We start from the raw sequence: 115,343 nt of genomic DNA, 5'->3' as shown, positions 1-115,343 counted from the left end.
CGCCCAGAGCAAGCGCTTTCTCCTGGTCGATATCCAGACGATATTGCGGTGTATCTTCCATGCCGTTCGGACGCACGCTCACCAGCGTATCCGAGTGCTGCGCGACCAACCCTAACAGCTGGTTACGAGCCTGCATCAGCTTGTCATGGCCCAAATTTCCCTGGTCAACCAGCTGGAAGTCGAAGCCGCTGGCGGTACCCAGCTCAACGATGGCGGGGATGTTGAACGGAATGACCAATCCTTCTTTTATCTGCGAGAAGGCGGCGTAAGCTCGGCCGGCGATAGCATCGACCTTATTGGCCGCTCCGCTACGTTCATCCCAATCTTTCAGGCTGGCGAAGGCTATCCCCATGTTCTGCCCGCGTCCGGCGAATCCGAAACCGTTGACGGTAAAGACGGAGTTCACGTTGTCCTTTTCATTATTCAGGTAGTACGAATCCACTTGATCCAGCACTTTTTGGGTACTTTCCTGCGTGGAGCCGACAGGCAGTTGCACCATGGTGAGCAGCACGCCCTGATCTTCCTGGGGCAGGAACGAACTGGGCAGACGCAAGAACATCAGACCGAGTCCAACGACCAGCAGCAGGTAAATCAGGACATAGCGACCGGTACTGCGCAGAATGTTGGCAACGCTATCGGTGTAGTGATGCGTACTCTTTTCAAAAAGACGGTTGAACCAGCCGAAGAAGCCTTTGGTTTTGCCGTGACCTTGATTATCAACAGGTTTAAGCAGTGTGGCGCACAGGGCTGGGGTCAAGATTAATGCCACCAGGACGGACAGCACCATGGAAGATACGATGGTGACCGAGAACTGACGGTAAATGGCGCCGGTAGAACCGCCGGAGAAGGCCATCGGCACAAATACGGCGGATAGCACAAGCGCGATCCCCACCAGAGCGCCCTGAATTTGCCCCATGGATTTTCGCGTTGCTTCTTTTGGTGATAGTCCTTCTTCCGCCATGACACGTTCGACGTTTTCTACGACGACGATGGCGTCATCCACCAGAAGACCGATCGCCAACACCATGGCGAACATGGTCAGGGTATTAATGGAGTAGCCAAATGCCGAGAGGATGGCGAACGTCCCCAGCAAGACGACCGGTACCGCGATGGTCGGGATGAGCGTCGCACGGAAGTTCTGCAGGAACAGATACATAACCAGAAATACCAGCACGATAGCTTCAATCAGCGTTTTCACCACTTCGTTAATAGAAATCTTAACGAACGGAGTGGTGTCGTACGGATAGACCACTTTCAAACCCGAAGGAAACTGCGCCTGCAGCTTAGCTAACTCGGCTTTAACGGCGTTGGCCGTATCCAGCGCATTAGCCCCGGTTGCCAGTTTGATGCCGAGGCCGGAAGCCGGCTGGCCGTTATAACGAGCCACGACGCTGTAGTCCTCACCCCCCAGTTCGATTCGGGCGACGTCTTTCAGCCGAACCTGCGAACCGTCCTGGTTTACGCGGATCAGGATATTGCCGAACTGTTCGGTATTATTAAGTCTTGTCTGAGCGATAATTGACGAGTTCAGTTTTTGTCCCGGCACTGGCGGCGTCCCGCCTAACTGACCGGCGGCAATCTGCGTGTTCTGCACCGTAATCGCTGAAACCACGTCTGACGTGGTCATCTGATAATTGGTCAGTTTATTGGGGTCAAGCCAGATACGCATGGCGTACTGGGCACCAAACAGCTGAGTGTCACCGACACCGGTGACGCGGCTGATGGGGTCTTTGACGCTGGAGCCGACGTAGTCCGCAATATCCTGTTGGGTGGTGTTTTTATCATCGCTGATGAAACCAATTACCATCAGAAAGCTGCTGCTGGACTTCTGTACGCTGACGCCTTGCTGCTGAACTTCCTGCGGCAAAAGCGGCATGGCGAGCTGCAGCTTGTTCTGCACCTGTACCTGCGCGATGTCAGGATTAGCTTTGGAGTCAAAGGTTAACGTGATTTGAGCGTTACCGGACGAGTCGCTGTTCGATGACATGTACAGCAGATTATCGATGCCGCTCATGTTCTGTTCGATGACCTGGGTGACTGTATCCTGCACCGTTTTGGCGTCAGCGCCCGGATAAGAGGCTGTCACTTCAACCGACGGTGGCGCAATGCTCGGATACTGGGCTACCGGCAACTGCGTTATCGCCAATAGCCCGGTCAGCATCACCATAATGGCAATGACCCATGCGAAGATGGGGCGATCTATAAAAAACTTAGCCATTGATTACCGGCTCCTGTTAAGACTTGGCGGGTTGAGTTTGAGGCTGCTGAGTGCTGTCAGATTTGACTTCCTGCGCTGTCACCACGATACCGGGTTTAATCTTTTGCAAGCCGGAAACAATCACGCGATCGCCAGGTTTAATGCCTGAAGTCACCACCCACTTGTCGCCAATGGCCTGAGCCGTGGTGACCGAACGGACTTCAACTTTATCCCCTTCACCCACAACCAATGCGGAAGCATCGCCGCGCGGAGTGCGGGTCACGCCTTCCTGAGGAACCAGAATCGCGTTTTGATTCACGCCGGCATCCAGACGCGCACGAACGAACATACCGGGCAGCAGGTTGTGTGAAGGGTTCGGGAAGATGGCGCGTAGAGTGATGGAACCGGTCGTTTCATCGACAGTGACGTCGGAGAACTCCAGCGTACCCTGCTGATCGTATTCGGTACCGTTTTCTAGCAACAGACGGACGTTGGCTTTACCGTTGGTCGCCTGAATAGTGCCACTGTTCAAATCATTCTTGAGCCGCAGAAAATCGTTGCTGGACTGCGTCACGTCCACATAAATGGGGTCAAGTTGCTGAATGGTGGTGAGCGCGGTCGTTTGAGCGCTGGAAACCAAGGCGCCTTCAGTGACCGTGGACTTACCAATGCGGCCTGAAATCGGGGCAGTGACTTTGGTGTAATCGAGATTGATTTGGGCGGAGTCTACGGCGGCTTTGCCGGAAACGACCGTTGCGTCGGCCTGACGGGAAGTCGCGACGGCCTGATCATAATCCTGCTTGCTGATGTAGTTAGTGCCTAACAGCGGTTTGTAACGGTTGACGGTCAAACGCGCGACTTCGGCGTTCGCCTGCGCTTCCGCCAGCGTGCCTTTCGCGCTATTAAGCTGTGCCTGATAAGGCGCAGGGTCGATTTGGTACAGTGATACGCCGGCCTGGACGTCGCCGCCTTCCACGAAATTACGCTTGAGGATAATGCCGCCGACCTGAGGACGGACTTCTGCCACCCGGTAAGAATTGGTGCGTCCCGGCAGTTCGGTGATGATATTCAGAGGTTGTGCTTTTATGGTGACAATATCTACCGCTGGCGGGTTTCCTGCCGCATTGCCTTGGTTTTCATCCTTATTATCACATCCAGTGAGAACTAAGCCGCCAGAAAGCATTAGCACCGCCGCCAGAGGCAAAAGCCTTCTGTTTTTATTCATAAAATAAACCTCAAGATTCCGATTCGAAAATTGATCAATGGATGACAAGCCCAAACCCATTGCTGCGATAATATTCAGTTCATGCTATGTTACATACATACACGAATGTATGTAAATCACACCTTTCAGTTAAAATAATGCTATGGCACGAAAAACCAAAAAACAGGCTGAGGAAACCCGCCAGCACATTATGGAGACGGCACTACGCCTCTTCTCCGAGCACGGTGTCTCTGCGACGTCATTGTCCGACATTGCGGTCGCTGCGGGTGTAACACGAGGTGCTATTTACTGGCATTTCAGAAACAAAGCCGAACTGTTTGCAGAAATCTGGGCGCGTTCAGAAACAAAAATGACCGAGTTTGAAACTGAGTATCATGCAAAATTTCCGGATGATCCACTTCATGTTATGCGGGAAGTCCTTATTTATATGCTGAAGCAGATCGAGTGTGACGGCGATTGGCGCGCGATGATGGAGATTATTTTCCATAAATGCGAGTTTAGCGGCGAAATTCGCTCGACCTGCCACGGACGCAAAGAAATCCATCTTGATTGTTACAATAAAGTGGACGTTTTGTTGGGGCGCTGCATTCACTCCGGCAAGCTGCCTGAGGATATTGATGCCCATCGGGCGGCGATTGCGCTGCGCGCCTACCTATCTGGCGTGATGGAAAACTGGTTATTTATGCCGGAAAGCTTCGCATTGAGTCACGAAGCGCCATTTTTAGTCGATGGCCTCATTGATATGCTGCGTTTCAGCCCTGCGATGCGTCAGGTTTATCGACCTGAAAATTGTTTATAGATCGTAAATACCGTTACGCTTCCCCACGGATTCACATATCTCGGCTCGACCGAGGCGTGATAAACTTGGCATATCTCCGCTTATACGATGATGTGTCATGAGTTCCAGCTTCTCTATTTTGCGCCATTTTTACGCCTCTTTTTCCCGCGTGTCGGATTCCGCCCTGCGCTCGCTGTCGGCACTTCTTCTAACGATGTGTCTGGCGCTGGCCGTAAGCGCGCCAGCGTTGGCGCTGACAAATGATTTGCCGACCCGAAGCGATATTCAAAACCGCCTCGACACTCTGAATAAACAAAAAAGCCAATCTCCGGCCGATAAGCTGGTTATAGAGGATTACACCAAAACGCTTGACGTGCTGGACGCGATAGACAGGGTTAAGCAGGAAACCGCTCAGTTAAAACTTCAGGCGGCACAAGCCCCGGCCAAGCTACGGCAGACGAGCGATGATTTGGCGGCCCTGACTTCGTCGTCGGAAGTCTCTCTTTCTACCCTCGAATCCTTATCTATCAAACAGTTGGAGTCGCGGTTAAATGATACGCTGGCTGGCCTGCAGTCGGCGCAGGAAAACCTGTCTAATTACAATAGTCAGCTGATTTCGCTGCAGACGCAGCCGGAAAGAGTACAGAGCGCCATGCTGACGGCATCGCAGCGCAGTCAGCAGCTACGCAATCAGCTCAATGGTCTGGACCCGGAACAGGCGACGTTGCGTCCGAGCCAGCAAACGTTGCTATTGACGGAACAGGCCCTGTTAAGCGCTCAGATGGAGCAACAGCGCAAAAGTCTGGAAGTGAACACGACGCTTCAGGATCTGTTGCAAAAGCAGCGTGACTACACTGCGGCTCAGATTAATCAGCAAGAACGCATGGTACAGGCGCTGCAAAATGTGGTCAGCCACAAACGTCTTAACCTGTCAGAGAAAACGGCCAAAGAGGCTCAGACATCCGGCGAGCTGCAACGCATTCAGGAAAACCCCCTGGTTAAGACGGAAATGGAGATCAACCGTCAGCTCAGTCAGCGGTTGATTGCCGCGACCGAAGCCGGAAATACGCTGGTGCAGCAAAGCATTCAGGTCAAAAACTGGTTGGATCGCGCCACGCAGTCCGAGCGTAATCTGAAAGAGCAGGTCACCGTACTTAAAGGCAGCCTGTTATTGTCACGCATCTTGTATCAGCAGCAGCAAAACCTCCCTTCGGCAGATGAACTGAGTGACATGAGCACGCAGATCGCCGATCTGCGCCTGGAGCAGTTCGACATCAACCAGCAGCGCGATGAGCTGTTTCGCGGCGATGAATATATCCAGAAGCTGCTGGCGCGCAACAATACGGTCTCCAACAGCGAAGTGACCGACGCGCTGGAGCAGATTCTGGACATGCGCCGGGAGTTGCTCGACCAGTTGAACAAGCAGCTCGGCAACCAGCTCATGCTCGCAATCAACCTGCAAATCAACCGACAGCAGCTCGGCAGCGTGAATGCCTCGCTGCAAAGAACGCTGACTCAGCAGATCTTCTGGGTTAACAGCAACAAGCCGATGGACTGGAGCTGGCTGAAAGAATTTCCGTCCTCGCTTAAACAGCAGCTGCACGGCATCCATATCGCAGTCAAATCGGAACAGTTTGTTCAGGGGGCTTTACGGTCCTTGCTTTATGTTGTTCCGGCGATGCTGCTGGTGGGGCTGATCTTCTGGCGTCGAAAATCTATCGACCATTATCTCGACAAATTGTCCAAAGACGTCGGACAGCTCAAACGCGACAGCCAGCTCCATACTCCCCAGACGATTCTGCTATTGCTGATTAAAGTGTTGCCCGGCACGCTTATATTGATATGTGTGGGGCTGTGGCTGGAGCGCGCCGGGGGGCAACTCGGCGAATTTGCGTGGCTGCTGAGTCAGGATCTGGCGCTGTTCTGGCTCGTCTTCGGGCTTGCCTGGCAGGGCTTGAAGCCGGAGGGCATGTTCGAACGGCATTTCAACTTAGCGCCTTCGTTAAGCGCGCACTATCGCAGGCAAACGCTGCGACTGGGATGTGCGCTGCTGCCGCTGATTTTTTGGTCTGTTATCGGCGAACAGATCCCGTTGTATCTGGTGGACGACGTTATCGGGCAATTGGTGATCGTCCTCAACTTGGTGCTGCTGTCGGTGCTGGTCTTTCCGCTTTGCCGGGATAGCTGGCGTGACAAGGACCGCCATACGATGCGTCTGATCGTTGTGACGGCCATCGCGCTGATGCCGCCTTTTTTGATCGTGCTGATGTTGAGTGGTTACTTCTATACGACATTGCGCCTGTCCGGTCGTTGGATCGAAAGCTTGTATCTGCTGATCGTATGGAACGTGGTCTACATGGCGACGATCCGCGGACTGAGCGTCGCCGCCCGACGTCTGGCCTATCGCCGTGCGCTGGCCAGACGGCAGAACGTGGTGAAAGAGGGCGCTGAAGGGAGCGAACCGGTACCTGAAGCGCCGCTGGCGTTGGAACAAATCAGCCAGCAATCGTTGCGATTGACCACCATGGTCCTGGTGATGATCTTCTGCGGGGCGATTTATGGGATATGGGCGGACTTGGTGACGGTGTTCTCCTATCTCGATAGCGTCACGCTGTGGCATTACAACGCATCCGTGGGCGGCAGCAACGTCCTGCAAGCGGTAACGCTCGGCAACCTGCTGCTGTCGCTGGCGGTGATTGTGATTGCCTACGTCATGACCCGCAACTTGCCGGGGCTGTTGGAAGTCTTGGTGCTTTCGCGACTGCAGCTGCGGCAGGGGACCTCCTATGCCATCACGACGATCCTGACCTACCTGATTACGTCCGTCGGCGCGGTGACTGCCCTCAGCTCGCTCGGCGTATCGTGGGACAAACTACAGTGGCTGGTCGCGGCGTTGTCCGTCGGGCTCGGATTCGGTTTGCAGGAGATCTTCGCCAACTTCGTCTCCGGTCTGATCATCCTATTCGAACGCCCCGTGCGTATCGGCGATACGATCACCATCGGTACGTTTTCGGGAACGGTCAGCAAGATCAGAATTCGAGCGACGACGATTACGGATTTTGACCGTAAAGAGGTGATCATTCCCAACAAGGCTTTTGTGACGGAACGTCTGATCAACTGGTCGCTGTCGGACACGATTACGCGTGTGATCATCAGTATCGGCGTGGCTTATGGGTCCGATCTCGATAAGGTGAAATCCGTCTTGCTGCAGGCCGCGCGTGAGAACCCCCGTGTGATGACCGATCCGGAGCCGCAGGTGTTTTTCCTCGCGTTCGGCGCCAGCACCCTCAATCATGAGCTGAGACTGTATGTGCGCGAGCTACGCGATCGCAGCTACACGGTGGATGAGCTGAACCGCGCGATCGACCGACTCTGTCGGGAAAATGACATCAATATCGCTTTCAATCAGCTGGAAGTGTATTTGCATAATGAGCAGGGAAAGGAAGTGAAAGAGGTGTCGCGTCAGCTGCCGGACAATCCATCGCACCTGTAAGTTTCGACAACGGGAATCGCCGGAACAAACGTTTAAAACGTCTGTTCCGGCTGAACAACCGCTAATCGGTTGAGAGATCGCCCTGTCCTTGGGTCTTGTGCAGATAGTCCTTACGCACAATGTCGAGTGCGGCGAGTACCACCTCAGGGTCAATCTGGTTGGTCTCAAGCAACATAATGAGATCCACCGCCAGTTTGACTTCGGGAGCTGCATTTTCCAGTGACATAGGGGTTCACCTTCCCGTTCGCTCGGAATCAGCGTGTAGATATAGCAGATATCACCGCGAGCAACGAGTTTTTAGGAACCTTGTTCCCGCCTTTCAATTTGACGTTCCAAACGCGTAAGCGCCTGTCGACAGCGCGCCAGCCGGCCTTCCAGCGCCGCCAACTCTTGTTGCAACCGCTGTTTTTCGTCAAACGCAGTTTGCTGGATAAGTAAACTTTCCCGATCCTGAATCATCGCTATCAAACGTCGTTCATAGCCTTGATGCTCGGCCAACTTGTGGTAGAGATCGGGCGGCGTTGGGGCGGAGGGGCTCTGCTGCCGCATTTTCCAGGTACCTAGTTCACGCTGTAGCGCCGTAATCTGAGCCAGCAGTTTTTCTGCCATAAAAGCCACTCGGTCGGTGCGATTTTCGGCGACATATTGCTGCAGGTGCTGATGATTTTGTTTCACTTCGGCCAGATAGTCGCCGAAGCGTGTGCCATAACAGCCAAACAGCTGGCGGTCGAAACGGGATCGGGCTGTCGTCATCCCTATAACCGGCGCTATTTGTTCGGCCAGGCTGGCGATCTGATGGTCTAGCGCTTGCAACAGCGTCGAGGTGCTCATTCGGTTGCCTCAGTCATTGTGCGGTGAATCAAAGCGGTGGGGGGCCGTCGACACGGGGCTTGCCGCTATGAAATTTGAAATCGTCATCGGGCGAAACGATCAGGTTAGCCTCAATCTCCGCAAAGAACGCGATCCTCGGTAAAATGTCTCGGTCGGCAATTTGCTTGGCCAGCGCAAGATAGTCCTGATAGTGACGGGCCTCAGACCTCAGCAGGGAGAGATAAAACTTCTGTAATTGCGAGTCCAAATATGGGGCCAGTTTAGCAAAGCGTTCGCAGGATCGGGCCTCAATAAATGCGCCGATAATCAGCTTATCAACCAGCATATTCGGCTCATGCGTCATCACGTGTCGAAGCATACCTTTCGCATATCGGCTGGCAGGCAGGCGCTGATAGACAATCCCCAGAGAGGCCATTATTTCCAGCACCTGATGAAAATGGTGCAGCTCTTCTTTTATCAACAACACCATCTTGTCGATCATATCCTGCCCATAGCGGCAGCCCGTTCGAATACTTATCTGCTTGGATACTGGGTTTTTCGCTTCCAGTTCGGCAAAGTTACTGCGGTCATGGTAAGCGAAGTTTTCATATGGCATGAGCCAGTCCATCAGCTGTCGCTGGCCGGACTCATCCACGGCGTAGCGCCGCAGGAGATGCGCCGCGTTTTGCGCCGCTTTCAGTTCGCACAGCGCGTGGTCGCGCAAAAGGGTCGGTAGATTATCGGCTTTTTGTGCCTCGATAACCCACTCGTCAGGCGTTTCAGCCGTCAAAAATTGATAGATTGGGGTAAGAATAGCGCGATCGAACATGAATTAAGCACGGAACGACGGTGGGTTAAACGTGACGCCATGATACCTGCTTTGACGGCATTTGCGATCCTGTTCCGCGATGGTCAAATCAGTGTTACACCCGTTACTATGTATGGGCAAGGGTTCGGCGACATCTACTAGCGGGAGTGTGGTGTATGTATCGTGTGGTCTTGATCGTGTTGGGATGGATTGCCGTCGTGCTGGCTACGCTGGGCGTCGTGCTTCCGCTTTTGCCCACCACGCCGTTTCTGCTGTTGGCCGCCTGGTGCTTCGCCCGATCGTCGCCGCGTTTTCACTACTGGCTGCTGCATCGTTCGTGGTTCGGCGGCTATCTGCGACATTGGCAGCAGCATCGGGCTTTGCCGCCGGGCGTCAAAGTCAAAGCGCTCGTGGTGATCGTCGCCACCTTCGCCTTATCGATATGGATGGTCAATATTCCGTGGGTGCGGGGATTATTATTGGTGGTGATGGCCTGCCTGCTCATCTTTATGTTGCGGCTGCCGGTGGTTGATCGGGAGCAATAAAAGTGAGCGACCGGGTGCTGGGCTGTTGCATTTGTCAGTCAGTTTGACTAGATTTGAGCGTTTTCGTGCGCGTCCCACCTCTACTCCTTTCCCGGCGAAGGGCGCGTGATGGCCGCCAGAGCGACAACGGGCGTCCGTTATTCACTGAACAGATTGTTTTATCAGGCACAGGATTATGACCGTAACACAGCCAGAATTAATTAAAAACAGTATCAAGAGCGTTCCCGACTACCCAAAGCCGGGCATACTGTTCCGTGACGTCACGAGCCTGTTGGAAAATCCGCAGGCCTACGCGGCCAGCATTTCCCTCCTGGCAGAGCGTTATCGTCATGCTGGCATCACCAAAGTCGTTGGAACTGAAGCGCGTGGCTTTCTGTTCGGTGCGCCGGTGGCGCTGGCAATGAACGTAGGCTTCGTACCGGTGCGCAAACCAGGAAAATTGCCGCGTAAAACGCTATGCGAAAGCTATGAGCTGGAATACGGCACCGACACGCTGGAAATCCACGAAGACTCCATTACTGCCGGCGATAAAGTGCTGGTTATCGACGATCTGCTGGCGACCGGCGGCACAGTCGAAGCGACGGTGAAATTGATCCGTCGTTTAGGCGGCGAGGTCACTGACGCAGCCTTTGTCATCAACCTGTTTGACCTTGGTGGTCAGCAGCGCCTGGAAGCCATGGGCGTACAGTGTTTCAGCCTGGTCGACTTCCCCGGTCATTAAGCACATCAGTCTCGCCGACGGCGGCGAGACTGTGTTAGCATCACCACCTCAATAACTCAACTGTTGCGGTATTGATGAGCTATCAGGTTCTTGCCCGTAAGTGGCGCCCTCAAACCTTTGCCGATGTCGTCGGTCAGGAACATGTCCTGGCCGCGCTGGCTAATGGTCTTTCCCTAGGCCGAATTCACCATGCCTATCTGTTTTCCGGCACCCGTGGGGTGGGGAAAACCACTATCGCGCGTCTGCTGGCGAAAGGACTGAACTGTGAGGCTGGCATCACGGCAACGCCCTGCGGTAAATGCGAGAACTGTCTCGAAATTGAGCAAGGCCGCTTCGTCGATCTGATCGAGATCGATGCTGCTTCCCGCACCAAAGTCGAAGATACTCGCGACTTACTGGATAACGTGCAATATGCGCCGGCGCGGGGCCGCTTCAAGGTGTACCTCATCGATGAAGTGCACATGCTTTCCCGCCACAGCTTCAACGCACTACTCAAAACGCTGGAAGAGCCGCCGTCGCACGTTAAATTCCTGCTGGCGACCACAGACCCCCAAAAGCTTCCAGTGACTATTCTGTCGCGCTGCCTGCAGTTCCATCTCAAAGCATTGGATGCGGAGCAGATCCGCGCCCATTTGCAGCACGTCTTGCAGGAAGAGCAGTTGCCCGCTGAGGCGCGTGCGCTGCAACTGCTGGCGCGTGCGGCGGAAGGCAGCCTGCGTGATGCGCTCTCGCTGGCCGACCAGGCTATCGCCATTGGTCAGGGGCAGGTCACGACTGAAACGGTCAGTCAGATGCTGGGAACGCTGGACGACGAGCAGCCGCTGGCGTTGATAGAGGCGTTGGTGAAAGCCGACAGCGCGCAGGTGATGACCTTGCTGCAACAAGCCGCGTCGCGCGGCGTGGATTGGGAATCGCTGTTGGTGGAAACGCTCACCTTGCTGCACCGCGTCGCCATGGTGCAAATGCTGCCTTCGGCGCTGGGCGATGAATACAGCAGCGTAGCGCCACGCCTGCGGGATCTGGCTCGCGCCGTCCCGCCTGCTGAAGTGCAGCTCTATTATCAAACCTTGTTGATTGGCCGCAAAGAGCTGGCTTATGCGCCCGATCCGCGAATGGGCGTGGAAATGACGTTGCTGCGCGCGCTGGCGTTTCATCCTCGCCAGGTCATTGATGCGCCTACGCCCGTTACCGTCGCTGCGCCGATAGTCGCTCCACAGGCGCCGACGAACACGCCGGTGCGGCAGTCCGCGGCTGCGCCGTCCGACGAGGCGCCTCAAGCGCCTCCTCAGCAGGCGGAACCACCACGGCCGCCGGAGTCCGCTCCGCAAACGGCGAGCCATTTACCGGACACGACCGCGCAGTTGTTGCAGGCGCGCAGCCAACTATTGCAGAAACAGGGAACGTCTCCGCCAAAAAAGTCTGAACCGGCAGCGTCAGGAAAAACGCGGCCGGGAACGTCAGCGCTGGAACGACTGGCCTCTGTGAGCGAGCGCGGTCAGCAGCGGATGGCGTCAAAGGCGGAAGAAAAGCGTGAACCGAAGAAGCCGGAAGCCTACCGCTGGAAGGCGCAGAATACGGTTCCACAGGAACAAAAAGCGGAAGTGGCGACGCCCAAGGCGCTGCGTTCCGCATTAGAACACGAAAAAACGCCGGAGCTGGTCGCCCGGTTGGCGGAAGAAGCCAAAACACGCGATGAGTGGGCGGCTGAAATCGACCATCTGACGCTGCCGAAACTGGTGCAGCAGCTAGCGCTGAACGCGTTCAGAGAGAGGCCGACGGATAGCGAGATTCATCTGCATCTGCGATCCTCTCAACGTCACCTGAACACCAGCGCGGCGCAGCAGGCACTGGTGTCTGCGCTATCGGCGTATCACGGGCGCGATATCGCGCTGACGATCGCAGAAGACGATAACCCTGCGGTTCGGACGCCGCTGGAGTGGCGACAGGCCATTTACGAAGAAAAACTGGCGCAGGCGCGTCAGTCGATCCTGACGGATAATAACATTCAGACGCTGCGGCGATTCTTCGACGCGGAATTGGATGAAGACAGTATCCGACCCGTTTAACTGCTGCTGTAGCAGCCCGAGTGATAGAGAGAACGATATGTTTGGTAAAGGCGGTTTAGGCAATCTGATGAAGCAAGCTCAGCAGATGCAGGAAAAAATGCAGCAGGCCCAGGAAGAAATTGCCAATGTGGAAGTGACTGGCGAATCTGGTGCCGGGCTGGTTAAAGTCACCATTAACGGCGCGCACAATTGCCGCCGTGTTGAGCTGGACCCCAGCCTGCTCGAAGATGATAAAGACATGCTGGAAGATTTAATCGCGGCTGCGTTCAACGATGCGGCGCGCCGCATTGCGGAAACGCAGAAAGAGAAGATGGCGGCGGTTTCCGGCGGGATGCAACTGCCGCCAGGCTTCAAGATGCCGTTCTGATGCAAACCAGTCCGCTTCTTGAATCACTGATGGAATCCCTGCGCTGTTTACCCGGCGTGGGGCCTAAATCTGCCCAGCGAATGGCCTTTCATCTGCTGCAACGCGATCGAAGCGGCGGGATGAAACTGGCGCAGTCGCTGACCCGCGCCATGTCTGAAATTGGCCACTGCGAAGACTGCCGTACCTTTACGGAACAGGGCGTCTGCAACATCTGCGCAAACGCCCGTCGTCAGGAAAACGGCCTTATCTGCGTGGTGGAAAGTCCGGCCGATATTCATGCCATCGAGCAAACCGGTCAGTTCGCCGGCCGCTACTTTGTCTTGATGGGACATCTTTCGCCGCTGGACGGCATTGGTCCGGATGATATTGGCTTGGGTCGGCTGGAAGAGCGCCTGGAAACGGAAAGCATCCAGGAGGTGATTCTGGCGACCAACCCGACGGTTGAAGGCGACGCCACGGCGAACTACATCGCCGAGCTGTGCGCCGAGCATGGCGTGATGGCTAGCCGCATCGCCCACGGCGTGCCGGTCGGGGGTGAATTGGAGATGGTGGACGGTACGACGCTGTCGCATTCACTGGCAGGACGTCACCCGTTCAAGTTCTGACTCTCTGGCTGCCGAAAAAATCGGCAGTCGCACTTTATTCCTCGTTTTTCGCCCGCGAGCGCTATCAGTCCCACTTGAAATCTCGGCACCTGACCCCACCTGTAGCTTATCTGACAATAAAACAGCCTGAATAAAACACGTTTTGAGGTAAGTCATAATGAGTATGAAAGGCCAAGAGACCCGCGGCTTCCAGTCTGAAGTGAAGCAATTACTGCACCTGATGATCCATTCACTGTATTCCAATAAGGAAGTGTTCCTGCGTGAATTGATCTCCAATGCGTCTGACGCGGCGGATAAACTGCGTTTTCGCGCGCTGTCGACGCCTGATTTATATGAAGGCGACGGGGACCTGCGTGTACGCGTCTCCACCGACAAAGAAAAGCGCACGCTGACCATCTCCGATAACGGTATCGGGATGTCTCGCGAAGACGTGATTGAAAATCTTGGTACTATCGCCAAATCCGGCACCAAAGCATTTCTGGAATCACTGGGTTCCGATCAGGTAAAAGACAGCCAGCTGATCGGCCAGTTCGGCGTGGGCTTTTACTCCGCGTTTATCGTCGCGGATAAAGTCACCGTGCGTACTCGCGCCGCTGGCGCCAGCGCCGATCAGGGCGTTTTCTGGGAGTCTGCCGGCGAAGGCGACTACACCATTGCCGACATCGACAAGCCGGAACGCGGTACTGAAATTACGCTGCACCTGCGTGAAGGCGAAGACGAATTCCTCGATACGTGGCGTGTACGCTCCATCATCAGCAAATACTCCGACCACATCGCCCTGCCGGTAGAAATTCAGACCGAAACGGAAAGCGAAGAAGAGGGCGGGGAAAAAACCGTTTCCTGGGAAAAGATCAACAAGGCGCAGGCGCTGTGGACGCGTAATAAATCCGACATCAGCGACGAAGAGTATGTCGAGTTCTATAAACATATCTCTCACGACTTCGCCGACCCACTGACCTGGAGCCACAACCGCGTGGAAGGGAAGCAGGAGTACACCAGCCTGCTGTACATCCCTTCTCAGGCGCCATGGGATATGTGGAACCGCGACCATAAGCACGGTCTGAAACTCTACGTTCAGCGCGTGTTCATCATGGACGATGCGGAACAGTTTATGCCGAACTACCTGCGCTTCGTACGCGGTCTCATTGACTCCAACGATCTGCCGCTGAACGTATCGCGTGAGATCCTGCAAGACAACCGCGTCACTCACAGCCTGCGTACCGCGCTGACCAAACGCGTATTGCAAATGCTGGAACATCTGGCGAAAACCGACAGCGAAAAATATCAGACGGTTTGGCAGCAGTTCGGTCAGGTCCTGAAAGAGGGGCCGGCGGAAGATGGCGGCAACCGAGAAACTATCGCTAAACTGCTGCGCTTTGCCTCTACCCATACCGATAGCGCGGCGCAGACCGTCTCGCTGGAAGACTATGTCAGCCGTATGGTTGAAGGTCAGGACAAGATCTATTACATCACCGCCGACAGCTACGCCGCCGCCAAGAGCAGTCCACATCTGGAACTGTTCCGCAAGAAAGGCATTGAAGTGTTGCTGCTGTCCGATCGCATCGACGAATGGATGATGAGCTACCTGACCGAGTTCGACGGTAAATCCTTCCAGTCCGTCAGCAAGGCCGATGAAGCGTTGGACAAGCTGGCGGATGATGCCGACGAAAGCCAGAAAGAAGCGGAAAAAGCGCTGGAGCCGTTCGTCGACCGCGTGAAAACGCTGCTGGGCGATCGCGTGAAAGAGGTGCGTCTGACGCATCGTCTGACCGATACCCCGGCTATCGTCACTACCGGGGCTGACGAAATGGGAACGCAGATGGCGAAGCTGTTTGCCGCCGCCGGCCAACAGGCCCCGGAAGTGAAATACATCTTCGAACTGAATCCGGATCATGCGCTGGTCAAACGCGCTTCCGACACCACTGATGACGCCCAGTTCGGCGAGTGGGTTGAGCTGCTGTTGGATCAGGCGCTGTTTGCTGAACGCGGCACGCTAGAAGATCCTAACCAGTTCATCCGTCGTATGAATCAGCTGCTGACGGCATAATCTCTTTTCTTTCCCGCCCCGGTTCTCCGGGGCTTTTTTTTGCAGGCGCGACCGCCGTTTATTTCCGTCAGGATGATGGCTGAACCGAGCCAGTTCCTTGAGGATGGCGAGACGGAATGGTATGGTTTAGCGTTTTTTCAATTTTGTTCAAATTTTCGAGGGGATCTACGCGATGCGTATTATTCTGCTGGGCGCTCCGGGCGCAGGCAAAGGCACTCAGGCTCAGTTCATCATGGAAAAGTATGGCATTCCGCAGATTTCCACGGGTGACATGCTGCGCGCTGCGGTGAAAGCCGGCAGCGAACTGGGTAAACAGGCCAAAGAGATCATGGATGCGGGTAAACTGGTGACCGATGAGTTGGTCATTGCCCTGGTCAAAGAACGCATCGCACAGGACGATTGCCGCAATGGCTTCCTGCTCGACGGATTCCCGCGCACCATCCCTCAGGCCGATGCCATGAAAGACGCCGGCATCAATGTGGACTACGTGCTGGAGTTCGCCGTACCGGACGAGCTGATCGTCGAACGCATCGTCGGTCGTCGTGTACACGCGGCGTCAGGCCGTGTTTACCACGTCAAATTCAATCCGCCGCGGGTTGAAGGCAAAGACGACGTCACCGGTGAAGATCTGACGATCCGTAAAGATGATCAGGAAGAGACCGTACGCAAACGTCTGGTCGAGTACCATCAGCAGACCGCCCCGCTGGTCAGCTACTACCAGAAAGAAGCCGATGCCGGCCATACTCAGTACCACAAACTGAATGGTACCCGCAGCGTGAGCGAAATCAGCGCGGAGCTGGCACGCATTCTGGGTTAAGAGCGCTCGCCCGCAAAGGCGATGATGAAAAGATAAAAATGCCAGACTTGCTCTGGCATTTTTTACGTCTGTCGTTAGCTGTTGGCCCTTGGGCTGCGGCGTCCATTTTGTCGGCATTGCTTCCGGCGATTGCTGATATCGGCACGAACCTCGCTACCGGTGCCATTACAGACTGGTTTTTTAGCTACAATAAGCGCCTGATCCAGAATGAATGGCGGAACTTTAGGCCGCCGTCGGAATGAGGAAAGCATCAATGAAAGAAGAAAAACGCGGCGTGCTGTTGGTTAATTTGGGCACGCCTGATGCGCCCACCCCCCAGGCGGTGAAGCGCTATCTGGCCGAATTCCTCAGCGACAGGCGCGTTGTCGATGTGAATCCCTTGCTGTGGGCGCTAATCCTGCGCGGTGCTATCCTGCCGTTCCGCTCGCCGCGTGTGGCCAAACTGTATCAGTCCGTATGGATGGAGGGCGGATCGCCGCTTTTAGTCTTCAGCCGCCGTCAGGAAAAAGCGTTGGCTGAGCGCCTGTCCGGCACGCCGGTGGCGCTGGGGATGAGTTACGGTACTCCCAGTCTGCGTTCGGCGCTGGATAGCCTGATGGCGCAGGGGGTGACGTCTCTGACCGTCCTGCCGCTGTACCCGCAATACTCCTGTTCCACGACGGCCGCGGTGTGGGATGGCCTCGCTAACCTTATGAAGTCGACTCGCCGGATGCCGGGCATCCGCTTTATCCGTGACTACGCCGAACATCCCGCTTATATCGCGGCGCTGAAGCACAGCGTAGAAACCTCGTTTGCCGAGCATGGCGTGCCCGAACGGTTGGTCATGTCATTCCACGGTATTCCTCAGCGCTATGCTAATGAGGGCGATGACTATCCGCTACGCTGCGCCGCCACGACGGCGGCGCTGACGGCAGCGCTGGGATTACCTCAGGACCAGGTGATGATGACCTTCCAGTCGCGTTTCGGACGCGAACCTTGGCTGACGCCGTATACGGATGAAACCATGCAGGCATTGGGCGCTCAGGGCGTGAAGGATATTCAAATCATGTGTCCCGGATTCGCCTCCGACTGTCTGGAGACGCTGGAGGAAATTCAGGGAGAAAACCGGGAGATCTTCCTGCATGCGGGGGGCGAGCGGTTTAACTATATTCCTGCGCTTAACGACGACCCGTTGCATATCGACCTGTTAGCTCAGCTGGTCAGTGCTTCAGATGACGTGGAATAGGGCTTCGTGAGACGGACATAAAAAATGCCAGACTGAGTCTGGCATTTTTTTTACTCTCTGCCCGCGTCGGCGTGGGCTACCACGCCTAAATCCCGTCCGTTAAATCGGGCATTCCCTCGCGGGCACATCCGGGGTGATGTTCAGCATGGTAATCATGGTGTCTGCGATTTCCCTTTCTCCCATCACCACATGATCGGCGCCGTGTTCGGCGATATAGCTGACTTCGTCGTCGTAGTGCGCGCGCGCGATGATCTCGAGATCCGGACGGCGGGCGCGAGCGGTCGCGACGATTTCTCCGGCCTCATAGCCGTTGGGAATGGTCAGCAGCAGCCAGCGTGCGCAGTCGAGACGGGCGATGTCCATAATCTCGGGCTTGGTGGCGTTGCCCAATACGGCTTTGATGCCCTGTTCGCGCAGGGCGTCGACGCGCGCGCGGGAGGTTTCAATCACCACCATCGGTATGCCTGACTCATGCAACTGAGCGCCGATTAGGCTGCCGACGCGGCCATAACCCACCAGGCAGGCGTGGTCGCACAGGTCCACCGGGATCTGTTTTTCCTCCTCGATGGCCTCTTCCACAATCTGTTCTTCGATGGTCTCGTTCTTGGCCAGATAGCGCTCCAGCAGCGAGAACAAGAGCGGGTTGAGCATGATGGACAGAATAGCCCCGGCCAGCACCAGGTGGCGGCCGTCTTCGGTGAGCAGCCCGAGGTAGATCCCCAGCCCCGCGAGAATAAAGGCGAACTCGCCGATTTGCGCGAGGCTAACGGAAATGGTCAGCGCCGTGCGTTTGGAGTGACCGAACAGCCTGACAATGGCGAAGGCTGCCAGCGATTTGCCGAAGACGACGATTAGGAGCGTACACAGGACGGCAAGCGGTTCGTTAATCAGGATCATCGGGTCGAACAGCATGCCGACGGAGACGAAGAACAGCACGGCAAAGGCGTCCCGCAAGGGCAGGGTGTCGTGGGCGGCGCGCTGACTTAGCTCGGATTCGTTCAGTACGACGCCGGCGAAGAAGGCGCCGAGAGCAAAGGAGACATCGAACAGTTTGACCGCGCCGAAGGCGATACCCAGCGCCATCGCCAGCACGGCCAGCGTGAACAGCTCGCGGGAGCCGGTGCTGGCGCTTTTCGCCAGCACCCAGGGCACCAGTCGACGGCCAACGACCACCATCAAGGTAATGAAGGCAACGACTTTACCCAGCGTGAAAGCCAGATCCTTGAGTAGCTTGCTGGTATTGGCCGTTTCCGAACCTAGCATATCGCTGAAGGCGGGCAGCAGTACCAGCGTCAGCACCATCGCCAGGTCTTCCACTATCAGCCATCCGATGGCAATTTGACCGCGCTGACTGTCGATAAGCTGTCGCTCTTCCAGCGCTCGCAGCAGCACGACGGTGCTGGCGGTGGACAGGCACAGCCCGAACACGAGCCCGCTTTGCAGGCTCCATCCCAGCAGCGAGGAAAGCCCTAGCCCGAGCAGCGTCGCGACGACGATCTGGACGATAGCGCCGGGGATGGCGATCGATTTAACGGCCATCAAATCGCGCAGGGAGAAGTGCAGGCCGACGCCGAACATCAACAGAATCACGCCTAGCTCGGCGATTTCCGGCGCCAGTTTGGTGTCTGCAACGAAACCGGGTGTGAAAGGACCCAGCAGAACGCCCGCCAGCAGGTAGCCGACCAGAGGGGAAATACGCAGACGATGCGCCAAAATACCCAAAAGAAAGGCAAGGACCAGCCCTGCGGCCATTGTGGAGATTAACGGGGTGGTATCATGCATTCCGACTCCTTTGCTAGGGTAAAGTGAGTGAGCGGATGTTCCTGAGCCTTGCTTCGTCCGGGCGGGAGCCTGCGACTCTTGAACCCTGGCGGCCCTTATTATTGCGGGCTCTGCCTCTATACTTATGCGCTTGTATGACAAACAGATAAATCAATTTATATAAATAAAGCCAGCGTGAGGCAATGAGTATTTTTATGGAAATATCGCCCCCCATCCTCTTATAAAGCGGAATGTGCCTTTTTTCATGATAGTTAGGTTTTATATTTGATATAAAAGAATAAAAATCACGATAAAAAGCATAAATGTCGGGTTTAAGGCTAATGGGTACGGCGATCAGCCTGTTTATATTTGCCTGATGTATCTACTATGCCACAAAATAGTCACTTATGGGGGGAGGCAGAGAAAATTTCATCTAAAACGTCTTTTTTGCAAAATACAAAACCGACGGGTGTCATTCCCTCAACGTATCACCACTGACATCAGCGGCTGTTATAACCGGTTTTTCCTTGGCAAATGACGAAGGTCAAAAGCTAAAGATTAACTTATGTTAATGTATTTATCGGTTATTAGCTGTGAATACCCTCTAAATAGCGACAAGTACACTTTAGTTATAAGTATTTTTAATGTTTAAATTGTGGAGATTTGCCATGGATTTTTCTAAAAAGGCATTGGGCTGTGCGGTCGCACTGACGCTGGCGCTAACATCGCCTTTTGCACAGGCATGGGAAAAAGATAAAACCTATAACATCACTATTTTGCATACCAACGATCATCATGGTCGCTTCTGGCAAAATGATGCCGGGGAATACGGTTTGGCCGCGCAAAAAACGGCGGTGGATGCTATCCGCCGCGAAGTACAGCGGAAAGGCGGGAGCCTGCTGTTATTGTCCGGCGGCGATATCAACACCGGTGTGCCGGAGTCCGACCTCCAAGATGCCGAGCCAGATTTTCGCGGTATGAATCTGGTAGGCTACGACGCGATGGCTATCGGCAACCATGAATTCGACAATCCGCTTTCCGTTCTGCGTCAGCAGGAAAAATGGGCGAACTTTCCGCTCCTTTCCGCCAACATTTATCAGAAAAGCACCCAGCAGCGTTTGTTTACGCCTTACCGTCTGTTCAACAAACAAGGTGTGAAAATCGCGGTTATCGGCCTGACGACTGACGATACCGCCAAAATCGGCAACCCGGCGTTCTTCACCGATATGGAATTCCACAAACCGGCCGAAGAAGCCAAGCAGTTGGTGGAAGAACTGCGCAGCCAAGAGAAACCGGATGTCATTATCGCCACAACGCATATGGGGCACTACGACAACGGCGATCACGGCAACAACGCGCCCGGCGACGTTGAAATGGCGCGCAGCCTGCCAGCCGGTTATCTGGATATGATCGTCGGCGGACATTCACAAAACCCCGTGTGCATGGCGAGCAGAAACAAGAAAAACTGGGATTATGTGCCGGGCACATCTTGCACGCCGGATCGTCAGAATGGCGTATGGATCGTGCAGGCGCATGAGTGGGGGAAATATGTGGGTCGCGCCGATTTTACGTTCCGCAACGGTAAACTGACGCTGAGACACTATCAACTGGTCCCGATCAACCTGAAGAAGACCGTGACTCAAGATGATGGTTCGACCAAAAGCGAGTACTACACGCAGGAAATCAAGCAAAATCCTGAAATGCTGCAGCTGTTGACGCCGTTTAAAGAGAAAGGCAAAGCCCAACTGGAAGTGAAAGTCGGCAGTACGCTGGGGCGTCTGGAAGGGGATCGCAGCAAAGTCCGCTTTGAACAGACCGATTTGGCCCGCGTGGTGCTTTCCGGCATCGCGGAGCGTACAAACGCTGATTTCGCCGTGATGAGCGGCGGCGGCATCCGTGACTCCATTGAAGCGGGAGATATCACCTATAAATCGATTCTGCAGGTGCAGCCCTTCGGCAACACGGTCGTGTATGTCGAGATGAAAGGCAGCGACGTCGAGCCGTATCTGGCGACGGTGGCTAACTTCAAGGTGGATGCCGGCGCTTACGCCCAGTTCTTCAACGTCAGCCTGGAAACCGACGGCACCGGCGTGAAAAACGTCAAGATCAAAGGCGAACCGCTGCAGGCGGACAAGGTCTATCGTATCGCGATGCTGAGCTTTAATGCGGACGGCGGGGATGGTTACCCGGTAGTGAGTAAGCGCTCTGATTTCGTAAATACCGGCTTTGTCGACGCTGAAGTGCTCAAAGAGTACATCGCGCAACATTCGCCGCTGAATCCGGCGGACTATGCGCCGAAAGGCGAGATCGTTTATCACTAAGACGTAATGCGTGAGAAAACGGGCGACGTGGGTGAAAACCAGCGTCGCCCGTTTTGTTATGCGGGCCTGAGAATGTCAGTCGCGTTTGGCGATATCGGCAAAGTCGGCGTTGAGCAGTGAAGCCAAATCCGAGGCCGCCAGTTCAATGTCCAGTCCGCGTTTGCCGCCGGAGATAAAAATGGTGTCGAAAGGCTCCGCGGCGATGTCGATGGCCGTCGGCAGGCGCTTTTTCTGCCCGAGAGGGCTGATGCCGCCGACCAGATAGCCGGTAACACGTTGGGCCAATTGTGGGTCGGCCATATCCGCTTTTTTGGCGCCGAAGGCTTTAGCGACTTTTTTCAGATCCAACTGACCCGCTACTGGCGTCACCGCCACGGCCAGATTTTTAGCATCGCCGTTCAGCGCGACCAGCAGCGTTTTGTATATTTGCTGCTTATTGACCCCAAGTTTACGGGCAGCCTCTTCGCCGAAGTTGGTTTCATCGGCATCGTGATGATAGCTGTGCAGGGTGAAAGTGATTTTGTGTTTTTCAAGCAGCTTGACTGCGGGTGTCATGATTTCTGTCCTTACATACTGTCAAAATGAGTGCGCCCGCAATAGGGCGGGCAAATTACCCTCGCCAAACAGGTGCAGCGCGCCTACCGAGATCACATAGTTTCCCTCAGGTAATGCCGTCAGCTGTTGCTGCCAGCGTCGATTGCGCTGCTGCATCAATATTTCCGACATAACGTTGCCGAAGCTGTCGGGCAAATTATCCAATTGCAGGGTTTTATAATCCAGCCAACCGTTAATCATGGTTTGCAGCAGGCGGGCGTTGCTGTGCCAGTGGGTCAGGGTATCTTCCAGCAGCGGCAGTCCGCCGCGAGGCAGTCGCTGGAGGAGTTCAATCTGCGCCTGCTGGCCCTCGAGTTCAATGATGGGCAAGCCCCGCAGCCGGGCCATGTTGATCAACTGAAAATCGATGCCGTATTGCGGACGCAAGCCCAGCGAGGTCGCCTGGCTGGCCTGCAACAACAACGCGATCTGCCAGGCAGGGAGGCGGTCGAGACTGTCATAGCTGAGCGCCAGCGAATGGCAACATTGTTGCAGTTGATTTAGCGCTTCGGCGTCCAGTCGCTCAGACAGCGGCGGCGCGTCTTCCACTGGCGGGAAGGGCGAGCGGCTGTCTGAAATATCCGCCTCCACCACCAGCGCCGTCGCCGCGTCCAACTGCTTGAGCAGCGCGTCCGGCAGCGGCGACATGTCCACCGTGCCCATGTGGATACTACCGACCAGATGATAGCGATGACCCGCGAGTTCAATATCGACCGCGGGGTAGCCGAGGCTGCGCCCGGAGATTAAGCCGAGGAACGTAGCGATACGGCGTAATAAAGGCTTCATGGCGGCATCTCCAGAGATCAATACGTTATGCTAAACGCTTAGCGGGAAAAGTTGTATCGGTAATTGCGGGAGCGACGGTGTGGCGTGATGAGTTGGTTTAGTCTGCCACGCTGGTCGTTGGCTTTCACTGAGGGCCAGTCCTAAAAAGGCGCATGAACACGCGCAGACGAGGATAGAACGAAGACGACCTGCACTAGCGAGATTGGGTAGGTTGCGAGAAATAAGCGCCATCGGCGTATGACGATGGCGGAAGTCTTAATGACCGCCCTACAGCCTCTTGTCGCACGGCAGACGGGAGACGGCTCGTGGACCGGACACTAACGAGTCTGCGGGCGAACGCGCAGCGTAATGCCGTCTATTGCGACGATTTCGACCGGTGTTCCCGCAGGCAGGTCCCGGTCAGCCGTAACTCGCCAACTGCTATCCCCCAGGGTGATGCGTCCCAGACCGTTCACCACAGGCTCGCTCAGGTTAGCCCGCCGTCCCACCAGCTGCAGACCGCGCTGATTAAGCGTCGAAGCCGGGCTGCGCAGCGTACGCTGACGCAACCAATACCACCACAAACATGCCGTGAGCACGGTGAGGATCGCGAACGCCACACCTTGCGCTGGTAATCCCAACGGCAGCAGCCAGACCAGCACGCCGACCAACAGCGCAGACACGCCGCTCCACAACAGATAACCGCCTGCGCCCAGCATTTCCGCCGCGAGCAGCAGTCCGCCGAGCGTCAGCCAGAACCAGCGTGCATAGGTCATCAGTAGATCGGTCATCATTACGCTTTCCGGCCGGACTGGCTTTCTTTAATCAGTTCGCTAATTCCGCCAATGGCGCCCATGAGGTTGCTGGCATCCAGCGGCATCATGATGACTTTACTGTTACTGGCTGAACCGATGTTCTGTAATGCGTCGGTATATTTCTGCGCGACGAAGTAGTTGATAGCCTGAATATTCCCGGCGGCGATAGCTTCAGACACCATCTGGGTCGCACGGGCTTCGGCTTCGGCGGAACGTTCGCGGGCTTCCGCTTCCAAAAAGGCGGACTGACGCTGACCTTCAGACTTCAGGATCTGCGACTGTTTTTCCCCTTCCGCTTTCAGAATGGCCGCCTGACGCACGCCTTCGGCTTCCAGAATATCGGCGCGTTTGTTTCGTTCGGCTTTCATCTGTGCGTTCATGGCTTCAATCAGCTCTGCCGGTGGACGAACGTCGCGGATCTCAATACGGGTGACTTTAATTCCCCAAGGATTAGTGGCTTCATCCACGATATGCAGCAGGCGAGTATTGATGCTGTCGCGTTGAGACAGCATTTCATCCAGCTCCATCGAACCTAGCACGGTACGAATGTTCGTCATGGTCAGGTTAATGATGGCCAGTTCCAGATTGCTGACTTCATAGGCGGCCTGCGCGGCGTCGATGACCTGGATAAAGCACACGGCGTCGATGGTGACGTTGGCGTTATCTTTGGAGATGATCTCCTGAGAAGGGATTTCCAGCACTTGTTCCATCATGTTGATCTTACGACCCACGCGGTCCATAAAGGGCACCATCAAATTGAGGCCGGGCATCAACGTGCGTGTGTAACGTCCGAAGCGTTCTACCGTCCATTGGTAGCCCTGGGGTACGATTTTGATGCCTGACCAGACGATAATCAGCGCAACGAGGATAATGACAGAAATAAAAGTTAGCATTGAGTCCACTCTCCCTGATGTTTTATCCACTCAGTGTAACTCATAATGTGTGGCGAAATGGGCGGTGGTTCGAGTTGCGTTATCGCTGTGTTGAGGTTGCGCTGAGGGGAGAGCGGCGGGAGGGGTCGTCATGTATCCGTCATTGAACCTCATTTATCGGCCTGGCGTCATCAGGACGAGAACGGGTGGAATAACCCAGGAGGGTAAGCCGCTGGGGGCGGATAAAGAGTGCCAGCGGCGCGAAGCGGCTGGCTAGATATCCAACTCCACGTCGCTGAGCGGCTTGCAGCAGCAGGGCAGGATCTCGCCAGGCAGAAAGAATGCCAGCGGCGTCTGCGCATAGATGACCTCGCCTTTGAGAAGGCGCATGCGACAGGCGCCGCAGTAGCCGGAACGGCAGTGAAACTCCACGTTGACTCGCTGCGTTTCTAACGCCTCCAACAACGTACCGTCTTCCTCTTCGCTGTACTCAAACTGCGCACCGGACGTGCGCAGGGTGATGGTGGGCGTACTCATGATTACAGCTGGAAGTCGCTCAGGTCGTCGGCATTAATTTCCGAGTCGATTTGTCCGACCAGATAGGAGCTGACTTCCACTTCCTGCGGGGCGACCTGCACGTTGTCTGAAACCAACCAGGCATTAATCCACGGAATCGGGTTGGTGCGGGTTTCAAACGGCAGCGGCAGTCCGACGGCCTGCATGCGGATGTTGGTAATGTACTCAATATACTGGCACAGAATATCTTTGTTGAGACCGATCATGGAGCCGTCGCGGAACAGGTATTCCGCCCACTCTTTTTCCTGCTGCGCAGCCAGTACGAACAGGTCGTAGCACTGTTGCTGGCACTCTTCCGCCACTTTCGCCATTTCCGGGTCGTCATGGCCGGAGCGCAGCAAGTTCAGCATATGTTGCGTTCCGGTCAGGTGCAGCGCCTCGTCGCGGGCGATCAGCTTGATGATTTTGGCGTTGCCTTCCATCAGTTCGCGTTCTGCGAACGCGAAGGAGCAGGCAAAGCTGACGTAGAAGCGAATCGCTTCCAAGGCGTTGACGCTCATCAGGCACAGGTACAGCTGTTTCTTTAACTGGTAGAGGTTGATCTCGATGGTTTTACCGTTCACCTGATGCGTGCCTTCACCCAGCAGATGGTAGTAACTGGTCAGTTCGATCAGATCGTCATAGAACCCGGAGATGTCTTTGGCGCGCTTGAGGATCTCGTCGTTGGTGACAATATCGTCGAAAACCAGCGACGGATCGTTGACGATGTTTCGAATGATATGCGTGTAAGAGCGGGAGTGAATGGTTTCAGAGAATGCCCAGGTTTCCACCCAGGTCTCCAGCTCAGGAATTGAAATGAGCGGCAGCAGAGCCACATTCGGGCTGCGGCCCTGAATGGAGTCCAACAACGTCTGATACTTCAGGTTGCTGATGAAAATGTGCTTCTCGTGATCCGGCAGCGCCTGATAATCGATGCGATCGCGGGAGACATCGACCTCTTCCGGACGCCAGAAGAAAGAGAGCTGTTTTTCAATCAGTTTTTCGAAAATCTCGTACTTCTGCTGATCGTAACGCGCCACGTTAACCGGCTGGCCGAAGAACATCGGTTCAAGCAGCTGATTGTTTTTGTTCTGTGAAAAAGTGGTATAGGCCATGGTATCTCCAAAAAAATGCCAAAGCATTTTTCAACGCCGTTTGCGGCGACCTCGGACGGACTGTGCGTCCGTTGTAGAAATTCAGAAAACTGCCGTCGGGCAGACGGCAGTTTCTATTGAGTTTACTGATAACCCGGCGATGACGAAACGATCATTCGACAGAATGAAAACACTTTCGCGCGCGGTTTAGATTTTGCAGGCGCCGCCTTCACAGCCATCATCCTGCGCGGCGACGTCCAGCAGGTCATCCTGTGAATCCTCGGCGCCGTCACGGGTATTTTGGTAATAGAGCGTTTTAACGCCGAGCTTATAGGCCGTCAGCAAATCTTTCAGCAGCTGTTTCATCGGCACTTTGCCTGATGGGAAACGCGACGGATCGTAGTTGGTGTTGGACGAAATCGCCTGATCGACGAATTTCTGCATCAGTCCCACCAATTGCAGATAGCCGTCGTTGTTCGGCATTTCCCACAGCAGTTCGTACTGGCCTTTCAGACGCTCGTAATCCGGCACGACCTGACGGAGAATCCCATCCTTCGACGCCTTCACGCTGATGTAGCCGCGCGGCGGCTCGATACCGTTGGTGGCGTTGGAAATCTGCGACGACGTTTCGGAAGGCATCAGCGCGGACAGCGTTGAGTTGCGCAGACCGTGGGCTTTAATATCCTGGCGCAGCGCTTCCCAGTCGTAGTGCAGTGGTTCATTGCTGATAGTGTCCAGATCGCGTTTGTAGGTGTCGATCGGCAACACGCCCTGCGCGTAGGTGGTTTCGTTGAACCACGGGCAGGCTCCCTGCTCGCGCGCCAGCACGTTGGAGGCCTTCAGCAGGTAGTACTGAATAGCTTCAAAGGTGCGGTGCGTCAGATTGTTGGCGCTGCCGTCGGAGTAACGGACGCCGTTTTTCGCCAGATAGTAGGCGAAGTTAATTACGCCGATGCCCAGCGTACGGCGGCCCATTGCGCCACGTTCGGCGGCGGGGATAGGGTAATCCTGATAGTCCAGCAGCGCATCCAGGGCGCGTACGGCCAGCGTCGCCAGCTCTTCCAGGTCGTCCAAGCTGTCGATGGCGCCGAGGTTGAACGCGGACAGCGTACACAGCGCGATTTCGCCGTTTTCGTCATTAACGTCGTTCAGCGGTTTGGTCGGTAGCGCGATTTCCAGGCACAGGTTGGATTGACGTACCGGCGCGATCTGCGGATCGAACGGACTATGGGTGTTGCAGTGATCGACGTTCTGAATGTAGATACGGCCGGTGGATGCGCGCTCTTGCATCATCAGCGAGAACAGTTCGACTGCTTTGATACGCTGTTTCCGAATGCTGTCGTCCTGCTCGTACTTAACGTACAGACGTTCGAACTCTTCCTGGTTGACGAAGAAGGCGTCGTACAGACCGGGAACGTCGGACGGGCTAAACAGAGTAATGTCTTCACCCTTGAGCAGGCGCTGATACATCAGCTTATTGAGCTGCACGCCGTAGTCCAGATGGCGTACGCGGTTGCCTTCAACGCCGCGGTTGTTTTTCAGCACTAGCAGGCTTTCGACTTCCAAATGCCATAGCGGGTAGAACAATGTCGCGGCGCCACCGCGAACGCCGCCCTGAGAGCAGGACTTCACCGCGGTCTGGAAGTGTTTGTAGAACGGAACGCAGCCGGTGTGGAATGCTTCGCCGCCGCGGATCGGGCTGCCCAGCGCACGGATGCGCCCGGCGTTGATGCCGATGCCTGCGCGCTGAGAGACGTATTTCACGATAGCGCTGGAGGTGGCATTGATGGAGTCCAGACTGTCGCCGCATTCAATCAACACGCAGGAGCTGAACTGGCGGGTCGGGGTGCGGACGCCGGACATAATCGGGGTCGGCAGAGAGATCTTGAAGGAGGACACCGCATCGTAGAAACGTCTGACGTAATTCAGTCGCGTCTCACGCGGGTAGCCGGAGAACAGGCAGGCCGCTACCAGCATGTACAGAAACTGGGCGCTCTCATAGATCTCGCCGGTCACACGGTTCTGTACCAGATATTTGCCTTCCAGCTGTTTCACTGCGGCATAAGAGAAGTTCATATCGCGCCAGTGATCGATGAACTCGTTCATCTGGGCGAACTCTTCCGGCGTGTAGTCTTCCAGCAGATGGCGGTCGTATTTACCCATGTCGACCATTTTTACAACGTGATCGTACAGCTTGGGCGGCTCGAACTGGCCATACGCTTTTTTGCGCAGATGGAAGATAGCCAGGCGGGCGGCCAAATATTGATAATCCGGGCTTTCTTTGGAAATCAGGTCTGCAGCGGCCTTGATGATGGTCTCATGAATGTCGGCGGTTTTTATGCCGTCGTAAAACTGGATATGGGAGCGCAGCTCAACCTGTGAAACCGACACGTTGTGCAACCCTTCGGCGGCCCAAGTGATAACCCGGTGAATCTTGTCCAGATTGATACGTTCTTTACTGCCATCGCGTTTGGTTACGAGCAGACTCTGGTTCATGTGGGAGAATACCTGTTTGAGTTCTTGGCAGCCCATTCGCCTGCATTTTTGCATGCGAAAAATAGTGTCTGATTCATAAGATAAACACTACATATAGGGTGCTGAGTTGGTTTTGATAACAAGATAGTGAGAAATACATGTTAATGCAAGTGAGTGCATCGTGCAGATTTTGACCTAGACATTGAGATGGAATGGAGCAAAACCAGCCGATCCCAGACGCGATGCGGCTTTGTTTTATGTCAACCTCTTCCACAAAAAATAAAAAAAATTGATCGAATGCTGGATTCTTATTCGAACGGAAAAAACAACTTTTTGATCTGGTCCTGCGTTTGGTTATTTGGCCACCAGAAGACGCGGTTGCGCAAAAAGCTTTTCTTCCCTGAGGTTGCGCGCTCTACGGTCTTTTTTTTGAATTACAGGCAAACGTATTTCTAAAACTTTCGTCGTTTTGGCGTGGGCCGGAAACGCGAGTCGAGTCCTACGCGGCAAGGCTTGGGAGGAAGGGGGCCGCCGTCGCTGGCGCGAACGAGAATGACATCGCTGGGAAATGAATCGATGCGCGTAGGACGGCTTTATCTGATCACTGTCCAGGATGGGTATTCGTTCATCCTGTCGTTATTAATGAAATGTATTAGAAATAATTATCTATTTTGGAGTGTTAGAAGAGTCATCTTATTTTTATGTTAATTTTCTGGTTTGGTTATGATTGATAAATAAAGGAGTAAATATATTTCACATAGCGTTTTTTTTCGCCAGGAAAAGAAAATAAAGTAATAATGATTATTTATAACTATCGCGCTAAAAATAAATTCAAATTATTTGTTTTAATCATATTGAGTTACATTTATTACATTATACTTATTTTTAATATTTTCGTATTGGGTTAATGTTTAAATGGTTTTATTAAATTTATGAATAAGGAAAATTCGATATGCAATATAGAAAAGCCTCTATTTTACTGAGCTCCATTACTGGTTTGGTAATATCAATGGCATCCTTGAACGCCTATTCCGGCACCGACGTTATCGATTCTGCTCCTGTGAATAACGAAAGCCATGTCTCAGCGGCCGGCCACCAGCCTCATTGGGTTATGTTGGCGTCTAGCTCTGCGACCAGCCGTAGCGGCAGCCCATCGCATGGCAGCACCAGCGGAAAATCGTCAGGCTCTACCAGCAAAGGAAGTAACGACAATAGAAATGGTCGATTCTAAAAGGAGGACGTCGTTTTTTGGTGGGGAATAATTACCTCACCAGCCCCGCTCATCATGATAAATAATCCACTACGATAAAATCCTTCGTCACATCCGCGTTATTGCGGAAATTTTTATGTGCATCGATTATTACGAATGGTGACTTAAAGGAAATCCATTTGTCATGGAGTGATGATATTTAGGGGGGGCGCCCCTGTGATCTAAGAGAAGCTTGGGGCAGCATTAAATAAAAAAAGCCTTTTAGGAATAATCTGGAGGAAATAACAAGGATATCGAAAATACTTCTACTGCGTTTATCTATTAAAAACGCTGAATATTGAAGACGGCATCTTATTCATCTGCCGTGGACAGACATCAAGTTAGCGCGAATTTTGCCTTGTCCTCGACCGAATGATGACGTCACCATCAGTCAAAGAGGAGGAACGGCGGTGTCAGCGGCAAGTTGTAAAGCAGCAGTCATTAGGCAGGAACGGGAAGGACGACGTGGTTCCTGTCATGCCGTCCTCCCGAATCGATGATGAGAGCGTATGAGATGCGGAGGGAACAAGGAGAACTCAAACGTCTGGCATGGCTCGTCAGCTTATTCGGCGCTTTCACGCTGTGTATGCAGCATATAGTTAACGTCTACACTCCCGCCCAGGCTGAATGTGTCGAACAGCGGATTATAGTGCAACCCGGTGATGTGTTTTTCCCGCAGTGGCGTCGAATCAATCCATCCCAGCAGTTCGGCGGGGCGTATAAACTTTTTGATATCATGCGTTCCTCTCGGCACCATTTTCGCGACATATTCGGCGCCGACGATCATCATCAGCCATGCCTTAGCGTTACGGTTGATCGTGGAGAAAAACACCTGACCTCCGGGCCTGACCAAACGGGCGCAGGCTTCGATTATGGAACGCGGGTCGGGCACATGTTCGAGCATTTCCATGCAGGTCACCACGTCGTATTCGCCAGCGTGAACCTCGGCATGAGCTTCTACGGTTTCTTGCACGTAACGCACGTCGACCCCGCTTTCCAGAGCATGAAGGCGCGCAACCTGCAGAGGTTCGCCCCCCATATCCAGTCCCGTGACCTTGGCGCCTTCGCGCGCCATACTTTCGGACAAAATACCGCCCCCGCAGCCGACATCCAGGATCTTCTTGCCGTACAGGCCTTCGGCGTGGCGGGAAATATAGCCCAGACGCAGCGGATTAATCCGGTGTAGGGGCTTGAATTCGCCTTCCAGGTCCCACCAGCGGGAGGCGACGGCTTCGAATTTGGCGATCTCGTCGTGGTCGACGTTTTGGGTATGGGAATCAGCCTTCATGTGCATGTCTAACCTTATCGTCATTTTTCGCTGTTAGTGAGTATATCCGGCCTGCCGCGGTTGTTGTAGTGAAGCCGACGATTGGGGACAGACGTACGTCGGCGCAGGCCATAAAAATCGGTCTCCTGGCCGGGCGGTAAAAACCCGGCGCGGGGTGCGGAGTTTCCCCCGAAACGCCGCTTTGTGATATACTTTTTCACCTTTTGAACTCGGGTAGATGCATTAATAGAGGGATAGCGGCTCCATGAGCGACCTTGCCAGAGAAATTACACCGGTTAACATCGAAGAGGAGCTGAAAAGCTCGTATCTGGACTATGCCATGTCTGTTATTGTCGGACGTGCGTTGCCAGATGTTCGCGATGGCCTGAAGCCGGTACACCGTCGCGTACTGTTCGCGATGAACGTACTCGGGAATGACTGGAACAAACCTTATAAAAAATCGGCCCGTGTGGTCGGGGACGTCATCGGTAAATACCACCCCCACGGTGACAGTGCGGTTTACGACACCATCGTGCGTATGGCTCAGCCATTCTCGCTGCGTTACATGCTGGTGGATGGACAGGGTAACTTTGGCTCAATCGACGGAGATTCCGCTGCCGCCATGCGTTACACCGAAGTTCGCATGTCGAAAATCGCCCATGAATTGCTGTCCGACCTGGACAAAGAAACGGTTGATTTCGTGCCGAACTACGATGGCACGGAACAGATTCCAGACGTCATGCCTACGCGCATTCCGAACCTGCTGGTCAACGGATCTTCAGGTATCGCGGTGGGGATGGCGACCAACATTCCTCCTCACAACCTGTCTGAAGTGATTGACGGCTGCCTGGCCTACATCAACGACGAAAACATCAGTCTTGAAGGGCTGATGGAGCACATCAAGGGACCCGATTTCCCTACCGCCGCCATCATCAACGGCAAGCGCGGCATCGAAGAAGCGTATCGTACAGGCCGCGGCAAGGTGTATATCCGCGCTCGCGCCGAGGTCGAAGCGGACGCGAAAACCGGCCGTGAAACCATCATCGTGCACGAAATTCCTTATCAGGTGAACAAAGCCCGCCTGATAGAAAAAATGGCCGAGTTGGTGAAAGACAAGCGTATCGAAGGCATCAGCGCACTGCGCGATGAGTCCGATAAGGACGGGATGCGCATCGTCATCGAGATCAAACGCGATGCGGTCGGGGAAGTGGTCCTGAACCACCTTTATTCCCAAACGCAGATGCAGGTGTCGTTCGGTATCAACATGGTGGCGCTGCATCAGGGCCAGCCTCGTTTGATGACGCTGAAAGAGATCCTCTCCGCATTTGTGCGCCACCGCCGCGAAGTGGTGACGCGCCGCACCATTTATGAGCTGCGTAAAGCACGCGAACGCGCTCACATTTTGGAAGGTCTGGCCATCGCGCTGGCGAATATCGATCCCATCATCGAGATGATTCGTCAGGCGCCGACGCCTGCGGAAGCGAAGGCGGCTCTGGTTTCACATGCCTGGGAGCTGGGTTCCGTAGCGGCCATGCTGGAACGTGCCGGCGACGATGCCGCGCGTCCGGAGTGGCTGGAGCCGGAATTCGGTATCCGCGACGGTCACTATTATCTGACCGAACAGCAGGCTCAGGCCATTCTGGATCTGCGTTTGCAGAAACTGACCGGCCTGGAACATGAAAAGCTGCTGGACGAATACAAGGCGTTGCTGGAGCAAATCGCCGAACTGCTGTTCATTCTGAACAGTCCGGATCGCCTGATGGAAGTCATTCGCGAAGAGCTTGAAGCGATCAAGGAACAGTACAACGATCCGCGTCGCACCGAAATCACCGCGAACAGCGCCGATATCAACATCGAAGACCTGATCAACCAGGAAGATGTCGTCGTGACGCTGTCTCATCAGGGGTACGTGAAGTATCAACCACTGACTGACTACGAGGCCCAGCGTCGTGGCGGCCGTGGCAAGTCCGCCGCCCGAATTAAGGAAGAGGACTTCATCGATCGTCTGCTGGTGGCGAACACCCACGACACGATCTTGTGCTTCTCCAGCCGTGGCCGTCTGTACTGGATGAAAGTCTATCAGCTGCCGGAAGCCAGCCGAGGCGCCCGTGGACGTCCTATCGTCAACCTGCTGCCGCTGGAGCCGAATGAACGCATCACCGCTATTCTGCCGGTGCGTGAATACGAAGAAGGGCTGAACATCTTCATGGCGACGGCCAGCGGTACGGTCAAGAAGACCGCGTTGACCGAGTTCAGTCGTCCGCGTAGCGCCGGCATCATCGCCGTTAACCTGAATGAAGGCGATGAATTGATTGGCGTCGACCTGACGGATGGCAGCAACGAAGTCATGCTGTTCTCCGCCTCAGGGAAAGTCGTGCGCTTCTCCGAGCAGGCGGTACGTGCCATGGGTCGTACCGCGACCGGCGTGCGCGGCATCAACCTGCAGGATGACGACCGTGTGGTTTCGTTGATTGTTCCTCGCGGCGACGGCGACATCCTGACCGTCACGCAGAACGGCTTCGGTAAGCGTACTGCGGTGGGCGAATATCCGGTGAAATCTCGCGCCACCAAAGGGGTTATCTCTATCAAGGTGAGCGAGCGTAACGGACGGGTCGTTGGCGCGGTACAGGTCGATACGGCCGATCAGATCATGATGATTACCGACGCCGGAACGCTGGTGCGTACCCGTGTATCCGAGGTGAGCATCGTGGGTCGTAACACCCAGGGCGTCACGCTGATCCGCACCGCCGAAGACGAAAACGTCGTCGGCTTGCAGCGCGTCGCTGAACCGGTGGAAGACGAAGAGCTGGACGGCGTTGTTGGCGGTATCGCCGACGGTGAGAGTTTGGAAGAGGAAGGCGATGAGCACGAATCCGACAACGACGACGATGAAGCCGTAGACGACGAGTAATCCGCAGGCGTTCCTCCGGATGCGATAACTAAGCCAGCGTGTGATGCGCTGGCTTTTTTTATGCGGGATCGGTACTGTGGTAGCCGCCGGTTCGGCGGCAGTTCTCTATCCCATAACCTGACGGTATTCCCTTGAAATTTGTAGCTTCATTTCAGACCACACTGAAATTCTCCCGGTATCTGTTCCGGGCGCTGGCTTTGGCGCTATGGCTCCTGGGGGCATTGATCTCCCTGTTTTATCTGAGTAAGGCGCTGAACGAACGCGAGTCGCAACTGAGGCACCTGTTAACCCTGAATGCCGACCAGTCTTTGGGATATATGCGTCGCGCTACCGATGTGGCGCGCGAGTTGAAATACATGGCGACCAACCGGCTGAGCGTAACCAATTCCGGCCGGGAGCATCTTACCGAGGTGCAGGAGAAAGCCTATTCGATTTACGGTATGTCGTCGTCAGTCAATTGCACTGCGGAGTATGAGAAGAATCCCGCCCAGCTGACGCCCCTCATCCGTTTCTTTGAGCAGTGGCACCGCGATTTTTCTTCCGTCTACGACCTGAACCGTATTTTCTTTGTCGATCGACGCCAGCAGTGTCTGGTGGATTTCGGCATTCGTAACCAGTCGCTGGATAGCGAGAGTCTGGTGAGAAACGTGCAGGAGCGCCTGCAGGGGCAGCGTAACAGCACACTGTCGACCCGTCGCGACGACAGCCTGTTCTGGGTTAGCTCTGGCCTGACGTCCGAATCCGGCTATTTCTATGCGCTGATGCCGATCTATGTGGAGAACCAGCTGGTGGCGGTAATGGGTATTGAACAGCCCATACGTCTCGATGATTTTATGCTGAGCAGCGATCTGCCGTTCAGCGTTAAACTGCTCGACCAAAACAATCGCACGCTGATGCAGTTCAGCGATGCGGCGCGCAATAACATCAATGGACCATACCCGGACGTCAGCGCCTATTTCGGGTACATCAATAACTACAACGCCCTGATTTTAAAAAAGGCGTTACAGCCGACCACGCTGAGCGTCGTGTACGCGTTGCCGCTGGAAGTCATTCTGGCGGCGCTCAACTCTCTCATCATGAACATGGCGTTGCTGAATCTGCTGTCCGCCATCACGCTGTTTGTGATTACCCGCGTGCTGGAGCGGCGCATGTTTTTGCCCGCGGAACGAAACGCGTTTCAGTTGGAGGAGAACGAACAGTTCAACCGCAAGATCGTGGCCTCCGCGCCAGTCGGGATCTGTATCCTGCGTATCAGCGACGGCGCCAATATTCTGAGTAACGAGCTGGCCCACAACTATCTCAGCCTGCTGACCTACGAAGACCGTATTCGCGTGACCAAGATTATCTGCGAACAGCAGTCCAAATCCGTGGATGTTCTGACCAGTCGTAACCATCACCTGCAAATCAGCTTTGTGCATTCACGCTATCGCAACGAGAACGTAGCGATCTGCGTTCTGCTGGACGTCAGCGCGCGCGTCAGAATGGAAGAGTCTCTACAGGAAATGGCGAACGCGGCTGAACAGGCCAGCCAGTCCAAATCCATGTTCCTGGCGACGGTCAGCCATGAACTGCGCACGCCTTTGTACGGCATTATCGGCAACCTGGATTTGCTGCAGACGAAGACGCTGCCGAAAGACGCTAACCGGCTGGTGACGGCCATGCACAATTCGTCTGAGCTGCTGTTGAAAATCATCAGCGATATCCTCGACTTCTCCAAAATCGAGTCCGAGCAGCTGAAAATTGAAAACTGTCAGTTTATCCCGCGTGAAGTAATCAGCCACGTAGTGAGCAACTACCTGCCGCTGGTGGTCAAGAAGCACTTGACGCTCTATTGCTTTATCGAACCCAAAGTGCCTTTAAGCCTTTCGGGCGATCCCGTACGCTTGCAGCAGGTGCTGTCCAACTTGCTGAGCAATGCGATCAAGTTTACCGACACCGGCTGCATCGTCTTTCAGGTGCGCTGTCGCGACGGGTATATCGAGTTTCTGGTGCGGGATACCGGTGTGGGGATCAATACGCGCGAAGTGATGAAACTATTCGATCCCTTCTTCCAGGCGGGAACCGGCGTGCAGCGGCATTTTCAGGGCACCGGTCTGGGGCTGGCGATTTGTGAAAAGCTGGTCAATCTGATGGACGGAGACATTACGATCGAGTCGGCGCCGGGGCTGGGCAGCCAGTTCGGCATTCGCATTCCACTGTATCAGGCCCAGTATCCGCTGACGGTGATTAATCCGCTATTACAGGGGAAAAACGCCTGGCTGCGCATTCGCAACGCCTATATGGGAAATTACCTGCGTGCGTTCCTGCAGGAACATGGCCTGAATGTGCAGGACTATAGCGGGCAGGCCGTGGCGGCCGATGAGATTGTCATCAGCGACTATCCGTTGAGACAGAACCTGGGGGCGCGGGCGCACATTTTGATCAGCGGTTCGCATACGGGCTCGGCGCAGGAAGTGTCGCCGGGATGCTGGGAGCACAGTACCTCAGCGCCGCAGGATCTGCCGCTGCTGCTGCAACGCATTTATCGTGGCAAAGACGCGCTGCCGGTGCCGACGTCCGCCGCTCCGGCGTCGGCAAGCTATAGCTGCGACAATGACGATATCCACATTTTGGTCGTGGATGATCACCCGATTAACCGACGTCTGCTGGCGGACCAGTTGGGATCGCTGGGGTATGAGGTGGTTACGGCCAACGATGGGTTGGATGCTCTCGACCTGCTGAGTAAACATAAGGTCGATATCGTGCTGACCGACGTCAACATGCCGAATCTGGATGGGTATGGTTTCACTCGACGGATGCGGCAGATGGGATTGACGCTGCCGGTGATCGGCGTGACCGCCAACGCGTTGGCGGAAGAACGGCAGCGCTGTTTAGAAGCCGGTATGGATAATTGCCTGTCGAAACCGGTCACGCTGGATACGCTGCAACAGTCTCTGGCGTATTACGCCAATCTGGTGCGCCAGAGTAACGCCGAACAGTCCAAGGAGAGCTGACAGACGTCCTCGCCGCGTGCAAGTCTGGCTCGCGATGAGAAAAGGGAAGGGAAACGAAAAAAGGCTCTGAGGAGAGCCTGAGCGTTGAGTGCCCGCCGAGGTCATCGGCGGGAGAAGGCTTTACTCTTTTTCTGTCGACGCCACGCCGACGGAGGAGAGGTAGTTCAGCAACGCGATATCGTTATCGACGCCAAGTTTGGTCATGGCCGATTTTTTCTGGCTGCTGATGGTCTTGATGCTGCGGTTAAGCTTTCTGGCAATCTCTGTCACCAGGAAACCTTCCGCGAACAAACGCAGCACTTCGCTTTCCTTCGGCGACAGGCGTTTGTCGCCGTAGCCGCTGGCGCTGATTTTTTCCAACACCTTGCTCACGCTTTCCGGCGTGAATTTCTTGCCTTTCTGCAGCGCGGCCAGAGCCTTGGGCAGATCTGTCGGCGCGCCTTGTTTGAGTACGATCCCTTCGATGTCCAGCTCCAGCACGGCGCTAAGAATCGCTGGGTTGTTGTTCATGGTCAGAACAATAATTGACAGCTGCGGAAAGTGACGCTTGATATATTTGATCAGCGTTATTCCGTCGCCGTATTTATCCCCTGGCATGGATAAATCAGTAATAAGAACGTTGGCGTTGAGCTTTGGTAAATTATTGATTAATGCTGTTGAGTCTTCAAATTCCCCAACGACGTTCACCCACTCGATTTGCTCTAGCGATTTTCTGATGCCGAAAAGAACAATCGGATGGTCGTCTGCAATAATTACATTAATGTTGTTCATTGTTGTTTACTCATATTGTTGGCCACCTTGCTGTAGTAATGCACTGACAAAACGTTCAATCTGTTGAAGGTTATTCTTTATCTGCACACTATCCTGCGAGGTTATTAGTTGTTCCAGGACTTCACACAATTGTTTGCCCGGATGCAGATTCAGCATGGCAAACACGCCTTTGAGCCGGTGGGCTGTCTGAGCCAGTGACACAAAATCGCCACCTTGGATTTCAGTATACAGCCTGTTCATATCCTCCGGTACTGTCTCTACGAACAGTGAAAAGTAATCGCTGCTGCGCAATTGGCGAGCGTAAAAACCGATGTCGTCATCCGTTGCCGGACGGCTGTCGTCGGTGGACGTTTCCAACTGCTGTTCGATCAGCTTTAGCAGAGCATCCAGCATCAGTTGGCTGATGTTGTAGCTGGTCCGCAGCCGCCGTTTGCCCAGAGAAACGCATTGAGTGTCTTCTCCGGTCACCAACAGCGTGTCGTCTGCGACTTTTCCTGCGTTATCCGTAATCGTGAGGTCCGCTTCCTGATTAATCAGACGTTCGTCATAAATGACGAATTCCGCCCCCCACTGGCTGACCATGCGGCTAACCATCTGCCGTACTTCATCCGTGGTGATATCCAGTAACACTGTAATACCATCCAGCAGCTTTTCCTCTTCCTCCTCCGGAAGCTCGACGGGGTCCATTTTCAGCGTCAGCGTATATTGCGTACCTAAATCCGGCAGTCGATTGATTTGCAATTGACCACCCAGTTTGTGGCAAAGCTGCTGACATAAAAATAAGGTTAATCCGGAATTTTGGCTGAATCGATCAGAAAGCGCCGGAGCGGCGAACGGATGCCGTACATTATCGAGTTCTTCGACGGAAACATCCGTACCCGTATCGTTAATTTGTATGACTAATTGTCCCGAAGACTTTTCAGGCTGTTGCAGCGTCAGCGTAATTTTGCCGTAGTCCGTATTCGTAACGGTATAATCCATTAATAATGAAAGCGTTTTCTTTAATAATTCACCGTCGCCGAGATAGGTTTGTCGAATATCCAGCTGATAATGATTAAACAGGCTGATTCCTTTTTGCTGTATGCGCGGCAATAACGTCAGCAGTAAATCGTCGACGAGCGCAAGCGGTGAAAAAGGCGCGTGCGCCACTTCCCATTCGTCTGTTTCCAACTGAGCCTGTAGAGCGATATTTTCCATCAGTCTCAGGGCGCAAGCGGCCTCGCTAATCAGCAGGTGCAGCGACTCCTGCCGTTCGTCCTGCGTCTGCTCGTTGCGCAGCGACAGCGCCAGCTGATGTACGGCATTGAGCGGTTGTTTGAACTCCTGGCTCAGGTTGTGGAACAACTGCTTACGCACGGCGATGTTCTTTTCAAACTCCTGCTGCGCCAGCTGGAGTTTCTTGTTGATGACGATTTCCTGCTCTTGTTCGCGTAGTAAGAACAGGCAGTAGTCCGGCGCGAACAGGCTGTAGAACAGCCTAACTTCATACATCTCATTATCGACGGTGGCCTGAATCACGCCCTGATGTTCTTCCGCCAGCGTCGCAATTTTTTTCAGGCTGAGGTGCGGATACAGTCGTTCCGCCAGTGCGTTCGCCACCACCACTTTATTGGCGCTGAAGTCATAGACCAGCACGCCCACCGGCAGGTGGCCGATAATTTCGGTGTACATGTTCTGCTGTTTCTTCAAACGATACGACAGGTCTTCACGGGGACGGGAAAAGTGGCGTCGAAAAGCGTAAAAGCCCATTAGCGCGATGAGCAGCAGCGTCAGATTGAGCAATATCATCCAGATATTGGTGCGCAGCATGTCGGTGATCAGACGGTCCAGCGGGATGCTGTACACCATTTTCAGCGGCGCGTTGGTCAATTGAGCGGACACTTCCACCATGGTACCTTCCAGGCGGATGTCGGTCGGCGTTTCGTTTTCGGTGCCGGTTTCCATACTCATCGGCAGCGTTTGCTGACGCAGCATGAGATTTTCCCGCTCCATGTTGCGCGGGATTAAATCATTGATTGACAGGTCGAAGGCAATCACCGTCGCGAGATGCCCCGGCTGGTTGAAAGTCGTGCGCAGGGTGAAATAGTAGTTGTTATAAAAACGCAGCTTGCGCAAGGGCGAGAAGCTTTCACGTTCGTCCAGCGCGTTCGCCTGTTGCAGCATTTCCGCCTTGCGGGCTTCAATCAGCGCAGAGATATAGCTGCCGCGAAACTGGGAAGAGACGTCCTTCAGCGGTTGGGTGGAGACCATCGTCAGGCTGTTATCGTTGCCGTTGAGATAGTACATCGAAAACACGTCGGTCTTCGCGCCCCATAGAATGTCCAGATACTGCGAAATTTTGTGCATGGAGTAGAGCGTACTCTTCTCGTGCTGGCCGAAAATCAGCGTATCGGTTTTCTGACCGCGCTGCTCGACGTAAAACACGTTGGGCACCAGCGTAATGACGTTTACCGCGCCTTCGGACGGGAGCGGGGCGTCCACGAGCAGATTTTTATAAATCTGGTCTGTGAAGAAACGATAAGTGTCGATTCGCTTCTGCATGCTTTCAGCGATGTCGGTCAGAGCATACTTCTTCTCCGTCATCCAGCCATTGATATAGTTGTAGCTGAACGCCCCGAACACCAGCAGTAACAGTAAAACAAACAGAGAAAAATAACGCATGATGATGGCGGGCATGTCAATCAATCTCCAGACGAACGGATGATGGCGCGAGAGCTGGCGCAGACCGCCAGCAACAGCATAACGATAACGCCCAGCGCCAGCGACAGGCTGCTGATCTGAGCAACAAATCCTAACAGCGTCGGACCAAGCAGAGAACCGGCATAGCCCATCGTCGTGATGGACGCCAGAGCCAGATGCGGCGGCATAATCGTTTGATTACCGGCGGTGGTGAACAGGATAGGCACCACGTTGGCCGCGCCGAGACCGACTAACGCAAAGCCGACGATGGCGGTGATAGGATTATCGATGGTAATCGTGAGCAGCAGTCCCGCGGCGGCGCACAGGCTTCCGCCAGCGATGACGGCAAAGCGGCCAAGACGGTTGACCACCCGATCGCCGTAGAGCCGCCCCAGCGTCATCGTAATGGAAAAGGCGGCGAAGCCGATGCCGGCCTGACGCGCATCGACGCCGCGAAATACAGTCAGGTACAGCGCTCCCCAGTCCAGGACTGCGCCCTCAGCCAAAAACATGATGAAGCACAAAATACCGATGAACAGCACCCATCCTCGCGGTATCGCCAGCAAAGGCCCCCCGTTGGCGCGCGACGTGGCGCGCACCATATGACGCTGCGACCAAAACAGCAGGAGCCAGATCAACAATGCCATCGCCAACGTCGCCAGCAGGGGTGACAGTCCCAGCCATAGCAGCAGGCTGACGCAGCCTGCGCCGATGATCCCACCAATGCTGTAAAAGCCGTGAAAGCTGGACATCAAGGCCCGTTGACTGGCGCGCTCCACTTCGACGGCCTGGACATTAATGGCGACATCCATCAATCCCAGCATCGCGCCCAGCAAACCCAGAATCAACGCCATCAACGGAAACGTTTCAGGCATCGTCAACAACGGCAGCAGCATGCACAGCAGGGAGCCGGAGGCAAAAATGACCCGTCGGCAGCTAAAACGAGCCGTCAAAAATCCGGCCATCGGCATGGAGATTAGCGAGCCGATGCCAATGCACAGCAGCAGCACGCCGAGCGTGGCGTCGTTGATATGCAACCGATGTTTGGTGTAAGGCACCAGCGGCGCCCAACAGGATATGGCCGTGCCGGAGATCAAAAAACCGACGCGTGTGGCGGCCTGTACGGCTTTATCCGTCAGGGGAGAGTCGAGGGAAATGGGGTTGGTGCCGACGGTTGAACGCATGAGAGACAGAGACCACGTCTGGAATCAGAAATATGGGGTACTTTTACCATAACTCGGGGCTTTTATCGAAAGGGGATCTGCTTTTCCTCGCCGGAACAACATTTTTTTAGGCGGCGCTCATTCGCCTAAAGGGAGCCAATGGCCGCCCGCCTCCAGGGGATACACGGACGGAGAATACGGCCATTCAGGGAACAATCTTAACCCAAAAGTCCCCTGGCGTTTTTTTTCCAGAGGCGCGCCCGTATAATCCCACACTTTCATTTAGGATACCGGGGGCGACGTGAAGCAACTTTCAGGCCTGTTGCAACGTATGGAACAGGCGCTCGGTGCATCGCTGCCAGATGACGCGGGCTTTCGCACTTTCACGCTGTCGGCGGAAAGAGGGGGAGATACAGCGTTGACGGCTTGGCTGGCCGCTCAGACGTTGTATCCGCAGTTTTACTGGCAGCATCGGCGAGATCCGGAAGAGGCCGCCGCATGCGGCGCTGTATGTACCTTTGCTTCCGCTTCTGAAGCTGAAGCCTTTCTGCACCGCGAGGATCTCGACGATGACGTGCGGCTGTGGGGGCTGAACGCCTTCGGTTATCCTACGCTGGCACAGGCGGAGCCTCTCGACGGCTACCTGTTTTTACCGCGGATCACGCTGTTGCGTGAGAGCGAACGAGTCGTGCTGCGAGTCAATCTTTTCAGCGCCGTCTCGCTGCGTCAGGATGCTGAAAACGCGTTGAAGGCACTGCGTCAGCTGGCAACGGCGCATCCGTTGCCGCCGTTAGCGGCGACCGTCAGGCTCACGGCGCACCATCCCGAAAAAAAGCAATGGACCGACCTTATCGCGCAGACGTTGACGGAGATTGAAGCCGGCGCTTTAAAAAAGGTGGTGTTGGCGAGGACGACCCGTTTGACGCTCGATCGTCCGCTGGCGGCGGTCCCCCTGATGGCGGCCAGCCGTGCGGCCAATCATGACTGCTACCATTTCATGCTGGCTTTCACGCCGGAGCGCGCCTTTCTGGGTTCCAGCCCCGAGCGACTCTACCGCCGGGAGGGAAACCGTCTGGAGACCGAAGCCTTGGCCGGTACCGTCGTCAACGATCTCGACGATCGGCGTGCCGACGAGCTGGCGCAGTGGCTCATGCGGGACGTCAAGAATCAAAATGAGAACCAGCTGGTGGTGGACGATATCCGCCAGCGTCTGTCTCAGGCCGCGACGGCGTTGGAAGTTTTGCCGCTGGAAATTATCCGTTTGCGCAAGGTGCAGCATCTGCGTCGGGCGATCCGCGCGGAACTGTTCGAGGCTAAAGACCGTGCTTGTTTGCAGCTGTTACAGCCTACGGCGGCGGTGGCGGGGCTGCCTCGCGCCGCCGCCCGAGACTATCTGGCCTGCTATGAACCGTTCGATCGCGGCTGGTACGCCGGGTCCGCCGGTTACCTGTCGCGTCAAGTGTCGGAGTTTTGCGTTTCTCTGCGTTCAGCGGATGTCGAAGGGGATTGCCTGACGCTATATGCCGGCGCGGGAATTGTCGCCGGCTCGGATCCACAGCAAGAGTGGCAGGAGCTGGAAACCAAGGCGTCGGGCCTCAAATCGCTGCTGGACGGCGACAAGTCATAGTTTTGTTTTATGTTTGTTGTGCCTGCTAAGGGTTTACATCAAAGTTGGCGAAATAAAACAAAATATAATTATTGCTACAGCCCGCAACCAGAGTTGTTGAGTCGACCATGTCCACGAATGTATTTAATCGCCGCTGGGCGGCAGTTCTGCTGGAAACGCTAACCCGGCATGGCGTAGGCCATGTCTGCATCGCGCCCGGTTCTCGCTCGACGCCGCTCACGCTCGCGGCGGCAGAGCACCCGGCGTTCACCTGCCATACCCACTTCGATGAACGCGGGCTGGGGCATCTGGCGTTGGGGCTGGCAAAGGCCAGCGGACAGGCGGTTGCGGTGATCGTGACGTCGGGAACGGCGGCGGCGAACCTGTATCCGGCAATCATCGAAGCCGGTCTGACCGGTGAAAAGCTGGTGGTGCTGACGGCCGACCGGCCGCCGGAGCTGATCGATTGCGGCGCGAATCAGTCTATCCGCCAACCCGGCATGTTCGCCTCTCATCCCACGCATACGCTGGCGCTTCCCCGACCGACCCCGGATATCCCGGCGAGCTGGCTGGTGTCCGCCGTTGACGATGTCGTAGGGCGGTTGACGCACGGCGCGTTGCATATCAATTGTCCTTTCGCCGAGCCGTTATACGGCGCGGACGACCCCGAGGCCTATCAAGTCTGGTTACAGGCGCTGGGCGCGTGGTGGCATGAATCGTCGCCTTGGCTACGAGCGGATGAATCTGCGTCGCACTGCGCCGCGCAGCCCGACTGGTCGGCCTGGCGTCGAAAACGTGGCGTGGTCATCGCCGGTCGCGTACCGCCCGAGAGCGGGGAGGCCATCGCCCGCTGGGCTGAACAACTGGGCTGGCCATTGCTTGGCGATGTACTCTCCCAAACTGGTCAGCCGTTGCCCCATGCGGATCTGTGGCTGGCGCATCCCGAGGCTGATTGTCTGCTGCAGGCCGAGATTGTCATCCAGTTCGGCGCCGGCTTGACCGGTAAGCGGCTCTTGCAGTGGCAGGCGGCCATTCAGCCGCAGGAGTACTGGCTAGTGGACGCTCTGCCCGGCCGTCTGGACCCGGCCTATCATCGCGGGCGTCGGCTGACCGCGCCTATCGCCGACTGGCTGGCTGCGCATCCTCCGGAGGCCGAGCCGCCCCAACCGTGGGCGGACACCTTGCCTGGGTGTGTTGAACGTATCGGCGCGCAGGTCGCCGCACGACTGGAGGAAGGGTTTGGCGAAGCGCAGCTGGCGCATCGCCTGCCTGCGCTGTTGCCGGAAGGGGGACAGCTTTTTCTGGGCAACAGTCTGACTATCCGTCTGGTGGATGCGTTGGCCCAGCTGCCTGCGGGCTACCCGGTTTACGCCAATCGTGGCGCTAGCGGCATCGACGGTCTGGTGTCCACGCTGGCGGGCGTGCAACGCGCTAACGGCCGTCCCATGCTGGCGGTCATCGGCGATCTGTCCGCGCTCTATGACGTCAACGCGCTGGCGCTCCTGCGCCACCCTCCCGCGCCTCTGGTGTTGATCGTCGTCAATAACAACGGCGGCCAGATATTCTCTTTATTGCCGACGTCCGAGCAGGCGCGGGAAACGTTCTACTGTATGCCGCAGCAGGTGGAATTCAGTCATGCCGCCGGGCTGTTCGGCCTGCGCTACGCCCGAGCGACGAATTGGCGCGAAGTGGTCGATGCCGCATCCGACGGGTTTAAACAGCCGGCGGCGACGCTGCTGGAAGTGGCGGTGTCGCCGAAAGCGGGCGCTGAGTGTCTGCAACAGCTTCTGGCCGAGGGGGTGACATGGTGATGCATGCGCGCTGTATTCATCAGGGCAAGTCGGGACAGCCGTGGCTGGTGTTACTCCACGGTCTGTTGGGCAGCGGCGAAGACTGGCGGCCCCTCCTTCCTTTTCTGAGCGATCGCCCTGTGTTGCTGGTGGATCTGCCGGGCCACGGCGACGCCCGTCATCAGCCCGCCGAGGGTTTTGAGGATGTCAGCCGTCAGCTCACCGCGCTGCTGGCGGAGAAGGGCGTGAGCGACTACTGGCTGCTGGGCTATTCGCTCGGCGGTCGTCTCGCCATGTTCCATGCTTGTCACGGCGAGACGCCGGGGCTGCGCGGTTTGCTAGTGGAAGGCGGCCATCCGGGGCTGGCGACGGCGGACGAGCGGGGGGCGCGACGGCGGCACGATGCCCGCTGGGCGCATCGCTTTGCGCATGAACCGCTGGCTCAGGTCTTGACGGACTGGTATCGGCAGCCGGTCTTCGCAGACCTGACCACCGCGCAGCGGCAGGCGTTGATACAGCGGCGCAGCCATAACGACGGCGCGGCGGTGGCCAGAATGCTGACCGCGACTTCGCTGGCGCGTCAGCCGAACCTGACCGCGTCGCTGCGACGGCTGTCGGTGCCGTTCGGCTATCTGTGCGGCGAGCGCGACACGAAATTTCAGACGTTGGCGCGGCAGGCAGCTCTGCCGCTGCTGAGCGTGGCCGACTGCGGCCATAATGCCCATCAGGCGAATCCGGCCGACTATGCGGCGCGGATCCGTTCATTAATTTCCCACCCCGTAAAGGAATAAACCCTATGCTGTATCCGAGTGAAGAACTGCTGTACGCCCCTACAGAATGGCACGACTGCAGCGGTGATTTTGTCGATATCCTCTACCACAAATCGGCTGACGGCATTGCCAAAATCACCATCAACCGTCCCCAGGTACGTAACGCCTTCCGCCCGCTCACGGTCAAGGAGATGCTTCAGGCGCTGGACAATGCGCGCCATGACGACGGCATCGGCGTGATCATCCTGACGGGCGCAGGCGACAAGGCTTTCTGCTCCGGCGGCGACCAAAAGGTCCGTGGCGACTACGGCGGCTATCAGGACGACAGCGGCGTTCATCACCTGAATGTACTCGACTTCCAGCGCCAGATCCGGACCTGTCCGAAACCGGTGGTCGCGATGGTGGCGGGTTACTCCATCGGCGGCGGTCACGTGCTGCATATGATGTGCGACCTGACCGTGGCGGCGGAAAACGCCATCTTCGGTCAGACCGGTCCGCGCGTCGGCTCCTTCGACGGCGGCTGGGGCGCCTCCTATATGGCGCGCATCGTCGGTCAGAAAAAGGCGCGCGAAATCTGGTTCCTGTGCCGCCAATACGATGCGCAGCAGGCGCTGGACATGGGGCTGGTGAATACCGTCGTCCCGCTGGCGGATCTGGAAAAAGAGACGGTGCGCTGGTGCCGCGAAATGTTGCAGAACAGCCCGATGGCGCTGCGTTGCCTGAAAGCGGCGCTTAATGCCGACTGCGACGGGCAGGCGGGGTTGCAGGAGCTGGCGGGCAACGCCACCATGCTGTTCTACATGACCGACGAAGGGCAGGAAGGACGCAATGCCTTCAATGAAAAACGTCAGCCTGACTTCAGCAAATTCCGGCGGAATCCGTAATGCGACGGGCGACGCTCTACCGTTACAGCGTTCCAATGGATGCCGGGGTGGTGCTGCGCAATCAGCGGCTCAAAACCCGCGATGGTCTGATCGTACAGCTGTGCGACGGCGAACGGGTGGGTTGGGGCGAGGTTGCCCCGCTGCCGCAGTTCAGCGTTGAAACGCTGAGTGATGCCGAGACCGCCGTCCGCAAGTCGCTGCGGCGCTGGGTGAACGGAGACGCGCTGGAAGAAACCGGCGTGCCGTCGGTCGACTTCGGCCTGAGCTTCGCCGACGCGGAGCTTTCCGGGGCGCTGCCACAGGACGCCGACTATCGTAAAGCGCCGCTGTGCAGCGGCGATCCGGATGAGTTGTTCGCGATGTTGCAGGGGTTGCCGAACCCGGTGGCGAAAGTGAAGGTCGGGCTGTACGAAGCCGTGCGGGACGGCATGATCGTCAACCTACTGCTGGATGCGCTGCCGCAGCTCTCCCTGCGTCTGGACGCGAACCGCAGCTGGACGCGGGCCAAAGCCGACGGTTTTGCGCGCTACGTCGATCCGGCCGTGCGATCCCGCATCGCCTTTTTGGAAGAACCGTGCAAAACCCGCGAGGAGTCGCGGGCGTTCGCGCGCGATACCGGCATCGCTATCGCGTGGGATGAGAGCGTGCGTGAGCCGGACTTCCGCGTGGAAGCCGAGCCGGGAGTGAGCGCCATCATCATCAAACCTACGCTGGTGGGCAGCCTGAATCGCTGTCGACAACTAGTCGCAGAGACGCATCGGGCGGGTTTGACGGCCGTCATCAGCTCCAGCATCGAATCTAGTCTTGGCCTGACGCAGCTGGCGCGACTGGCGCATTGGCTAACGCCAGACGCGATCCCCGGCTTGGATACGCTGGATCTGATGCAGGCACAGGTGTTGCGGCCCTGGCCGGACAGCCCGTTGCCGCAGCTTAACGCTGAACAGTTGGACGAACTATGGCGGTCGTGACCGACTGGCCGTGGCGACACTGGGCGCGACAGCAGCCTGACGCAACCGCGTTAATCCTCGACGATGAAGGCTGGAGCTGGCGCAAACTGGCCGACGACGTCGACACGCGCGCCAGCGCGTTTATTCGTCAGGGCGTCACGGAGGGGAGCGGCGTGGCGCTGCGCGGACGCAATAGCGGCGAGATGCTGCTGAGCTATCTTGCATTGCTACAGTGCGGCGCGCGTTTGCTGCCGCTTAATCCGCAACTGCCCGAGACACAGACGGATGTGCTGCTGCCATCGCTGGATATTCGCTTTGGGCTGTGCTTCAGCGATGCCCGTTGGCCCGACGAAATCGTCACGCTCACCGCCGGGGACGACGATGTCGCAGATACCGTACCGCGCACCCCGTGGGATCGGGAGCGACTGGCGACGATGACGCTGACTTCCGGCTCTAGCGGCCTGCCAAAAGCGGCGGTGCATACTTTCGCCGCGCATCTGGCGAGCGCGGAGGGCGTACGCGGACTCATGCCCTATGTACTGGGCGACAGCTGGTTGCTCTCCTTACCGCTGTTTCACGTCTCCGGGCAGGGCATCGTTTGGCGCTGGCTGGCGGCGGGAGCCTGTTTGGTGGTGCGGCCAGGGCGTACGCTGGATGTCGCGCTACGGGGCTGTACACATGCCTCGCTGGTGCCAACGCAGCTGTGGCGGCTGCTATCGCAGGGCGACGTGCCGACCTCGCTGACCGCGGTGCTGTTGGGCGGCGCGATGATCCCGCTGACGTTGACGCAACAGGCCGAAGCCATCGGCATTCGTTGCTGGTGCGGCTATGGGCTGACCGAGTTAGCCTCTACCGTGTGCGCCAAGCGCGCCGACGGACGCCCCGGCGTCGGTATGCCGCTCGCCGGACGGCATATCAAAGCCGTGGGAGAGGAAATCTGGCTGCGCGGCAATAGCCTGGCGGCCGGTTACTGGCGCGACGGCGCGCTGCTCCCGTTGACCGACGATCAGGGCTGGTTTCATACCCGCGATCGCGGCTGCTGGGACGGCAGCGAGTGGCGCATTATGGGGCGGTTGGATAATCAGTTTTTCAGCGGTGGCGAAGGCGTGCAGCCGGAGGATGTGGAAGCGGTTTTACTGCAGCATCCGGCGGTCGAGTTTGCCTGTGTCGTGCCGGTGGATGACGTGGAGTTCGGGCAGCGCCCGGTTGTGGTGGTGGAAACGGCGGGGGAGTGCGATCTGACGACGCTGCGTGATTGGCTCGCTCCGCAGCTGGCGGGATATCAGCGTCCCGTGGCGTTCTATCATCTGCCCGGGACGCTGAAAAACGGCGGGATAAAAATTTCCCGTCAGCAGGTCGCTGCCTGGGTGCGGCAGCAGCGCGGCTGACTCCTCTGCGGGCGGTGAGTCCGTACAAGAGACTCGCCGTCCGCAGGCGGGAAGTTAACGGCCCAGCGCTTTGGCGACACCTTCGCCGTAGGCAGGATCGACCAGGTTGAACAGCGCGATCTGACGGTCCTGAATAAACTCAGGCACCTGAGACAGCTCGCCGGCGATTCGCTGGAACATCCGCTGGTGCTCTTCTTCGCTCAGCAGCTGGAACAGCGCGCGCGGCTGGCTGAAGTAATCGTCGTCTTCGCGGTGGTTCCAGTGGTCGGCGGCGCCTTCCAGCGACAGTGGCGGCTCGCTGAAATCAGGCTGTTCCTGGAATACGTTGAAGCTGTTCGGTTCATACGTCGCGCCGTTGCCGCTGTTGCCGTCCACGCGCATCGCGCCGTCACGGTGATAGCTATGGAACGGGCAGCGCGGTTTGTTGACCGGGATCTGATGGTGGTTAACGCCCAGACGGTAACGCTCGGCATCGCCATAAGAGAACAGACGGCCCTGCAGCATTCTATCCGGTGAGAAGCTGACGCCGGGGACGACGTTCGCCGGGCTGAAGGCGGACTGTTCTACTTCGGCAAAGTAGTTTTCCGGGTTGCGGTTAAGTTCAAAATAACCGACGTCGATCAGCGGATAGTCGCCGTGCGGCCAGACTTTGGTCAGGTCGAACGGGTTGTACGGCACTTGAGAGGCTTCCGCTTCCGGCATAATCTGCACCTGCAGGTTCCAGCGCGGGAAGTCGCCGCGCTCGATGGCGTCGAACAGATCGCGCTGAGAGCTTTCACGGTCTTTACCGATCAGCTGTTCCGCTTCGTCGTCCATCAGGTTTTCGATGCCCTGCTGGCAACGGAAGTGGAACTTCACCCAGAAACGTTCGTTGTCGGCGTTGATAAAGCTGTAGGTGTGGCTACCGAAACCGTGGATGTGGCGATAGGATTTCGGCAGGCCGCGGTCGCTGAAGTCGATGGTTAACTGGTGCAGTGCTTCCGGCAATTGGGAGAATAAGTCCCATTTGTAGACCGGGTTCCGCAGGTTGGTGCGCGGATCGCGTTTCACTACGTGGTTCAGGTCCGGGAATTTCAGCGGGTCGCGCAGGTAGAACACCGGCGTGTTGTTGCCGACCAGATCCCAGTTCCCTTCTTCGGTGTAGAATTTCATGGCGAAACCACGAATATCGCGCTCGGCGTCGGCACCGCCGCGTTCACCGGCTACGGTGGAGAAGCGCAGGAACATATCGGTCTGCTTACCGACTTCAGAAAAGATTTTAGCGCGGGTGTAGCGGGTAATATCGTGGGTAACGGTGAATGTACCGTAAGCGCCGGAGCCTTTAGCGTGCATACGTCGCTCAGGGATCACTTCACGGTCAAAATGAGCCAGCTTTTCCAGGAACCAAACGTCCTGCAGCAGCATTGGGCCACGAGGGCCTGCGGTCATTACGTTGTTATTGCTGACGACCGGCGCGCCGGAGGCGGTGGTCAGCTTTTGTTTTTCATTGCTCATGTTTACTTCCTTACGGTTTGACTCGACTGGTGAGAACTATCAGTCAGAGCCGGTAAATAGGCAAATCGGCGGCGCTTATCATTGGTATCGCCAGCACTGAAAAATGCGAATTCGTCGCATTTCGTCAGATGAAACCCGCATATTTAGCCCTATTCTGGCTTCCACCGCCGCGAACATGACGTAGAATCAGTTCGATTTGATGATGTCCAAATTGACTGCGCGCCCGACAATGGGCACGAATTGATAAATTTACACTCCGATTTAAGGACGATTACGATGAAAAAATTGATGACTGCGTGCCTGGGCAGCCTTTTGCTGGCCTCGGCGGGCGCTCAAGCTATCGGCATTTCGGCGGAAGCGGGAAATGATTATGTCGGCGCCGCCGCCAGCATCGGCTTGCCATTCCCCGGCCTATCCGCCAACGCGGGGTGGGGTCACGATAATGACAACAATAACGACGCCTACAGTTTGGGGGTCGATTACGGCTTTAGCCTCGGTCGCGCCGCCGTCAATGCGGGCGTCAAAGGCGTTTATTTGCAGCCCGATCATGGTGACGACGGCTATGGTCTGGCCGTGGGCGGTGGCGTACAGTTCCCGCTGACGTCATCTTTCTCGTTGTTCGGGGAAGGCTACTATTCACCAGATGCGTTCACCAGCCATCTGGATCGTTACGTTGAAGCGAAAGGCGGCGTGCGTTGGCAGCCGCTGCGTCCGCTCTCCGTGGACGTAGGCTACCGCTACATCACGATGGGTTCATCCAACGACGACCGCAGAATCGCCGACGGTTTCTATCTGGGCGCAGGACTCAGCTTCTAACGCCTGCCACAGGGCGCGGTTTCCGCGCCTTCGCCTCTGGATCTTCAATCCCACGTTTACCCGCAGCGTCATTCCTTTATTATCTCAGTATCATAAATTGTGATGACTTCGTGCCGATGGGCGCTGTATCGCTCGTTGCCCACGGGTGAAGCCGCCTTATCGACCGAGCGGCTGACAAGGCGTGCCAAGAGCAATCAGACGATGGCCCGACGATTCACGAATGGAGAAAGTAAACATGCTTAGGGTTGAGATGCTTTGCACCGGTGATGAGGTGCTGCACGGCCAGATCGTTGACACCAATGCGGCCTGGCTGGCGGATTATCTGTTTCAGCAGGGCGCGCCGATGGCCAGCCGCATGACGGTTGGCGACGAACTCGACGCGCTGGTAACGGCACTGACCGAACGCAGTCACGTCGCGGACATCCTGATCGTTAACGGCGGACTGGGGCCGACCAGCGACGATTTAAGTTCACTCGCCGCGGCGACGGCGGCGGGCGTACCGCTGGTGGAGCATACGGAGTGGCTGGCGAAGATGACGGCCTATTTCGCCGATCGCGGGCGTCCCATGTCGGCGCTGAACCGGAAGCAGGCGCTGATCCCGGACGGCGCGGAGATCCTCGACAACCCGGTCGGCACTGCCTGTGGCTTCGCGCTGAAGCTGAACCGTTGCATGCTGTTTTTCACCCCCGGCGTGCCGTCTGAATTCAAGGTGATGGTCGAGCAGCAGATTATGCCGCGTTTACGTCAGCGTTTTACGCTTGGCGAAGCGCCGCTCTGTCTGCGTCTGACGACCTTCGGTCGTGGAGAAAGCGATCTGGCGAGCGCGCTGGCGCCGCTCGTCCTGCCGCCGGGCGTGGTGCTGGGATACCGCTGCGCCGTGCCCATCGTCGAGATCAAACTGACCGGCCCCGCATCGCAGCACGACGCTATGCATGCGTTATGGCGACAGGTGAAGGGGACCGTCGCCGACAGTACGGTGTTCGAAGGGACCGCGGGTCTGCCTGCACAGCTGGCGCAGGCGCTGTCTAAACGCCATTTGCGATTGGCAATCGCCGAAGCGTTCACCGCCGGGCTGGTTCACTGGCAGCTGCGTGGCGCCAATGCGCCGTTGGCCGGCGGCGATCTGTTGACCGCTTCCTCCAGTGCCTTGACGGCGGTGGCGCAACAGGCGCGCGAACTGGCGCAGCGATGCTCGGCGCAGGTGGCTCTGGTGGTTGGCGGATTGAGCGAGGGCAGGTTGTCTCTGGCGTTGCATACGCCTTCGCAAACGCTGGCTCAGACCCTCCAGTTCAATGCGGCGCGCTACGCGTTGTCGACGCAGCAGGAAATTGTCGCTATGGCGGCGTTGAATATGCTGCGGCGTTGGTTGAGCGGGATCTCGCCTTACGGCGGAAACGGCTGGATTGAAACGGTCGAAACCTGTTAGCGGGACAGAACGACGACGGGCCGCGGCGGCCCGTCGAAAAGCGCGGCGATCAGTAAAGCAGGGCGTAGAGCTGGCGACGATAGCGCGCGGCCAGCGCGTCGCCGGTGCCCAGCGCGGACATGATGTCCAGCATCGTTTTGCGCGCGCTGCCGTTGGCGGCCGCCAGATCCTTCTTCAGCATGCCGATCAGCAATTCCAGCGCCTCTTCGTTACGGCCGACCTGATGCAGCTTTAGGCTCAGCTTCACCGCCAGATCCGCATTGTCCGGATCCGCGACCAGCTCCTGTTGCAGCTGCTTGATTTCCGGGGTATCGGCGGCTTGTTTCAGCAATTCGATCTGCGCCACCAGCCCGTGATAGCGGCTATCCTGATCCTGAATCGGAATGGCGCTCAGCACGGCTTCGGCGTCTTCCGCGCGATTAAGCTCGATCTGCACTTCGGCCAGCAACAGGGCAATGTCGCTTCGTTTGCTATCCAATTGCCAGGCTTCTTTCAACAGCGGCAGGGCATCCTGCAGCTTGCCGTCCTGAATCAAACGCTCGGCTTCCGCCGTTTTCAGATCTTCTGCTTTAGGCAGAACGCGCTGCAACAGTTCGCGGATCGCGTCTTCCGGCTGAGGTCCCTGGAAGCCGTCTAACGGCTGACCGTCTTTGAACAGATAGACGGTGGGGATCGCGCGCAGGCCGAATTGCGCGGCGACGCGTTGTTCGGCGTCGCAGTCCACTTTCGCCAGCAAGAACTGACCCGTATATTCGGCGGCCAGTCGGTCCAGTACCGGGCCGAGTTCCTGACAGTGCGGGCTGCGCTCGGACCAGAAATAAATCAGCACCGGGACGGTCATCGACTGTTCCAGCACTTGCTGCAAATTCGTTTCGTTAATATCAATCGCGTTGGCGTGTTGTTCTAGCATGGGATTCTCTCTTATCCGTTTCAGCGAGTTATGGGGGCACATTCCCTCTGCTTCAACCCCTGTCAGGAGCGAGTGCGTAATAAGCCGTCGAGTGCGCGTCCGGGGAGCAGACGGCGAAGTATCGACAGCGCATGAGTCATCAGCGTGACCGGATAGCGTAATTTGGGGCGCGGACTCTCCAGAGCGTGGCGCAATTTCGGCAATATCGCCTCTGGCGTCAGCGTGAATCGCTTGGCGATGCCGGGATTCGTGACGGGACGATCGTGCTGCGTTTGGTTAACGTTGGCGGAAAACTGCGTGCTGATCGGTCCAGGTTCTATCAACGAAACGTGTATCCCGCTGCCGTGCAGCTCCATACGCAGCGCGTCTGACCACGCTTCAAGGGCATACTTGCTGGCTGCATAGGCGCCGCGTCCCGGCGTGACGACCAGTCCCATGACGGAGCTGGTCTGGATGATACGCCCTTCGCCGTGCGCAAGCATGGCGGGCAGCAGTCGCTGCGTCAGTTGGTGGGTGCCGAACAGATTACTGGAAAACTGTTGCTCCAACTGCTGGCGAGAGATCGTATTCAGCGGGCCGTACACGCCGTAGCCGGCGTTGTTGAAAAGCCCGTACAACCGGTTGCCGGTGAGCGAAATGACGCGGTCGGCGGCGCGCTCCACACTGTCGCGGTCGTCCAGATCCAGCTCGATGCCTTCCAGCCCCAAAGCGTTCATTCTTTCCACATCTTCCGCACGTCGGCAGGCCGCCAAAACCCGGTAGCCGCGCTGTTTAAGATCCTGCGCGGCGATCAGGCCGATACCGCTGGAACAGCCGGTGATTAAAATCGCTTTTTGCATAACTTTACCTAACTATAAAGCCCTGAATATCAAGAGTCGTGGTTAACTAGAGGGCCGAGTTTTTGCGCCATCCAGTCGGCGATAAACGGCTGGGCGTCGCGGTTCGGATGGATGCCGTCATCCTGCATCCACTCGGGTTTGAGATAGACCTGCTCCATGAAAAACGGCAGTAGCGGAATAGCGAACTGCGAGGCCAGCTTCGGATACACGGCCGCGAAGGTTTCAGTATAGCGCCGGCCGTAGTTGGTCGGCAGCCGGATCTGCATTAGCAGCGGCTGTGCGCCGGCATCTTTGACCTGAGAGATGATTTTTGTCAGATCCTGTTCCAGACTGGACGGTGGAAAACCGCGCAGCCCATCGTTGCCGCCCAGTTCGATCAGCACCCAGCGCGGCCTGTGCTGTCGCAGTAAAGCCGGAACGCGGGCCAGCCCCTGGGCGGCGGTGTCGCCGCTGATGCTGCCATTGACGACGTTAACGCCGCCGGGGGCTGACTGCCAGCGGCTATTCAGCAAGGCAGGCCAGGCCTGCGTCGCCGACATACGATAGCCCGCGCTCAGACTGTCGCCCAGCACCAGCAGCGTATCCGCCGCGATAGCACGTAAACTTACTATTCCCAGCAGTAAAAGGACCAGAAAATGCCAGCGGAAAACATTCTTGAAGTTCATCATCTTAGTAAACACGTTGGTCAAGGGGAACATGAACTGTCCATCCTTACCGGAGTTGAGCTGGTTGTCAAACCGGCCCAGACTTTGGCGTTAATCGGCGAGTCCGGGTCGGGCAAGTCGACGTTGCTGGGCATTCTGGCCGGACTGGACGACGGCAGCAGCGGCGACGTCGCGCTGTTGGGGGAGCCGCTTAACGGGTTGGATGAGGAGGGGCGCGCGGCGTTGCGGGCGCGCGACGTCGGCTTTGTGTTTCAGTCTTTTATGCTGGTGCCAACGTTAAATGCGTTGGAAAACGTCCAGTTACCTGCGCTGCTGCGGGGTGAAAGCGACCGCGAGAGCCGCCAACAGGCCGAACAACTGCTACAACAGCTCGGGCTTGGCGCGCGGTTACAGCATCTGCCGGCTCAACTGTCCGGCGGCGAACAGCAGCGCGTGGCGCTGGCGCGTGCGTTCAGCGGTCGTCCAAAAGTTTTGTTTGCCGATGAGCCGACCGGCAATCTCGATCGGCAGACCGGCGAACGCATCGTGGACCTGCTGTTTGCGATGAATCGCGACTATGCCACGACGTTGATTCTGGTCACCCATGACGAACAGCTGGCGGCGCGCTGCGAGCGGCGTTTACGTCTGCGTGACGGTAAACTGTGGGAGGAGTCATGATTTGGCGCTGGTTTTGGCGCGAATGGCTCTCCCCTTCGCTGCTGATCGTCTGGCTGGCGCTGACGCTGGCCGTGGCCTGCGTGCTGGCGCTCGGCACCATCAGCGATCGTATGGAACAGGGTCTGAGTCAACAAAGCCGCGACTTTTTAGCTGGCGACCGGGTGCTGCGCGCCTCAAGGCCGGTGGATGAAGCATGGTTGCAACGGGCGGAACAAGACAGGTTGACCGTCAGTCGACAGGTGTCGTTTATGACGATGACCTACGCCGGGGAAAATGCGCAGCTGGCGCAGGTTAAAGCCGCTGACGATCGCTATCCGTTGTATGGGAATTTACAGACCCGGCCTGCGCAGCTCCGTGCCGCACCCGGCACGATCCTGGTCGCCCCGCGCCTGCTGGCATTGTTGGGCGCGCGAGTCGGAGATCAACTCGATATCGGCGATACCACGCTGCGCATCGCGGGTGAGCTGATTCAGGAACCGGATAACGGCTTCAATCCCTTTGAAACCGCGCCGCGCGTGTTGATGAATATGGCCGATGTCGCCCGTACCGGCGCGATTCAGCCCGGCGGCCGCATCACCTGGCGCTACATGTTCGCGGGAGAATCTCAAGACATCGCGCAGTATGGCGACTGGATCAAACCCCAATTGAAGGCGGATCAGCGCTGGTACGGCATGGAAGATTCTCCGGGCGCGTTGAGCAAATCGCTTCAACGTTCGCAGCAGTTCCTCCTGCTCTCCGCGCTGCTGACGCTGCTGCTGGCCATTGCGGCGGTGACTGTTGCGATGAGTCATTACTGCCGCACGCGCTATGACCTGGTCGCCGTACTGAAAACCTTGGGCGCCGGTCGTGGCGCCCTGCGTCGACTGATTGTCGGTCAATGGCTATCGGTGTTGGCGCTGGCGGCTGTGGCGGGGAGCTTACTGGGTTTGGGCTTCGAGGCGGTATTGATGCGCGCGCTGGCGCCGGTACTGCCCGCCACGCTGCCGCCCGCTGGGTTCTGGCCCTGGGCTTGGGCGCTCGGCACGCTGGTGCTGATTTCGCTATTGGTCGGTCTGCGGCCGTATCGCCTTCTGCTGGCGACCCAGCCGTTGCGCGTGCTACGGCGGGACGTGACGGCCAACGTCTGGCCGCTGCGCTACTACCTGCCAGCCGTCGCGGTGGTCGTAATCGGGTTGTTGTTCGTGCTGTCCGGCGGCGGCTCGCTGTTGTGGTCGTTGCTGGGAGGAATGGTCGTCTTGGCGCTGCTGCTGGGAACGATAGGCTGGGGCAGCCTGCTGGTGCTGCGACGCCTCACGCTGAAACGGTTATCCCTGCGTCTGGCGATCAACCGGCTCCTGCGTCAGCCGTGGTCAACCATCGGCCAGCTGGCGGCGTTTGCGCTGTCGTTTATGCTGCTGGCGCTGTTGCTGCTCTTACGCGGCGACCTGCTGGACCGCTGGCAGCAGCAGTTGCCGCCGGATAGCCCGAATTACTTTGTACTGAATATCACCGGCGATCAGGTCCCTGCGGTGAAAGATTTCCTGATCCAGCACCAGGTGCAGCCGGATCGCTTTTATCCGATCGTCCGCGCGCGACTGACGGAGATCAATGGGCGCGTCGCCACGGAGCTGATCCCCGAGGATGCGCCGGGGGGCGGCACGGTAAACCGCGAGCTGAATCTGACCTGGCTGGCGGAACTGCCGTCACACAATGTGCTGGTGTCCGGGCCGTGGCCGCCGAAGCAGGGCGAGGTGTCGATAGAGCAGGGCGTGGCGGAGCGTCTCGGGGTTTCGCTGGGCGACACGCTGACATTCACCGGCGACACGCAGCCGTTCAGCGCCAAAGTCACCAGCTTCCGTCAGGTGGACTGGGAAAGTTTGCGGCCGAACTTCTTCTTTATCTTCCCGCCCGGCGCGCTCGAGCATCAGCCGCAGTCGTGGCTGACCAGCTTCCGACACACCGGGCAGGACAACGTGATTACCCAGCTTAACCGGCAGTTTCCCACGCTGAGCGTGCTGGATATCGGCACAATTCTCAAACAGGTCGGACAGGTGCTGCAACAGGTCAGTCGCGCGCTGGAAGTGATGGTGGTTCTGGTCATCTTCTGCGGCGTATTGCTGCTGCTGGCACAGATCCAGGTCGGGATGGGGCAGCGTCGTCAGGAATTAATGGTTTATCGGACGCTGGGAGCCAGCAAGAAGCTGCTGCGGACCACGCTTTGGTGCGAGTTCGCCGTAATGGGGCTGGCCGCGGGGCTGGCGGCAGCTCTGGGCGCGGAGGCGGCGCTGTGGATGCTGCAACGCAAAGTGTTCGACTTCCCGTGGGAGCCTAACTGGCCGTTGTGGATTGGCCTGCCGCCGCTGAGTGCCCTGCTGCTTTCCCTCTGCGGCGGGTGGTTAGGGTTGCGTTTGCTGCGTGGCAGGGCGCTGTTCCGGCGTTACGATGCTTAACGTTGCCGAAGCGTCATACGGTACGAGATCCACCGCAGATTAAGCGTATAAAAAGCCAGAAAAAGCAAAGCGCGCGCGTCCCGTTCTAAAAAGGGGGCGCGGTTTTGCTCGCATGACGCTCAATCTCCCCCTAACTCGGGCGGGCAAATAGGTGGCTGTGATAATGGGAATGGACCCAGCTTCCCGTTAGCCCGCTTCCCGCCGCTAACCCCCTCATGGCGTCATGAGGACGATCTTATTTGCCTCAACGTGTGCTGGCCGTCCCAAATAACGATGCCCGTCCTTCAAAAATAGCATTCTCGATAATATGTTGATGAGGTCAAGACATTCATGGCGGTAAAGAAGAGTGTTTAGTCCAGAATATCGACTACAGTGTCCTTATATTATTTTGTCAATTTCCCTTAGGCTGGGATTAATGTGGTTTTTAAGTCATATTTAATTTTTGATGATTCAAAATAACCTCTAATTAAAATATCAGGAATAAACCCTGCCACCACGAAATACCGATGCGACATCAAGCTCTTTATTTCAGACATGACTTTGGTGGAGAAGGCATAACTATCATGTGGCATGATCCCTGAAGTGTCGTGATATTTTCGGCAATGGACGTTGTGCGAGGAACTTAATTTTTTGGGTGACGCTGATTTTCGTACGAAAGGCATCAATGAAAGCCAATTTATCGTCGGACAACAGGATTGAGCGCGATGTGAATAGTGGTTTTGGAGACGTCTTGTTCAGCACTCATCAGTGAACCCCCACTGGTGGGAAAGGGAGCGCCTGGAAGACAGAGGGCGCGGGTTCGGCAACATGCGCATCGCCTGGGGCGGCAATGCGCATCGGTTATCGGGTAATGTCAGCCTCGGGAGACGGGGCGCCGCTGGGCTTTTTGTGCCTGGACAGATACTTATGCTGAAAAATGCACATCCGAATGGCGTTGCGGTACTCTCCGTTGATAAAGAATTCGTGAATCAACTCACCTTCCACATCGAACCCTAGCTTGCTGTAGATGTGGATCGCCTTCTGGTTCTCCTTGTCCACAATCAGATACAGTTTGTTGAGGTTGAGAATGGCGAAGCCGTAGTCCATCGCCAGCTGTGCGGCGGCGCTCGCATAGCCGCAGCCCTGATGCGCGGGGTCGATGATGATCTGAAACTCGGCCCGGCGATGGATGTGGTTGATGTCTACCAGTTCTACCAGTCCGACTTTGACCCGCTCGTGTTCGATGATGAAGCGGCGCTCACTTTGGTCATGAATGTGTTTGTCATACAGATCGCTCAACTCTACGAAGGCTTCATAGGGTTCTTCGAACCAGTAGCGCATCACGCTGGCGTTGTTATCCAATTGATGAACGAAGGGCAAATCATCTCGTTCCAGTGGTCTCAGACGAACGATGTGGTTCGAGCCAGACATAGTAAATCCTCTATTATCAGTATCTTATCGTGATATTTTGCTTTCTTGTCGTTCTTTATAGTGCCTGATATTTACTATTTGGCGAACGATTTTCGCGTCGTATTGAAGTCTAATCAGTGTAATGCACTATTTAAAATAATATTTTATACTGAAAACAAGGTATTTTTATTTTAATAAAAGATGAAACCCTGTTTTATATTATTTGCTCGCGCAAAGAATATTTATTCTTTTTGGTTTCATCGTTGTTGTCGTGGTTTGTTTTTTGTTCAAATAACCTTTACCTATACGAAAAATAAGAGATAGATATATCCCTTGTTCTTTTTATTAATCTGTTTTTTATTTGGTATTGAAATGTCGGCGGTATTGTTGCTTATTTAAGCATTAATGCCTGGGTAATATTTTCTGGAAAGAAGAGTGAACTCAGATAGGGCGGCGTCTGGGCCTCTGTGATAAATGTTATTATGGCTAAAAAGTAAGGTTTATGGATGTTTTATTTATGCGTTAGATAGGTGTTCTGGTAATTAAAACTAAAAGTAAATAATATTCACTGGCTTCGAACTGCGAAGTTTTTTTCATTTTAAGTAAAGGGATTACACACCATGAATAAAAAATTCAAATTAGCCGCAGCGGCGTTTGCGGTATCTCTGTTGGCGGGCTGTTCCTCTTATAATACCAGCCAGCCGACCGCCGGTCTGGAAGCGCGTGTTGAATCTTCCGTTAAAGCGGACATCACCGTTGGCGAAAAAATCAATGGCGAAGCGTCTGCAAACGTCCTGTTCGGTGTGATCAAATGGGGTGAAGGCGACAAATACATCGATGGCGTAAGCTACGGTACTGGCGGCGCGCTGTCTTTCATCGACGTCTCTGCTTCCGTGAAATCTGCTGCAGCTTACAACGCCGTTAAAGCGTCTGGCGCAGACCTGATCGTGGCTCCGCGTTATGAAGTGACCACTAAAGACTACGGCGTGTTCAAACAGCTGCACGTGGTTGTTACAGGTTATAAAGGCACCATCGCCAGCGTTAAATAATAACGTTACCTGCTTGCTCGGCGCTTTGCGCCGGGCAATTTCCCCTCAAAACGCAGCGTGACCTTTTCCTTCCATTACTATCCCAACCTTCTCCCAACACCCGAACCTTCTCCCAATACCCATGCCGGCCTAAACCGTTTACGGGCAGATGATGCTGAAACGCGGCAGGCATACATTGAAGGGGAAAAGCACTGCCCCGTTTCCGGAGCAGTGATGTCAGAGCAAAAATTAGAAGTCTACGCTGGCGCGCAGCATCACTTCCCGGCGTTCGCCCACGGCTACACGTAGATTGCTGCCGCTGGAAGGGTAGTACGTCTTATCAAACAGGTTTTTCACGTTGACCTGCCATTTCACCGCATAGCCGTTGATGGGCAGACTGTAGGAGACAAAGGCATCGGCGACGGTGTAGTCGTCCAGCGTGAAGCTGTTAGCGGCATCGCCAGCCCTGCGGCCGACGTAGCGCGCTCCTGCGCCGACGCGCAGGTTGTCGCCCGCATGCAGTCCAAGGTTGCCGAAGTCTTGCGTCAGGAACAGCGATGCGGTGTGACGCGCCGCGTTGGGCATGCGATTGCCATTATTGTCCGGGTCCGAAGTGACGCGCGCGTCGGTAAAGGCATAAGAGCCAATCAGGCTGAGTGAGTCCGTCAGCTTGCCGGCCATATCCAGCTCAACCCCTTGCGAACGGACTTTGCCGGCGGTGCGTGTGACGGTTTCGCCGCCCACGTCCTCGCTGACCATCACGTTGCGTTTGTGTATATCAAATAGTGCGATGTTGGCGGTGATGCGATTCGGCAAATCCAGTTTGGCGCCGATTTCATACGATTTGCCTAGTTCAGGCGGCAGCGCGCCAATCTGAGTCGCAATTGACGTGTTGGGCTTGAAAGATTCGCTATAGCTGGCGTACAGCGACGAGTAGGACGTCAGGTTGTAAACCACGCCGGCACGCGGCACGAGACGACCGTAAGAGCCGTCGGTATTTGTGACGAAGGGACGCCCCTTGCCGGACATCACGTCGAAGTGGTCGTAGCGCAGTCCGCCGAGCAGCATCCAGTTGGCGTCAAGACGGATGGCGTCCTGCATAAACACGCCGGTGCTGTCGACGTTTTCACGCTGGTCGCTGTCCGCGGCGCTGACGGAAGTCGAAGCGGGAAGCAGGCCGTAAACCGGATTATAGACGTTGAAGTTGGTGACGGCGGTGCCGCGGATCATATCTCCGCGGTAAGTCCGGTCGGCTTCATGATCGACGCCGAACAGCAGCTGATGGTTGGTCTGTCCCCAGTCGATATCGCCATTCAGCGTTAGCTGTACGGCCTGCGACTGACTGTGCGCGTAGCCGGTCGAGTCGGCCTGACGGGTCAGATCGCCGGTCGTTGCGTTATATTTGGTGGCGCGAGCCTGATTGTCATTGTAGCGGTTGCGGCTATAGGCATAAGTCAGACTGGTTTTCCAGCGGTCGGACAGGTTGTGGTCCGCCTGGAAGGTCAGGGTGTCCTGATCGCCGCGGGTGGCGTTGTAAGTTTCATCGAAGCGACGGTCGCGTGGCACATCAACCGGTTTGCCCGTACGGCTGTCAATCACCGTGCCCCGATCAAACGGCGTCAGATACTCCTGGTGCTCGTAGGCGACGCGCAATGTTGTGTCCTCGCCATACCACATCAGCGATGGCGCGATGGTCGTTTGGCGGTTGCGGCCGAAGTTGCGCCAGTAGTCGGTTTCGTCGTGATCGACGATCATGCGATAGGCGAGTCCGGAATCGCTGATCGGTCCGGTGACGTCCAACTGACCGCCGCCGCCGTTAAAGCTGCTGTTCCAGCCTTCGATATGCGTTTTCTGCACCAGCTCGGGTTTTTTGGTGATGACGTTAATCACGCCGCCGGGTTCGCCCATGCCGAACAGCATGGAGGCCGGCCCTTTCAGCACTTCGACACGTTCGCTGGTCGGCGTAAAGTTACGCGCCTGAATAGAACGCACGCCATCGTGGAAAATCGAGCCGTCGCGGTTGTCCCCGAAGCCGCGCTTAATCAACGCATCTTGCGTCCCGCCCAGCGTGTTGGACTGGGTGATGCCGCTGACATTGTAGAGCGCTTCGTCGATATTGGTCGCCGACCAGTCCTGCAGCACTTGCTGAGGGACGACGTTAACGGCCTGAGGCACGTCCAGCAGGCGGCTTTCAGTACGCGTACCCGTTACCGTCTTATGAGGCTGATAGCCGGTCTCCTTGGCGCTGGAGGCGGCGGGCGTCGTGTCGCGATTAACGACCAGCGTTTCATCCTGCTGTGCTTGTTGAGTTGCCGCGTATGAGGTGAAAGGCATGACGGCCAATAAAGGCCAGCCTTTGCGCCATAAATGATTATTCATGTGATAACTGACTCCAATAGGTCCCTGAAAAATCGATCGGTAAAAACTGCTGATAGAGTTGTTTTAAGGTTTGTTGTGGGTCGATATCGCTAAATAGCGACGGGTAGAGCGCCCTGGCGAACATTTCCACCATCACGACGTGATAAGGGCTGAGGTAAAAGTTGTGCCACATGCTCCAGGCTCTGCCGGATTGGACCGCCGCCAGATGAGACAGCAACGGCTGTTGCTGTAGCAGCGTGTTAAAGCTGTCGTTCGCCTCTTGCGGCGTGACCTCCGGGCCGAGCATCAGGTTGGAGACGCGTTTTCCTTCCGGTCCGGCCATCCCGGTGGCGATGTACACGTCCGGCCTGGCGGCCAGCGCCTGTTCCGGGTTGAGTTCGCCATAAACGCTGTGGATGGTGCCTTTGGCGATGTTGTCCCCGCCGGCGAAGTCCAGCAGCTCGCCTAAATTGCCGTTGACGGCGGTGGTGCAGCAGGTGTCGCGTCGCCCCAGATGCAGGTGCAGCATGACGGTAGTTTTTTTGCCCTGATAGCGGCTGAGACGGTCGCGGATAACGTCCATATGCTGCTGATAAAACGCGCTGAAGGCGGCCGCGCGTTCGGGACGATTCAAGGCCTCTCCCAGTAACTTGAGACTGGGCAGGGTGTTTTTGATCAGTTCGATGCGCAGATCAACATAGATATAGGGAATGCCCGCCTCTGTTAGAATGTGCTGCAAGCGCTGCTCGTTATCCGATCCTTTCGCCAGACGCGGCAGGATCACCAGATCGGGTTTCAGCGGCAGCAACATTTCGGCATTGATCGTGTTGAGGTTGCCGTTGCCCAGAATCGGGATGTGGGCGATGGATGGGAATTTCTGAGTGTACTGATGCCAGCTCTGGGCATCGTAGCGAGCGAGATCGTTGGGCCAGCCCACGACGCGCTGCGCGGGATTGCCGGGTTCCAGCAGCGCGAGCGTGTACAGCATGCGGCTTTCGCCCAGTACGATGCGCTGGGGATTGTCCGGGATGCTAACCTGGCGTCCCAGGATGTCGGTGATGGTTTTTGCAGGAGAAAGCGTACTGAACAAGCTGCAAATCAGCAAAGCGATGTAAGGAAATACCGGGCGCATGTAAAGTATCCGTATCAATCAAGCAGCGAAAGATAATAATTATTATTGGGATTTTCAATACAGAGAATGCAAGGGTATCGGGACAGAAATAAAAAACCCACGATCTCAAAGACATTTAGCGTGTTTCGTAAATAAATAAAATGTGCACAGGCGCGAGAACGGGACCCGAAAAGGAGGAAGAGGTTAGGTGACAGCGTCCGTTTCGCGTGATGCGAAGCGAAACGCTATCGGATAAGGGCGGCGGCTCGCCGAGGGCCGATGGAAGAGCGAGCGGCCCTCGGCGAACGAAGTCAGGAGGCGTCTTTGCGATCGTGGCGTTCGTAGCCGCGTGCGAAATGACGCTCGAGACGAGTTTGCAACAGTTCCAGTACCATCGACATCAGCCAATAGATCGCGGCGGCGGAGGTCAGCATTTCCATGTAGTGATAGGTGCTTCGTCCGTAAGACTGCGCCAAAAAGTTCAACTCCCACAGCCCCATCAAAGAGACCAGCGACGAATCCTTGATCATGGAAATAAACTGCGAACCCGCGGGCGGGATAATGATGCGCAACGCCTGCGGAGTGATGACGTGGGTGATGATGGTCCAGCGCGATAGCCCCAGCGCCATCGCGGCCTCTTTCTGACCACGCGGCACCGACAGCACGCCGCTGCGAATGGTTTCGGCCAGATAGGCGCCATAGTTGAGCGACAGCGCGATAATGCCTGAGGTGAAGGCGCCCATCACGATACCGACCTGCGGCAAAGCGAGGTAAATGATGAGTACCTGCACCAGCAGCGGCGTACCGCGGAATAACGACACGTAGAACGTGGCGCAGCCAAAAGCCAGCGCGCTTGAGGAGAGGCGGCCGATAGCGGTCAGCACGGCGAGCAGGATGCAGAACAGCATGGAGATGACGGTGATGACAATGCTAAGCACCGCGCCCTGAATGAAGCCGTCTGGCGACAAATGCAGCCCTAACATGGACGGCAGTTTCTGACGTATCAGGTCAGTATCCAGGTGCATGCTGGCGAACAGCCAGAAGAGCAGTCCGATCAGCAATAGCCAGGTCAGTCCGGCCCGGACGCGGAACCCCATACGATTATCCCGGCTCCGCGCCGGTGCCCCCATCGTATTGCGAGACGAGGAAGACGGTGTGTGCTGAGTCATTATTGGGCAATCTCGGTGATATCTTCGCCAAACCACTGCTGGGAGATTCGCGACATCGTCCCGTCGGCGCGCAGGGCGTTAAGGGTTTCCGCCAGCTTGGCGGTCCATTCGGGGTCGCCTTTGTCGGTGGCGATCCAGTTAGGTTCGGAGTAAAGCGTTGAGACGACGCGCAGCTGCGTCATGCGCGCCAGACGCGGCTTGGCGGTAATGCGATCAGAGATCACGGCATCTAAGCGTTTGCCGGGACCGAGCGCCAGATTCTGAAATGCGATGGCCTCGTCGGTCGGGATCGCCTGAACGTTTTGGAAGGGGAAGTTGATCGGTTTGCCGCCCGGAATAACGAGGCTTTTATTCAGGTAGCTTTCATAGCTGGAGCCGAGACCCAAACCCACGCGCTTGTTGCTGAGGTCCGCCGCCGACTGAATCTGTTTTTCGTCTTTGTGCACGATCAGCACGGCGAAGGTGCTGTAGTACGGCGTGGCGAAATCGAGGACTTTCGAGCGCTCGGGGTTCGGCGTCATGGAACAAACGCACAGGTCCCAACGCCCCTGCCAGCGTCCGCCGACGATGGCCTCCCAACCCGGCGTCGCCAACTGCAGTTTGACGCCAAGCTTCTGTGCGATGGCCTTAGCGACATCCACGTCAAAACCGACCAGCTGATTATTGTCATCGATGTAGCTAAACGGCGGATAGTCGTTAAACAAGACATTGCGCAGAACGCCGGTCTGGTTGATCCGGTCGAGTGTAGTTCCGGCCTGAGAGGGGATGCTGGCGGCGCATATCGCCAAGCCGAGCATCATCAATGTGAAAAGTTTTTTCATTTGTTTTCCCTATTAATCAGGATGCTAACTCTAAAATCCCTTTTACAGAATGGCGGCTCTCAGCGGAAAAAGCACGCTCAAAAGGAGTATCTTATAAATAGCAGGCGTGTCCTGTCAGCTATTACTCGTGCCGAATGACGACTCGCCGAACCTTGCGGCCCCGGCTTCAGGATCGTAAACGGGTAAAAAGCGGGGGAGAATACTCATGATAGGCCCCGGCGGCAAGTGCCTCCGGGGCAAAAGATGATTTAGTCGGCGGCGTAGCCGTGCGGCGGGATGCGAATACCGTCCAACCAGGCTTCGTTATCTTTCATTTTCAAACGGCCTTCCAGAAACCAATTGACCGCCAGCGGATAGATGGTGTGCTCTTGAGTCTGCACTCTCGCCTTCACATCCTGCTCTTCGTCATCGTCGAAAATAGGAACGCGCGCCTGCAGCACAATCGGTCCGCCGTCCAGCGCTTCTGTGACGAAATGTACCGACGCGCCGTGCAGCCGGTCGCGATTTTTCATCGCCAGACGGTGCGTATGCAGACCGGGGTATTTCGGCAGCAGGGAAGGGTGAATGTTGAGAATTTTTCCCTCGAATCGGGAGACGAACTCGGCGCTCAGTATGCGCATATAGCCTGCGAGCACGATGACGTCGGGCTGATATTTCTCTATTTCGTCCGCCAGCGCCGCGTCATAAGCCACGCGCTCGACTTCTTCACTCGGGGATAACACGTGCGTCGGGATGTCAGCGTCCTGCGCACGAGCCAATCCCCCCGCTTCGGGATTGTTGCTGAATACGGCGACGATCTTGCCTTTGACGCGGCAGCGCTCACAGGCAGAGATCAACGTTTGCAGGTTAGTTCCTTCACCTGAAATCAGCACTACGATATTTTTCATGCGTTAATAACCACGGTTTCTCCGGTATCGGTGCGGTTAATGTTACCGATTTTCCAGGCTTTTTCACCGTTGGCGTTCAGCAGGGCAATCGCGTCTTCTACCTGTTCGGCCGGCAGGGCGACGATCATGCCCACGCCGCAGTTGAAGGTGCGGTACATTTCATGACGGCTGACGTTGCCAGCTTTTTGCAGCCAGTTGAATACGGACGGCCATTGCCAGCTGGACTCATCGAGGGTGGCCTGCATGCCTTCCGGCAGTACGCGCGGAATATTTTCCCAGAAGCCGCCGCCGGTCAGGTGGCAGATGGCGTGCGCGTCCATTTTCTCAATCAGCGACAGGATGGATTTCACGTAGATTTTGGTCGGCGCCAGCAGGTGATCGGCCAACGGCACGCCATCCAGCTGCTCGGTAGCTGGGTCCGTGTGGCTGAATTCCAGAATTTTGCGCACCAGCGAATAGCCGTTGGAGTGCGGGCCGCTGGAGGCTAACGCGATCAGTGCGTCGCCTTCTTTTACCTTACTGCCGTCGATGATTTCTGATTTTTCGACCACGCCGACGCAGAAACCGGCGACGTCATAATCTTCTCCGTGATACATCCCCGGCATTTCCGCCGTTTCGCCGCCGACCAGAGCGCAGCCGGACTGTTTGCAGCCTGCGGCGATACCGGTGATGACGCTCGCCGCCGTGTCCACGTCCAGCTTGCCGGTGGCATAGTAGTCGAGAAAAAACAGCGGCTCGGCGCCAGCAACGACCAAATCATTGACGCACATGGCCACCAGGTCGATGCCGATGGCGTCGTGACGCTTCAGATCCATCGCCAGACGCAGTTTGGTGCCCACGCCGTCGGTGCCGGAAACCAGCACCGGCTCACGATATTTTTGCGGCAGGGCGCACAGGGCGCCGAATCCTCCCAGACCTCCCATGACTTCCGGGCGTCGAGTTTGTTTCACTACGCTTTTAATACGTCCAACCAATGCATTGCCTGCATCAATATCCACGCCTGCGTCTTTATAGCTGAGAGAGGTTTTATCGGTCACTGCGGAGTCCCCACGGAGGTTACGTTTGGTGATTGGAAAATGGAGCGGGGCAATTCTAACAGCCTAAGCAAACGTTTGCGAGCGGCGAGTGCCGGCGCGGTCTTTTAGGAAATAGGACGTCTAATTCGCAGAGCGGCTTGATCTGGATCAGCTGCCGCCGTATGTTCCCGCTTGCAAAAGCGGTATAATCCGGCGATTTTTTTGCCGTCCGTAGCCGAAGGGGAGAAGAAAAATGAAGATCGTAGAGGTTAAACACCCGCTAGTTAGACACAAACTGGGTCTGTTGCGCGAGCAGGATATCAGCACCAAACGTTTTCGTGAGCTGGCGTCGGAAATCGGGAGCCTGCTGACGTATGTCGCTACGGCGGATTTGGTCATGGAGAAAGTCACTATTGAAGGGTGGTGCGGACCGGTTGAAATCGATCAAATCAAGGGAAAAAAAATTACCGTTGTGCCGATTTTGCGCGCGGGTCTGGGCATGATGGAAGGGGTGCTGGAAAATCTGCCCAGCGCGCGTATTAGCGTTGTGGGGATGTACCGTGACGAAGAAACGCTGGAGCCGGTACCTTATTTCCAGAAACTGGCGTCCAATATCGACGAGCGTATGGCGCTAGTGGTAGACCCTATGCTGGCGACCGGCGGTTCCATGATCGCCACCATCGACCTGTTGAAGAAAGCCGGCTGCAAGCGTATCAAGCTACTGGTGCTGGTCGCGGCCCCGGAAGGGATCGCCGCGCTGGAGAAGGCCCATCCGGATGTTGAGCTGTATACCGCATCTATCGATAAAGAGCTGAACGAACACGGTTACATTATGCCGGGCCTGGGTGATGCCGGCGACAAGCTGTTCGGTACCAAATAAGCAGATACGATGAGCCGGCTGAAGAGCCGGTTTTTTTGGGGTTGAGTTTGCGGGTTGAGCTGTTTGCGCTGACGAAGTCGCGGCGGGTCGCCCGGGAGATGTCGTATTGAAGCGGATACGACCGCTTTACTGATTGTTTTTTCAACACCTAGAGAAAGGAATAACAAGATGACTCGTCGCGCCATCGGCGTTAGTGAACGGCCACCGTTGTTACAAACCCTCCCGTTGAGCCTCCAGCACTTGTTCGCCATGTTCGGCGCGACGGTGCTGGTCCCGATCCTGTTCAAAATCAATCCCGCCACCGTATTATTGTTCAATGGTATCGGGACGCTGATGTATTTGCTGATCTGTAAAGGAAAAATACCGGCCTATCTGGGATCCAGTTTTGCGTTCATTTCTCCGGTGCTGCTGTTGCTACCGCTGGGTTATGAGCTGGCTTTGGGCGGATTTATTATCTGCGGCGTCCTGTTCTGTTTGGTGGCGTTGATTGTCAAAAAAGCCGGGACCGCCTGGCTTTCGGTCATGTTTCCGCCCGCGGCAATGGGCGCTATCGTGGCGGTGATCGGTCTGGAACTGGCTGGCGTAGCGGCCGGGATGGCGGGACTGTTGCCCGCCGACGGCGCGAGCGTCGATACCAAAGCCGTGATTGTTTCGCTGACGACGCTGGCTGTGACGATTCTGGGATCGGTGATGTTTCGTGGCTTTCTGGCCATCATCCCTATTCTGGTCGGCGTATTGGCGGGTTACGCGCTATCCTTCTTTATGGGCATGGTGGATCTGACGCCGGTCGCGCAGGCCCACTGGCTTGCTCTGCCGACATTCTACACGCCGCGTTTTGAGTGGTTCGCCGTGTTGTCCATTCTTCCCGCCGCGCTGGTGGTGATAGCCGAACACATCGGACATCTGGTGGTGACAGCCAATATCGTCAAGAAAGATTTGATGCGTGATCCCGGACTGCATCGCTCCCTGTTCGCCAATGGGATCTCCACCGTTTTCTCCGGCTGTTTCGGTTCCACGCCGAATACGACTTATGGCGAGAACATCGGCGTATTAGCGTTGACCAAGGTCTACAGCACTTGGGTGATCGGCGGCGCGGCGGTGCTGGCTATCCTGTTGTCCTGCGTCGGTAAGCTGGCGGCGGCGATCCAAGCGGTCCCCGTGCCGGTGATGGGAGGCGTATCGCTGTTACTGTATGGAGTGATTGCTGCGTCAGGCATCCGAGTGTTGATCGAATCGAAGGTGAATTACGACAAAGCGCAGAACCTGATCCTGACGGCGGTGATTCTGATCATCGGGGTCAGCGGCGCGAAGGTTCACCTCGGCGCCGTCGAACTAAAAGGGATGGCGCTGGCGACGGTGGTGGGGATTTTCCTGAGCCTGCTGTTCCGCGTGATTTCCCTGCTGCGCAAAGAAGAAGTCGTGCTTGATCCGGCAGATGAAGAAGAAGGTTCCTTATGATGCCGTGACGAATGTCGCCGCTGTCGCGAGCCGACGGCGGCGACTGACCCCGGCGGCAGGTGTGCTGCCGGTTCAACAGGGGAAAGTTTCTGTGATAGACTTGCCCCGTTTTCCTGCCCGTTAGGTTTGAGGTGCTTCTGAACACGCCGGCACAGCTTTCATTACCGCTCTATTTACCGGATGACGAAACGTTCGACAGTTTCTATCCCGGAGAAAACGCTTCGCTGCTGGCGGCGCTTCATTCGGCATTGACTCAGCGGCACGGCAGCTACATCTATTTCTGGTCGCGCCACGGCGGAGGCCGGAGCCACCTGCTGCATGCGGCCTGCGCCGAACTCTCCCGTAAAGACGAAGCCGTCGGCTATGTGCCGCTGGATAAGCGCGCCTATTTTGTGCCTGAGGTGTTGGATGGGATGGAGCAGCTGGCGTTGGTCTGCATCGACAACATTGAAGCCATCGCAGGCGACGAAGAGTGGGAAATGGCGATGTTCAATCTTTACAACCGCATTCAGGAAGGCGGAAGCACGCGGTTGTTGATCACCGGCGATCGTCCGCCTCGCCAGCTTAATCTGCAGTTGCCTGACCTTGCGTCCCGGCTGGACTGGGGACAAATTTATCGCTTACAGCCGCTGTCCGACGATGAAAAAGGCGAAGCCTTGCAACTGCGGGCCAGACTGCGCGGATTTGAGCTGCCGGAGGATGTCAGCCGCTTCCTGCTGAAACGGCTGGACCGTGAGATGCGAACGCTGTTCGTGACGTTGGATCAGCTCGACCACGCCTCGATCGCGGCGCAGCGCAAGTTGACCATCCCTTTCGTCAAAGAGGCCCTCGACCTCTAGCGCCAGCTATTTCTGCGGCAGGATCGCCAGGACGTTCTCCGGCGGCCGTCCAAGCCGCGCCTGACCGTCAGCCACGACAATAGGGCGCTCGATCAATTTGGGATGGGTCGCCATCGCCTCAATCAGCTGCGCTTCGCTCAGCGTCTCGTCCCCCAGATTCAACGCCTTGTAGAGCGCTTCGTGGCGGCGCATGAGATCCCGCGCGTGGGTAAAACCAAGCATTTGAAGAAGTGAGTCTAGCGTCTTGGCATCGGGCGGGGTATCCAGATAGCGGAGGATCTGCGGCTCGATGCCCTGCTGTTGCAGCAGCGCCAGCGTTTCCCGGCTCTTGGCGCAGCGTGGATTGTGATAGATCACCACTCGATCGTTCATGGCATTATTCCTTTGGGTCATCAGGATTTATCGTATTGCTGAAAGCGTTTTTGCAGCGTGCGCAGCTGATCGATGCGGGCATCGTAGCGCGCCTGATCCAGGCTGCCGAGTTGGCTCTGGGCGCTGGCATTACTCAGCAGGCGGATAGCCTGATCGAGCTTGTCGTTCAGCGCCAGACTTTCTGCGCGGGCCGCCAGTTCTTCGCTGCGATTACCCAGGTCTGCCGCCGCATGGGCGAGAAGCTCCCAGCCATTGGGATCGCTGGGATTGGCGTAGGTGTACTTATGCAGGAGCCGGCTGGCGGCCGCGGCCTGATGGCCTTCCACATAGGCGTTCGCCAGATTGAGCTGCAGCACCGGGTTGACCTGGGCGTCCGGTATTTTCTGCAGGCGCGCGATGGCCTGCGACGCGCGCTGCTGCCCAATGTCGATATCGGTCATCAGGTCCAGAAACCACGGATCGGCGGGCGATTTATCGAGCAAGGGCTGGAGAGCCGCGCGAGCGCTATCGTATTTCTTGGTCTGGTATGCCTGAATGGCCCGGCCATACTGCGCCGCCTCTCGCTCGCGGACATTGCCTTTTTCCCAGTTGCTGAGCAGCGTGGCGGCGATCGGGTTGTCGTCCGACGCGTACATCGTCAGTACGCGAATACGCGCTAACAGGAAATCCTGCGACGAATGGACCGGCGTCGAGCGCATCTGGTTGGCGCGGTTGCGAGAGTCGGACAGCCGGCTTTCCGGCAATGGGTGAGTGAGCAGCATTTCCGGCGGCGTGGTGGCATAGCGCGTCTGATCGGCCAGACGCTGAAGGAAATCAGGCATCGCCTGCGGATCGAACCCCGCGCGTTGCAGCACCTGAATGCCGATGCGGTCGGCTTCCTGTTCATTTGCCTGCGTGAAGCTGATCACGCCTTGCTGAGCGCCCGCCAGCGTTCCGCTGAGCGCCGCCATCCCCATCTGAGGATTCGCCATCGCCAGTAGGATCGACCCCAGCGCGCCCGCCCAGGTCAGCGGCGCGCTGCTTCTCTGGGATTCGATAGCGCGCGCCAGATGGCGTTGGGTGACGTGAGAGATTTCATGCGCCAGCACCGAGGCCAACTCGCTTTCGTTCTCGACATAGCGAAACAGGCCTGAGTGGATCACGACATTGCCGCCGAAAAAGGCGAAGGCGTTGATCTCGTCGTTGTTGACCAGGAAGAAGTGAAACGGCGTCCGTACGGAGTCGGCGGATTTGACCAGCCGGTTACCCAGCTGGTTGATGTACTGTAAAAGCAGGGGATCGTTGACCAGCGGCGCGCCTGCACGCAGTTTGCGCAGATAAAAATCCCCCATTTCCAGTTCCTGATTGATACTGAGCGTAGCGCCTGCCGTCGTACCGATATCCGGCAAACGATCCTGAACGTCGGCGCTGACGGCGATTGGGCCGTTGGCAAGCAGCGTTGTCGCCAGCATCGCCATCACCGTTTGGTGAAGTCGGTTAGCCATTGTGCGTACCACCTTATGAACGGGGCGAAATCGTTATCATGGTCTTCATCTTAGCCAGAGGTCGCCTGCAAAGGAAATCCTAAGTATTGAAAGGCTGGATGAATGCAAGCGTGGAAGGTGTGAGAAGGGAAGATAGCCGGTACGAAGCGTGCGTACCGGCGGAACTTGCAAGCCTTGAAGACGATTATTCGCCTTTAAGATAGCTCAGCACGATGTCGTGGTGATTGCTGGTTTTGAAATTATCGAAGACTTTTTCCACCTTGCCTTCCGCGTCGATCAGGAAGCTGATACGGTGAATGCCGTCATAGGTTTTCCCCATGAACGATTTCTCGCCCCAGACGCCGAATTGTGCGGCCACCTGATGGTCTTCATCCGCCAGCAGCGTAAAGTTCAGCAACTCTTTTTCCGCGAAGCGTGACAATTTCTCGGGTTTATCCGTGCTGATGCCGAGAACTTCAACGCCATAGTGCTTCAGGTCGTCCATATTGTCGCGTAGACCGCAGGCTTGCACGGTGCAACCCGGCGTCATGGCTTTGGGATAGAAGTAAATCAAGACCCTCTGTCCCAGGAAGTCGGTCAAGCTAATGGGTTCGCCATCCTGATCGGGCAGGCTGAATTGGGGGGCGATATCGCCGGCTTTCAGTGTGCTCATCACTACTCTCCATCTCTTTTTTCATGCTGTGGATAGTTCACCACGCTAATACTGCCTTGTGCTTGCAGTTCTGTACATAGCTGATGAAAGGCTGGCTCGATAATTGAACCGTCCAGCGCGGCCGGACTGTGCGCGGTGATCTGAATGTACAGTTTCGGCATAGCGTCTCCGATGGCCGGCTGAGTTTTGGAAACCAGTTCGGCGATGTTCATCTGGTGAGAGTCAAACAGGTCGGTAAACCGCTCGATAATATGCGGGGAATCGACGACCTCCACCTTGACCCAAACTGTGGCGGGCATCGGCGGACGTGCATGCGACTCCGTGCGTTTCATGACGATCAGCAGTTCCAGCTCGGCGCCGATGATCGGCAGCGTGGACTCAATTCGGGCGATGGCGTTCCAACTGCCGGACAGCAGCATGATAAAGGTGAACTCTTTGCCCAGCATGGCAAGACGGCTATCTTCAATGTTGCAGCCGCTGCTGCTGACATGACGCGTAATCGTATTGACGATGCCGTTGCGATCGGCCCCCAGCGCAGTGACGACCAGATAGTGTTCTTGAGGGCTAGGCAAAATGGCGCTTCCTGTTCAATGTGTTGAGATCTACATGGTACACATAAAAAAAACCGGCTGCCAAGCGCAGACAACGGCGCTTGCGCGCTTGCTTTTGCATGGATGTCAAAAGTACCATGAGGCACTTGTTTTGGGAGGGGATGGCCAATGTTTACGGGAAGTAGTGTTGCTCTGATTACACCGATGGACGCCAAAGGCGCGGTCGATCGCGCAGCTTTGAAAAAATTAATCGATTATCATGTCGCTAGCGGAACATCGGCAATTGTTTCGGTTGGGACCACTGGAGAGTCCGCCACGCTAAGCCATGATGAACATGGGGACGTGGTGATGTTGACGCTGGACCTGTGCGACGGACGCATCCCTGTTATCGCCGGTACTGGCGCCAATTCCACGGCGGAAGCCATCTCCCTGACCCAACGTTTCAACGACAGCGGCATCGCCGGTTGTCTGACGGTGACGCCGTATTACAATCGACCGACTCAGGAAGGACTGTTCCAGCACTTTAAAGCGATTGCCGAACATACCGACCTGCCTCAGATCCTCTATAATGTGCCCTCCCGTACCGGCTGCGATCTGCTGCCTGAAACCGTCGCTCGCCTTGCCGCCATCAAAAATATTGTTGGAATTAAAGAGGCGACGGGGAACTTAAGCCGGGTGACTCAGATCCAAGCACTGGTTGATGACAGCTTCGTGTTGCTGAGCGGCAACGACGACGTTGGTCTGGACTTCATGCAGCTAGGCGGTCACGGGGTGATTTCCGTTACGGCGAACGTCGCCCCTCGTGAAATGGCGGAAATGTGCTCGCTGGCCGCGCGAGGCAACTTTGTTGAAGCCCGTCGTCTTAACCAACGGCTGATGCCGCTTCATCAGAAACTGTTTGTAGAACCCAATCCGATTCCGGTGAAGTGGGCCTGTAAGGCATTGGGATTGATAGCGACCGACACGCTGCGTCTGCCAATGACGCCTCTGACCGACAGTGGTCGTGAGGCGGTAGGGCAGGCGTTGAAGCAGTCTGGTTTGCTGTAATCGTTAGGGAGATTGAATGAGTTCTTCATTGCAAAAGTCAATGGTGGCAACCGTGGTCAGCCTTTCGCTGATCACGCTGCTGACAGCCTGTACCAACGATCAACGCTACAAGCGTCAGGTCAACGGTGATGAGTCCTACCTGCAGACGCCGGAGCACCGTGCGCTGAATGTCCCGTCCGGCATGATTCTGCCGTTGCAGAACGGTGACTACGACGTCCCGCCGATTAATCAAAACGGTCTGGTGGGTAAGAATCTGGATATTCGTCCGCCGATGCAATCGCTGGCGTTGCTAAACGGATCACGCGGTCAGGTGAGTGGAAATACGGCGACCCTGCTGCTGGAAAACAGCGCTCAGAACAGCCAGCTGTGGTCCCAGCTCATTCAGGTGATGCAGTCCAAAGGCTACACCATCGACAATCGTCAGGATGCCAGCCAGACGCTGACCACCGGCTGGATCAGCTGGAGTTCCGAAGAAGAGAAAGAACCGCCTTATCAGGCGCGTTATGAAGTGTCGTTGAAGCCTCAGGGCTATCAGCTGGCGCTGGGCGTGAAACTCCTCGCCCTGCAGCAGAACAACGCAACGCTGGATGATGCCTTCCTGACGCAACGCTACACGAGCCAGATGATGAACTCGTTATCCGATGGCCTGGAGAAGGCGGTGTCTGCCCGTGAAAATGCGCAGTCTCATCGCGGAAGTCAGGCTCTGGATGTCCAGAGCGCTGCCGACGATGCCGGCCTGCCGTTGATCGTGGTGCGCGGAAGCTATGTTCAGGTCTGGGACCGCCTGCCGAAGGCGCTGGAAAATAGCGGGATGACGGTGAACGATCGCAGCCGTCCTCAGGGTACGGTCTCAGTGACCTACCGCTCGCCGGGCAGCGACCATTGGGATTCGCTGGGTGCGAAAGATCCGCAGCTGATGAACGGAGATTATAAGTTGCAGGTCGGCGATCTCGGCAACCGCAGCAGCCTGCAGTTCATCGACTCGAAAGGACATACGCTCACCCAGTCGCAAAACGACGCGTTGGTGGCGGTGTTCCAAGCAGCGTTTAATCGATAAGTGTTCAGGGCCGGATGATCCGGCCCTTTTTTATTCTATTGTCAACGCGTTAACTATCACGGGCCAGGCGCGGATGGCCCTCACTGTGTGGAGTAATAAAGATGCAAAAGCTAGCTGAGTTGTATCGCGGAAAAGCAAAAACGGTTTACACCACGGACGATCCCGATCTGCTGGTGCTGCAGTTTCGCAATGATACGTCAGCGTTAGATGGTCAGCGCATTGAGCAGTTTGATCGTAAAGGGCTGGTGAACAACAAGTTCAATCACTTCATTATGAGCAAGCTGGAAGAAGCCGGTATTCCGACTCAGATGGAGCGTCTGCTGTCCGATACCGAAGTGCTGGTAAAAAAACTGGATATGGTGCCGGTTGAATGCGTGATTCGTAACCGTGCCGCGGGTTCGCTGGTGAAACGTCTGGGCATCAAAGAAGGCGAAATTCTAAATCCGCCGCTGTTTGATCTGTTCCTGAAGAATGACGCCATGCACGATCCTATGGTCAACGAGTCTTACTGCGAGACCTTCGGCTGGGTAAGCGCAAAGCACCTGGCGCGCATGAAGGCGCTGAGCTATCAGGCGAATGATGTTCTCAGCAAGCTGTTTGATGATGCCGGGCTGATTCTGGTGGACTTCAAGCTGGAATTTGGTTTGTTCAAGGGCGAAGTGGTGCTGGGTGATGAGTTTTCGCCGGATGGCAGCCGTCTGTGGGACAAAAACACGCTGGATAAGATGGATAAAGACCGTTTCCGCCAGAGCCTGGGGGGAGTGATCGAAGCCTATGAGGAAGTTGCCCGCCGTATCGGCGTTTCTTTAGACTAAAAAAGCAATCGTTTTCGTTTTGCCGTCAGGCACTCAAAACCTGACGGCGCTCCCGTTGTTCGACTGTACCGCCACTCCGCCTGAGATTGAACGCCGGTCCCATCATGATCGGTGGTATTATTGCCCGCCGTATTTTCTGTTTTTCCCCGCAAGGAATTTTCATGGCCTATTTAGACCCGACGCTATTAATTTTACTGGCGCTGGCCGCGCTTGGCATCATTAGCCACAACATGACCGTGACGCTGGCCATTCTGGCGCTGCTGGCGGTACGCATCACGCCGTTGAATCACTATTTTCCCTGGGTGGAGAAATACGGCCTGACCGTTGGCGTGCTGGTATTGACGATAGGCGTGATGGCGCCCATCGCCAGCGGAAAAATCAGCGCGGGAGAGGTCATACACTCGTTCCTGCACTGGAAATCGCTGCTGGCGGTGTTGATCGGCGTGATGGTTTCCTGGCTGGGGGGCCGTGGCGTTGCGCTGATGTCGAGCCAACCTTCGGTCGTGGCTGGATTATTGGTGGGTACGGTGATGGGGGTGGCATTATTCCGCGGCGTCCCGGTCGGCCCGCTGATTGCCGCCGGGCTGCTGTCGTTGCTGGTCGGTAAGGGCGGCTGAGGTTTTGTCGGAGATGTCGCGCTCTGCTCTTGACGCGCTTGTCGCCGCGCAATCGGCGATGTCGCTGGCGGGCATTCGCCGTGTGCTCACGATTAGCGGCGATCGCGAGTGGTGCATAACGCAGGCCCAGACCGTGCGTCAGGCGCTGCCCGGCGACTGGCCGTGGGTCGGCAAAACGGCGCTGGCGCCGTCTCAACTGAAAGGGAAGCTGGGGCAGGAGTTCCTGCACGGCGTATTTGACGCCCACGATGGAGTGGACGCAGAGGCGTTGGCGATCCTGGCGGGCACCCTCAAGGCCGGAAGCTGGCTGCTGCTATTGGTCCCTGAATGGGAGGCCTGGCCAAACTGCCCGGATGCGGACAGCTTGCGCTGGAGCGAAAGTACGGAAGCGATCGCGACGCCCGCGTTCATCCGCCGTTTGCGTGCGGCGCTGGTGTCTGACGGCGAAGCCGCGCTTTGGCGGCAGTCGATGCCATTTAACCTGACGCCGACTCGCATCCGGCCTGCGTGGCATGCGCCGGACGGCAGACCCACGCAAGGTCAGCAGGATATTCTGCGACAGCTACAGGCCGCTCGACATGCGGCTTATGTCATTACCGCTCCAAGAGGACGCGGAAAATCCACGGTGGCAGGGCTGTTCGCGCAACAATGTCGCGAACGCTGTTGGGTGGTTGCGCCTTCCCGTGCGGCCAGCGATGTCTTGCTGCGCCAGTCTGGCGATGCGCCCTCCTTCTGGTCCCCAGATAGCCTGTTGGCGCACTGTCGCCAGCACGGCGGTGGTGCTGAGTGGCTGTTGATTGACGAAGCGGCGGCGCTCCCGTTTTCAGTCCTCAATGAATTAGTGTCCTTTTTTCCGCATGTGCTGATGACGACCACCGTGCTGGGCTACGAAGGCACCGGACGCGGTTTCTGGATTAAATTTTGTGCCGGATTGCCTGATTGTCGAATGTTGGAACTGAGTGAACCGCTGCGCTGGTCCACCGACGATCCGCTGGAGCGTTTGCTGGACCACGTCATGCTGTTTCAGGCTGAGAACCGTCTGGAGGGGCAGCGTTTAACATCGCCTGTCACGCTGGTCCGCGACGAACCCGCCGATTGGACACGCTTTCCGGCCCGTCTGGAACAGTGCTACGGCCTGCTGTGCAGCGCGCACTACCGAACTTCGCCGTTAGACTTGCGTCGTCTGCTGGATGCCCCCGGTATGCACCTTACCGCAGCTCGTAGCGGCGAAAACCTGTGCGGCGTCATCTGGTCGGTGGATGAGGGCGGGCTGGACGCCGAGCTGGCCCGCGACGTATGGGCCGGACGTCGACGGCCGCGCGGCAATCTGGTCGCGCAGTCGCTGGCGGCCCACGGCAATTTGTGGACAGCGCCGCAACTACGCTCCCGGCGTATTAGCCGTATTGCCGTCCTGCCTTCTGCGAGACGAGAAGGCATCGGACTGGCATTGGTGCGGGAACAGCAGCGGCAAGGCGAGCAAGCGGGCCTGGACTTTCTGTCGGTCAGCTTCGGCTATGATCCGGCGCTGTGGCAATTCTGGCAGCGCTGCAGTTTTTGTCTGGCGCGGATAGGCAGTCATATTGAAGCCAGCAGCGGCTGCTATAGCGCGATGGCGTTATTACCGCTGAGCGATGCTGGTATGGCGCTGGCACACGAGGCCACGCGACAGTTGGCTCGCGATTGGCGCTGGCTGCGACGGAACATTGGGCTGACGCTGCCTATCGATCTGGACGACGAGAATACGCTGGATGAGGCCGACTGGCTTAATCTGTACGGATTCGCTTTTGCACATCGTCCTCCTCAGTCAAGCCTGGCCTCACTGGGCCGACTGCTGACCCATACTTCGCTGACGCTGCCTGCGCTAAGGCTTTGGCTGGATGACGGCGTGCCGGAAAGCGTATGTGTTGAGCGGTTGGGGCTGAGCGGCAAAAAAGCCTTGCTGCGCCGCTGGCGGGAAGAGACGGCGCAGGCCCTGTCACATTGCGATAACGACGCTCTCCAACACGCTCGGCAATGGCTGACGTAGTTTCTCTCTGCTGTTGACGTCTCTGCGCGCCATCATGGCGCCGTGCAGGATGATGCCAACAAGTCGTTCAGTAAACCTCAATATCGAGCGATTGGCGTCGGGCATACAGTGATGCTAATAACGGCCCGGAGAGAACTTATGAAACGTGAATACGTTGTGGGTACAACAGCCTTCCGCTCCCCGCCGTTATTCCTCATTTTTCATGGCGTAGGGGATAACCCGGCGTCGATGGCCGAAATCGGCCGCTATTTCGCCAACGCATTCAGCGCGTCCTGCCTCGCTTTATTGTGACCATTCGCTATTCGGCAAATGCAGAGCGGCATCAACGCGAGTCATACCGCGTTGGCGGGGCTTGGCAAGGGGACAAGGCGCATTGCGGCGGGCTCCGCGCCTGCGTTTTCACGGTTGACGCGGAAGAGGGGCAAACAGGACGGGCAGACTATTTTTCGTCTTGTTTTTTATCTTGTTTCTTATCTTTCGGCCAATCATCCTCTTCATCCCACTGCGCATTATTGTCGCGGTGAGGCGGTAGTTCGGGCTTGTCTTTCAGGAACCGTTTGTAATCTACTCGACGTAAATCTTTGATCCCGTTGATTAACATTCCCACCAGTATCAGCAGAATGATCCACCAGTAATCAGCCAGCCATGCCATATTATGCCTCATCGACAGCGTGTATAAATCGGGTAAACAGCGTGGGAAGGTGGGGTTTCAGCCAGTCATAACCGGCGACGTCTTCACCTACCCAGGCCTCAAGAATGATGTCCGGCGACAGCAACGCCATAGCCTCTCGGGCCAGCGGCAGATAGCTAATGTGCCAGGGTTCAATGGCGACGCCACCTTTGTCATGGACATAGGGGCGATAAAAATCGTACGCCCCCATGTGCTCGGTCAGCCAGTGGTTCAGCTCGAAAAAGTAACCGCCGGATTCATATTCCCAGGGTTCGAGCTGCAAGGATTGTTCCGACGGCAGCCGATCGGGATCGTACACATCCAGATCGGTGCCCCAATGGTGTCGGCTTCCCCCGGGCAGAGCGGACCACCTTAAGATCGTCTCGCAGCGTTCCGGGACGTCCATCGACAGGGCGTCCACCGGTTGGCTGTCGTGCGATAACAGCGGCCGCTGTCCGGTAAATTTGCCGTTCCATATCAGCCGTTGACGTTCAAAGTCGCGAAAGGTGCTGGCGGGCTGGAGATTAAATCCCGCCTGTCGCGCTTCCCGCTGTAGCGCCTGAAAGGCGTGTACCGCGCCGGGCTGCAGGCGATGCTGACCCGTCAGCGTCGTCAGATGCTGGTCACTCTTTCCGGTCAGCATGGCATGGGTGATCATGCGATCAATTGCTCCATAATCCGTTGATACATACGGCTCAGCAGCTGTAAATCGGCTGCGTTGACGCACTCGTCCACTTTATGAATGGTGGCGTTCACAGGTCCCAACTCCACCACCTGCGCGCCCATTCGGGAGATAAAGCGGCCATCTGAGGTGCCGCCGGTGGTCAGCAACTGCGGGGTGATTTCGCTGTAGTGCTCGACCGCGTTGACGACGGCATCCACTAACGCGCCGCGTGCGGTCAGAAATGGCTGACCCGATAACCACCAGTCCAAAGTATAGTTCAGCTGATGTCGGTCCAGCAGCTCGGCGACGCGCTGTTTGATGGTTTCGTCCGTCAGCTCTGTACTAAAACGGAAATTGAACTGAACCTGCAGTTCGCCGGGGATCACGTTGTTGCTTCCCGTGCCGGCTTCGATATTGGCGATCTGCATACTCGTAGGCGGGAAGAACTCGTTGCCTTCATCCCATACGGTGGAGACCAGTTCGTTTAACGCCGGCAGCGCACGGTGGACCGGATTGTCGGCCAGGTGAGGATAGGCGACATGCCCCTGAATACCGTGGATACGCAGGTTGGCGGTAATCGAGCCGCGACGGCCATTCTTGACGACATCGCCCGCCCGGCTGGTGCTGGAGGGTTCGCCGACCAGACAGTAGTCCAGACGCTCCTGACGCGCCATCAGCGCTTCCACCACCTTGACGGTGCCGTGCGTCGCGTCGGCCTCTTCGTCTGAGGTGATTAAAAAGGCAAGCCGGCCTTGATGCTGAGGGTTCGCGGCGACGAAGCGTTCAGCGGCGACGACCATCGCCGCCAGCGATCCTTTCATATCCGCCGCGCCACGGCCATACAGCATACCGTCGCTAATCGTGGGTTCGAAGGGAGGATGTTGCCATTGGCTGGCGTCTCCGCTCGGAACCACGTCGGTGTGTCCGGCAAAGGCCAGCGTTTCGCCAGTCCCGCGCCAGGCCCAGAAGTTCTGTGTTTCACCGAAATTCATCTTTTCGACGGTAAAGCCGATGGCTTCAAGGCGTTCAATCATGAGCGTTTGGCAGCCGGCGTCGTCCGGGCTGAGGGAAGGGCGCTTAATTAACTGCTGAGCGAGTTCGATGACGGGGCAGGACACGTTATTTCTCCTCCGCAAAAAATTGCTGGTAGCTGTCGTCGCTGAAGCCGAGCAGCGTTTTCCCATCCTCGTTAACCAGTAAAGGACGTTTGATGAGTGCTGGCTGCTCCAGCATAACAGCTTTTGCCGCAGCGGAATTATCGATCGCCTCTCGTCGGGTTTCGTCCAGTTTGCGCCAGGTGGTACCGCGCTTGTTCAGCAGCGGTTCCCAGCCCAGGCTATCGATAAACGATTGCAGCAGAGTATCGTCCAGTCCATCCGCCCGGTAGTCATGAAAACGATAGTCGATCTGGTGGGCCTCCAGCCAACGGCGGGCCTTTTTGATGGTGTCACAGTTCTTGATACCGTACATGGTCGTCATGGCTAATAAACCCTTTGTTTTTTATTAGGAATTAGTATGCAGATCATACCGTTTAATTCAGGTCCGATACCATACCAATCTATGGGCGTTTTTTCATGTCAACCTGGGGGCGGCTCAGGAACCGGGCGGTCGTTCGCCACGTTAAAACCGGTGTGGATTGAGCGGTTGCTGAAGAAATGAGGAAACCTGAGTAAATAAAAGAGGCTATTATTTGAGGCCCGTTTATTTGGCCTGCCATTTCGGACGTCGTGGTTTTGTCAGGGAAGCGTTGTATGAATTTTGCGCTTCACCTTTAGCTAAAAATGCGTTATCGCCGCGGACGGTCCTTTCCAACCTGTTTTTTCTTATCCCAAAAATTGAATAAAAAATGGCGTTAGTTAGTTGTAAAAAGCATATTGCGGGCGAATGCAGGTCATAAAAGGCGCTGGTCGAATTTTTTAACGCTTTTTATTGCATTTCGTCGATGTTCAGCTGGACAAATGCTTCATCTATTGCTGTACTGTGCATGACACAGAGTTTGTGTCTTTCATTCATGTTAAAGGTAAGTTTGATGTCTAAGATTACAGGTAGCGTTAAGTGGTTTAATGAGTCCAAAGGATTCGGTTTCATTACTCCTGAAGATGGTAGCAAAGACGTGTTCGTACACTTCTCTGCCATCCAGAGCAATGGCTTCAAAACTCTGGCTGAAGGTCAGCGTGTAGAGTTTGAAATCACTAGCGGTGCAAAAGGTCCTTCTGCTGCTAACGTTATCGCTATTTAATTATACCGATTTCTAAAAAACCCGCCTATTGGCGGGTTTTTTTTTTTCAGTGAGTCGCGAGCCAGCTAACGAGAGAAAAAGCGAGCGCGGCCAGCGCCAGCGAACCAACAAAACTCAACACCATATAAAATCCCGCCGTTAACCACTGACCTTCTTGAATCATTCCAAGCATTTCCACTGAGAACGTTGAGAACGTCGTCAAGCCGCCACAAAAACCGGTCGTCACCACCAGTTTCCAATGCGAAGGCAAATCCGGCAAACGAATGAAATAGCTTGCCGCAGCCCCAATGATGGCAGCGCCAATCAGGTTGGCCATCAGTGTTCCGGTAGGTATTCCCGACGCGCCGCTGTTAAAACGCAGGCTCAGCAGCCAGCGTGCGACGCAGCCAATGCCACCACCGAAAAAAACAGCAAATAAATTAGCGTACATGGACATCTTTTATTTCCAAAGCAAGTTGGGCTAATCTCGAAAGAATGGGCATTCGCTAGGCCCTGGGTTCGAGAAGGCGTAGACATCAATAGCCAAAAAGCGGTTATGAAGGAATGTCATCTCGATGGCAAACAGCCGAAGTTTACCCGTTAGCGCCGCGTTTTTGTAGGGAAGAGCATCGGGCGACGGTTTATCGCAGTTTGTGACTCACCAAGTGAGGGAATGCTATGAAAGTTGCGCTGGGCCAGTTTGCCGTACAGCGGCAGTGGCAGGATAACGCGAATACGTGCATCAGGCTGATAAATGAGGCAGCAGCGGCGGGAGCCAGCCTGCTGGTGCTGCCGGAGGCGGTGCTGGCGCGAGATGACGCCGATGCTGAGTGGGGAATCAATCACGCCCAGCCGATAAACGGGCCTTTTGTGAGCCAGCTCCTCTCGGCCAGCGAATCTTCACCTCTTACCGTTGTCTTCACCCTGCACACTCCAGCGGAAGAGGACCGAGTGTACAACACATTGCTGGTTCTGCGTCAGGGGGAAGTTTTGGCGCATTACCACAAGCTCCATCTCTACGATGCCTTCTCTTGGCAAGAGTCTAAACGTGTCACTCCGGGGGGGATACTTCCACCTGTGATCGACATTGACGGGGTGAAGGTTGGCATGATGGTCTGCTACGATCTGCGTTTTCCGGAGATGGCGCGAATGCTGGCGTATAAAGGTGCCGATGCACTGGTGCTTCCCGCCGCTTGGGTGAAAGGCGCGCATAAAGAGATGCATTGGGAGCTATTAAATAGAGCCCGTGCGCTGGAAAATACCTGTTACCTGATCGCCGTGGGCGAGTGCGGCGTCAAGAATATTGGCAATAGTATGGTGGTCGATCCTATGGGGATCGTTATTGCACAGGCAACGGAAGAACCCGCGCTGCTCTATGCCGATCTGAGTTTGGAGCGAATTCAACGTGCGCGCCGCCAATTACCTGTTCTGAATCATAGCCGCTTCGAATCACCTGTATTACGCTGTAAAGGTCACTTCGGCTAATGGATTGCGCCGAGGTACGGGAGTGCCGGTCTTATTTTGTTACAGATGACCGTTGTATTATGATGAAGGCCGTCTTAAAACGGGACAAGGCACAAGTGCTGGCTGTCCCAGCGTATAAAATCAGGTAGGTATTTATGGAAGGTATCAGCATTGCCAAACTGTTGGTGATTGGCGCATTGATCGTTCTGCTCTTCGGCACCAACAAACTGCGTAGCCTGGGCGGCGACCTGGGCGCGGCGATCAAGGGCTTCAAAAAAGCCATGAACGACGACCAGACTCCGGCTAAAACACCGACTCCGGAAGAACCTGCTGCGCTCAACGACGTGCGCAATAAGGAATAATCATTTTCGGATGATGCCGGGCGTGCAGCGGACGGGACCCGTCCGCTCAGTCCTGGTTCCTCGCCGGCAAACTGTAATGAGTTATTGCCGGATAGACCGATTATTTGACCTCTTCGCCTTTCGCCTGCAGGTCGGCGTGGTAGGACGAACGTACGAAAGGCCCGCAAGCGGCATGGGTGAACCCCATCGCCAGCGCTTCCTGTTTCATCTCATCAAACTCTTCCGGCGGCACATAGCGTTTCACTGCAAGATGGTGACGGCTGGGTTGCAGATATTGACCTAACGTGAGCATTGTCACGCCGTGACGACGCAGATCGCGCATCACTTCCACAATCTCTTCATTGGTTTCACCCAGTCCTACCATCAGACCCGATTTCGTCGGGATGTCCGGATGCGCGGTCTTGAAGTTTTCCAGCAGTTTAAGCGACCACTCATAGTTGGCGCCGGGACGGACCTGACGATATAGACGTGGTACGTTTTCGAGGTTGTGGTTGAAGACGTCCGGCGGGCTGGCATTAAGAATCTCCAACGCGCGATCCATCCGGCCGCGGAAGTCCGGCACCAGCGTTTCAATCTTAATCTGCGGACTTTTACGACGGATAGCGCTAATGCAGTCGGCGAAGTGCTGAGCGCCGCCATCACGCAGATCATCACGGTCTACCGATGTGATAACGACATAACGCAGACCCATATCGTGGATCGTCTGCGCCAGCTTTTCCGGTTCATTGGCGTCGGGCGCTATCGGTCGGCCATGCGCAACATCGCAGAAAGGGCAGCGGCGGGTACAGATTGCGCCGAGGATCATGAAGGTGGCCGTACCGTGGTTAAAACATTCAGCCAGGTTAGGGCAGGAGGCTTCTTCACAAACCGAATGCAGTCCATTGCGGCGCATGGCATCTTTAATCCCCTTGATCCGGCTTGAGTCGGCAGGGAGTTTAATCTTCATCCATTCGGGTTTGCGCAGCATATCCTGGCGTTCAACGGCAACGGTCCGTACAGGAATCAAGGCCAGTTTATCGGCGTCGCGGTATTTTACGCCACGTTCGATCTGAATCGGTTTACTCATGTTTGCGTAAGTTCCAGTTCTGAATCGCTGTCATGAATTAACGACTAATTCATGAATCGCGTGAGTCGTTAAACTTTTTTTTAAAAAACTCACAAAATTATATCATCATTGCCCGGTGACAATCAGCCCTCGAACAGGCAAAAAGCATCATTAGTGTAAATGGAATGTAATGATTATGCCGGGCGGCCGGACGAAAAATACGCCGTCGGCTGCGGTTCTCCCTGCTGTTCCCACGCCCAGTCTATCCATTCGCTCTCTGTGTACCCGAGTAGCCGCATAAAGGCGGCGGTCAGGACGGGGGCCGTCTCCTCGATGGTCGCGCTGGGTATGAGATCGCGGATCTGCGTCATTTGCATACCCTCATAACCGCACGGATTGATGCGCTGGAAAGGCGACAAATCCATCGCAATATTAAGCGCCAGACCATGAAATGAGCAGCCATGCCGAATGCGCAAGCCAAGCGAGCAGATTTTTTTATCGCCGACATACACACCAGGGGCGTCCGGGCGAGCGTGCGCTTCGATCTCGAAATGCGCCAACGTATCGACGACAGTCTGTTCAATCGCGCTGACCAACTGACGGACACCGACTTTGCGGCGTTTAATGTCAATCATTGCATACATCACCTGCTGGCCCGGGCCATGATAGGTGACTTGTCCCCCGCGGTCGCTCTGGATGACCGGGATATCTCCCGGCGTCAGCACGTGTTCCGCCTTGCCCGCCTGTCCCTGCGTAAACACCGGGGAGTGCTGAACCAGCCATAGCTCGTCAGCGCTGTCGCCATCGCGTCGTTCGGTGAAGTGGTGCATCGCCAAGGATACTTGCTCGTAAGGGAGTAAGCCTAGCTGACGTATGATGATCTTGTTTTGTTCCACTGGCGTCATCTTCAGAGTCGGGAATGAATGGCGGTCAGTATACTGGATACCGCCGTGGGGGCGAATAGCGCTTGTTGTCTGCGCTGGTCTTCCGGTGGAAATCGTCGACGAAATTAAAGCACCATACGTACGATGTCGATTTTGCCCAGCTCTTCGTACAACGTCTCAACCTGCTCGACGTGCGTTGCGTTAATCGTGATGGAAACCGAATGGTAGTTGCCCTTCGCGCTGGGTTTGATTTGCGGCGTGTAGTCACCCGGCGCATGACGCTGTACGACTTCAACCACCTGATCGACGAGCTCCGGCTGCGCCAGACCCATCACCTTATAGGTAAAGGAGCAGGGGAATTCAAGCAGTTCGTTGAGTTTGGTTTTCATTAAGATACTCCAGAGTGGTTTTCTAACGGTAAGACGATAAAAAGTATAACTCCCGCCAAGGCGGGAGTGTGGTTATCCGTGTGATATGGGGGCTTTATGCCCGAAAACAAGAGGGGATCAGCTGAACCAGCGGTGGAACATGAGCTTCACATAGTCCATCAGTCGGCTGAAAATGCCGCCTTCTTTCACTTCGTTCATCACCACCAGCGGGCGCTGTTCAATGGTCTTGCCATCCAACTGGAAGTTGATGGTGCCGACGACCTGATTTTTGCTCAGCGGCGCGTGCAGCTCAGTGTTGTTCAACACATAGCTGGCTTTCAGATCTTTCATTCGACCGCGCGGGATGGTCATGTAAACATCTTTTTCTACGCTCAGCGCAACGCGATCGCTGTCGCCGAACCAGACCGGTTCTGACGCGAACTCTTTGCCGGATTTCAGCGGCGCCACGGTCTCGAAGAAACGGAAGCCCCAGGTCAGCAGTTTTTTACTTTCCGTTTCACGGCCTTTGAATGTCCGACCGCCAAGCACGGCGGAAATCAGGCGTGTCTGACCTTCGGTCGCTGAGGCGACGAGGTTGTAACCAGCGGAAGAGGTATGGCCGGTTTTGATTCCGTCTACAGTCAGGCTGGAATCCCACAGCAGTCCATTACGGTTGGTCTGACGAATGTTGTTGAAGGTGAACTCTTTTTCTTTATAGGTCGCGTACTCGTCCGGTACGTCGCGGATCAGCGCCTGCCCGATAAGCGCCATATCCCGAGCTGAACTGTACTGCCCTTCGGCATCCAGTCCGTGTACGGTTTTGAACTGGGTATTTTGCAGGCCCAGCGCGTTAACGTAGTTGTTCATCAGGTTGACGAACGAGTCCTGACTGCCGGCGACATAGTCCGCCATGGCGACGCAGGCGTCGTTGCCCGACTGCAGAATAATCCCTTTGTTAAGCAGAGAGACGCTGACGCGGTCTCCGGGCTTCAGAAACATCAGAGAAGATCCCTGAAACTCCGGGTTGCCGGTCGCCCAGGCATCTTTACCGATGGTCACAACATCGTTAGGGGTGATTTTCCCCGCCTTGATGGCTTGGCCGATGACATAACTGGTCATCATTTTAGTCAGACTGGCCGGATTACGACGGGTGTCGGCGTTCATTTCCGCCAGGACTTTACCCGAGTTGTAATCAATCAGAATATAAGCTTCGGCGTCGATCTGCGGCACGCCGGGGATCATGGTTTTAAGGTTGACGTCGTCGGCGTGGGCGAAGGTCGACGCACAGAGTGCCAGTAGTGAGCCCAGCACGATGCGTGGCATAAAACGAGTTGCGGTTTCTGTATTCATGATGGAACAACAACATCCATGGGTATGAGTTAAAAACGAGTCACACTATAGCAGATGAAGATCCTGGGCGGCATCAGATAATACGTTACGCAATTTTGCCGAAGGGTCCCGCCGGGCGACGTCTTGACGGGGAAAGACGATGTCACTTTCGCTTCCCCGGTGGGTATCGGCCTACAGCGTCGTGATAAAAGACTGCTGCTGCGCTTCGCTTGCCAGCCGCTGCTGTAGCTCTAGCGCCTGCTGTCGGCTGGTGAACGGACCTAACTGAACGCGATACAGCCCATTGTTCTGCGTGACATTACCTTGGACATTGAAGCGACTTTTCAGACTACTCAGCCAGGCATCGGCGCGTTGTGAGTCCTTGAGCGCACCGACCTGAACCACTACGTTGCCGCTAGCTGTAGGCGTCGTCACGACTGCGGGCGTGGCCGCCGTTGTCTCAGTCGATTGGGGCGTTTCCAGAACGCCGCTGCGCAGCGGCTGAGGCGCGCCAAGGAATCCGCCGCTTGGGGTCGAATTGGCGGTTGGCGATACGGCTGAGGCGGCGTTGTCTGTGGCCGTATCGGCGACGGGCGGTGTGGTGACGTTGCCGGTTGCCGGGGACATAACCGGCGCGCTCATTCCGCTGGCACTGAGGTTAGGGCGTTCGGGCAGGGCGAAGCTCTGCTTGGCCACGCGGGTGCCGACAGTGCCCGGTCCTGACAGCGTACCGTCGGGCGCCACGCTAATGAAGTCGACTTTGACGCGGGTATTGTTGGATATATTCAGTCGCTCACCCGCGGCGCGCGTCAAATCAATGATTCTACCCGGCGTGAACGGGCCGCGATCGTTGACGCGGACCACCAGTTTTCGCCCATTGCTGAGGTTGGTCACGCGCACATAGCTGGGAATGGGAAGAGTAGGATGCGCGGCGGCCAGCGCATTGGGATCGAACTCTTCGCCAATGGATGTGCGGTTACCCGAGAGTTCTTCACCGTACCAGGTCGCCAAACCGGTCTGGCTGAAGTTCTGCGGATTTTTGACGATTTTGTAGCTTCGGCCGTTAACGGTGTAATCCTGCATTGTGGAAGGATTAAATGGTTCATAGCGCGGCTCCGCGCCGCCGATTTCTTCGACAGGGCCGTTGTAAACCGCCGGCGCGGCGGGCGCGGACCTCGCCTGTTCCGTCTCGGCGCTACAGCCAGACAACAGCAGACCGAGCGCTAAAATTCCTAGCCAATTCTTACGCATTGCCCACCTCTATAAGCTTTTGGATAACATTTTGCGGTGAGTATGTATCGACATGACGATACCGAATCCCGCCATCAAGACCACCAGAGCCGATCCGCCATAGCTGACCAGTGGCAGCGGTACACCGACCACGGGCAGAATACCACTGACCATGCCGATGTTGACGAAAACGTAGACAAAGAAGATTAGCATCAAACCGCCGACCATGACGCGGCCAAAGGAGTTTTGCGCGTTGGCGGCGATCACCAGACCGCGCATAATCAGGAACAGATAAAGCGTCAGCAGGATCAGTACGCCGATCAGGCCAAGCTCTTCCGCCAAAACGGCGAAGATGAAGTCGGTATGGCGTTCCGGCAGGAACTCCAGCTGCGACTGCGTGCCCTGCAACCAGCCTTTGCCGGAAAGGCCGCCAGAACCGATGGCGATTTTGGACTGGATAATATGATAACCCGCCCCCAAAGGATCGCTTTCCGGGTCCAGCAGCATCATTACCCTATCTCGCTGATAGTCGTGCATCAGGAAGAACCAAAGAATGGGAATGAAGGCGGCCAGCAGCAGTGCGGCGAAGCCAATCAGTCGCCAGCTCATCCCCGCGAGAAAGAGAACGAACAGGCCTGACGCGCAGATCAGAATCGACGTTCCCAGATCAGGCTGCGCCGCCACCAGCAGCGTAGGCACGAAAATCAAGGCCAGCGCAATGGCGGTATTTTTCAGGGATGGAGGACACATATCGCGGTTGATATAGCGCGATACCATCAATGGAACCGCAATTTTGGCGATCTCGGACGGCTGGAACCGGACCACGCCCAGATCCAACCAGCGCTGCGCGCCTTTACTAATCTGGCCGAACACGTCCACTAATACCAGCAGGATCACGCACACGACATATAAGTAGGGCGCCCAGCCTTCGTACACACGGGGCGGGATCTGCGCCATGATGATCATCACAATCAGGCCGAGCACGCATTGAGCGACTTTGCGCTCCATCATATCAATGTTCTGCCCGCTGGCGCTCCACATGACAATCAGGCTGTAGGAGAGCAGTGCCAGTACGCAGAGTAGAAACGGGAGGTCAATATGGATCTTGGTCCAAAATGAGCCTTTTTGTTGGCTGTCGGTCATGAATTTGCCTACTCAGTTTCACTGCCGGGAGGCGCGGGGGGCGCGACCGGGAGATTGACGTTGTTGTCGCCCAAAATAATATGGTCGAGGATCTGACGCACGATAGTCCCGACTGCGGGTCCGGCGCCGCCGTTTTCCAAAATGATGGTCATGGCCACTTTAGGGTCATTGTACGGGGCGAAAGCTACCATGAGCTTGTGATCGCGCAGCCGTTCAGCAATTTTATGAGCGTTATAGGTCTCATTTTCCTTCAGGCCGAATACCTGCGCCGTACCGGACTTGGCCGCGATTTTGTACGGCGAGTCAGCAAAGCTTTTGTGCGCAGTGCCGTTGGCGCGGTTGGCTACGCCATACATGCCGTCTTTGACCAGTTCCCAATAGCCCGAGTGAATATCGCCAATCTGCGTATGCTCTCGCTGTGCGAAAGGCACTTTGACGCCATGCTCCTGCGTGCTGGCGAGCAGATGCGGCGTTTTAACCTGACCGTCATTGATCAGCGTCGTCAGCGCTTTCAGCATTTGGATGGGCGTTGCGGTCCAGTAGCCCTGACCGATACCGACTGGGATGGTATCGCCCTGATACCACGGTTTTTTATATCGCCGCATTTTCCAGTCGCGCGTCGGCATGATCCCGGCGCGCTCTTCAGACAAATCGATACCGGTATAGTCCCCGTAACCGAATTTCGTCATCCATTCAGACAGGCGATCGATGCCCATATCGTAGGCGACCTGGTAGAAATAGGTATCCGCCGACTCTTCCAGCGCTTTGGTCAGATTAAGCCGTCCGTGTCCCCATTTCTTCCAGTCGCGGAAGCGTTTTTCCGAACCCGGAAGCTGCCACCAACCCGGGTCGAACAGCGACGTATTGGGCGTAATGACGCCCGCCGTCAGCGCGGAAACTGCGATATAGGGTTTTACGGTAGAAGCCGGCGGATAGACGCCTTGCGTGGCACGGTTGATGAGCGGACGGTTGGGGTCGTTGAGCAGCGTGCGATAATCTTTGCCTGAAATGCCGTCGACAAACAGGTTTGGGTTGTAGCTGGGCGTAGAGACCATCGCCAAAAGACCGCCGTCGCGCGGATCGGTGACGATGACGGCGGCCCGGCTGCCTTCCAACAGTTTTTCGATGTAAATCTGTAGATTCAGATCCAGCGTCAGATAGATATCTTTGCCGGCCTGCGGCGGCTGCTCATGCAGCTGGCGAATGACGCGGCCGCGGTTATTGACTTCAACCTCTTCATAGCCCGGTTTGCCGTGCAGCAGGTCTTCGTAGTAGCGCTCAATGCCGAGTTTGCCGATATCGTGCGTTGCCGCGTAGTCCGCCAGCTTGTCCTCTTTCGCCAGCCGGTCGAGATCCCGGTCGTTGATTTTGGATACGTAGCCGATGACGTGGGTCAGCGCAGATCCGTAGGGATAGTAGCGGCGCTGGTAGCCTTTGACTTCAACGCCGGGGAAGCGATATTGGTTCACCGCAAAGCGCGCGACCTGCACATCGGACAGGCCGGTTTTCACCGCGATTGAGGTGAAACGGCGCGAACGCTTGCGCTCTTTGCGGAAAGCATCCAGGTCTTCGTCGGTAAGATCGGCGATGGGCTTCAGTGCGTCCAGCGTGGCTTCGAGATTATTGACCTTTTCGGGGATCAGCTCTAGCTGGTAAATGGTCCGGTTCAGGGCCAGCGGCGTGCCGTTGCGGTCATAGATAATGCCACGGCTGGGCGCGATAGGGACCAGCTTTATGCGGTTTTCGTTGGAACGGGTGCGGTAGTCGTCAAAGCGTGAAATCTGTAGATGGTACAGATTGACAACGAGGATGCCGATCAGCAGCAGAATGCCCAAAAACGCCACCAGCGCGCGGCGTACAAACAGGGCCGACTCAGCCGTATAATCACGAAAAGGTTTACGCTCTATGTTCATCCGGCAGGATCAGTTCTGATAGTTCATGGTATCGCCTTACTCCCGGTGGTAAGGATGGTTAGCCGTAATGCTCCAGGCACGGTATAGGCTCTCTGCCACCAGCACGCGCACCAGCGGGTGGGGCAGCGTCAATGGGGACAGTGACCAGCTCTGTTCGGCCGCCGCCTTGCACTGCGGCGACAGGCCTTCCGGCCCGCCAATCAGCAAACTCACGTTGCGTCCGTCCCGTTTCCAACGTTCCAGCTGTTGGGCCAACTGCGGGGTTTCCCACTGTGAGCCGGGAATATCCAGCGTCACAATCAGGTTGCCTTTTCCCACGGCGGCCAGCATTTGTTCGCCTTCTCGCTCAAGAATGCGGCGAATATCGGCGTTTTTGCCCCGTTTCCCGGCAGGGATCTCCACCAGTTCCAGTGGCATATCCTTTGGGAAACGGTGCAAATAATCGCTAAATCCGGTCTGCACCCAGTCGGGCATTTTGGTGCCCACGGCGACCAGTTGCAGTTTCATATCAACTCCAGAGCTTTTCCAGTTCGTACAGTTGACGGCTGTCTTCCTGCATGACATGGACAATCACGTCGCCCAGGTCGACAACAACCCAGTCAGCCAGCGCTTCGCCTTCTACGCCCAGCGGGAGCAGACCGGCGGCGCGAGATTCCTGCACGACGTGGTCGGCGATGGACGCGACGTGGCGGCTGGAAGTTCCGGTACAGATGATCATGCAGTCTGTGATGCTGGACTTATTGGTGACGTCCAACGCCACGATATCCTGACCTTTTAGGTCGTCGATTTTATCAATAACGAAGTCTTGGAGTGCTTGGCCTTGCAAATGTTCCCCCTGGGGTAATGTTAATCAGCCTGAGCTTGATGGGCGGAGCGATGTCGCTTTCAGCATGCGCGCAAAAGCGTGGCGAGTCTGCCGCGGCAGGCCGGTTGCCTGCCGTTCGAACCAGCGGCGGAGTATACCATGCAGTCATGTTGAGTGGTATAAAGCCGTCGCTATCGGTACAGCCCGTGTGTGTCTATATAATTCAGCACGGGGGCGGGCAAAAGGTCGCTGCAGTCGCGCCCCTGTTGCCTGCGCTGACGGATTTCAGTCGCAGAAATGGGGAGCAGCGGAGTGTTCGCCAGATAGATTAACCCGTGCGGACGCTGATGCAACTGGCTAACCTCGGTAGTGTGACGGGACGTCAGCCATTGCTGCAATTCAGGGGTTTCCAGCGTGCGGCTATAGCCTGGGCGGGCGCATACCAGCAGGTGGCAATAGGACAGCATTTCCTGCCAGCGATGCCAGTGATGCAGCGTGAGCAGCGAATCCTGACCGATGATAAACGCCAAAGGTGCCGTCGGCCCGGCTTCCTGTCTTAACGCTTCCAATGTCTCAATCGTGTATGAAGGCGTTTCCCGCTGGAGTTCGCGGTCATCGATGCGGAAAAGCGGGTGATGCGCGATCGCCAGCGTGGCCATTTCTTTACGCTGGCGGGCGTTGGCTTCAGGTTGTTCGCGGTGAGGGGGAACATTATTGGGCAGCAGGACGACCTGCCGCAGTCCGACTTCGGCCGCCAGCGCGGCGACGGGGCGCAGGTGACCGAAGTGAATGGGGTCGAACGTACCGCCGAAGTAGGCGGTCAGTTCGCTAGTGGTATCCGGGATTGGCAAATCAGTAGACCTCAATCAGACTATTGGGCAGGGCTTTTCCACACAAGATCATCGCCAGCGTCTCCAGCTCTGCCCAAATAGGTTGGCCATAATTCTGTTTCAGGGTGATTTCCAGCCTGGCAAGCAGGGTGATGGCCTGTTGTAACTGTTCCAACGACAGGCGCTGCAACGCATGCGTCATCAGGGGGCGGCGGTTTTGCCAAATCTTATGTTGGTCAAACAAGGTGCGCAGCGGGGTGGCGACCATCTGCCGTTTCAGTTGCAGCAGCAGCAACAGTTCACGCTGCACGGTTCGCAGCAGAATGACGGGTTCGCACTCTTCCAGACGTAGCTGGTGCAGGATGTGCCAGGCGCGTTTGCTTTTTCCCGCCAGGAGCGCGTCCAGCCAATGAAACGGCGAAAAATGCGCGGCATCGCTGACGGCCTGTTCAACACGAGGCAGCGGAAGTTTGCCGTCGGGGTAGAGTAAAGATAGACGTTCCAGCGCCTGGGACAGCGCCAGCAGGTTGCCTTCATAGCAGTAGCAGAGGAGCTGGCAGGCTGGCTCATCCAGTTCCAGCTTCATACTCTTGGCGCGTTGCATGACCCAGCGCGGAAGCTGCTCTTGCTCGGGCGTCATGCAGGGCACGTAGATGCTTTTCTGCGACAAGGCTTTGAACCAGGCGCTGTTCTCCTGAGCGCGGGTGAGCTTGGCGCCGCGCAAAATCAGCAGAACGTCAGGATGGAGTAGCCCGGCGAGTTTCACCAGTTGTTCGCCTATCGGCGCGCCGGGACCGGAGTCTGGCAGTGTCAGCGACAATATCTGTCGTGATGAGAATAAGCTCAGCGCCTGACAGGCGCCGAAAATGGCGTCCCAGTCAGTCGTGTTATCCAGCGTAAACCGGAATTGTTCGTGAAAATCTTGCTGTTGAGCGGTATGGCAGATGTGATCCTGACTTTCCTGCAGCAGCAGTGGATCGTTGCCGAATAGCAGATAACAACCGCGCAGCCCCTCTCGGAGCTGCGCGGCGAGTTGCTCAGGATAAATCCGTGTCATGAACGTGCGGGAGCGGCTGGAGCAGAGGGCGGTGTTTCTTTGTTCTGCTCGATGTTTTTGCTTCCCTTCACGGTCAACAGGCTACGTACCAGCTGTTGTGCTGCCTGCTCGCGCATTTCCTGCATAATAATATCCTGCTCGGCATCTTTGGCGAGCGCCGTGAGCGGGTTATCGAAGAAGGTGCGGAAGACTTTGACGTTTATCGGGTAGATATCGTCTCCTGGCATCAGCACCTGCGCTTTCAGCTCCATGACAAACTGGTATTCGGCAGCCTTACCATCTTGGAAAACAGACGCAGTGCTGCGCGCCAGCGTCGTATTCAGCACGCGCAGGGACGGAATGTCCTGGCGTTTTGAATTCTCAACGATGTTCACATTGTTGAGACGAAGCTGTTCGCGCACCGCGCGCGTCATCGGCCCATACGGGTCTGAGCTATCCAGAATCAGGTTATGCAACTGATGCGGCACCTGAGTCGTGCCGCGCAGATGAAAACCGCAACCGGCGGTGATAAGTACCGCCAGTCCCAGCAACAACGTCAATAGTGGGTGTCGCACAAGTTCCTCCTCGTCTTAACCCACAACCAGGTTAAGCAGCTTTCCAGGGACGTAGATCACTTTCCGCACGGTAACGCCATTAAGGTACTTGGCCACCAGCGGTTCTTCTGCCGCGCGTTCACGAACTTGCTGTTCGTTGGCGTCGGCCGCAACGGTAATTTTGCTGCGGACTTTGCCGTTGACCTGAATTACGATCAGCTTCGAGTCTTCAACCATAGCCTGTTCATCCGCAACCGGCCACGGTGCGTTATCGATATCGCTTTCGCCGTGCAGCTCTTGCCACAGCGTGAAGCAAATATGCGGGGTGAACGGATACAGCATACGGACGACGGCCAGCAGCGTTTCCTGAGTCAGGGCGCGATCCTGCTCACTTTCCTGTGAAGCCTTCGCCAGCTTGTTCATCAGTTCCATGATAGCGGCAATGGCGGTATTGAACGTCTGGCGACGACCAATATCGTCGGTGACCTTGGCGATGGTTTTGTGCAGGTCGCGGCGCAGCGCTTTCTGATCGTCCGTCAATTTCGCGACGTCCAGCGGCTGTACGGCGCCTTTGGCGGTATGATCCAGCACCTGTTTCCACACGCGTTTCAGGAAGCGGTTGGCTCCTTCCACGCCGGATTCCTGCCACTCCAGCGTCATTTCCGCCGGGGAGGCGAACATCATAAACAAACGGACGGTATCCGCGCCGTATTTTTCCACCATGACCTGCGGGTCGATGCCGTTGTTTTTCGACTTCGACATTTTGCTCATGCCGGCATAGATCACCTCGCGGCCTTCGGCGTCGAACGCTTTCACGATACGGCCTTTCTCATCGCGCTCAACGGTCACGTCGGCAGGAGAGATCCACACGCGCTCGCCGTTTTGGCCGACATAGTAGAACGCGTCCGCCAGCACCATCCCCTGACACAGCAGGCGTTTCGCAGGTTCGTCGGAGTTGACCAGACCGGCGTCGCGCAGCAGTTTGTGGAAGAAGCGGAAGTACATCAGATGCATGATGGCGTGTTCGATGCCGCCGACATACTGATCGACCGGCAGCCAGTAGTTGGCCGCGGCGGGATCCAGCATGCCTTCGTCGAATTGCGGGCAGGTGTAGCGCGCATAGTACCAGGACGATTCCATGAAGGTATCGAAGGTATCGGTTTCACGCAGCGCAGGCTGGCCGTTGACCGTGGTTTTCGCCCATTCAGGATCGGCTTTGATCGGGCTGGTGATGCCGTCCATAACCACATCTTCGGGCAGTTTGACCGGCAGCTGATCTTCCGGCGTCGGTATGACTGTGCCGTCTTCCAGCGTGACCATTGGGATCGGCGCGCCCCAGTAACGCTGACGGGAAACGCCCCAGTCGCGCAGGCGGTAGTTGACCTTGCGCTGACCAACGCCTTTCTCAACCAGCGTGTCGGCGATGGCGTTGAAGGCTTCTTCGTAATCAAGACCGTCGAATTCGCCGGAGTTGAACAGGCGTCCTTTCTCCGTCAGCGCCTGAGCGGACAGGTCGACGTCTTGGCCTTCCGCGGCCTGAATAACCTGTTTGATCGGCAGCCCGTATTTGGTGGCGAACTCCCAGTCGCGTTGGTCGTGAGCCGGTACGGCCATGACCGCGCCGGTGCCGTATTCCATCAGCACAAAGTTTGCGATCCATACCGGTACTTTTTCGCCGTTCAGCGGGTGGATAGCGTACAGGCCGGTCGGCATGCCTTTTTTCTCCATCGTCGCCATGTCGGCTTCGGCCACTTTGGTATTGCGGCACTCTTCGATGAAGTCATTCAGCGCAGGATTTTTTTCTGCGGCCAGCAGAGACAGAGGATGCCCTGCAGCGACGGCGACATAGGTCACGCCCATGAAGGTATCGGGGCGCGTCGTGTAAACCGTCATCTGGCGATCGCTGTCCGCGATGTCGAAGGTGATTTCGACGCCTTCGGAGCGGCCGATCCAGTTGCGCTGCATGGTTTTGACCTGCTCGGGCCAGCTTTCCAGCGTATCCAGATCGTTCAGCAGTTGGTCCGCGTAGTCCGTGATTTTGATGAACCACTGCGGGATTTCTTTGCGTTCCACTTTGCTGTCACAACGCCAGCAGCAGCCGTCGATGACCTGTTCGTTGGCCAGTACGGTCTGGTCGTTCGGGCACCAGTTGACGGCGGAGGTTTTCTTGTAGACCAGGCCCTTTTCGTACAGCTTGGTGAAGAACCACTGTTCCCAGCGATAGTAGTCAGGTTTGCAGGTGGCGATCTCGCGATCCCAATCGTAGCCGAAGCCCAGCAGTTTCAGCTGGTTCTTCATGTATTCGATATTGTCGTAGGTCCAGGGGGCGGGAGCGGTTTTATTCTTGACCGCCGCGCCTTCCGCCGGCAGACCAAAGGCATCCCAGCCGATAGGCTGCAGCACGTTTTTACCGAGCATGCGCTGATAGCGCGAGATGACATCGCCGATGGTGTAGTTACGGACGTGTCCCATATGGAGTCGGCCAGAAGGGTAGGGCAGCATGGAAAGGCAATAGTATTTTTCCTTGCTGGCGTCTTCGGTCACTTTGAAGGTTTGTTTTTCTTGCCAGTGAAGCTGGACTTGCGCTTCTATTTCATCTGGGCGGTATTGCTCGTGCATGGCTGCCAGTGGTCCTTTGGGTAGTGATAATGGCTACGTTTGTAGCCCATTGTGCATACTAAAAGATCCGCATAGCATAGCTGATAAGCGTCTTGGGCAACAACACCTTGAGTCCGTCCGGGGAGGATTTCTGCCGAGGACGCTCGTCTGCTACGGCCCGTTCACACTTCTGGTTGCGGCAAATTGACAGGGGAGCGGGGAGCGCGACGCGGCCTGCGGTTTGAACACAAAATTCATCTACACTGAAATTATCCTGTGTGCTGATGTCAGCATGGTGCCGTCCGGCGACGAATATCGTGGCGCACGCATCATCCCACCCGGTTTGTTGAGGAGTCGCAATGAATAAAGTAGGCCGTTACTACCAGACGTTGATGTCGGATATCACCGCGCGCTTGCACGGGGGAGAACGTGATGTGGCGAAGCTTATCGATCATGCGCGCCGCCGTATCGCAGAGGATAACGCCTTGACGCAGCAGGAAGGCGAACAGATCCTTCAGGCCATCCGGCGCGATCTCGCTGAGTTCGCACGTAGCTATGAGGAGAGCCGGGACGAGATCAACGACAGCGTTTTTATGCGTGTTATCAAGGAAAGCCTGTGGCAGGAGCTGGCGGACATTACAGACAAGACGCAGTTGGAGTGGCGGGAGATGTTTCAGGACGTCAACCACCACGGCGTCTATCATAGCGGGGAGGTGGTGGGGCTGGGCAATCTGGTGTGCGAAAACTGCCACTACCATCTGACTTTTTATACCCCGGAGGTCTTGCCACGCTGCCCGAAATGTTCGCACGACCAATTTCATCGCCAGCCCTTCCAGCCCTAGCGAGAACGTCACGCCCACGAGGTTTCCGACGTTCATTCCCACGGTCGCCATAGATATGTAAAAAAATCCCGGCATCGGCTGCCGGGATTTTTTGGGTCAGAGCGCTGACGTAATGCAGTGATGTACGGCGCTGTACTGGTGTTTTAGTGCAGGATTTTCGCCAGAAAGTCTTTGGCTCGTTCAGACTTGGGATGGGTGAAGAAGTCCTCTTTGCGGGTGTCTTCGACAATCTTGCCCTCGTCCATAAAGATGACCCGGTGCGCCACTTTGCGGGCAAAGCCCATTTCGTGGGTCACGACCATCATGGTCATCCCTTCCTGCGCCAGTTCGACCATCACGTCCAGCACTTCATTAATCATTTCCGGGTCAAGCGCGGAGGTCGGTTCGTCGAACAGCATCGCGATAGGGTCCATGCACAGCGCACGGGCGATAGCCACACGCTGCTGCTGGCCGCCGGAGAGCTGTCCCGGATATTTGTCCGCGTGCGCGGAGAGACCGACGCGATCCAGCAGTTTCCTGGCCTTTTCACGCGCAGGTTCACGCTCACGCTTGAGCACCTTGACCTGCGCCAGGGTGAGGTTGTCGATGATCGACAGATGCGGAAACAGCTCAAAATGCTGGAATACCATGCCGACTTTGGAGCGAAGCTGGGCCAGATTAGTGCGTTTGTCGTTGACGGCGATGCCATTAACCTCAATCTGCCCTTCCTGAATGGGTTCAAGTCCATTAACGGTTTTGATGAGGGTCGATTTACCGGAGCCGGAAGGGCCGCAAACGACGACTACCTCACCTTTTTTGACTTCTGTGGAGCAGTCGGTAAGTACCTGAAATTGACCGTACCACTTAGAAACATTTTTCAGGGAAATCATCAAACCGTCCTTTTCTTCAGATAATTAACCAGCATTGATGCGCAGATGCTGATAATAAAATAAACAAACCCGGCAAACAGAATCATCTCAACCTGCGTTCCGTCGCGCTCGCCGATGCTGGAGGCAGTGCGGAAGAAATCGGCCAGACTGAGCACGTACACCAGCGAGGTGTCCTGAAACAGGACAATACCCTGAGTCAGCAGTAGCGGAACCATTGCCCGGAAAGCCTGAGGCAGAATCACCAATCTCATTGACTGCCAGTGGGTCATGCCCAGCGCTAATGCGGCGGAAGCCTGGCCGCGCGCGATACTCTGAATCCCGGCGCGGATGATTTCAGAGTAGTAGGCCGCCTCAAACAGGGAGAAGGCTACCATAGCCGAAACTAGCCGAATATCGGTTTTCGGCGACAGCCCAAGCACATTTTGTAAAAAGCTTGGCACGATCAGGTAAAACCACAGCAGCACCATGACTAACGGTACGGAGCGGAACAAGTTTACGTACAGTTTGGCGAACCAGCTGATGGGTTTGAACGAAGACAGCCGCATGACGGCGAGAAGGGTTCCCCAGAGAATACCGAAAATAACGGCAATCACCGTAATTTTAATCGTGACGCCAAGGCCTTGCAGCAGATAAGGCAGGCTGGGAGCGATGGAGCTCCAGTCAAATTCATACATTATTATTTGCTCCCCATATTGCCCGTCAAACGGGTTTTTCGTTCAACGATCTGCATCAGCAACATGATGATGGCGTTGATGGCGATATAGGCCAGCGTAATCGCCGTGAAAGACTCATAGGCGTGCGCGGAATAGTCGAGCAGCTTGCCCGCCTGCGCGGCCATGTCGACCAGGCCGATCGTCGAGGCTATCGCGGAGTTTTTGACCAGGTTAAGCATCTCTGACGTCAACGGTGGAACAATGACGCGATAGGCGTTGGGCAAGAGCACGTAGCGGTAGGTCTGCGGCAGCGTCAGGCCAATCGCCAGACCGGCGGCTTTCTGGCCTCGGGGCAGAGACTGAATGCCGGCGCGTACCTGTTCGCAGACGCGTGCGGCCGTGAACATGCCGAGGCAGATCATGGACGACAGGAAGAACTGAATATTCGGGTCCAGCTCCGCTTTAAACCACATGCCAAGTTCAACCGGCAGCAGTTCGGGAACCACGAGATACCAGATAAAGAACTGGACGATGAGCGGGACGTTCCGAAACAGCTCCACGTAACAAGTGCCGATGCCCGAAATGAAACGGTTGGGCGCGGTACGCATAATCCCCAGCAGCGAACCCAGCAGGAATGCGATGACCCAGGCGCAAAGGGACAGTGAGACGGTCACCTGTAGGCCGGAAATAATCCATCCAAGGTAAGTGGTATTACCGAATGGAGCGGATTGCAGGAAAATACCCCAATTCCAATCTGTTGACATAAAAAACTCCGGTAAAAAGGGTAGCCGTCTAGGCTACCCGAAGACTTGCGAACGGTCTGGAGCTCAGGACAGGGAGCGACTGACCCAAGCCCGCCAGCATGTTCGCAAATCAGCAATCGAAATGCCTGAACCGATTATCTTGTGATGCATGCAGCTTAAAAGGCTTTGTCGTTAGGTGCTTTGAACAAGGCTTTCATATCGTCAGACAGTTCGAAGTTCAGGTTCAGATTGCGCGGCGGAATAGGCTGCTGGAACCAAGTCTCAAACCATTTTTCGGCTTCACCCGACGTCTGGATCTGGGCGATGGTTTCGTCGACCAGCGCTTTGAATTGCGGATCGTCTTTACGCATCATGCAGCCATAGGCCTCTTTGGACTGCGGTTGTCCAAGAATGACCCACTGATTTTGATTTTTTGACTTGGCGCGTTCGCCCGCCAGCAGAGCATCATCCATCATAAAGGCGACCGCTCGGCCGCTTTCCAGAGTTCGGAATGCGTCGCCGTGGTCTTTCGCGCTGATGATGCGCATCTTCATTTGCTTCTCGTCGTTCATCTTGTTCAGCAACACTTCAGAGGTGGTTCCTGAGGTCACCACGACGGTTTTGCCGGCCAAGTCCGGGAAATCCTTGATGCCGGAATCCACTTTGGTCATCAGACGGGTGCCGATGATGAAGATAGTGTTGGAGAAGTCGGCCTGTTTCTGACGCTCCAGATTATTGGTGGTGGAGCCGCACTCCAGATCGTAGGTGCCATTTTGCAGTAGCGGGATGCGGTTTTGCGCGGTGATAGGAAGCAGTTTGACCTGAAGGTTTGGCGCACCAATTTTCTTTTTGACCGCTTCGACGATCTTGTCTGAATAGGCTTCGGAATAGCCTACGACTTTCTGCTGGTTGTCGTAATAAGAGAAAGGAACGGAAGATTCGCGGTGTCCGATAACGATGACCCCGTTGTCTTTCACTTTCTTCAATGTGCCGGTCAGCTCTTCCGCGTGAGCCAGACTGCCTGCCGCCGTACCTGCCAGAAGTAGTGAAAGTGCCAGTTTACGCAATTGCATGTGCTAACTCCTTTGCTGTTGTGATGGCGCTAATCAATGAGTGGCGCTTTGCGGGTGCACCGCGAAAGCGCAAATAAACAGCTACATCGTTAAAAAAAGCCAACTGTTAACAATCTGAGGCCGTTATGTGTCTTTTTTGAGCGTTGTTCTGCACTAAATTGCAGCGCCTGGTCGGCTTGGCACTACTTTGGTGCTATCGCCGCCCCGAATTCGTGCTGCGTGGGATCAGACATGCTTAAAAGACGCCAGGTTGGCCACGTCGCATAGGTTTTAGCAATTAATATGCCAGGAGTTGAAAAGGGCATGCTAAGCATGCCCTTTCTTATTCACGATGTCCGATAACGAGGGAGAGGATCAGCGGCGGCGGATAAGGGGAGAGAAAATGGCGCAGAAGCCGAACAGCAGCGTCAGCGTCCATAACGGCCATGATCCCCAACGCGCGTAAGGCGTCATGCCGGTCGCCGGGGTGACGGAGGTTTCCAGCACATCACGCGTGAACTGCGGCAGCGAGGCGCTGACGTCGCCATTCGGCGTGACGACGGCCGTAATGCCGTTGTTCGTGCTGCGCAGCAAGGGGCGCCCCAGCTCCAGCGCGCGCATTCTCGCCATCTGGAAGTGCTGCCACGGACCGATCGAGTGACCGAACCACGCATCGTTGGAAATGGTGAGCAGCATGTCGGTGTTTTCGCGGAAGTTGTCCCGCACCTGCTGACCCAGGATGATTTCGTAGCAAATCGTGGCGGTGAGCCGGTAGCCGCTGACTTCCAGCTGCGGTTGCACATAGCTACCGCGGCTGAATGACGACATCGGCAGATCGAACAGCGGCGCCAACGGGCGTAGCAGGGTTTCCAGCGGTACAAACTCGCCGAAAGGCACCAAGTGGTGCTTGTTGTAGCGGTTGCCGGTGGGGTAGCGATAAGGCTGCTGGTCACCCAGAACGATGATGCTGTTGTAATAATCTGCGTCGTTGTCTTTGGGACGGACGTCGACGATGCCGGTGATCAGGCTGCTATGGCGCTCAAGCAGTGCGCGATCGACCAGATGCAAATACGCCTGCTGGCGGGATTCTATGTCGGGGATCGCCGACTCCGGCCAAATGATGATCGGCGCTTTTCCCATCGCGGGCAGGCTGCTGTCCAGATAGATTTTTAGCGTGTTCAGCAGCTCATCGGGGTCCCATTTCAGGGACTGCGGTATATTACCTTGCACCAGTGCGACGGTTACCGCGCGTTCAGGCTCCAGCTTGAACCAAGCGATGCCTCGCAATGGCCACAGCAGTAACAGGATGGCCGCCGCGGCGACAGCTGGCAACCAGCGGCGGGAAGCGATGGCGAATGTCAGCAAACCGCTGATGGTCATCAGCACAAACGTGATGGCGTCTACGCCGAGAATCGGCGCCAAACCTTTGAGCGGGCCATCGATTTGGCTATAGCCGAACTGTAGCCACGGAAAGCCGGTCAGCACCCAGCCGCGCAAAAACTCGGTCAACTGCCATAGCGCGGGCGCAGCGACGGCGACACGCAACAGACTCGTTTTAGGCCAAAGACGGGCCAGCATCCCGGCAAACACCATGGGATATAGCGCCAGATAAAGCGCCAGGAGAATGACCAGACCCACGTTGATGGGGCCGGGCATACCACCGAAGTTGGCGATGCTGACGTACACCCACTGTACGCCGCAGATGAACAGCCCGAAGCCCCAAGCAAAGCCAACGGCGGCAGACTGACGGACGTTGCGGCCCAGCGTCAGCGCCTGTAAACCGAACAGGGAGACCAGCGCGGCGGGCCAGATATCAAAAGGGGAGAATGCCAGGGTGCCGCTGGCGCCGAATAAAAGCGCCAGCAGAATCCGGCTCTGCTGGCGTTGTAACAGGGAAGCAACAGTCATAGCTGACTAGTTTTCCAATATGGGTTGCGGAGCGTGGTCAGGGATTCTGACGTGGACTTGAATGATCCGGCGGCTGTCTGCCATGGCGACTTTAAACTGGTAGCCGCCCAGCTCGATGGTTTCCCCCCGAGCCGGCAGATGACCGAATGCCTGCATAATCAGGCCGCCGATGGTATCTACCTCTTCGTCGCTGAATTGGGTGGAGAAGGACTCGTTGAAGTCCTCAATCGGAGTCAGCGCCCGGACGGTATACGTCTGGCGGGTCAGGTGGCGGATGTCGCGATCTTCCTCATCATCGTATTCGTCTTCGATCTCGCCGACGATGAGTTCCAGAATGTCTTCAATCGTGACCAGCCCGGAAACACCGCCGAACTCGTCGATGACGATAGCCATGTGATAGCGCAATGAGCGGAATTCATTCAGCATGCGGTCGACGCGTTTACTTTCCGGTACGACGACCGCAGGGCGCAGGACTTTGTCCATACTGAACGGTTCGGAATCGCTGCGCATGAACGGCAGCAAATCCTTGGCCATCAGAATCCCTTCGATGTGGTCTTTATCTTCGCTGATGACCGGGAAGCGGGAGTGGGCGGACTCGATAATCACGTCCAGGCACTCTTCAAGCGTTTGGTTGTGCTTCAGGGTAATCATCTGCGAACGCGGGATCATAATGTCCCGCACTCGCTGTTCAGCGATATCCATTACCCCTTCCAGCATGTCGCGGGTTTCCGGATCGATCAGATCGTTTTGTTCCGAATCACGAATCAGCGTGAGCAGGTCGTTACGATCTTTGGGTTCACCGTGGAAAAGCTGGTTGAGAATAAGAGAAAAGAAGCCCTTTTTGGGGCTGGGGTTATCGCTGTTGGAAGAATGGTCGTCGCTCATGGCGTATCTGTTTACGTCTCTCAGTTTAGGGTAAGAAAACCAGCGGGGAAACGGTCGTGTTCAGCCGCCGCTGGCATATAGCTGTGTAAGATACCGAATTTAACGCAACTCGGTAACCGTTTATTTTTCTGCCAGATAAGGATCGGCGTATCCCATCCCTTGCATGATCTCGGTTTCCAGCGATTCCATCTCTTCGGCCTCGCTGTCTTCAATGTGGTCGTAGCCCAGCAGATGCAGGCAGCCGTGCACCACCATGTGTGCCCAGTGCTCTTCCTGCGTTTTCTCCTGCTCGGCCGCTTCTTGCTCTACCACCTGACGGCAAATGATGAGATCGCCCAGCAGCGGCAGTTCGACTTCCGGCGGGGCTTCGAACGGGAAAGACAGTACGTTGGTGGGTTTGTCCTTCCCGCGGTAGGTATGGTTCAGCTCGTGGCTTTCGGCCTCATCGACGATGCGGATCGTCACTTCTGACTCCGCCTGAAACTGCGGCAGCACCGCCTCCAGCCAGCGCTGAAAGTGCGCCTCTGAGGGCAGGCCATCGCCGCTTTCACAGGCAATCTGCAGATCGAGAATAACCTGAGTCATTTTGGCTCCTGCCCGGCCGCTTGCAGCGCTTCGCGTTTACGCTGTTCGGCCAGCGCGTCTTTTCGCTTTTGCTCCGCCGTTTCCCAAGCTTCATAGGCGTTAACGATACGAGCGACCACCGGGTGGCGCACCACGTCTTCACTGTGGAAAAAGTTGAAACTGATTTCTTCGACATCTGACAGCACTTCAATTGCGTGCCGCAGCCCGGATTTCTGGTTGCGCGGCAGGTCGATCTGCGTCACGTCGCCGGTGATGACGGCTTTCGAATTGAAGCCGATGCGCGTCAGGAACATCTTCATCTGTTCGATCGTGGTGTTCTGGCTTTCATCCAGAATGATGAAGGCGTCATTGAGCGTGCGGCCGCGCATGTAAGCGAGCGGTGCGACTTCAATCACATTACGTTCAATCAGTTTCTCGACTTTTTCGAAGCCCAGCATTTCGAAAAGCGCGTCATACAGCGGGCGCAGATACGGGTCGACTTTCTGGCTCAAGTCACCCGGCAGGAAGCCCAGTTTTTCCCCGGCTTCTACCGCCGGACGAGTCAGCAGAATTCGGCGAATTTCCTGGCGCTCCAGCGCATCGACGGCGGCGGCCACCGCCAGATAGGTTTTCCCGGTACCGGCTGGGCCGACGCCGAATGAAATGTCGTGATCGAGAATATGGGCGATATACTGCGCCTGATTGGGCGTACGTGGTTTGATGACGCCACGTTTGGTGCGAATGTTCACCGCTTTGCCGAATTCAGGCACGCTGTCGGCGGATTGCTCCAAAACGCCGGACTCTTTGATCGCCAGATGGATCTGTTCTGGGTCGATATCCTGGCTCGCGCCTTTCATCGGCGCCGTATCAACATACAGATGCAGCAGAATATCGGCGGCAGCCTTAACGCAAAGTTCGGTACCGACTAATTTGAATTGATTATCGCGTCGGTTGATTTCAATGCCCAGGCGTCGTTCCAACTGTTTGATATTGTCGTCAAACGGGCCGCACAGGCTGAGTAAACGTTTATTGTCCGCGGGTTCGAGGGTGATCTCTTTGGTCGTTACGTTCAAATTATTCCTCTTGGTATTTAACCGGAAAATGGACGGATTGAGACGGGAGTCCCGTCGACTGGCGACTGCCAGCTATGCATGAATAACCCTGATTATTTATCGCTATCCCGAAAAGGCGCAAGTCGCACTACCGATATTGGGGGCAGTTTCATAAAAACAAGGCAGGATTATCGGGATGGGAACTCGGGCAGCGAAGGCTGCCCGTTGCTCGCGAGAGTATCAGGGTTGATAAATGCCAACGCCAATCTCATTTTCTTTGCGGGTACGGGCGATGACCGCCGCCGGCGATTCAATCACGCGTAGCCCCATTTGATCTTCGGTGCGGACCAGTATGCCGCGTAGCGAGTTCGGGTAAACGTCAACGATTTCCACGTCCACAAACTTGCCGATCATCTCAGGCGCCCCTTCGAAGTTGACGACACGGTTGTTTTCGGTGCGGCCGGAAAGCTCCATGACGTTCTTGCGGGAAGTCCCTTCGACCAGCACGCGCTGTACGGTCCCCATCATCTGTCGACTGAAGCGCATTGCCTGCTGGGTAATGCGTTCCTGCAGGAGATACAGACGCTGTTTTTTCTCGTCTTCGCTGACGTCGTCCACCATATCGGCCGCCGGGGTGCCGGGGCGCGGTGAATAGATGAAGCTGAAGCTCATGTCGAAATTGACGTCGGCAATCAGGTTCATGGTCTGCTCAAAATCGTCTTTAGTCTCGCCGGGGAAGCCGACGATGAAGTCGGAACTGATTTGAATGCCCGGACGCGCTTTATGCAACTTGCGGATTATCGCCTTGTACTCCAGCGCGGTATGACGACGCTTCATCATCGTCAGCACGCGGTCGGAGCCGCTCTGCACCGGCAGATGCAGGAAGCTGACCAGCTCCGGCGTATCTTCATACACGCTGATGATATCGTCGGTGAATTCGATCGGGTGGCTGGTGGTGAATCGGATGCGGTCGATGCCGTCGATGGCGGCCACCAAACGAATCAGTTCGGCGAAGGTGCAGATGTTACCGTCATAGGTTTCGCCGCGATAGGCGTTGACGTTCTGGCCCAGCAAGTTAACTTCGCGCACGCCCTGTTCGGCCAGCTGCGCGACTTCAAACAGCACATCGTCGCAGGGACGGCTGACTTCTTCGCCGCGGGTATAGGGGACCACGCAGAACGTACAGTATTTATTGCAGCCTTCCATGATGGAGACGAAGGCGGTCGGGCCTTCGGCACGCGGTTCCGGCAGGCGGTCGAATTTCTCGATTTCGGGGAAGCTCACGTCAACGATCGGGCTGTGCGTGCCGTTCACATGATTAATCATTTCCGGCAGGCGGTGCAGCGTTTGCGGCCCGAAAATGACGTCCACGTAGTGGGCGCGTTCGCGAATGTGCGCGCCTTCCTGGGAAGCGACGCAGCCGCCGACGCCAATGATCAGGTTTGGATTGCGGTCTTTCAGCGCTTTCCAGCGGCCGAGCTGATGAAAGACTTTTTCCTGCGCCTTTTCACGGATTGAACAGGTGTTCAGCAGCAGAATGTCCGCCTCTTCTGCGATTTCGGTCAGCTCATAACCGTGAGTACTTTCCAGTAAGCCGGCTATCTTGGATGAATCGTATTCGTTCATCTGACAGCCCCAGGTTTTTATATGCAGTTTTTTTGTCATTGTCATCGACTTGCCATTACTCAGTTCGGGTGAACACGCTTTACCTTGATGCGGGCGCGTATTGTAATCGTTTGGCGCCGCTGTGACCAGCATGCGCCCATCTTCGCTTTTCTGATAAAAACGGCTGAAATCCAGTAAACTGTGCTTAATTCTCTTCCTGTCATACACGGGACTCTCTTAGATAACAGTGGGGCACGTATGCACTTTGACGCAGTCATTGTCGGCGGGGGCATGGTGGGCGCCGCCGCCGCATTAGGATTGGCGCAAAATGGTTTTCAGGTGGCGCTGGTGGAGCAGGAAGCGCCACCCGCGTTTGATGCCGAAAGCCCGCCGGATTTGCGCCTATCGGCCATCGGCTATGCTTCCGTGGCGCTGTTGCGCCAGCTAGGAGCATGGGCGAACGTAGAAAAAATGCGCAGCGCGCCCTATCGACGGCTGGAAACCTGGGAGTGGGACAGCGCCCGGGTCGCGTTCGACGCCAGCGAGCTGAGCTTGCCGGAATTGGGTTACATGGTCGAAAACCGGGTATTGCAACTGGCGCTATGGCAGTCGCTGGAAAATACGCAGGGAGTGACGTTTTTCTGCCCGCGGCACCTTAAACAGCTGGACTATGATGCGCCGGTCTGGCGATTGACGCTGGATGACGACGCCGTTATCGAAACGACGTTGGTGGTGGGCGCGGATGGTGCGCAGTCGCGGGTTCGCCAGTGGGCCGGAATTGGCGTCAGCGGTTGGCAGTATCGCCAGTCCTGTATGTTAATTAGCGTTCGCACGGAAGGGCCGCAGCAGGATGTGACCTGGCAACAGTTTACGCCGGATGGTCCGCGTGCCTTTTTGCCTTTGTTCGACCAGTGGGGGTCGTTGGTGTGGTACGACAGCCCGCAGCGCATCCGCCAATTGCAGAGCCTGTCGATGACTCAGTTGGACGACGCCATCGCAGAGACCTTTCCTGCGCGTACCGGGCGGGTCAATGCCGTGGCGGCAGGCGCATTTCCATTGATTCGTCGCCATGCCCAGCGCTATGTGGCGCCGGGACTGGCACTACTAGGCGATGCGGCGCACACTATCAACCCACTGGCGGGGCAGGGCGTGAATCTCGGCTACCGTGATGTCGAAGCTTTGCTGACGGTGGTCACTCAGGCGCGGGACCGCGGTGAGCGCTGGTATGAGGTGTCGGTACTCCAGCGTTATCAGCAACAACGCAGGACAGACAATCTGCTGATGCAAAGCGGGATGGATTTATTCTACGGGGCTTTCAGCAACCGCCTCGCTCCACTGACGTTCGCTAGGAATGTGGCGCTGATGGCGGCGCAACGCGCCGGGAAGCTGAAACAGCAGGCGCTGAAGTACGCGCTGGGGCTTTAGTTCAGGCGGCCGGTCTAGGCCGCGTTTAACCACGGCGCGTTACAGTGCGCCGTACTGCGCTGAACATCGTGTTTATCCAACAAAAATCTGTGTGAAGAGAATGATGACATATCTGTATCTGGTTCTAGCGATCGTCGCTGAAGTGATTGCCACTACGGCGCTTAAGCTATCGGATAGCTTTACCCGTTTGGTGCCCAGCATTGTTACCCTGGTGTTTTATGCGGTGGCCTTCTACTGCCTGACCATTACGATGCGCACGCTCCCGACCGGCGTCATCTATGCCATCTGGTCCGGTGCGGGGATTGTATTAATTGCTGCCGTTAGCTGGGCGATCTATGGTCAGCGTCTGGATTTACCCGCCGTGCTGGGCATGGGGCTGATTATTGCCGGCGTGATCGTGATTAACGTCTTTTCCAAATCCGTCGCGCATTAATATCGAAAGATGAAAAAGGATAAGCGTTGGCGAGACGCCGGTCGGTGTGCCGGTCATGTGGTTACAATGTTTGGTGGGGAATTACCGCATTGAGACTGGAATGAGTCACGCGATTTAGGATGGCTCGCCAGCAACAAAAAAGCCTGCATAAGCAGGCTTTTTTGTATTCGTGGCTGGGGTACCAGGATTCGAACCTGGGAATGCCGGAATCAGAATCCGGTGCCTTACCGCTTGGCGATACCCCAATAATATGGTGGCTACGACGGGATTCGAACCTGTGACCCCAGCATTATGAGTGCTGTGCTCTAACCAGCTGAGCTACGTAGCCTTGGTACTGCTATTTGTCAGAAGACAAGTTTCTTCGTGACGAATGTTTGGCTGGGGTACCAGGATTCGAACCTGGGAATGCCGGAATCAGAATCCGGTGCCTTACCGCTTGGCGATACCCCAACGGGTTGCACTTCCGATGAAGTGTCTCACTAAAATTGGCTGGGGTACCAGGATTCGAACCTGGGAATGCTGGGATCAAAACCCAGTGCCTTACCGCTTGGCGATACCCCAATAAAACGTTGCTTGACCTAGAAGATTACATGGTGCGGGAGGCGAGACTTGAACTCGCACACCTTGCGGCGCCAGAACCTAAATCTGGTGCGTCTACCAATTTCGCCACTCCCGCAAAAAGATGGTGGCTACGACGGGAATCGAACCTGTGACCCCAGCATTATGAGTGCTGTGCTCTAACCAGCTGAGCTACGTAGCCATCTTTTCCGCGTCACCTTCATCGGCGTTGCGGGGCGCATTATGCGTAGTTGACTTTGAACCGTCAACACATTTTTTCCCGAAAATGGCCTGTCGGCGGCCGTTTGTCTGGCTTATGAACAGTATGAACAGAAAAGCGTCAAAAGGCCGTTTTTTTTGCCATCATCGATAAGGAAAACGGGCCTCTGGAGGCCCGTTTAGTGTGAGAACGGTGAAATCGACGGTTAGTAGGCTGACTGGTGCACGCCTACGGCGCGACCAGACGGGTCGTCCATCTTTTTGAAGGATTCGTCCCACTCAATCGCCTTGGCGGAAGAGCAGGCGACGGACGGTCCCCCGGGAACGCATTCCGCAGCGCTGGGAACCGGGAACAGCTCTTCAAAGATTTCACGGTACAGGTAGCCTTCTTTAGACGTCGGCGTGTTGTACGGGAAACGGAAGTGCGCGGTTTCCATCTGCTGGTCGGAAATTTGTTCCGCAGCGATCTCTTTTAGCGAATCAATCCAGCTGTAACCGACCCCGTCGGAGAACTGCTCTTTCTGGCGCCATGCCACGTCGTGCGGCAGATAAGACTCGAAGCACTCGCGCAGAATGTGTTTTTCCATTTTGCCGTTGCCGCACATCTTGTCTTTCGGGTTAACGCGCATCGCCACGTCGAGGAACGCCTTATCCAGGAAAGGAACGCGGGCTTCAACCCCCCATGCGGACATCGCTTTGTTGGCGCGAGCGCAGTCGTACTGATGCAGCGCCAGCAGTTTGCGCACGGTTTCTTCGTGGAACTCTTTGGCGTTAGGCGCTTTATGGAAGTAAAGGTAGCCGCCAAACACTTCGTCGGCGCCTTCACCGGACAACACCATTTTGATTCCCATTGCTTTGATTTTACGGGACATCAGATACATCGGCGTGGACGCGCGAATGGTCGTTACGTCGTAAGTTTCGATGTGGTAAATCACATCGCGGATGGCGTCCAGGCCTTCCTGCACCGTAAAGTTAATCTCGTGGTGCACGGTGCCCAGATGGTCAGCCACCTGCTTGGCCGCCTTCAAATCCGGCGCGCCTTTAAGACCGACGGCGAAAGAGTGCAACTGCGGCCACCAGGCTTCGCTGCGCGCATCATCTTCCACACGGCGAGCCGCGTATTTTTTGGTGATGGCGGAAATAATAGAGGAGTCCAGTCCGCCGGACAGCAGTACGCCGTAAGGAACATCAGACATTAAATGACTTTTAACAGACTCTTCCAGCGCGTCGCGCAGTTGTTCTTTATCCGTCACGTTGTCTTTAACGTTTTCGTAGTCAAACCAATCGCGACGGTAGTATTCGCGAACTTCTCCTTCCTGGCTCCACAGGTAGCTGCCAGCCGGAAATTCTTTAATCGTGCGGCATACAGGCACCAGCGACTTCATTTCGGACGCGACATAGAAGTTTCCATGTTCGTCGTAACCCATATACAGCGGGATAATGCCCAGATGGTCGCGACCAATCAGGTAAACATCTTTTTCGCTGTCGTATAGCGCGAAGGCGAACATGCCGTACAGCTCGTCAAGGAACTCCGGTCCTTTTTCCTGATAGAGAGCCAGAATGACTTCACAGTCGGAACCGGTCTGGAATTCGTAACGGTCGGCGTATTTCTCACGCAGTTCCTGATGGTTGTAAATTTCGCCGTTGACGGCCAGAACGTGGGTGCGTGACTTGTTGTACAGCGGCTGAGCGCCGGTGTTGACATCAACGATTGAAAGACGCTCATGCGCCAGAATCGCTTTATCGCTGGCATAGATGCCGGACCAATCCGGGCCGCGGTGGCGCATCAGGCGGGACAGCTCCAGCGCTCTTTTACGCAGTTCGACCGGGTCGGTTTTCAGATCAAGCACACCAAAAATAGAACACATAAAATGAAGCTCCTTGATTCGCCGATCTCGCGAGGGGTCGCGAGTCAAATAAATGAAGTGTTGCCAGCAGTGGATGGAGCGATGTTTCTATGCCGAATGACCGCGAGTATGTACCGCTGCTGTGTCAGTAACGAAGATTTAGCATCAAAATGGCACTTGAGTTCAATAACCTTCAATGAAAAAAGCATTCATGATGAGGAATGCTTAATATTTAGCGCAATATAATAAACATTCAATAAAATGCATTTACGGGATGCGCCTTTTTTTGGTGATTCCATAATTCGGCCTTATGGCCTCAATAGGCGCTTACTCTTTTTCCAGCAGACGAATCAGCAACGTACCGTTAAGCATCGCCCGTTTGACCAGCGCGAAAGCGCCGATGGCGGACAGATGATGCAGTTCGGAAACCACGATGGGCAGGTTATTGCGAAAGTCCTTCAATACCTGCGTATTGATGCAGCGCTGGATGGCCGGCAGCAAAATTTTCGCCGCTGCGGTCACTTCCCCGGCGATCACGACCTGCTGCGGGTTGAATAGGTTGACCGTCAGAGCGATGGCCTTGCCCAGATACAATCCTGCATGTTCAATCACTTCGTGCGCGAGCGCATCGCCACGGTTGGCGGCCTGACAGATCGGCGCGATTTGGCTGGTTTCCTCCGTGAGCTTGCTGGGGTAACCCTGTTTCAGCAGATGCAGAACGCGCTGCTCAATGGCGGAGTTGGATACCACCGTTTCCAGACAGCCGAAATTGCCGCAATGACAGTGATCCCCCAGCGGATCGATCTGAATATGACCGATTTCGCCGACGTTGCCGTTGCTGCCGAGAAAAATCTGCCCATTGACGATGATCCCCGCGCCGGTGCCGCGATGCACCCGAATCAAGATAGAGTCCTGACATTGGCGGCTTGCGCCGAAATAGTGTTCGGCCAGCGCCAGGCTGCGAATGTCATGGCCGATAAAGCAGTTGACCTCGAAGCGCTCCTGCAAATGCTCCACCAGCGGCCAGTTGTCGACGTTGATATGCGGCATGTAGCGGACGAGGCCGGCGGTAGGGTCAACCAGTCCCGGCAGCACCACGGAAATAGCGATCAGTTCGCGAATGCGGTTTTGATGCTGACAGATGAAATGGTCTATCGCCTTGAAGAGTGCGGTTTCCACCGTCTCCTGCGTCTTCTCCGGCAGGGTATAGTGCATTTCCGCCAGCTGCCGCCCTTCCAGATTATAGAGCGCGATGGTCGCGTCGTGGCGTCCGAGGCGGACAGCGATGGTATGGAAAGGGCGGGTCTCCGACACAATCGAGATTGCCCGGCGACCCCCGGTGGAGGCTTGCTGATCGACTTCTTTAATCAGCCCACGCTCCAGCAGTT

The 115,343-nt window shown here is 56.1% G+C and carries 100 protein-coding genes and 6 tRNA genes (2 of these 106 only partly in view); 39 read left to right on the top strand and 67 right to left on the bottom strand.

Annotation, left to right across the window (positions count from 1 at the left end; all coding sequences use genetic code 11):
* Both BLU64_RS01815 and BLU64_RS01810 read right to left on the bottom strand, forming a co-directional pair.
* On the bottom strand, positions 1–2,218 hold the 5' portion of the coding sequence (locus BLU64_RS01815) for an efflux RND transporter permease subunit (RefSeq protein ID WP_074727766.1). 929 nt of this gene lie to the left of the window's left edge; only the first 2,218 of its 3,147 coding nucleotides appear in the window; its start codon is at positions 2,216–2,218; the stop codon falls past the left edge of the window.
* Positions 2,219–2,234: 16 nt separating this feature from the next.
* Positions 2,235–3,422 carry an efflux RND transporter periplasmic adaptor subunit gene (locus tag BLU64_RS01810; RefSeq protein WP_026742846.1) on the bottom strand — a complete coding sequence of 396 codons (1,188 nt, stop codon included), beginning with the start codon at positions 3,420–3,422 and terminating at the stop codon, positions 2,235–2,237.
* A gap of 142 nt (positions 3,423–3,564) precedes the next feature.
* On the opposite strand from BLU64_RS01810, the gene acrR reads away from it, so the two are divergent.
* Together acrR and mscK are read left to right on the top strand one after the other, a co-directional pair.
* The gene (acrR, locus tag BLU64_RS01805; RefSeq protein ID WP_026742845.1) at positions 3,565–4,221 is read left to right on the top strand and encodes a multidrug efflux transporter transcriptional repressor AcrR; all 657 of its coding nucleotides are present in this window, start codon (positions 3,565–3,567) and stop codon (positions 4,219–4,221) included.
* A gap of 193 nt (positions 4,222–4,414) precedes the next feature.
* Positions 4,415–7,693 (top strand): mechanosensitive channel MscK, encoded by a 3,279-nt coding sequence (gene mscK / locus BLU64_RS01800; protein ID WP_074727876.1) that lies wholly within the window; start codon positions 4,415–4,417, stop codon positions 7,691–7,693.
* A gap of 61 nt (positions 7,694–7,754) precedes the next feature.
* Here mscK and rsmS read toward each other — a convergent pair whose 3' ends face one another.
* From rsmS to miaE, 3 genes are all read right to left on the bottom strand, one after another.
* Entirely contained in the window at positions 7,755–7,919 is a 165-nt protein-coding gene (gene rsmS, locus BLU64_RS01795) for a pleiotropic regulatory protein RsmS (protein ID WP_071999776.1), read from the bottom strand.
* A 71-nt stretch (positions 7,920–7,990) separates the two neighbouring features.
* On the bottom strand, positions 7,991–8,524 hold the full coding sequence (priC, locus tag BLU64_RS01790; protein WP_026742843.1) for a primosomal replication protein PriC: 534 nt from the start codon (positions 8,522–8,524) through the stop codon (positions 7,991–7,993).
* Positions 8,525–8,552: 28 nt separating this feature from the next.
* Positions 8,553–9,332 carry a tRNA isopentenyl-2-thiomethyl-A-37 hydroxylase MiaE gene (miaE, locus tag BLU64_RS01785; protein ID WP_026742842.1) on the bottom strand — a complete coding sequence of 260 codons (780 nt, stop codon included), beginning with the start codon at positions 9,330–9,332 and terminating at the stop codon, positions 8,553–8,555.
* 155 nt (positions 9,333–9,487) lie between these two features.
* Here miaE and BLU64_RS01780 point away from each other — a divergent pair, with 155 nt between their 5' ends.
* From BLU64_RS01780 to hemH, 8 genes are all read left to right on the top strand, one after another.
* A complete protein-coding gene (locus BLU64_RS01780) occupies positions 9,488–9,856 on the top strand; it encodes a DUF454 family protein (RefSeq protein WP_074727765.1) in 369 nt (122 codons plus the stop codon).
* A gap of 175 nt (positions 9,857–10,031) precedes the next feature.
* The gene (apt, locus tag BLU64_RS01775) at positions 10,032–10,577 is read left to right on the top strand and encodes an adenine phosphoribosyltransferase (protein WP_026742840.1); all 546 of its coding nucleotides are present in this window, start codon (positions 10,032–10,034) and stop codon (positions 10,575–10,577) included.
* A gap of 74 nt (positions 10,578–10,651) precedes the next feature.
* Positions 10,652–12,643, top strand: coding sequence for a DNA polymerase III subunit gamma/tau (gene dnaX, locus BLU64_RS01770; RefSeq protein WP_074727763.1), 1,992 nt, complete (start codon positions 10,652–10,654; stop codon positions 12,641–12,643).
* A gap of 37 nt (positions 12,644–12,680) precedes the next feature.
* Positions 12,681–13,010: a YbaB/EbfC family nucleoid-associated protein gene (locus tag BLU64_RS01765; protein ID WP_026742838.1), complete on the top strand. Its 330-nt coding sequence runs from the start codon at positions 12,681–12,683 to the stop codon at positions 13,008–13,010.
* On the top strand, positions 13,010–13,615 hold the full coding sequence (recR, locus tag BLU64_RS01760; RefSeq protein WP_074727761.1) for a recombination mediator RecR: 606 nt from the start codon (positions 13,010–13,012) through the stop codon (positions 13,613–13,615). The genes BLU64_RS01765 and recR overlap by 1 nt, the downstream gene beginning before the upstream one ends.
* A gap of 163 nt (positions 13,616–13,778) precedes the next feature.
* Entirely contained in the window at positions 13,779–15,662 is a 1,884-nt protein-coding gene (htpG, locus tag BLU64_RS01755; RefSeq protein WP_026742836.1) for a molecular chaperone HtpG, read from the top strand.
* Positions 15,663–15,834: 172 nt separating this feature from the next.
* The gene (adk, locus tag BLU64_RS01750; protein WP_026742835.1) at positions 15,835–16,479 is read left to right on the top strand and encodes an adenylate kinase; all 645 of its coding nucleotides are present in this window, start codon (positions 15,835–15,837) and stop codon (positions 16,477–16,479) included.
* A gap of 253 nt (positions 16,480–16,732) precedes the next feature.
* Entirely contained in the window at positions 16,733–17,704 is a 972-nt protein-coding gene (hemH, locus tag BLU64_RS01740; RefSeq protein WP_026742833.1) for a ferrochelatase, read from the top strand.
* 99 nt (positions 17,705–17,803) lie between these two features.
* Here the strand turns inward: hemH and ybaL are convergent, their stop codons facing one another.
* A complete protein-coding gene (gene ybaL / locus BLU64_RS01735) occupies positions 17,804–19,486 on the bottom strand; it encodes a YbaL family putative K(+) efflux transporter (protein WP_074727759.1) in 1,683 nt (560 codons plus the stop codon).
* A gap of 647 nt (positions 19,487–20,133) precedes the next feature.
* Here ybaL and ushA point away from each other — a divergent pair.
* Positions 20,134–21,786: a bifunctional UDP-sugar hydrolase/5'-nucleotidase UshA gene (ushA, locus tag BLU64_RS01730; RefSeq protein ID WP_026742831.1), complete on the top strand. Its 1,653-nt coding sequence runs from the start codon at positions 20,134–20,136 to the stop codon at positions 21,784–21,786.
* Between the two features lie 75 nt (positions 21,787–21,861).
* Here ushA and ybaK read toward each other — a convergent pair whose 3' ends face one another.
* The 8 genes from ybaK to ubiG form a co-directional block, all read right to left on the bottom strand.
* Entirely contained in the window at positions 21,862–22,341 is a 480-nt protein-coding gene (ybaK, locus tag BLU64_RS01725; RefSeq protein ID WP_074727757.1) for a Cys-tRNA(Pro)/Cys-tRNA(Cys) deacylase YbaK, read from the bottom strand.
* A gap of 21 nt (positions 22,342–22,362) precedes the next feature.
* Entirely contained in the window at positions 22,363–23,166 is an 804-nt protein-coding gene (locus BLU64_RS01720) for a TraB/GumN family protein (RefSeq protein ID WP_074727755.1), read from the bottom strand.
* 317 nt (positions 23,167–23,483) lie between these two features.
* Positions 23,484–23,939 (bottom strand): NfeD family protein, encoded by a 456-nt coding sequence (locus tag BLU64_RS01715; protein ID WP_026742828.1) that lies wholly within the window; start codon positions 23,937–23,939, stop codon positions 23,484–23,486.
* Positions 23,939–24,853, bottom strand: a complete 915-nt coding sequence (locus BLU64_RS01710) for an SPFH domain-containing protein (protein WP_026742827.1) — start codon at positions 24,851–24,853, stop codon at positions 23,939–23,941. The genes BLU64_RS01715 and BLU64_RS01710 overlap by 1 nt, the downstream gene beginning before the upstream one ends.
* A gap of 252 nt (positions 24,854–25,105) precedes the next feature.
* Positions 25,106–25,369 carry a class I ribonucleotide reductase maintenance protein YfaE gene (gene yfaE / locus BLU64_RS01705; RefSeq protein ID WP_074727754.1) on the bottom strand — a complete coding sequence of 88 codons (264 nt, stop codon included), beginning with the start codon at positions 25,367–25,369 and terminating at the stop codon, positions 25,106–25,108.
* Between the two features lie 2 nt (positions 25,370–25,371).
* The gene (gene nrdB, locus BLU64_RS01700; protein ID WP_026742825.1) at positions 25,372–26,502 is read right to left on the bottom strand and encodes a class Ia ribonucleoside-diphosphate reductase subunit beta; all 1,131 of its coding nucleotides are present in this window, start codon (positions 26,500–26,502) and stop codon (positions 25,372–25,374) included.
* Between the two features lie 186 nt (positions 26,503–26,688).
* Positions 26,689–28,977 carry a class 1a ribonucleoside-diphosphate reductase subunit alpha gene (gene nrdA / locus BLU64_RS01695; protein WP_074727874.1) on the bottom strand — a complete coding sequence of 763 codons (2,289 nt, stop codon included), beginning with the start codon at positions 28,975–28,977 and terminating at the stop codon, positions 26,689–26,691.
* Positions 28,978–30,767: 1,790 nt separating this feature from the next.
* On the bottom strand, positions 30,768–31,493 hold the full coding sequence (gene ubiG, locus BLU64_RS01690; RefSeq protein WP_074727872.1) for a bifunctional 2-polyprenyl-6-hydroxyphenol methylase/3-demethylubiquinol 3-O-methyltransferase UbiG: 726 nt from the start codon (positions 31,491–31,493) through the stop codon (positions 30,768–30,770).
* Between the two features lie 244 nt (positions 31,494–31,737).
* On the opposite strand from ubiG, the gene gyrA reads away from it, so the two are divergent.
* Positions 31,738–34,383 carry a DNA topoisomerase (ATP-hydrolyzing) subunit A gene (gene gyrA / locus BLU64_RS01685; protein ID WP_074727752.1) on the top strand — a complete coding sequence of 882 codons (2,646 nt, stop codon included), beginning with the start codon at positions 31,738–31,740 and terminating at the stop codon, positions 34,381–34,383.
* Between the two features lie 131 nt (positions 34,384–34,514).
* Positions 34,515–37,376, top strand: coding sequence for a two-component system sensor histidine kinase RcsC (gene rcsC, locus BLU64_RS01680; protein ID WP_074727750.1), 2,862 nt, complete (start codon positions 34,515–34,517; stop codon positions 37,374–37,376).
* Between the two features lie 120 nt (positions 37,377–37,496).
* Here the strand turns inward: rcsC and rcsB are convergent, their stop codons facing one another.
* Genes rcsB through BLU64_RS01665 form a run of 3 tightly spaced genes read right to left on the bottom strand, consistent with a single transcriptional unit; the run spans position 37,497 to position 42,010 of the window.
* On the bottom strand, positions 37,497–38,147 hold the full coding sequence (gene rcsB, locus BLU64_RS01675; RefSeq protein ID WP_026738877.1) for a response regulator transcription factor RcsB: 651 nt from the start codon (positions 38,145–38,147) through the stop codon (positions 37,497–37,499).
* Positions 38,148–38,153: 6 nt separating this feature from the next.
* Positions 38,154–40,823: a phosphotransferase RcsD gene (gene rcsD, locus BLU64_RS01670; RefSeq protein WP_026742820.1), complete on the bottom strand. Its 2,670-nt coding sequence runs from the start codon at positions 40,821–40,823 to the stop codon at positions 38,154–38,156.
* Between the two features lie 5 nt (positions 40,824–40,828).
* A complete protein-coding gene (locus BLU64_RS01665) occupies positions 40,829–42,010 on the bottom strand; it encodes an MFS transporter (protein ID WP_036152967.1) in 1,182 nt (393 codons plus the stop codon).
* Positions 42,011–42,290: 280 nt separating this feature from the next.
* Here BLU64_RS01665 and menF point away from each other — a divergent pair, with 280 nt between their 5' ends.
* From menF to menE, 6 genes are all read left to right on the top strand, one after another.
* Positions 42,291–43,616, top strand: a complete 1,326-nt coding sequence (menF, locus tag BLU64_RS01660; protein ID WP_074727749.1) for an isochorismate synthase MenF — start codon at positions 42,291–42,293, stop codon at positions 43,614–43,616.
* 107 nt (positions 43,617–43,723) lie between these two features.
* Positions 43,724–45,406 (top strand): 2-succinyl-5-enolpyruvyl-6-hydroxy-3-cyclohexene-1-carboxylic-acid synthase, encoded by a 1,683-nt coding sequence (menD, locus tag BLU64_RS01655; protein ID WP_074727747.1) that lies wholly within the window; start codon positions 43,724–43,726, stop codon positions 45,404–45,406.
* Positions 45,406–46,176 (top strand): 2-succinyl-6-hydroxy-2,4-cyclohexadiene-1-carboxylate synthase, encoded by a 771-nt coding sequence (gene menH / locus BLU64_RS01650; protein ID WP_026742816.1) that lies wholly within the window; start codon positions 45,406–45,408, stop codon positions 46,174–46,176. The genes menD and menH overlap by 1 nt, the downstream gene beginning before the upstream one ends.
* A 5-nt stretch (positions 46,177–46,181) precedes the next feature.
* Complete coding sequence (gene menB, locus BLU64_RS01645; RefSeq protein WP_026738883.1) at positions 46,182–47,039, top strand: 1,4-dihydroxy-2-naphthoyl-CoA synthase; 858 nt, start codon at positions 46,182–46,184, stop codon at positions 47,037–47,039.
* Positions 47,039–48,007, top strand: a complete 969-nt coding sequence (menC, locus tag BLU64_RS01640) for an o-succinylbenzoate synthase (protein ID WP_026742815.1) — start codon at positions 47,039–47,041, stop codon at positions 48,005–48,007. The genes menB and menC overlap by 1 nt, the downstream gene beginning before the upstream one ends.
* Entirely contained in the window at positions 47,995–49,374 is a 1,380-nt protein-coding gene (menE, locus tag BLU64_RS01635) for an o-succinylbenzoate--CoA ligase (RefSeq protein WP_026742814.1), read from the top strand. Before menC ends, menE begins: the two co-directional genes overlap by 13 nt.
* 54 nt (positions 49,375–49,428) lie before the next feature.
* Here menE and katA read toward each other — a convergent pair whose 3' ends face one another.
* The gene (gene katA / locus BLU64_RS01630; RefSeq protein WP_026742813.1) at positions 49,429–50,868 is read right to left on the bottom strand and encodes a catalase KatA; all 1,440 of its coding nucleotides are present in this window, start codon (positions 50,866–50,868) and stop codon (positions 49,429–49,431) included.
* 276 nt (positions 50,869–51,144) lie between these two features.
* Between katA and BLU64_RS01625 the strand changes: the two genes are divergently transcribed.
* Together BLU64_RS01625 and BLU64_RS01620 are read left to right on the top strand one after the other, a co-directional pair.
* A complete protein-coding gene (locus tag BLU64_RS01625; protein WP_026742812.1) occupies positions 51,145–51,684 on the top strand; it encodes a YfaZ family outer membrane protein in 540 nt (179 codons plus the stop codon).
* A gap of 235 nt (positions 51,685–51,919) precedes the next feature.
* The gene (locus tag BLU64_RS01620; RefSeq protein ID WP_026742811.1) at positions 51,920–53,110 is read left to right on the top strand and encodes a nicotinamide mononucleotide deamidase-related protein YfaY; all 1,191 of its coding nucleotides are present in this window, start codon (positions 51,920–51,922) and stop codon (positions 53,108–53,110) included.
* A gap of 49 nt (positions 53,111–53,159) precedes the next feature.
* Here BLU64_RS01620 and BLU64_RS01615 read toward each other — a convergent pair whose 3' ends face one another.
* Genes BLU64_RS01615 through tesA form a run of 3 tightly spaced genes read right to left on the bottom strand, consistent with a single transcriptional unit; the run spans position 53,160 to position 55,527 of the window.
* Positions 53,160–54,062, bottom strand: coding sequence for a co-chaperone YbbN (locus tag BLU64_RS01615; RefSeq protein WP_327062228.1), 903 nt, complete (start codon positions 54,060–54,062; stop codon positions 53,160–53,162).
* Positions 54,063–54,082: 20 nt separating this feature from the next.
* Positions 54,083–54,859 carry an SDR family oxidoreductase gene (locus BLU64_RS01610; RefSeq protein ID WP_074727745.1) on the bottom strand — a complete coding sequence of 259 codons (777 nt, stop codon included), beginning with the start codon at positions 54,857–54,859 and terminating at the stop codon, positions 54,083–54,085.
* A gap of 29 nt (positions 54,860–54,888) precedes the next feature.
* On the bottom strand, positions 54,889–55,527 hold the full coding sequence (gene tesA / locus BLU64_RS01605) for a multifunctional acyl-CoA thioesterase I/protease I/lysophospholipase L1 (protein WP_139171458.1): 639 nt from the start codon (positions 55,525–55,527) through the stop codon (positions 54,889–54,891).
* Between tesA and ybbA the strand changes: the two genes are divergently transcribed.
* Positions 55,495–56,181: a putative ABC transporter ATP-binding protein YbbA gene (ybbA, locus tag BLU64_RS01600; RefSeq protein WP_074727870.1), complete on the top strand. Its 687-nt coding sequence runs from the start codon at positions 55,495–55,497 to the stop codon at positions 56,179–56,181. The genes tesA and ybbA overlap by 33 nt on opposite strands.
* Complete coding sequence (gene ybbP, locus BLU64_RS01595) at positions 56,178–58,610, top strand: putative ABC transporter permease subunit YbbP (protein ID WP_026742807.1); 2,433 nt, start codon at positions 56,178–56,180, stop codon at positions 58,608–58,610. The genes ybbA and ybbP overlap by 4 nt, the downstream gene beginning before the upstream one ends.
* Before the next feature lie 840 nt (positions 58,611–59,450).
* Here the strand turns inward: ybbP and speG are convergent.
* Positions 59,451–60,020: a spermidine N1-acetyltransferase gene (gene speG / locus BLU64_RS01590; protein ID WP_026742806.1), complete on the bottom strand. Its 570-nt coding sequence runs from the start codon at positions 60,018–60,020 to the stop codon at positions 59,451–59,453.
* Positions 60,021–60,619: 599 nt separating this feature from the next.
* Between speG and BLU64_RS01585 the strand changes: the two genes are divergently transcribed.
* Complete coding sequence (locus tag BLU64_RS01585; RefSeq protein WP_026742805.1) at positions 60,620–61,048, top strand: hypothetical protein; 429 nt, start codon at positions 60,620–60,622, stop codon at positions 61,046–61,048.
* Positions 61,049–61,276: 228 nt separating this feature from the next.
* On the opposite strand, the gene BLU64_RS01580 is transcribed toward BLU64_RS01585, so the two are convergent.
* The 6 genes from BLU64_RS01580 to purM form a co-directional block, all read right to left on the bottom strand.
* The gene (locus tag BLU64_RS01580; protein WP_026742804.1) at positions 61,277–63,406 is read right to left on the bottom strand and encodes a TonB-dependent siderophore receptor; all 2,130 of its coding nucleotides are present in this window, start codon (positions 63,404–63,406) and stop codon (positions 61,277–61,279) included.
* Positions 63,399–64,517, bottom strand: a complete 1,119-nt coding sequence (locus tag BLU64_RS01575; protein WP_026742803.1) for an ABC transporter substrate-binding protein — start codon at positions 64,515–64,517, stop codon at positions 63,399–63,401. Before BLU64_RS01575 ends, BLU64_RS01580 begins: the two co-directional genes overlap by 8 nt.
* 290 nt (positions 64,518–64,807) lie before the next feature.
* Positions 64,808–65,593, bottom strand: a complete 786-nt coding sequence (locus BLU64_RS01570; protein WP_026742802.1) for an amino acid ABC transporter permease — start codon at positions 65,591–65,593, stop codon at positions 64,808–64,810.
* A gap of 71 nt (positions 65,594–65,664) precedes the next feature.
* The gene (locus tag BLU64_RS01565) at positions 65,665–66,486 is read right to left on the bottom strand and encodes an ABC transporter substrate-binding protein (RefSeq protein ID WP_026742801.1); all 822 of its coding nucleotides are present in this window, start codon (positions 66,484–66,486) and stop codon (positions 65,665–65,667) included.
* Between the two features lie 248 nt (positions 66,487–66,734).
* A complete protein-coding gene (purN, locus tag BLU64_RS01560) occupies positions 66,735–67,373 on the bottom strand; it encodes a phosphoribosylglycinamide formyltransferase (RefSeq protein ID WP_026742800.1) in 639 nt (212 codons plus the stop codon).
* Positions 67,370–68,410, bottom strand: coding sequence for a phosphoribosylformylglycinamidine cyclo-ligase (purM, locus tag BLU64_RS01555; protein ID WP_074727743.1), 1,041 nt, complete (start codon positions 68,408–68,410; stop codon positions 67,370–67,372). The genes purN and purM overlap by 4 nt, the downstream gene beginning before the upstream one ends.
* Positions 68,411–68,642: 232 nt before the next feature.
* Between purM and upp the strand changes: the two genes are divergently transcribed.
* From upp to hda, 3 genes are all read left to right on the top strand, one after another.
* On the top strand, positions 68,643–69,269 hold the full coding sequence (gene upp, locus BLU64_RS01550; RefSeq protein ID WP_026742798.1) for a uracil phosphoribosyltransferase: 627 nt from the start codon (positions 68,643–68,645) through the stop codon (positions 69,267–69,269).
* Between the two features lie 168 nt (positions 69,270–69,437).
* The gene (gene uraA, locus BLU64_RS01545; RefSeq protein WP_026742797.1) at positions 69,438–70,727 is read left to right on the top strand and encodes a uracil permease; all 1,290 of its coding nucleotides are present in this window, start codon (positions 69,438–69,440) and stop codon (positions 70,725–70,727) included.
* Positions 70,728–70,858: 131 nt separating this feature from the next.
* A complete protein-coding gene (gene hda / locus BLU64_RS01540) occupies positions 70,859–71,566 on the top strand; it encodes a DnaA inactivator Hda (RefSeq protein WP_026742796.1) in 708 nt (235 codons plus the stop codon).
* A gap of 6 nt (positions 71,567–71,572) precedes the next feature.
* Here hda and arsC read toward each other — a convergent pair whose 3' ends face one another.
* The 4 genes from arsC to BLU64_RS01520 all read right to left on the bottom strand — a co-directional run bounded on the left by arsC (position 71,573) and on the right by BLU64_RS01520 (position 74,646).
* A complete protein-coding gene (arsC, locus tag BLU64_RS01535; protein WP_026742795.1) occupies positions 71,573–71,938 on the bottom strand; it encodes an arsenate reductase (glutaredoxin) in 366 nt (121 codons plus the stop codon).
* A gap of 20 nt (positions 71,939–71,958) precedes the next feature.
* Positions 71,959–73,422 (bottom strand): beta-barrel assembly-enhancing protease, encoded by a 1,464-nt coding sequence (gene bepA / locus BLU64_RS01530; protein ID WP_026742794.1) that lies wholly within the window; start codon positions 73,420–73,422, stop codon positions 71,959–71,961.
* Positions 73,423–73,606: 184 nt separating this feature from the next.
* Positions 73,607–74,074, bottom strand: coding sequence for a thioredoxin-dependent thiol peroxidase (gene bcp / locus BLU64_RS01525; RefSeq protein WP_026742793.1), 468 nt, complete (start codon positions 74,072–74,074; stop codon positions 73,607–73,609).
* 2 nt (positions 74,075–74,076) lie between these two features.
* Positions 74,077–74,646, bottom strand: coding sequence for a glycine cleavage system transcriptional repressor (locus BLU64_RS01520; protein ID WP_026742792.1), 570 nt, complete (start codon positions 74,644–74,646; stop codon positions 74,077–74,079).
* Between the two features lie 147 nt (positions 74,647–74,793).
* Here BLU64_RS01520 and dapA point away from each other — a divergent pair, with 147 nt between their 5' ends.
* From dapA to BLU64_RS17355, 6 genes are all read left to right on the top strand, one after another.
* A complete protein-coding gene (gene dapA, locus BLU64_RS01515) occupies positions 74,794–75,672 on the top strand; it encodes a 4-hydroxy-tetrahydrodipicolinate synthase (RefSeq protein ID WP_026742791.1) in 879 nt (292 codons plus the stop codon).
* A 16-nt stretch (positions 75,673–75,688) separates the two neighbouring features.
* The gene (gene bamC / locus BLU64_RS01510; protein WP_026742790.1) at positions 75,689–76,729 is read left to right on the top strand and encodes an outer membrane protein assembly factor BamC; all 1,041 of its coding nucleotides are present in this window, start codon (positions 75,689–75,691) and stop codon (positions 76,727–76,729) included.
* Positions 76,730–76,830: 101 nt separating this feature from the next.
* Positions 76,831–77,544 carry a phosphoribosylaminoimidazolesuccinocarboxamide synthase gene (purC, locus tag BLU64_RS01505; protein WP_026742789.1) on the top strand — a complete coding sequence of 238 codons (714 nt, stop codon included), beginning with the start codon at positions 76,831–76,833 and terminating at the stop codon, positions 77,542–77,544.
* A 161-nt stretch (positions 77,545–77,705) separates the two neighbouring features.
* On the top strand, positions 77,706–78,161 hold the full coding sequence (locus tag BLU64_RS01500; RefSeq protein WP_074727869.1) for a DUF441 domain-containing protein: 456 nt from the start codon (positions 77,706–77,708) through the stop codon (positions 78,159–78,161).
* Between the two features lie 13 nt (positions 78,162–78,174).
* Positions 78,175–80,187: a tRNA(Met) cytidine acetyltransferase TmcA gene (locus tag BLU64_RS01495; RefSeq protein WP_051625509.1), complete on the top strand. Its 2,013-nt coding sequence runs from the start codon at positions 78,175–78,177 to the stop codon at positions 80,185–80,187.
* 138 nt (positions 80,188–80,325) lie between these two features.
* Positions 80,326–80,478 (top strand): hypothetical protein, encoded by a 153-nt coding sequence (locus BLU64_RS17355; RefSeq protein ID WP_157755372.1) that lies wholly within the window; start codon positions 80,326–80,328, stop codon positions 80,476–80,478.
* 148 nt (positions 80,479–80,626) lie between these two features.
* On the opposite strand, the gene BLU64_RS01490 is transcribed toward BLU64_RS17355, so the two are convergent.
* Genes BLU64_RS01490 through BLU64_RS01475 form a run of 4 tightly spaced genes read right to left on the bottom strand, consistent with a single transcriptional unit; the run spans position 80,627 to position 83,000 of the window.
* Positions 80,627–80,839, bottom strand: coding sequence for a YpfN family protein (locus tag BLU64_RS01490; RefSeq protein ID WP_026738915.1), 213 nt, complete (start codon positions 80,837–80,839; stop codon positions 80,627–80,629).
* A gap of 1 nt (position 80,840) precedes the next feature.
* A complete protein-coding gene (locus BLU64_RS01485; protein ID WP_026742786.1) occupies positions 80,841–81,515 on the bottom strand; it encodes a M15 family metallopeptidase in 675 nt (224 codons plus the stop codon).
* Entirely contained in the window at positions 81,512–82,639 is a 1,128-nt protein-coding gene (gene dapE / locus BLU64_RS01480) for a succinyl-diaminopimelate desuccinylase (protein WP_026742785.1), read from the bottom strand. Before dapE ends, BLU64_RS01485 begins: the two co-directional genes overlap by 4 nt.
* 1 nt (position 82,640) lies before the next feature.
* The gene (locus BLU64_RS01475) at positions 82,641–83,000 is read right to left on the bottom strand and encodes an ArsC family reductase (RefSeq protein WP_026742784.1); all 360 of its coding nucleotides are present in this window, start codon (positions 82,998–83,000) and stop codon (positions 82,641–82,643) included.
* 550 nt (positions 83,001–83,550) lie between these two features.
* Between BLU64_RS01475 and cspE the strand changes: the two genes are divergently transcribed.
* The gene (gene cspE, locus BLU64_RS01470; RefSeq protein WP_026738919.1) at positions 83,551–83,760 is read left to right on the top strand and encodes a transcription antiterminator/RNA stability regulator CspE; all 210 of its coding nucleotides are present in this window, start codon (positions 83,551–83,553) and stop codon (positions 83,758–83,760) included.
* A gap of 46 nt (positions 83,761–83,806) precedes the next feature.
* On the opposite strand, the gene crcB is transcribed toward cspE, so the two are convergent.
* A complete protein-coding gene (gene crcB / locus BLU64_RS01465; protein WP_074727865.1) occupies positions 83,807–84,190 on the bottom strand; it encodes a fluoride efflux transporter CrcB in 384 nt (127 codons plus the stop codon).
* Positions 84,191–84,417: 227 nt separating this feature from the next.
* On the opposite strand from crcB, the gene BLU64_RS01460 reads away from it, so the two are divergent.
* Together BLU64_RS01460 and tatE are read left to right on the top strand one after the other, a co-directional pair.
* A complete protein-coding gene (locus BLU64_RS01460; protein ID WP_026742782.1) occupies positions 84,418–85,224 on the top strand; it encodes a deaminated glutathione amidase in 807 nt (268 codons plus the stop codon).
* A gap of 134 nt (positions 85,225–85,358) precedes the next feature.
* Positions 85,359–85,565, top strand: coding sequence for a twin-arginine translocase subunit TatE (gene tatE, locus BLU64_RS01455; protein WP_026742781.1), 207 nt, complete (start codon positions 85,359–85,361; stop codon positions 85,563–85,565).
* Between the two features lie 100 nt (positions 85,566–85,665).
* Here the strand turns inward: tatE and lipA are convergent, their stop codons facing one another.
* The 13 genes from lipA to leuS all read right to left on the bottom strand — a co-directional run bounded on the left by lipA (position 85,666) and on the right by leuS (position 99,321).
* Complete coding sequence (gene lipA, locus BLU64_RS01450; RefSeq protein WP_026742780.1) at positions 85,666–86,631, bottom strand: lipoyl synthase; 966 nt, start codon at positions 86,629–86,631, stop codon at positions 85,666–85,668.
* 173 nt (positions 86,632–86,804) lie between these two features.
* The gene (gene lipB / locus BLU64_RS01445; protein ID WP_026742779.1) at positions 86,805–87,515 is read right to left on the bottom strand and encodes a lipoyl(octanoyl) transferase LipB; all 711 of its coding nucleotides are present in this window, start codon (positions 87,513–87,515) and stop codon (positions 86,805–86,807) included.
* A gap of 104 nt (positions 87,516–87,619) precedes the next feature.
* Positions 87,620–87,883: a DUF493 family protein YbeD gene (gene ybeD, locus BLU64_RS01440; protein WP_026738925.1), complete on the bottom strand. Its 264-nt coding sequence runs from the start codon at positions 87,881–87,883 to the stop codon at positions 87,620–87,622.
* A gap of 117 nt (positions 87,884–88,000) precedes the next feature.
* A complete protein-coding gene (dacA, locus tag BLU64_RS01435; protein ID WP_026742777.1) occupies positions 88,001–89,212 on the bottom strand; it encodes a D-alanyl-D-alanine carboxypeptidase DacA in 1,212 nt (403 codons plus the stop codon).
* A 171-nt stretch (positions 89,213–89,383) separates the two neighbouring features.
* On the bottom strand, positions 89,384–90,442 hold the full coding sequence (rlpA, locus tag BLU64_RS01430) for an endolytic peptidoglycan transglycosylase RlpA (protein WP_026742776.1): 1,059 nt from the start codon (positions 90,440–90,442) through the stop codon (positions 89,384–89,386).
* A 9-nt stretch (positions 90,443–90,451) separates the two neighbouring features.
* Positions 90,452–91,564 carry a peptidoglycan glycosyltransferase MrdB gene (gene mrdB, locus BLU64_RS01425; protein ID WP_026742775.1) on the bottom strand — a complete coding sequence of 371 codons (1,113 nt, stop codon included), beginning with the start codon at positions 91,562–91,564 and terminating at the stop codon, positions 90,452–90,454.
* Positions 91,565–91,572: 8 nt separating this feature from the next.
* Positions 91,573–93,477 carry a peptidoglycan DD-transpeptidase MrdA gene (mrdA, locus tag BLU64_RS01420; protein ID WP_026742774.1) on the bottom strand — a complete coding sequence of 635 codons (1,905 nt, stop codon included), beginning with the start codon at positions 93,475–93,477 and terminating at the stop codon, positions 91,573–91,575.
* Positions 93,478–93,513: 36 nt separating this feature from the next.
* Positions 93,514–93,984 carry a 23S rRNA (pseudouridine(1915)-N(3))-methyltransferase RlmH gene (rlmH, locus tag BLU64_RS01415; protein WP_074727741.1) on the bottom strand — a complete coding sequence of 157 codons (471 nt, stop codon included), beginning with the start codon at positions 93,982–93,984 and terminating at the stop codon, positions 93,514–93,516.
* Position 93,985: 1 nt separating this feature from the next.
* Complete coding sequence (gene rsfS / locus BLU64_RS01410; protein WP_026738931.1) at positions 93,986–94,303, bottom strand: ribosome silencing factor; 318 nt, start codon at positions 94,301–94,303, stop codon at positions 93,986–93,988.
* Between the two features lie 170 nt (positions 94,304–94,473).
* Positions 94,474–95,133, bottom strand: a complete 660-nt coding sequence (gene nadD, locus BLU64_RS01405) for a nicotinate-nucleotide adenylyltransferase (protein ID WP_026742772.1) — start codon at positions 95,131–95,133, stop codon at positions 94,474–94,476.
* A 1-nt stretch (position 95,134) separates the two neighbouring features.
* Positions 95,135–96,169, bottom strand: coding sequence for a DNA polymerase III subunit delta (gene holA / locus BLU64_RS01400; protein WP_074727739.1), 1,035 nt, complete (start codon positions 96,167–96,169; stop codon positions 95,135–95,137).
* Positions 96,166–96,723 carry an LPS assembly lipoprotein LptE gene (lptE, locus tag BLU64_RS01395; RefSeq protein ID WP_026742770.1) on the bottom strand — a complete coding sequence of 186 codons (558 nt, stop codon included), beginning with the start codon at positions 96,721–96,723 and terminating at the stop codon, positions 96,166–96,168. Before lptE ends, holA begins: the two co-directional genes overlap by 4 nt.
* 15 nt (positions 96,724–96,738) lie before the next feature.
* Positions 96,739–99,321: a leucine--tRNA ligase gene (gene leuS, locus BLU64_RS01390; RefSeq protein ID WP_074727737.1), complete on the bottom strand. Its 2,583-nt coding sequence runs from the start codon at positions 99,319–99,321 to the stop codon at positions 96,739–96,741.
* 338 nt (positions 99,322–99,659) lie between these two features.
* Between leuS and BLU64_RS01385 the strand changes: the two genes are divergently transcribed.
* Positions 99,660–100,142, top strand: coding sequence for a zinc ribbon-containing protein (locus tag BLU64_RS01385; RefSeq protein ID WP_026742768.1), 483 nt, complete (start codon positions 99,660–99,662; stop codon positions 100,140–100,142).
* Between the two features lie 143 nt (positions 100,143–100,285).
* Here BLU64_RS01385 and BLU64_RS01380 read toward each other — a convergent pair whose 3' ends face one another.
* The 9 genes from BLU64_RS01380 to miaB all read right to left on the bottom strand — a co-directional run bounded on the left by BLU64_RS01380 (position 100,286) and on the right by miaB (position 109,533).
* Positions 100,286–101,011, bottom strand: a complete 726-nt coding sequence (locus tag BLU64_RS01380; RefSeq protein ID WP_026742767.1) for an amino acid ABC transporter ATP-binding protein — start codon at positions 101,009–101,011, stop codon at positions 100,286–100,288.
* On the bottom strand, positions 101,011–101,685 hold the full coding sequence (gene gltK / locus BLU64_RS01375; protein WP_026738939.1) for a glutamate/aspartate ABC transporter permease GltK: 675 nt from the start codon (positions 101,683–101,685) through the stop codon (positions 101,011–101,013). Before gltK ends, BLU64_RS01380 begins: the two co-directional genes overlap by 1 nt.
* Positions 101,686–101,687: 2 nt before the next feature.
* Positions 101,688–102,428 carry an amino acid ABC transporter permease gene (locus tag BLU64_RS01370; RefSeq protein WP_026742766.1) on the bottom strand — a complete coding sequence of 247 codons (741 nt, stop codon included), beginning with the start codon at positions 102,426–102,428 and terminating at the stop codon, positions 101,688–101,690.
* Between the two features lie 155 nt (positions 102,429–102,583).
* Positions 102,584–103,480 (bottom strand): glutamate/aspartate ABC transporter substrate-binding protein, encoded by an 897-nt coding sequence (locus BLU64_RS01365; RefSeq protein WP_026742765.1) that lies wholly within the window; start codon positions 103,478–103,480, stop codon positions 102,584–102,586.
* Between the two features lie 354 nt (positions 103,481–103,834).
* Positions 103,835–105,367, bottom strand: a complete 1,533-nt coding sequence (gene lnt, locus BLU64_RS01360; RefSeq protein WP_074727735.1) for an apolipoprotein N-acyltransferase — start codon at positions 105,365–105,367, stop codon at positions 103,835–103,837.
* Between the two features lie 6 nt (positions 105,368–105,373).
* Positions 105,374–106,252, bottom strand: a complete 879-nt coding sequence (gene corC / locus BLU64_RS01355) for a CNNM family magnesium/cobalt transport protein CorC (RefSeq protein ID WP_026742763.1) — start codon at positions 106,250–106,252, stop codon at positions 105,374–105,376.
* Between the two features lie 120 nt (positions 106,253–106,372).
* Positions 106,373–106,837 (bottom strand): rRNA maturation RNase YbeY, encoded by a 465-nt coding sequence (gene ybeY, locus BLU64_RS01350; protein ID WP_074727733.1) that lies wholly within the window; start codon positions 106,835–106,837, stop codon positions 106,373–106,375.
* On the bottom strand, positions 106,834–107,889 hold the full coding sequence (locus BLU64_RS01345; RefSeq protein WP_074727731.1) for a PhoH family protein: 1,056 nt from the start codon (positions 107,887–107,889) through the stop codon (positions 106,834–106,836). The genes ybeY and BLU64_RS01345 overlap by 4 nt, the downstream gene beginning before the upstream one ends.
* Before the next feature lie 219 nt (positions 107,890–108,108).
* Complete coding sequence (gene miaB / locus BLU64_RS01340; protein WP_074727863.1) at positions 108,109–109,533, bottom strand: tRNA (N6-isopentenyl adenosine(37)-C2)-methylthiotransferase MiaB; 1,425 nt, start codon at positions 109,531–109,533, stop codon at positions 108,109–108,111.
* 198 nt (positions 109,534–109,731) lie between these two features.
* Here miaB and ubiF point away from each other — a divergent pair, with 198 nt between their 5' ends.
* Both ubiF and BLU64_RS01330 read left to right on the top strand, forming a co-directional pair.
* Positions 109,732–110,898, top strand: coding sequence for a 3-demethoxyubiquinol 3-hydroxylase (ubiF, locus tag BLU64_RS01335; RefSeq protein ID WP_026742759.1), 1,167 nt, complete (start codon positions 109,732–109,734; stop codon positions 110,896–110,898).
* 100 nt (positions 110,899–110,998) lie between these two features.
* A complete protein-coding gene (locus tag BLU64_RS01330) occupies positions 110,999–111,331 on the top strand; it encodes an SMR family transporter (protein ID WP_071999775.1) in 333 nt (110 codons plus the stop codon).
* A gap of 170 nt (positions 111,332–111,501) precedes the next feature.
* On the opposite strand, the gene BLU64_RS01325 is transcribed toward BLU64_RS01330, so the two are convergent.
* The 8 genes from BLU64_RS01325 to nagC form a co-directional block, all read right to left on the bottom strand.
* Positions 111,502–111,576, bottom strand: a tRNA-Gln gene (locus BLU64_RS01325).
* A 6-nt stretch (positions 111,577–111,582) separates the two neighbouring features.
* Positions 111,583–111,659, bottom strand: a tRNA-Met gene (locus tag BLU64_RS01320).
* 47 nt (positions 111,660–111,706) lie between these two features.
* A tRNA-Gln gene (locus tag BLU64_RS01315) sits at positions 111,707–111,781 on the bottom strand.
* 36 nt (positions 111,782–111,817) lie between these two features.
* Positions 111,818–111,892, bottom strand: a tRNA-Gln gene (locus BLU64_RS01310).
* A gap of 30 nt (positions 111,893–111,922) precedes the next feature.
* Positions 111,923–112,007, bottom strand: a tRNA-Leu gene (locus BLU64_RS01305).
* Between the two features lie 7 nt (positions 112,008–112,014).
* Positions 112,015–112,091 (bottom strand) — tRNA-Met (locus tag BLU64_RS01300).
* A 223-nt stretch (positions 112,092–112,314) separates the two neighbouring features.
* Positions 112,315–113,976: an asparagine synthase B gene (gene asnB, locus BLU64_RS01295; protein WP_026742757.1), complete on the bottom strand. Its 1,662-nt coding sequence runs from the start codon at positions 113,974–113,976 to the stop codon at positions 112,315–112,317.
* A gap of 306 nt (positions 113,977–114,282) precedes the next feature.
* On the bottom strand, positions 114,283–115,343 hold the 3' portion of the coding sequence (gene nagC / locus BLU64_RS01290) for a DNA-binding transcriptional regulator NagC (protein WP_026742756.1). 163 nt of this gene lie beyond the right edge of the window; the window shows 1,061 of its 1,224 coding nt (coding positions 164–1,224); its start codon lies beyond the right edge, outside the window; its stop codon occupies positions 114,283–114,285.

The sequence above is a fragment of the Lonsdalea quercina genome (assembly GCF_900107885.1).
GTDB lineage: Bacteria > Pseudomonadota > Gammaproteobacteria > Enterobacterales > Enterobacteriaceae > Lonsdalea > Lonsdalea quercina.
This window is presented reverse-complemented; position numbering and strand designations above follow the sequence as displayed.

What these genes read in the sequence shown, in the direction of transcription:
- BLU64_RS01810 (WP_026742846.1), bottom strand. Translation starts at nt 3,422, where the DNA reads ATGAATAAAAACAGAAGGCTTTTGCCTCTGGCGGCGGTGCTAATGCTT.
- acrR (WP_026742845.1), top strand. Translation starts at nt 3,565, where the DNA reads ATGGCACGAAAAACCAAAAAACAGGCTGAGGAAACCCGCCAGCACATT.
- mscK (WP_074727876.1), top strand. Translation starts at nt 4,415, where the DNA reads ATGTGTCTGGCGCTGGCCGTAAGCGCGCCAGCGTTGGCGCTGACAAAT.
- rsmS (WP_071999776.1), bottom strand. Translation starts at nt 7,919, where the DNA reads ATGTCACTGGAAAATGCAGCTCCCGAAGTCAAACTGGCGGTGGATCTC.
- priC (WP_026742843.1), bottom strand. Translation starts at nt 8,524, where the DNA reads ATGAGCACCTCGACGCTGTTGCAAGCGCTAGACCATCAGATCGCCAGC.
- miaE (WP_026742842.1), bottom strand. Translation starts at nt 9,332, where the DNA reads ATGTTCGATCGCGCTATTCTTACCCCAATCTATCAATTTTTGACGGCT.
- BLU64_RS01780 (WP_074727765.1), top strand. Translation starts at nt 9,488, where the DNA reads ATGTATCGTGTGGTCTTGATCGTGTTGGGATGGATTGCCGTCGTGCTG.
- apt (WP_026742840.1), top strand. Translation starts at nt 10,032, where the DNA reads ATGACCGTAACACAGCCAGAATTAATTAAAAACAGTATCAAGAGCGTT.
- dnaX (WP_074727763.1), top strand. Translation starts at nt 10,652, where the DNA reads ATGAGCTATCAGGTTCTTGCCCGTAAGTGGCGCCCTCAAACCTTTGCC.
- BLU64_RS01765 (WP_026742838.1), top strand. Translation starts at nt 12,681, where the DNA reads ATGTTTGGTAAAGGCGGTTTAGGCAATCTGATGAAGCAAGCTCAGCAG.
- recR (WP_074727761.1), top strand. Translation starts at nt 13,010, where the DNA reads ATGCAAACCAGTCCGCTTCTTGAATCACTGATGGAATCCCTGCGCTGT.
- htpG (WP_026742836.1), top strand. Translation starts at nt 13,779, where the DNA reads ATGAAAGGCCAAGAGACCCGCGGCTTCCAGTCTGAAGTGAAGCAATTA.
- adk (WP_026742835.1), top strand. Translation starts at nt 15,835, where the DNA reads ATGCGTATTATTCTGCTGGGCGCTCCGGGCGCAGGCAAAGGCACTCAG.
- hemH (WP_026742833.1), top strand. Translation starts at nt 16,733, where the DNA reads ATGAAAGAAGAAAAACGCGGCGTGCTGTTGGTTAATTTGGGCACGCCT.
- ybaL (WP_074727759.1), bottom strand. Translation starts at nt 19,486, where the DNA reads ATGCATGATACCACCCCGTTAATCTCCACAATGGCCGCAGGGCTGGTC.
- ushA (WP_026742831.1), top strand. Translation starts at nt 20,134, where the DNA reads ATGGATTTTTCTAAAAAGGCATTGGGCTGTGCGGTCGCACTGACGCTG.
- ybaK (WP_074727757.1), bottom strand. Translation starts at nt 22,341, where the DNA reads ATGACACCCGCAGTCAAGCTGCTTGAAAAACACAAAATCACTTTCACC.
- BLU64_RS01720 (WP_074727755.1), bottom strand. Translation starts at nt 23,166, where the DNA reads ATGAAGCCTTTATTACGCCGTATCGCTACGTTCCTCGGCTTAATCTCC.
- BLU64_RS01715 (WP_026742828.1), bottom strand. Translation starts at nt 23,939, where the DNA reads ATGATGACCGATCTACTGATGACCTATGCACGCTGGTTCTGGCTGACG.
- BLU64_RS01710 (WP_026742827.1), bottom strand. Translation starts at nt 24,853, where the DNA reads ATGCTAACTTTTATTTCTGTCATTATCCTCGTTGCGCTGATTATCGTC.
- yfaE (WP_074727754.1), bottom strand. Translation starts at nt 25,369, where the DNA reads ATGAGTACGCCCACCATCACCCTGCGCACGTCCGGTGCGCAGTTTGAG.
- nrdB (WP_026742825.1), bottom strand. Translation starts at nt 26,502, where the DNA reads ATGGCCTATACCACTTTTTCACAGAACAAAAACAATCAGCTGCTTGAA.
- nrdA (WP_074727874.1), bottom strand. Translation starts at nt 28,977, where the DNA reads ATGAACCAGAGTCTGCTCGTAACCAAACGCGATGGCAGTAAAGAACGT.
- ubiG (WP_074727872.1), bottom strand. Translation starts at nt 31,493, where the DNA reads ATGAAGGCTGATTCCCATACCCAAAACGTCGACCACGACGAGATCGCC.
- gyrA (WP_074727752.1), top strand. Translation starts at nt 31,738, where the DNA reads ATGAGCGACCTTGCCAGAGAAATTACACCGGTTAACATCGAAGAGGAG.
- rcsB (WP_026738877.1), bottom strand. Translation starts at nt 38,147, where the DNA reads ATGAACAACATTAATGTAATTATTGCAGACGACCATCCGATTGTTCTT.
- rcsD (WP_026742820.1), bottom strand. Translation starts at nt 40,823, where the DNA reads ATGCCCGCCATCATCATGCGTTATTTTTCTCTGTTTGTTTTACTGTTA.
- BLU64_RS01665 (WP_036152967.1), bottom strand. Translation starts at nt 42,010, where the DNA reads ATGCGTTCAACCGTCGGCACCAACCCCATTTCCCTCGACTCTCCCCTG.
- menD (WP_074727747.1), top strand. Translation starts at nt 43,724, where the DNA reads ATGTCCACGAATGTATTTAATCGCCGCTGGGCGGCAGTTCTGCTGGAA.
- menH (WP_026742816.1), top strand. Translation starts at nt 45,406, where the DNA reads ATGCATGCGCGCTGTATTCATCAGGGCAAGTCGGGACAGCCGTGGCTG.
- menB (WP_026738883.1), top strand. Translation starts at nt 46,182, where the DNA reads ATGCTGTATCCGAGTGAAGAACTGCTGTACGCCCCTACAGAATGGCAC.
- menC (WP_026742815.1), top strand. Translation starts at nt 47,039, where the DNA reads ATGCGACGGGCGACGCTCTACCGTTACAGCGTTCCAATGGATGCCGGG.
- menE (WP_026742814.1), top strand. Translation starts at nt 47,995, where the DNA reads ATGGCGGTCGTGACCGACTGGCCGTGGCGACACTGGGCGCGACAGCAG.
- katA (WP_026742813.1), bottom strand. Translation starts at nt 50,868, where the DNA reads ATGAGCAATGAAAAACAAAAGCTGACCACCGCCTCCGGCGCGCCGGTC.
- BLU64_RS01625 (WP_026742812.1), top strand. Translation starts at nt 51,145, where the DNA reads ATGAAAAAATTGATGACTGCGTGCCTGGGCAGCCTTTTGCTGGCCTCG.
- BLU64_RS01620 (WP_026742811.1), top strand. Translation starts at nt 51,920, where the DNA reads ATGCTTAGGGTTGAGATGCTTTGCACCGGTGATGAGGTGCTGCACGGC.
- BLU64_RS01615 (WP_327062228.1), bottom strand. Translation starts at nt 54,062, where the DNA reads ATGTGCCCCCATAACTCGCTGAAACGGATAAGAGAGAATCCCATGCTA.
- BLU64_RS01610 (WP_074727745.1), bottom strand. Translation starts at nt 54,859, where the DNA reads ATGCAAAAAGCGATTTTAATCACCGGCTGTTCCAGCGGTATCGGCCTG.
- ybbA (WP_074727870.1), top strand. Translation starts at nt 55,495, where the DNA reads ATGCCAGCGGAAAACATTCTTGAAGTTCATCATCTTAGTAAACACGTT.
- tesA (WP_139171458.1), bottom strand. Translation starts at nt 55,527, where the DNA reads ATGATGAACTTCAAGAATGTTTTCCGCTGGCATTTTCTGGTCCTTTTA.
- ybbP (WP_026742807.1), top strand. Translation starts at nt 56,178, where the DNA reads ATGATTTGGCGCTGGTTTTGGCGCGAATGGCTCTCCCCTTCGCTGCTG.
- speG (WP_026742806.1), bottom strand. Translation starts at nt 60,020, where the DNA reads ATGTCTGGCTCGAACCACATCGTTCGTCTGAGACCACTGGAACGAGAT.
- BLU64_RS01585 (WP_026742805.1), top strand. Translation starts at nt 60,620, where the DNA reads ATGAATAAAAAATTCAAATTAGCCGCAGCGGCGTTTGCGGTATCTCTG.
- BLU64_RS01580 (WP_026742804.1), bottom strand. Translation starts at nt 63,406, where the DNA reads ATGAATAATCATTTATGGCGCAAAGGCTGGCCTTTATTGGCCGTCATG.
- BLU64_RS01575 (WP_026742803.1), bottom strand. Translation starts at nt 64,517, where the DNA reads ATGCGCCCGGTATTTCCTTACATCGCTTTGCTGATTTGCAGCTTGTTC.
- BLU64_RS01570 (WP_026742802.1), bottom strand. Translation starts at nt 65,593, where the DNA reads ATGGGGTTCCGCGTCCGGGCCGGACTGACCTGGCTATTGCTGATCGGA.
- BLU64_RS01565 (WP_026742801.1), bottom strand. Translation starts at nt 66,486, where the DNA reads ATGAAAAAACTTTTCACATTGATGATGCTCGGCTTGGCGATATGCGCC.
- purN (WP_026742800.1), bottom strand. Translation starts at nt 67,373, where the DNA reads ATGAAAAATATCGTAGTGCTGATTTCAGGTGAAGGAACTAACCTGCAA.
- upp (WP_026742798.1), top strand. Translation starts at nt 68,643, where the DNA reads ATGAAGATCGTAGAGGTTAAACACCCGCTAGTTAGACACAAACTGGGT.
- uraA (WP_026742797.1), top strand. Translation starts at nt 69,438, where the DNA reads ATGACTCGTCGCGCCATCGGCGTTAGTGAACGGCCACCGTTGTTACAA.
- arsC (WP_026742795.1), bottom strand. Translation starts at nt 71,938, where the DNA reads ATGAACGATCGAGTGGTGATCTATCACAATCCACGCTGCGCCAAGAGC.
- bepA (WP_026742794.1), bottom strand. Translation starts at nt 73,422, where the DNA reads ATGGCTAACCGACTTCACCAAACGGTGATGGCGATGCTGGCGACAACG.
- bcp (WP_026742793.1), bottom strand. Translation starts at nt 74,074, where the DNA reads ATGAGCACACTGAAAGCCGGCGATATCGCCCCCCAATTCAGCCTGCCC.
- dapA (WP_026742791.1), top strand. Translation starts at nt 74,794, where the DNA reads ATGTTTACGGGAAGTAGTGTTGCTCTGATTACACCGATGGACGCCAAA.
- bamC (WP_026742790.1), top strand. Translation starts at nt 75,689, where the DNA reads ATGAGTTCTTCATTGCAAAAGTCAATGGTGGCAACCGTGGTCAGCCTT.
- purC (WP_026742789.1), top strand. Translation starts at nt 76,831, where the DNA reads ATGCAAAAGCTAGCTGAGTTGTATCGCGGAAAAGCAAAAACGGTTTAC.
- BLU64_RS01500 (WP_074727869.1), top strand. Translation starts at nt 77,706, where the DNA reads ATGGCCTATTTAGACCCGACGCTATTAATTTTACTGGCGCTGGCCGCG.
- BLU64_RS01495 (WP_051625509.1), top strand. Translation starts at nt 78,175, where the DNA reads ATGTCGCGCTCTGCTCTTGACGCGCTTGTCGCCGCGCAATCGGCGATG.
- BLU64_RS17355 (WP_157755372.1), top strand. Translation starts at nt 80,326, where the DNA reads ATGAAACGTGAATACGTTGTGGGTACAACAGCCTTCCGCTCCCCGCCG.
- BLU64_RS01490 (WP_026738915.1), bottom strand. Translation starts at nt 80,839, where the DNA reads ATGGCATGGCTGGCTGATTACTGGTGGATCATTCTGCTGATACTGGTG.
- BLU64_RS01485 (WP_026742786.1), bottom strand. Translation starts at nt 81,515, where the DNA reads ATGATCACCCATGCCATGCTGACCGGAAAGAGTGACCAGCATCTGACG.
- BLU64_RS01475 (WP_026742784.1), bottom strand. Translation starts at nt 83,000, where the DNA reads ATGACGACCATGTACGGTATCAAGAACTGTGACACCATCAAAAAGGCC.
- cspE (WP_026738919.1), top strand. Translation starts at nt 83,551, where the DNA reads ATGTCTAAGATTACAGGTAGCGTTAAGTGGTTTAATGAGTCCAAAGGA.
- crcB (WP_074727865.1), bottom strand. Translation starts at nt 84,190, where the DNA reads ATGTACGCTAATTTATTTGCTGTTTTTTTCGGTGGTGGCATTGGCTGC.
- BLU64_RS01460 (WP_026742782.1), top strand. Translation starts at nt 84,418, where the DNA reads ATGAAAGTTGCGCTGGGCCAGTTTGCCGTACAGCGGCAGTGGCAGGAT.
- tatE (WP_026742781.1), top strand. Translation starts at nt 85,359, where the DNA reads ATGGAAGGTATCAGCATTGCCAAACTGTTGGTGATTGGCGCATTGATC.
- lipA (WP_026742780.1), bottom strand. Translation starts at nt 86,631, where the DNA reads ATGAGTAAACCGATTCAGATCGAACGTGGCGTAAAATACCGCGACGCC.
- lipB (WP_026742779.1), bottom strand. Translation starts at nt 87,515, where the DNA reads ATGACGCCAGTGGAACAAAACAAGATCATCATACGTCAGCTAGGCTTA.
- ybeD (WP_026738925.1), bottom strand. Translation starts at nt 87,883, where the DNA reads ATGAAAACCAAACTCAACGAACTGCTTGAATTCCCCTGCTCCTTTACC.
- dacA (WP_026742777.1), bottom strand. Translation starts at nt 89,212, where the DNA reads ATGAATACAGAAACCGCAACTCGTTTTATGCCACGCATCGTGCTGGGC.
- rlpA (WP_026742776.1), bottom strand. Translation starts at nt 90,442, where the DNA reads ATGCGTAAGAATTGGCTAGGAATTTTAGCGCTCGGTCTGCTGTTGTCT.
- mrdB (WP_026742775.1), bottom strand. Translation starts at nt 91,564, where the DNA reads ATGACCGACAGCCAACAAAAAGGCTCATTTTGGACCAAGATCCATATT.
- mrdA (WP_026742774.1), bottom strand. Translation starts at nt 93,477, where the DNA reads ATGAACATAGAGCGTAAACCTTTTCGTGATTATACGGCTGAGTCGGCC.
- rlmH (WP_074727741.1), bottom strand. Translation starts at nt 93,984, where the DNA reads ATGAAACTGCAACTGGTCGCCGTGGGCACCAAAATGCCCGACTGGGTG.
- holA (WP_074727739.1), bottom strand. Translation starts at nt 96,169, where the DNA reads ATGACACGGATTTATCCTGAGCAACTCGCCGCGCAGCTCCGAGAGGGG.
- leuS (WP_074727737.1), bottom strand. Translation starts at nt 99,321, where the DNA reads ATGCACGAGCAATACCGCCCAGATGAAATAGAAGCGCAAGTCCAGCTT.
- BLU64_RS01385 (WP_026742768.1), top strand. Translation starts at nt 99,660, where the DNA reads ATGAATAAAGTAGGCCGTTACTACCAGACGTTGATGTCGGATATCACC.
- BLU64_RS01380 (WP_026742767.1), bottom strand. Translation starts at nt 101,011, where the DNA reads ATGATTTCCCTGAAAAATGTTTCTAAGTGGTACGGTCAATTTCAGGTA.
- gltK (WP_026738939.1), bottom strand. Translation starts at nt 101,685, where the DNA reads ATGTATGAATTTGACTGGAGCTCCATCGCTCCCAGCCTGCCTTATCTG.
- BLU64_RS01370 (WP_026742766.1), bottom strand. Translation starts at nt 102,428, where the DNA reads ATGTCAACAGATTGGAATTGGGGTATTTTCCTGCAATCCGCTCCATTC.
- BLU64_RS01365 (WP_026742765.1), bottom strand. Translation starts at nt 103,480, where the DNA reads ATGCAATTGCGTAAACTGGCACTTTCACTACTTCTGGCAGGTACGGCG.
- lnt (WP_074727735.1), bottom strand. Translation starts at nt 105,367, where the DNA reads ATGACTGTTGCTTCCCTGTTACAACGCCAGCAGAGCCGGATTCTGCTG.
- corC (WP_026742763.1), bottom strand. Translation starts at nt 106,252, where the DNA reads ATGAGCGACGACCATTCTTCCAACAGCGATAACCCCAGCCCCAAAAAG.
- ybeY (WP_074727733.1), bottom strand. Translation starts at nt 106,837, where the DNA reads ATGACTCAGGTTATTCTCGATCTGCAGATTGCCTGTGAAAGCGGCGAT.
- miaB (WP_074727863.1), bottom strand. Translation starts at nt 109,533, where the DNA reads ATGACAAAAAAACTGCATATAAAAACCTGGGGCTGTCAGATGAACGAA.
- ubiF (WP_026742759.1), top strand. Translation starts at nt 109,732, where the DNA reads ATGCACTTTGACGCAGTCATTGTCGGCGGGGGCATGGTGGGCGCCGCC.
- BLU64_RS01330 (WP_071999775.1), top strand. Translation starts at nt 110,999, where the DNA reads ATGATGACATATCTGTATCTGGTTCTAGCGATCGTCGCTGAAGTGATT.
- asnB (WP_026742757.1), bottom strand. Translation starts at nt 113,976, where the DNA reads ATGTGTTCTATTTTTGGTGTGCTTGATCTGAAAACCGACCCGGTCGAA.